The 114,740-nt window shown below is 63.7% G+C and carries 107 protein-coding genes, 4 tRNA genes and 1 pseudogene (1 of these 112 running past the window's edge); 72 read left to right on the top strand and 40 right to left on the bottom strand.

Features of this window, described 5'->3' with window-relative positions; all coding sequences use genetic code 11:
• From MHX66_RS03350 to MHX66_RS03325, 6 genes and pseudogenes are all read left to right on the top strand, one after another.
• A pseudogene (locus MHX66_RS03350) lies at positions 1-482 on the top strand (ribonuclease HII) (its annotated part extends 172 nt beyond the left edge of the window); the annotation flags it as partial.
• A 4-nt stretch (positions 483-486) separates the two neighbouring features.
• Positions 487-792: a DUF2469 domain-containing protein gene (locus tag MHX66_RS03345; protein ID WP_005295294.1), complete on the top strand. Its 306-nt coding sequence runs from the start codon at positions 487-489 to the stop codon at positions 790-792.
• 171 nt (positions 793-963) lie between these two features.
• A complete protein-coding gene (locus MHX66_RS03340) occupies positions 964-1,326 on the top strand; it encodes a YraN family protein (RefSeq protein WP_237746337.1) in 363 nt (120 codons plus the stop codon).
• A gap of 3 nt (positions 1,327-1,329) precedes the next feature.
• Positions 1,330-2,871 carry a YifB family Mg chelatase-like AAA ATPase gene (locus MHX66_RS03335; protein WP_239199800.1) on the top strand — a complete coding sequence of 514 codons (1,542 nt, stop codon included), beginning with the start codon at positions 1,330-1,332 and terminating at the stop codon, positions 2,869-2,871.
• Complete coding sequence (gene dprA / locus MHX66_RS03330; protein ID WP_239199797.1) at positions 2,868-4,058, top strand: DNA-processing protein DprA; 1,191 nt, start codon at positions 2,868-2,870, stop codon at positions 4,056-4,058. Before MHX66_RS03335 ends, dprA begins: the two co-directional genes overlap by 4 nt.
• A 17-nt stretch (positions 4,059-4,075) precedes the next feature.
• Entirely contained in the window at positions 4,076-4,984 is a 909-nt protein-coding gene (locus tag MHX66_RS03325; RefSeq protein ID WP_239199794.1) for a tyrosine recombinase XerC, read from the top strand.
• Here the strand turns inward: MHX66_RS03325 and MHX66_RS03320 are convergent.
• Positions 4,959-5,354 carry a M23 family metallopeptidase gene (locus tag MHX66_RS03320; RefSeq protein WP_239199791.1) on the bottom strand — a complete coding sequence of 132 codons (396 nt, stop codon included), beginning with the start codon at positions 5,352-5,354 and terminating at the stop codon, positions 4,959-4,961. The two genes, MHX66_RS03325 and MHX66_RS03320, sit on opposite strands and share 26 nt — an antisense overlap.
• A 675-nt stretch (positions 5,355-6,029) precedes the next feature.
• Between MHX66_RS03320 and rpsB the strand changes: the two genes are divergently transcribed.
• The 5 genes from rpsB (at position 6,030) to MHX66_RS03295 (ending at position 10,247) form a co-directional block, all read left to right on the top strand.
• Positions 6,030-6,851, top strand: a complete 822-nt coding sequence (rpsB, locus tag MHX66_RS03315) for a 30S ribosomal protein S2 (protein WP_034986352.1) — start codon at positions 6,030-6,032, stop codon at positions 6,849-6,851.
• A 171-nt stretch (positions 6,852-7,022) separates the two neighbouring features.
• Complete coding sequence (gene tsf, locus MHX66_RS03310; protein WP_239199788.1) at positions 7,023-7,841, top strand: translation elongation factor Ts; 819 nt, start codon at positions 7,023-7,025, stop codon at positions 7,839-7,841.
• Positions 7,842-7,947: 106 nt separating this feature from the next.
• Positions 7,948-8,730: a UMP kinase gene (gene pyrH, locus MHX66_RS03305; protein ID WP_370646259.1), complete on the top strand. Its 783-nt coding sequence runs from the start codon at positions 7,948-7,950 to the stop codon at positions 8,728-8,730.
• A 62-nt stretch (positions 8,731-8,792) separates the two neighbouring features.
• The gene (frr, locus tag MHX66_RS03300; protein ID WP_239199782.1) at positions 8,793-9,350 is read left to right on the top strand and encodes a ribosome recycling factor; all 558 of its coding nucleotides are present in this window, start codon (positions 8,793-8,795) and stop codon (positions 9,348-9,350) included.
• Between the two features lie 42 nt (positions 9,351-9,392).
• Complete coding sequence (locus MHX66_RS03295) at positions 9,393-10,247, top strand: phosphatidate cytidylyltransferase (RefSeq protein WP_239199929.1); 855 nt, start codon at positions 9,393-9,395, stop codon at positions 10,245-10,247.
• A gap of 13 nt (positions 10,248-10,260) precedes the next feature.
• Here the strand turns inward: MHX66_RS03295 and MHX66_RS03290 are convergent, their stop codons facing one another.
• Positions 10,261-10,662, bottom strand: coding sequence for a lipopolysaccharide assembly LapA domain-containing protein (locus MHX66_RS03290; RefSeq protein WP_239199779.1), 402 nt, complete (start codon positions 10,660-10,662; stop codon positions 10,261-10,263).
• A 77-nt stretch (positions 10,663-10,739) separates the two neighbouring features.
• Here MHX66_RS03290 and rlmN point away from each other — a divergent pair, with 77 nt between their 5' ends.
• Entirely contained in the window at positions 10,740-11,837 is a 1,098-nt protein-coding gene (gene rlmN / locus MHX66_RS03285) for a 23S rRNA (adenine(2503)-C(2))-methyltransferase RlmN (RefSeq protein ID WP_239199776.1), read from the top strand.
• 78 nt (positions 11,838-11,915) lie between these two features.
• On the opposite strand, the gene MHX66_RS03280 is transcribed toward rlmN, so the two are convergent.
• Positions 11,916-12,317 (bottom strand): DUF2631 domain-containing protein, encoded by a 402-nt coding sequence (locus MHX66_RS03280; protein WP_239199773.1) that lies wholly within the window; start codon positions 12,315-12,317, stop codon positions 11,916-11,918.
• Positions 12,318-12,460: 143 nt separating this feature from the next.
• On the opposite strand from MHX66_RS03280, the gene dxr reads away from it, so the two are divergent.
• The 3 genes from dxr (at position 12,461) to ispG (ending at position 16,132) form a co-directional block, all read left to right on the top strand.
• A complete protein-coding gene (gene dxr / locus MHX66_RS03275; RefSeq protein WP_239199926.1) occupies positions 12,461-13,651 on the top strand; it encodes a 1-deoxy-D-xylulose-5-phosphate reductoisomerase in 1,191 nt (396 codons plus the stop codon).
• Positions 13,636-14,880: an RIP metalloprotease gene (locus tag MHX66_RS03270; protein ID WP_239199770.1), complete on the top strand. Its 1,245-nt coding sequence runs from the start codon at positions 13,636-13,638 to the stop codon at positions 14,878-14,880. Before dxr ends, MHX66_RS03270 begins: the two co-directional genes overlap by 16 nt.
• A 91-nt stretch (positions 14,881-14,971) precedes the next feature.
• Positions 14,972-16,132, top strand: coding sequence for a flavodoxin-dependent (E)-4-hydroxy-3-methylbut-2-enyl-diphosphate synthase (gene ispG, locus MHX66_RS03265; RefSeq protein ID WP_011273699.1), 1,161 nt, complete (start codon positions 14,972-14,974; stop codon positions 16,130-16,132).
• Here ispG and MHX66_RS03260 read toward each other — a convergent pair.
• Together MHX66_RS03260 and MHX66_RS03255 are read right to left on the bottom strand one after the other, a co-directional pair.
• Positions 16,125-16,847, bottom strand: coding sequence for an ABC transporter ATP-binding protein (locus MHX66_RS03260; RefSeq protein ID WP_239199767.1), 723 nt, complete (start codon positions 16,845-16,847; stop codon positions 16,125-16,127). The genes ispG and MHX66_RS03260 overlap by 8 nt on opposite strands.
• Positions 16,844-17,725: an FtsX-like permease family protein gene (locus MHX66_RS03255; protein WP_239199764.1), complete on the bottom strand. Its 882-nt coding sequence runs from the start codon at positions 17,723-17,725 to the stop codon at positions 16,844-16,846. Before MHX66_RS03255 ends, MHX66_RS03260 begins: the two co-directional genes overlap by 4 nt.
• Positions 17,726-17,879: 154 nt before the next feature.
• On the opposite strand from MHX66_RS03255, the gene MHX66_RS03250 reads away from it, so the two are divergent.
• Genes MHX66_RS03250 through MHX66_RS03230 form a run of 5 tightly spaced genes read left to right on the top strand, consistent with a single transcriptional unit; the run spans position 17,880 to position 22,981 of the window.
• On the top strand, positions 17,880-18,962 hold the full coding sequence (locus MHX66_RS03250; protein ID WP_083293807.1) for a sensor histidine kinase: 1,083 nt from the start codon (positions 17,880-17,882) through the stop codon (positions 18,960-18,962).
• 9 nt (positions 18,963-18,971) lie between these two features.
• On the top strand, positions 18,972-19,622 hold the full coding sequence (locus MHX66_RS03245) for a response regulator transcription factor (protein WP_239199761.1): 651 nt from the start codon (positions 18,972-18,974) through the stop codon (positions 19,620-19,622).
• A 20-nt stretch (positions 19,623-19,642) separates the two neighbouring features.
• Entirely contained in the window at positions 19,643-21,523 is a 1,881-nt protein-coding gene (locus MHX66_RS03240; RefSeq protein ID WP_239199742.1) for a penicillin-binding transpeptidase domain-containing protein, read from the top strand.
• A gap of 11 nt (positions 21,524-21,534) precedes the next feature.
• Positions 21,535-22,404 carry a type I methionyl aminopeptidase gene (gene map / locus MHX66_RS03235; protein WP_239199739.1) on the top strand — a complete coding sequence of 290 codons (870 nt, stop codon included), beginning with the start codon at positions 21,535-21,537 and terminating at the stop codon, positions 22,402-22,404.
• Positions 22,405-22,429: 25 nt separating this feature from the next.
• Positions 22,430-22,981 (top strand): carboxymuconolactone decarboxylase family protein, encoded by a 552-nt coding sequence (locus tag MHX66_RS03230; RefSeq protein ID WP_239199736.1) that lies wholly within the window; start codon positions 22,430-22,432, stop codon positions 22,979-22,981.
• Here MHX66_RS03230 and MHX66_RS03225 read toward each other — a convergent pair.
• Positions 22,978-24,129, bottom strand: coding sequence for an HNH endonuclease signature motif containing protein (locus tag MHX66_RS03225; RefSeq protein WP_239199733.1), 1,152 nt, complete (start codon positions 24,127-24,129; stop codon positions 22,978-22,980). The two genes, MHX66_RS03230 and MHX66_RS03225, sit on opposite strands and share 4 nt — an antisense overlap.
• A gap of 157 nt (positions 24,130-24,286) precedes the next feature.
• Here MHX66_RS03225 and MHX66_RS03220 point away from each other — a divergent pair, with 157 nt between their 5' ends.
• Positions 24,287-24,922: a DUF1648 domain-containing protein gene (locus MHX66_RS03220; protein WP_239199730.1), complete on the top strand. Its 636-nt coding sequence runs from the start codon at positions 24,287-24,289 to the stop codon at positions 24,920-24,922.
• Here MHX66_RS03220 and MHX66_RS03215 read toward each other — a convergent pair.
• From MHX66_RS03215 to MHX66_RS03205, 3 genes are read right to left on the bottom strand one after another with little or no spacing between them, the layout of a single operon-like run.
• Positions 24,914-25,753 carry an SDR family oxidoreductase gene (locus tag MHX66_RS03215; protein ID WP_239199726.1) on the bottom strand — a complete coding sequence of 280 codons (840 nt, stop codon included), beginning with the start codon at positions 25,751-25,753 and terminating at the stop codon, positions 24,914-24,916. The two genes, MHX66_RS03220 and MHX66_RS03215, sit on opposite strands and share 9 nt — an antisense overlap.
• Positions 25,754-25,771: 18 nt before the next feature.
• Positions 25,772-27,151 carry a mycothione reductase gene (gene mtr / locus MHX66_RS03210; RefSeq protein ID WP_239199723.1) on the bottom strand — a complete coding sequence of 460 codons (1,380 nt, stop codon included), beginning with the start codon at positions 27,149-27,151 and terminating at the stop codon, positions 25,772-25,774.
• Positions 27,135-28,178, bottom strand: coding sequence for an alpha/beta hydrolase (locus tag MHX66_RS03205; protein ID WP_239199720.1), 1,044 nt, complete (start codon positions 28,176-28,178; stop codon positions 27,135-27,137). Before MHX66_RS03205 ends, mtr begins: the two co-directional genes overlap by 17 nt.
• Before the next feature lie 118 nt (positions 28,179-28,296).
• Between MHX66_RS03205 and mqo the strand changes: the two genes are divergently transcribed.
• Positions 28,297-29,769, top strand: coding sequence for a malate dehydrogenase (quinone) (gene mqo / locus MHX66_RS03200; protein ID WP_239199717.1), 1,473 nt, complete (start codon positions 28,297-28,299; stop codon positions 29,767-29,769).
• Here mqo and MHX66_RS03195 read toward each other — a convergent pair.
• Positions 29,766-31,136 carry a protein adenylyltransferase SelO family protein gene (locus tag MHX66_RS03195; protein WP_370646258.1) on the bottom strand — a complete coding sequence of 457 codons (1,371 nt, stop codon included), beginning with the start codon at positions 31,134-31,136 and terminating at the stop codon, positions 29,766-29,768. The two genes, mqo and MHX66_RS03195, sit on opposite strands and share 4 nt — an antisense overlap.
• Here MHX66_RS03195 and cobA point away from each other — a divergent pair.
• Entirely contained in the window at positions 31,135-31,866 is a 732-nt protein-coding gene (gene cobA / locus MHX66_RS03190; RefSeq protein ID WP_239199711.1) for a uroporphyrinogen-III C-methyltransferase, read from the top strand. The genes MHX66_RS03195 and cobA overlap by 2 nt on opposite strands.
• On the opposite strand, the gene yaaA is transcribed toward cobA, so the two are convergent.
• A complete protein-coding gene (yaaA, locus tag MHX66_RS03185; protein ID WP_239199708.1) occupies positions 31,863-32,588 on the bottom strand; it encodes a peroxide stress protein YaaA in 726 nt (241 codons plus the stop codon). The two genes, cobA and yaaA, sit on opposite strands and share 4 nt — an antisense overlap.
• A gap of 69 nt (positions 32,589-32,657) precedes the next feature.
• Here yaaA and MHX66_RS03180 point away from each other — a divergent pair, with 69 nt between their 5' ends.
• Complete coding sequence (locus MHX66_RS03180) at positions 32,658-34,448, top strand: proline--tRNA ligase (protein ID WP_239199706.1); 1,791 nt, start codon at positions 32,658-32,660, stop codon at positions 34,446-34,448.
• On the opposite strand, the gene MHX66_RS03175 is transcribed toward MHX66_RS03180, so the two are convergent.
• The gene (locus MHX66_RS03175) at positions 34,414-35,337 is read right to left on the bottom strand and encodes a ferritin-like domain-containing protein (protein ID WP_239199703.1); all 924 of its coding nucleotides are present in this window, start codon (positions 35,335-35,337) and stop codon (positions 34,414-34,416) included. The genes MHX66_RS03180 and MHX66_RS03175 overlap by 35 nt on opposite strands.
• Before the next feature lie 48 nt (positions 35,338-35,385).
• On the opposite strand from MHX66_RS03175, the gene rimP reads away from it, so the two are divergent.
• The 8 genes from rimP (at position 35,386) to MHX66_RS03135 (ending at position 43,596) form a co-directional block, all read left to right on the top strand.
• The gene (gene rimP / locus MHX66_RS03170) at positions 35,386-35,961 is read left to right on the top strand and encodes a ribosome maturation factor RimP (RefSeq protein WP_239199701.1); all 576 of its coding nucleotides are present in this window, start codon (positions 35,386-35,388) and stop codon (positions 35,959-35,961) included.
• Positions 35,962-35,970: 9 nt separating this feature from the next.
• Positions 35,971-36,984 (top strand): transcription termination factor NusA, encoded by a 1,014-nt coding sequence (gene nusA / locus MHX66_RS03165; protein ID WP_034986326.1) that lies wholly within the window; start codon positions 35,971-35,973, stop codon positions 36,982-36,984.
• A 33-nt stretch (positions 36,985-37,017) separates the two neighbouring features.
• Entirely contained in the window at positions 37,018-37,368 is a 351-nt protein-coding gene (locus MHX66_RS03160; protein ID WP_347933828.1) for a YlxR family protein, read from the top strand.
• 140 nt (positions 37,369-37,508) lie between these two features.
• Positions 37,509-40,205, top strand: a complete 2,697-nt coding sequence (gene infB / locus MHX66_RS03155; protein WP_239199696.1) for a translation initiation factor IF-2 — start codon at positions 37,509-37,511, stop codon at positions 40,203-40,205.
• A gap of 52 nt (positions 40,206-40,257) precedes the next feature.
• Positions 40,258-40,683, top strand: coding sequence for a 30S ribosome-binding factor RbfA (rbfA, locus tag MHX66_RS03150; RefSeq protein ID WP_239199693.1), 426 nt, complete (start codon positions 40,258-40,260; stop codon positions 40,681-40,683).
• Complete coding sequence (locus MHX66_RS03145; RefSeq protein ID WP_239199690.1) at positions 40,683-41,996, top strand: MATE family efflux transporter; 1,314 nt, start codon at positions 40,683-40,685, stop codon at positions 41,994-41,996. Before rbfA ends, MHX66_RS03145 begins: the two co-directional genes overlap by 1 nt.
• A gap of 50 nt (positions 41,997-42,046) precedes the next feature.
• Positions 42,047-42,868, top strand: a complete 822-nt coding sequence (locus tag MHX66_RS03140) for a metallophosphoesterase (protein WP_239199687.1) — start codon at positions 42,047-42,049, stop codon at positions 42,866-42,868.
• A complete protein-coding gene (locus MHX66_RS03135; RefSeq protein ID WP_239199685.1) occupies positions 42,865-43,596 on the top strand; it encodes a 4'-phosphopantetheinyl transferase in 732 nt (243 codons plus the stop codon). Before MHX66_RS03140 ends, MHX66_RS03135 begins: the two co-directional genes overlap by 4 nt.
• On the opposite strand, the gene truB is transcribed toward MHX66_RS03135, so the two are convergent.
• The gene (gene truB / locus MHX66_RS03130) at positions 43,593-44,519 is read right to left on the bottom strand and encodes a tRNA pseudouridine(55) synthase TruB (protein ID WP_239199682.1); all 927 of its coding nucleotides are present in this window, start codon (positions 44,517-44,519) and stop codon (positions 43,593-43,595) included. The two genes, MHX66_RS03135 and truB, sit on opposite strands and share 4 nt — an antisense overlap.
• 30 nt (positions 44,520-44,549) lie before the next feature.
• Here truB and MHX66_RS03125 point away from each other — a divergent pair, with 30 nt between their 5' ends.
• The 14 genes from MHX66_RS03125 to MHX66_RS03060 all read left to right on the top strand — a co-directional run bounded on the left by MHX66_RS03125 (position 44,550) and on the right by MHX66_RS03060 (position 60,728).
• Positions 44,550-45,530 (top strand): bifunctional riboflavin kinase/FAD synthetase, encoded by a 981-nt coding sequence (locus MHX66_RS03125; RefSeq protein WP_239199680.1) that lies wholly within the window; start codon positions 44,550-44,552, stop codon positions 45,528-45,530.
• Positions 45,531-45,649: 119 nt separating this feature from the next.
• On the top strand, positions 45,650-45,919 hold the full coding sequence (gene rpsO, locus MHX66_RS03120; RefSeq protein WP_005295163.1) for a 30S ribosomal protein S15: 270 nt from the start codon (positions 45,650-45,652) through the stop codon (positions 45,917-45,919).
• A 216-nt stretch (positions 45,920-46,135) separates the two neighbouring features.
• The gene (locus MHX66_RS03115; protein WP_239199678.1) at positions 46,136-48,430 is read left to right on the top strand and encodes a polyribonucleotide nucleotidyltransferase; all 2,295 of its coding nucleotides are present in this window, start codon (positions 46,136-46,138) and stop codon (positions 48,428-48,430) included.
• A 46-nt stretch (positions 48,431-48,476) separates the two neighbouring features.
• Positions 48,477-49,250: a 4-hydroxy-tetrahydrodipicolinate reductase gene (gene dapB, locus MHX66_RS03110; RefSeq protein WP_239199658.1), complete on the top strand. Its 774-nt coding sequence runs from the start codon at positions 48,477-48,479 to the stop codon at positions 49,248-49,250.
• Positions 49,251-49,253: 3 nt separating this feature from the next.
• Entirely contained in the window at positions 49,254-50,006 is a 753-nt protein-coding gene (gene thyX, locus MHX66_RS03105) for an FAD-dependent thymidylate synthase (protein WP_239199637.1), read from the top strand.
• A 93-nt stretch (positions 50,007-50,099) separates the two neighbouring features.
• The gene (dapA, locus tag MHX66_RS03100) at positions 50,100-51,002 is read left to right on the top strand and encodes a 4-hydroxy-tetrahydrodipicolinate synthase (RefSeq protein WP_035003691.1); all 903 of its coding nucleotides are present in this window, start codon (positions 50,100-50,102) and stop codon (positions 51,000-51,002) included.
• Positions 51,003-51,009: 7 nt separating this feature from the next.
• Entirely contained in the window at positions 51,010-53,142 is a 2,133-nt protein-coding gene (locus MHX66_RS03095) for a ribonuclease J (protein ID WP_239199618.1), read from the top strand.
• Between the two features lie 39 nt (positions 53,143-53,181).
• Positions 53,182-53,814, top strand: a complete 633-nt coding sequence (locus MHX66_RS03090; protein WP_239199615.1) for a TIGR03085 family metal-binding protein — start codon at positions 53,182-53,184, stop codon at positions 53,812-53,814.
• Between the two features lie 90 nt (positions 53,815-53,904).
• Positions 53,905-57,021 (top strand): DNA translocase FtsK, encoded by a 3,117-nt coding sequence (locus MHX66_RS03085; protein ID WP_239199612.1) that lies wholly within the window; start codon positions 53,905-53,907, stop codon positions 57,019-57,021.
• 224 nt (positions 57,022-57,245) lie between these two features.
• Entirely contained in the window at positions 57,246-58,265 is a 1,020-nt protein-coding gene (locus tag MHX66_RS03080; protein WP_239199609.1) for a TerC family protein, read from the top strand.
• 6 nt (positions 58,266-58,271) lie between these two features.
• On the top strand, positions 58,272-58,874 hold the full coding sequence (gene pgsA, locus MHX66_RS03075; protein ID WP_239199606.1) for a CDP-diacylglycerol--glycerol-3-phosphate 3-phosphatidyltransferase: 603 nt from the start codon (positions 58,272-58,274) through the stop codon (positions 58,872-58,874).
• A complete protein-coding gene (locus MHX66_RS03070; protein WP_239199603.1) occupies positions 58,875-59,390 on the top strand; it encodes a CinA family protein in 516 nt (171 codons plus the stop codon).
• 58 nt (positions 59,391-59,448) lie between these two features.
• A complete protein-coding gene (locus tag MHX66_RS03065) occupies positions 59,449-59,790 on the top strand; it encodes a helix-turn-helix domain-containing protein (RefSeq protein WP_034987723.1) in 342 nt (113 codons plus the stop codon).
• A gap of 95 nt (positions 59,791-59,885) precedes the next feature.
• Positions 59,886-60,728: a PspA/IM30 family protein gene (locus MHX66_RS03060; RefSeq protein ID WP_239199600.1), complete on the top strand. Its 843-nt coding sequence runs from the start codon at positions 59,886-59,888 to the stop codon at positions 60,726-60,728.
• Positions 60,729-60,735: 7 nt separating this feature from the next.
• Here the strand turns inward: MHX66_RS03060 and MHX66_RS03055 are convergent, their stop codons facing one another.
• The 3 genes from MHX66_RS03055 to MHX66_RS03045 are packed head-to-tail and all read right to left on the bottom strand — an operon-like array spanning position 60,736 to position 62,650.
• Complete coding sequence (locus MHX66_RS03055) at positions 60,736-61,362, bottom strand: energy-coupling factor transporter transmembrane protein EcfT (RefSeq protein ID WP_239199597.1); 627 nt, start codon at positions 61,360-61,362, stop codon at positions 60,736-60,738.
• A gap of 7 nt (positions 61,363-61,369) precedes the next feature.
• Entirely contained in the window at positions 61,370-62,065 is a 696-nt protein-coding gene (locus MHX66_RS03050; RefSeq protein ID WP_239199594.1) for an energy-coupling factor ABC transporter ATP-binding protein, read from the bottom strand.
• Positions 62,066-62,068: 3 nt separating this feature from the next.
• Positions 62,069-62,650, bottom strand: coding sequence for a biotin transporter BioY (locus MHX66_RS03045; protein WP_239199591.1), 582 nt, complete (start codon positions 62,648-62,650; stop codon positions 62,069-62,071).
• An 84-nt stretch (positions 62,651-62,734) separates the two neighbouring features.
• Between MHX66_RS03045 and MHX66_RS03040 the strand changes: the two genes are divergently transcribed.
• From MHX66_RS03040 to MHX66_RS03020, 5 genes are all read left to right on the top strand, one after another.
• The gene (locus tag MHX66_RS03040; RefSeq protein ID WP_035003702.1) at positions 62,735-62,941 is read left to right on the top strand and encodes a DUF3046 domain-containing protein; all 207 of its coding nucleotides are present in this window, start codon (positions 62,735-62,737) and stop codon (positions 62,939-62,941) included.
• A 242-nt stretch (positions 62,942-63,183) separates the two neighbouring features.
• Positions 63,184-64,311, top strand: coding sequence for a recombinase RecA (recA, locus tag MHX66_RS03035; RefSeq protein ID WP_239199588.1), 1,128 nt, complete (start codon positions 63,184-63,186; stop codon positions 64,309-64,311).
• 2 nt (positions 64,312-64,313) lie between these two features.
• Positions 64,314-64,910, top strand: coding sequence for a recombination regulator RecX (gene recX / locus MHX66_RS03030; protein ID WP_239199585.1), 597 nt, complete (start codon positions 64,314-64,316; stop codon positions 64,908-64,910).
• A gap of 64 nt (positions 64,911-64,974) precedes the next feature.
• On the top strand, positions 64,975-66,513 hold the full coding sequence (gene miaB / locus MHX66_RS03025) for a tRNA (N6-isopentenyl adenosine(37)-C2)-methylthiotransferase MiaB (RefSeq protein WP_239199582.1): 1,539 nt from the start codon (positions 64,975-64,977) through the stop codon (positions 66,511-66,513).
• Complete coding sequence (locus tag MHX66_RS03020) at positions 66,506-67,249, top strand: hypothetical protein (RefSeq protein WP_239199579.1); 744 nt, start codon at positions 66,506-66,508, stop codon at positions 67,247-67,249. The genes miaB and MHX66_RS03020 overlap by 8 nt, the downstream gene beginning before the upstream one ends.
• Here MHX66_RS03020 and MHX66_RS03015 read toward each other — a convergent pair.
• Positions 67,246-68,589 carry a DUF349 domain-containing protein gene (locus tag MHX66_RS03015; RefSeq protein ID WP_239199576.1) on the bottom strand — a complete coding sequence of 448 codons (1,344 nt, stop codon included), beginning with the start codon at positions 68,587-68,589 and terminating at the stop codon, positions 67,246-67,248. The genes MHX66_RS03020 and MHX66_RS03015 overlap by 4 nt on opposite strands.
• A gap of 129 nt (positions 68,590-68,718) precedes the next feature.
• Here MHX66_RS03015 and miaA point away from each other — a divergent pair, with 129 nt between their 5' ends.
• Positions 68,719-69,651 (top strand): tRNA (adenosine(37)-N6)-dimethylallyltransferase MiaA, encoded by a 933-nt coding sequence (gene miaA, locus MHX66_RS03010; RefSeq protein WP_239199573.1) that lies wholly within the window; start codon positions 68,719-68,721, stop codon positions 69,649-69,651.
• A gap of 34 nt (positions 69,652-69,685) precedes the next feature.
• Positions 69,686-70,552 (top strand): diaminopimelate epimerase, encoded by an 867-nt coding sequence (dapF, locus tag MHX66_RS03005; RefSeq protein ID WP_239199570.1) that lies wholly within the window; start codon positions 69,686-69,688, stop codon positions 70,550-70,552.
• On the opposite strand, the gene MHX66_RS03000 is transcribed toward dapF, so the two are convergent.
• Entirely contained in the window at positions 70,549-71,328 is a 780-nt protein-coding gene (locus MHX66_RS03000) for a hypothetical protein (protein ID WP_239199567.1), read from the bottom strand. The genes dapF and MHX66_RS03000 overlap by 4 nt on opposite strands.
• Before the next feature lie 68 nt (positions 71,329-71,396).
• On the opposite strand from MHX66_RS03000, the gene hflX reads away from it, so the two are divergent.
• Positions 71,397-72,851, top strand: a complete 1,455-nt coding sequence (gene hflX / locus MHX66_RS02995; protein ID WP_239199564.1) for a GTPase HflX — start codon at positions 71,397-71,399, stop codon at positions 72,849-72,851.
• 26 nt (positions 72,852-72,877) lie between these two features.
• On the opposite strand, the gene MHX66_RS02990 is transcribed toward hflX, so the two are convergent.
• Positions 72,878-73,675: a DeoR/GlpR family DNA-binding transcription regulator gene (locus MHX66_RS02990; protein ID WP_239199562.1), complete on the bottom strand. Its 798-nt coding sequence runs from the start codon at positions 73,673-73,675 to the stop codon at positions 72,878-72,880.
• 60 nt (positions 73,676-73,735) lie between these two features.
• A complete protein-coding gene (lexA, locus tag MHX66_RS02985; RefSeq protein ID WP_239199559.1) occupies positions 73,736-74,536 on the bottom strand; it encodes a transcriptional repressor LexA in 801 nt (266 codons plus the stop codon).
• A 333-nt stretch (positions 74,537-74,869) separates the two neighbouring features.
• On the opposite strand from lexA, the gene MHX66_RS02980 reads away from it, so the two are divergent.
• Together MHX66_RS02980 and nrdR are read left to right on the top strand one after the other, a co-directional pair.
• Positions 74,870-75,253, top strand: a complete 384-nt coding sequence (locus MHX66_RS02980; protein WP_239199556.1) for a hypothetical protein — start codon at positions 74,870-74,872, stop codon at positions 75,251-75,253.
• Positions 75,254-75,352: 99 nt separating this feature from the next.
• Positions 75,353-75,844 (top strand): transcriptional regulator NrdR, encoded by a 492-nt coding sequence (gene nrdR, locus MHX66_RS02975; RefSeq protein ID WP_239199553.1) that lies wholly within the window; start codon positions 75,353-75,355, stop codon positions 75,842-75,844.
• Positions 75,845-75,856: 12 nt separating this feature from the next.
• On the opposite strand, the gene hrpA is transcribed toward nrdR, so the two are convergent.
• Positions 75,857-79,867 (bottom strand): ATP-dependent RNA helicase HrpA, encoded by a 4,011-nt coding sequence (hrpA, locus tag MHX66_RS02970; RefSeq protein WP_239199550.1) that lies wholly within the window; start codon positions 79,865-79,867, stop codon positions 75,857-75,859.
• A 249-nt stretch (positions 79,868-80,116) separates the two neighbouring features.
• Here hrpA and MHX66_RS02965 point away from each other — a divergent pair, with 249 nt between their 5' ends.
• Both MHX66_RS02965 and MHX66_RS02960 read left to right on the top strand, forming a co-directional pair.
• Positions 80,117-82,195 (top strand): neutral/alkaline non-lysosomal ceramidase N-terminal domain-containing protein, encoded by a 2,079-nt coding sequence (locus MHX66_RS02965; protein WP_239199547.1) that lies wholly within the window; start codon positions 80,117-80,119, stop codon positions 82,193-82,195.
• 71 nt (positions 82,196-82,266) lie between these two features.
• A complete protein-coding gene (locus MHX66_RS02960) occupies positions 82,267-83,229 on the top strand; it encodes a hydrogen peroxide-inducible genes activator (protein WP_239199544.1) in 963 nt (320 codons plus the stop codon).
• Positions 83,230-83,276: 47 nt separating this feature from the next.
• On the opposite strand, the gene MHX66_RS02955 is transcribed toward MHX66_RS02960, so the two are convergent.
• Positions 83,277-85,835, bottom strand: a complete 2,559-nt coding sequence (locus tag MHX66_RS02955; protein WP_239199541.1) for a DEAD/DEAH box helicase — start codon at positions 85,833-85,835, stop codon at positions 83,277-83,279.
• A gap of 6 nt (positions 85,836-85,841) precedes the next feature.
• On the bottom strand, positions 85,842-86,888 hold the full coding sequence (locus MHX66_RS02950; RefSeq protein ID WP_239199538.1) for a PAC2 family protein: 1,047 nt from the start codon (positions 86,886-86,888) through the stop codon (positions 85,842-85,844).
• A gap of 217 nt (positions 86,889-87,105) precedes the next feature.
• Between MHX66_RS02950 and MHX66_RS02945 the strand changes: the two genes are divergently transcribed.
• Complete coding sequence (locus MHX66_RS02945) at positions 87,106-88,605, top strand: DUF4192 domain-containing protein (protein WP_239199535.1); 1,500 nt, start codon at positions 87,106-87,108, stop codon at positions 88,603-88,605.
• On the opposite strand, the gene galE is transcribed toward MHX66_RS02945, so the two are convergent.
• The 6 genes from galE to MHX66_RS02915 all read right to left on the bottom strand — a co-directional run bounded on the left by galE (position 88,562) and on the right by MHX66_RS02915 (position 94,365).
• On the bottom strand, positions 88,562-89,596 hold the full coding sequence (galE, locus tag MHX66_RS02940; RefSeq protein WP_239199532.1) for a UDP-glucose 4-epimerase GalE: 1,035 nt from the start codon (positions 89,594-89,596) through the stop codon (positions 88,562-88,564). The two genes, MHX66_RS02945 and galE, sit on opposite strands and share 44 nt — an antisense overlap.
• Before the next feature lie 13 nt (positions 89,597-89,609).
• Positions 89,610-90,332, bottom strand: a complete 723-nt coding sequence (locus MHX66_RS02935; RefSeq protein ID WP_239199529.1) for a metal-dependent transcriptional regulator — start codon at positions 90,330-90,332, stop codon at positions 89,610-89,612.
• A gap of 99 nt (positions 90,333-90,431) precedes the next feature.
• Complete coding sequence (locus MHX66_RS02930) at positions 90,432-91,463, bottom strand: sigma-70 family RNA polymerase sigma factor (RefSeq protein ID WP_370646254.1); 1,032 nt, start codon at positions 91,461-91,463, stop codon at positions 90,432-90,434.
• Positions 91,464-91,695: 232 nt separating this feature from the next.
• Positions 91,696-92,166 (bottom strand): D-aminoacyl-tRNA deacylase, encoded by a 471-nt coding sequence (gene dtd / locus MHX66_RS02925; RefSeq protein WP_239199526.1) that lies wholly within the window; start codon positions 92,164-92,166, stop codon positions 91,696-91,698.
• Between the two features lie 66 nt (positions 92,167-92,232).
• The gene (locus MHX66_RS02920; RefSeq protein WP_239199523.1) at positions 92,233-93,882 is read right to left on the bottom strand and encodes a methyltransferase; all 1,650 of its coding nucleotides are present in this window, start codon (positions 93,880-93,882) and stop codon (positions 92,233-92,235) included.
• Positions 93,883-93,927: 45 nt separating this feature from the next.
• The gene (locus tag MHX66_RS02915; protein WP_239199520.1) at positions 93,928-94,365 is read right to left on the bottom strand and encodes a DUF3099 domain-containing protein; all 438 of its coding nucleotides are present in this window, start codon (positions 94,363-94,365) and stop codon (positions 93,928-93,930) included.
• Between the two features lie 59 nt (positions 94,366-94,424).
• Between MHX66_RS02915 and MHX66_RS02910 the strand changes: the two genes are divergently transcribed.
• From MHX66_RS02910 to MHX66_RS02900, 3 genes are all read left to right on the top strand, one after another.
• Positions 94,425-94,667, top strand: coding sequence for a DUF3039 domain-containing protein (locus tag MHX66_RS02910; protein WP_005295046.1), 243 nt, complete (start codon positions 94,425-94,427; stop codon positions 94,665-94,667).
• Positions 94,664-96,382, top strand: a complete 1,719-nt coding sequence (locus tag MHX66_RS02905; protein ID WP_049050496.1) for a DEAD/DEAH box helicase — start codon at positions 94,664-94,666, stop codon at positions 96,380-96,382. The genes MHX66_RS02910 and MHX66_RS02905 overlap by 4 nt, the downstream gene beginning before the upstream one ends.
• A gap of 113 nt (positions 96,383-96,495) precedes the next feature.
• Positions 96,496-96,870, top strand: a complete 375-nt coding sequence (locus tag MHX66_RS02900) for a membrane protein (protein ID WP_035003756.1) — start codon at positions 96,496-96,498, stop codon at positions 96,868-96,870.
• Positions 96,871-96,910: 40 nt separating this feature from the next.
• Here the strand turns inward: MHX66_RS02900 and MHX66_RS02895 are convergent, their stop codons facing one another.
• Positions 96,911-98,563: an RNA polymerase sigma factor gene (locus MHX66_RS02895; protein ID WP_239199517.1), complete on the bottom strand. Its 1,653-nt coding sequence runs from the start codon at positions 98,561-98,563 to the stop codon at positions 96,911-96,913.
• Positions 98,564-98,786: 223 nt separating this feature from the next.
• On the bottom strand, positions 98,787-99,566 hold the full coding sequence (gene ppgK / locus MHX66_RS02890) for a polyphosphate--glucose phosphotransferase (protein WP_304504311.1): 780 nt from the start codon (positions 99,564-99,566) through the stop codon (positions 98,787-98,789).
• Between the two features lie 128 nt (positions 99,567-99,694).
• Here ppgK and MHX66_RS02885 point away from each other — a divergent pair, with 128 nt between their 5' ends.
• Together MHX66_RS02885 and MHX66_RS02880 are read left to right on the top strand one after the other, a co-directional pair.
• Entirely contained in the window at positions 99,695-100,672 is a 978-nt protein-coding gene (locus MHX66_RS02885) for an inositol monophosphatase family protein (protein ID WP_239199511.1), read from the top strand.
• A 178-nt stretch (positions 100,673-100,850) separates the two neighbouring features.
• Positions 100,851-101,150 (top strand): DUF4193 domain-containing protein, encoded by a 300-nt coding sequence (locus MHX66_RS02880; RefSeq protein WP_005295036.1) that lies wholly within the window; start codon positions 100,851-100,853, stop codon positions 101,148-101,150.
• A 6-nt stretch (positions 101,151-101,156) separates the two neighbouring features.
• Here the strand turns inward: MHX66_RS02880 and MHX66_RS02875 are convergent, their stop codons facing one another.
• Positions 101,157-101,642, bottom strand: a complete 486-nt coding sequence (locus MHX66_RS02875) for a DUF3093 domain-containing protein (RefSeq protein WP_239199507.1) — start codon at positions 101,640-101,642, stop codon at positions 101,157-101,159.
• A 108-nt stretch (positions 101,643-101,750) separates the two neighbouring features.
• On the opposite strand from MHX66_RS02875, the gene dut reads away from it, so the two are divergent.
• The 5 genes from dut (at position 101,751) to dxs (ending at position 107,013) form a co-directional block, all read left to right on the top strand.
• Positions 101,751-102,227, top strand: coding sequence for a dUTP diphosphatase (gene dut, locus MHX66_RS02870; protein ID WP_049050519.1), 477 nt, complete (start codon positions 101,751-101,753; stop codon positions 102,225-102,227).
• 62 nt (positions 102,228-102,289) lie between these two features.
• A complete protein-coding gene (locus tag MHX66_RS02865; RefSeq protein WP_239199504.1) occupies positions 102,290-102,982 on the top strand; it encodes a DUF3710 domain-containing protein in 693 nt (230 codons plus the stop codon).
• Positions 102,982-103,713 (top strand): DUF3159 domain-containing protein, encoded by a 732-nt coding sequence (locus MHX66_RS02860; RefSeq protein ID WP_239199501.1) that lies wholly within the window; start codon positions 102,982-102,984, stop codon positions 103,711-103,713. Before MHX66_RS02865 ends, MHX66_RS02860 begins: the two co-directional genes overlap by 1 nt.
• Entirely contained in the window at positions 103,700-105,022 is a 1,323-nt protein-coding gene (locus tag MHX66_RS02855) for a class I SAM-dependent RNA methyltransferase (RefSeq protein ID WP_239199498.1), read from the top strand. The genes MHX66_RS02860 and MHX66_RS02855 overlap by 14 nt, the downstream gene beginning before the upstream one ends.
• 98 nt (positions 105,023-105,120) lie before the next feature.
• Positions 105,121-107,013 carry a 1-deoxy-D-xylulose-5-phosphate synthase gene (dxs, locus tag MHX66_RS02850; RefSeq protein ID WP_239199495.1) on the top strand — a complete coding sequence of 631 codons (1,893 nt, stop codon included), beginning with the start codon at positions 105,121-105,123 and terminating at the stop codon, positions 107,011-107,013.
• On the opposite strand, the gene MHX66_RS02845 is transcribed toward dxs, so the two are convergent.
• Together MHX66_RS02845 and MHX66_RS02840 are read right to left on the bottom strand one after the other, a co-directional pair.
• The gene (locus tag MHX66_RS02845; RefSeq protein ID WP_239199492.1) at positions 107,010-108,281 is read right to left on the bottom strand and encodes a ribonuclease D; all 1,272 of its coding nucleotides are present in this window, start codon (positions 108,279-108,281) and stop codon (positions 107,010-107,012) included. The genes dxs and MHX66_RS02845 overlap by 4 nt on opposite strands.
• 78 nt (positions 108,282-108,359) lie before the next feature.
• On the bottom strand, positions 108,360-108,983 hold the full coding sequence (locus MHX66_RS02840) for a DUF3000 domain-containing protein (RefSeq protein WP_370646253.1): 624 nt from the start codon (positions 108,981-108,983) through the stop codon (positions 108,360-108,362).
• A 63-nt stretch (positions 108,984-109,046) separates the two neighbouring features.
• On the opposite strand from MHX66_RS02840, the gene hemE reads away from it, so the two are divergent.
• The 3 genes from hemE to hemQ all read left to right on the top strand — a co-directional run bounded on the left by hemE (position 109,047) and on the right by hemQ (position 112,484).
• The gene (hemE, locus tag MHX66_RS02835) at positions 109,047-110,204 is read left to right on the top strand and encodes a uroporphyrinogen decarboxylase (RefSeq protein WP_239199489.1); all 1,158 of its coding nucleotides are present in this window, start codon (positions 109,047-109,049) and stop codon (positions 110,202-110,204) included.
• Positions 110,201-111,646: a protoporphyrinogen oxidase gene (gene hemG / locus MHX66_RS02830; protein ID WP_239199486.1), complete on the top strand. Its 1,446-nt coding sequence runs from the start codon at positions 110,201-110,203 to the stop codon at positions 111,644-111,646. Before hemE ends, hemG begins: the two co-directional genes overlap by 4 nt.
• 121 nt (positions 111,647-111,767) lie before the next feature.
• The gene (gene hemQ / locus MHX66_RS02825; RefSeq protein ID WP_035003773.1) at positions 111,768-112,484 is read left to right on the top strand and encodes a hydrogen peroxide-dependent heme synthase; all 717 of its coding nucleotides are present in this window, start codon (positions 111,768-111,770) and stop codon (positions 112,482-112,484) included.
• An 8-nt stretch (positions 112,485-112,492) separates the two neighbouring features.
• On the opposite strand, the gene msrB is transcribed toward hemQ, so the two are convergent.
• The 6 genes from msrB to MHX66_RS02795 form a co-directional block, all read right to left on the bottom strand.
• Complete coding sequence (msrB, locus tag MHX66_RS02820) at positions 112,493-112,927, bottom strand: peptide-methionine (R)-S-oxide reductase MsrB (protein WP_239199483.1); 435 nt, start codon at positions 112,925-112,927, stop codon at positions 112,493-112,495.
• The gene (locus tag MHX66_RS02815) at positions 112,920-114,161 is read right to left on the bottom strand and encodes a glycosyltransferase family 87 protein (protein ID WP_239199480.1); all 1,242 of its coding nucleotides are present in this window, start codon (positions 114,159-114,161) and stop codon (positions 112,920-112,922) included. Before MHX66_RS02815 ends, msrB begins: the two co-directional genes overlap by 8 nt.
• A gap of 117 nt (positions 114,162-114,278) precedes the next feature.
• Positions 114,279-114,354 (bottom strand) — tRNA-Gly (locus MHX66_RS02810).
• 50 nt (positions 114,355-114,404) lie between these two features.
• Positions 114,405-114,476: transfer RNA gene (locus tag MHX66_RS02805), tRNA-Val, on the bottom strand.
• 27 nt (positions 114,477-114,503) lie between these two features.
• Positions 114,504-114,578: transfer RNA gene (locus tag MHX66_RS02800), tRNA-Cys, on the bottom strand.
• Positions 114,579-114,619: 41 nt separating this feature from the next.
• Positions 114,620-114,695: transfer RNA gene (locus MHX66_RS02795), tRNA-Gly, on the bottom strand.
• Positions 114,696-114,740 lie beyond the last annotated feature (45 nt).

The raw sequence follows: 114,740 nt of genomic DNA, 5'->3' as shown, positions 1-114,740 counted from the left end.
ACTCGAAGAAGCTCACGGAGAAGACCCGCGAGCGACTGTACGACGTCATTCGCGACGTCGCCGTTTCCTACTCGATCATCCACATTAGCGCCGCAGACATCGACCGCTTCGGCATTCAGCACGCGAACGTCTCCGGCATGCGGCGTGCTGTGGCTGCTTTGCACGTACAGCCCGGCTACGTGCTGACGGATGCGGTGAAGGTCCCCGGCCTGCCCATGCCGCACCTGCCCGTGGTGAAGGGCGACCAGATGGCCAAATGCATCAGCGCGGCAAGTGTGCTGGCAAAGGTTTCCAGGGATCGAGTGTTGCGAACGCTCGACGAGGAGTTCCCGGGGTATGGTTTGGCTAGTCACAAGGGCTATGGCACCAAGGCGCACATGACTGCGGTGAGCCTACACGGTGGCACCCCTTATCACCGTTACAGTTACAGGAACGTGGCCGCTGCGCACCAGCAATGGCTTAAGGGAAAGGATCGAGGGTAAGTCCGTGAGCGCTGAGGAACTAGACGACTACGAGGCAAACGTCGAGCTGTCGATGTACCGCGAGTACCGCGACGTGGTCAGCCAGTTTTCCTACGTTGTGGAGACCGAGCGCCGCTTTTACCTGGCCAACGCCGTCGAGTTGATCCCGCGCAACTCCGGCGGGGAGGTCTACTACGAGGTTCGCATGTCCGATGCCTGGGTGTGGGACATGTACCGCCCCGCCCGCTTCGTCCGCTACGTGCGCGTAATCACCTACAAGGACGTAAACATCGAGGAGCTCGACAAACCCGAGCTGCAACTGCCGGACTGACCTGCACCTTTCCGCTTATTCACAGCCCAGGGGTTTTCCACAGCCCCCTGGACTTTTGTTGTCTCTGTTTCTTTTTATGACGCCACCCCACGGGGATGATGTCCCACACTTGTGAATCAGGTACCGGGCGTGAAGAACCGGTGCCGGATCACGAAAAGGGGAGGGCGACTAGTGACGGCGGCGAACAAGCGAGCAGTGGGGAACCTGGGGGAGGACCTGGCGGCTGAGTATCTGCAGCGGGCGGGGTATGAGGTGCTGGACCGCAACTTCTATACCCGCTACGGGGAGCTGGACTTGGTGGCGCGCACACCCGAGGACGACCTGGCTTTCATCGAGGTGAAGTATCGCGCCTCGGACTCCGACGGGGGCGGAGTGGCGGCGGTGGGGCCGCGGAAGCTCAGGCGGATTCGCACGCTGGCCGGGCTGTGGCTGGAGCAGAATCGCGAGGGGGTGCAGTTTTCCGGGGGACTGCGCGTGGATGTGATCGACGTCGGACCGGACGGCGTGCGCGAGCACGTCGAGGGGGTGTGGTGACCAATGGCCGTGGGGCATGCGCAGTCGATAGCGCTGGAGGGGACCAGACGGACCGTGATCACCGTCGAGTGCGACGTGAGCAGGGGGCTGCCCGGAATATCAATCGTGGGCATGGGGGATACCGCGGTGGTGCAGGCGAAGGATCGCATCCGGTCGGCGCTGAAGAACTCTGGCGTGGGGTGGCCGGGGTCGCGGACCGTGATGAGCCTGTCGCCCGCCGGGCTGCCGAAGCAGGGGGCGGGCTACGACCTGGCGATGGTGTGCGCGATGCTCTCCGCAGTGGCGGATGACGCGCTGGGGGCAGGGCGACTAGCCCAGACGATCCTGGTGGGGGAGCTGGGGTTGGATGGGCAGATCCGCCCTGTGCAGGGAGTGTTCGCGCTGGTGCTGGCCGCGGCGATGGAGGGCTTTTCCACTGTCGTGGTGCCCGTGGGAAACGAAAGCGAGGCAGCGGAGGCGGCGCAGGCAGCGGCGGCGAGCGACGGGGGCGTGAGTGTGCTGGTGGCCCCGAACCTGGGCACAGTCATCGACTGGCTGCGCGGGGGAGAGCTGCCAGAGGCGTGCCCGGGGGAGTACGCCCCGCCCCGCCCAGTGGGGGACCTAGCGGAAGTTGTGGGACAGCCCGCCGCCCGCCGGGCGGTGGAGGTGGCCGCGGCCGGGGGACACAACCTAATGCTGACGGGGCCGCCCGGAAGTGGCAAATCAATGCTGGCCGAACGCCTGCCGGGGATCCTGCCGCCCATGACCGATACCGAGCGGGTGGAGGCCGCCAGCGTGCACTCCCTGGCGGGGGTGAAGGGGAGCCTGCCGGAGGTGCTCGCAGGACAGCGGCCGTTCATCGCGCCGCACCACAACGTGACCCCGGCGGGACTCATCGGTGGCGGGCGCGTACCCGTACCCGGGGCCGTGAGCCTGGCCCACCACGGAGTGCTGTTTATCGACGAGGTCAGCGAGGCGCGCCGGGATAGCCTGGAGTGCCTGCGCGTGCCCATGGAGCTGCGCCGCGTAGAGCTTATGCGAGCGAACCGAATCTCCAGCTTCCCCGCCGACTTTCAACTGGTGATGGCCGCCAACCCCTGCCCGTGTGGCGCGGAGCTGCCGTTAGATTGCACCTGCCCCTCCGGGGCGCGGCTGCGGTATCAGGCGAAGCTCTCCGGCCCGCTGCGCGACCGGGTGGACGTATTCGCCACCACCACGGGCAGGCCCCAGATTGAGGCGCTAAGCAGCTCAGGCGAGGCCAGCGCCGCCGTCGCCGAACGGGTGGCCGAAGCCAGGGATCGAGCCCGCCAGCGGTGGGGTACCGCCAGCAACGCGCTGGTGCCCGGAAAAATTTTGCGACAGGTGGGCGTGGACGAATCCGGCTCCGTTCTGCTGGAGGACATGCTGCGCACCGGCACGATCACGCAGCGAGGGGTGGACCGGACCATCCGGGTCGCCTGGACTCTCGCGGATCTCGACCGCGCCTCCGCCCCGCACCTGGGGCACATCAGCGACGCGGTGGAACTCTTCGGGGCAGACAGGGAATTGGTAGAGGTGCAGCGATGACGACCCAGGAAAATTTTTTGGAGTGGGTCTACGTGCGTCGGGTCATAGAGGCTTCGCGCCTCGACGTGTTGGACATGCTGTGGCCCAACGGTTGGGAGCAGGCCGGCCCCGCGGACGTGCGATCCGTAGCAGAAGCCCTGGCACGCCGGGGCGGGAAGCTGCCGGACGCGTTGGCGGACTCGACCTCGCAGCGCTACGAGCAGAACCCCACCCGCGACGCGGAGCTGGCCATCGCCCGCGGCTGGCGGTTGGTCACCCCGGAGGACGATGAGTGGCCGAGCGAACTGACCGCCAGTTTCGTCCGCATGGCCGATTCGGGTGCGGATCACGATTCCTCCGTCCGCGGCCAGGCGGCGGCACCCTTCGCCTTGTGGGTGCGCGGAGACACGCGCCTGGATGCGCTGGTACGCCGCTCGGTCACTGTCGTGGGCACCCGCGCCGCCACACGTTACGGCGAACAGGTCACCCGGTCCTTCGCGGGAGACCTCGCGGACGCGGGCTTCAGCCTGATTTCCGGAGGTGCGATCGGCATCGACGCCATCGCCCACCGCGCGTCCCTCGAATCCAAGATGCCCACCGTCGTGGTCATGGCCTGTGGGCTCGACGTTTCCTACCCAAAGGCGCATGGGGACCTGTTTGAGCAGATCGTCGCCGCCGGCGGAATGCTCATCAGCGAGTATCCACCAGGCACTCCGCCGGCCCGCCATCGCTTCCTCACCCGCAACCGTCTGGCGGCGGCGCTCGGACAGGCGACCCTGGTGGTGGAGGCCCCGCAGCGTAGCGGAGCCCTCAACACCCTCAACTGGGCCGAGGCCTTCGTGAAGCCCACCTTTGCCGTCCCCGGCCCCGTCACCTCCCACGCTTCCCTCGGGTGCCTCGATCGCATTCGCACCGCCCGCGCCACCCTGGCCGTCAACGCCCGTGACTTGATCGAGGAGCTCACCCCTCTCGGCGAGCAGATGGCGCTGGGGCTAGGCCAGGAGGATCGTTCGTTCCTACCTAGCTGGGAGCACCTCGCCATTATTGACGCCGCAGCCTTGCCGAGCGGCAAAGGTCCCGAAGGCAGACTGCCGCAACTGGTGGAGGCCACCGGTTTGCCCGCCCGCACGGTGATCCGCTGCCTGCGCGACTTGGAGGCCATGGGCAGGCTCCGGAGGGAGGCAGACCGCTGGATAAGGGTCGAGTGACCGGCTAGATTGGTCGCATGAGCAACTCCCGTCCCACTGGCACCACGGCGTCGCTGTGGTCTGCGCTGTACGACTACGAGCAGCACCTGCGCCACGTGGTCGGGCGCTCCGAGAACACGATCCGCGCCTACCGACGGGACCTCGACAGCGCGCTGGAAGGCCTAGAGCGCATCGAGGAGTTCGACCTGGACCGCGCCCGTGACGTGCTGGGCTGGGCGGTCGATAACGGCGCCAGCCGGGCCAGCCTCTCCCGGCTGGCCTCCAGCATGCGGGGCTTCGGAGCCTTCCTTGCCCACCGCGGCTTCGTGCAGGCCAACCCGGTCGCCGCGCTGAAGGCTCCGAAGCCGCAGCGCACGTTGCCGCGCGTGCTGCGCGCCGACCAGGCCTCCGACATGCTCAACGGCCTGCAGCCCGAGGCCGATGCATCCACGCCCAGCGCCATCCGCGACTGGGCCATGGTCGAGCTGCTGTACGCCACCGGCATCCGCGTCTCCGAGCTGACCGGCTGCGACGTGAACGACGTGGACTTTTCCAACCGCCTCCTACGCGTAACTGGTAAGGGCAGCAAGACTCGCGTTGTTCCCTTCGGAGCCACCGTGGTGACAGCCCTTGAAAAGTGGCTCGAAGTGCGCGAGGACATGGCAAAAGGCACCCCAGCCCTCTTCGTGGGCGTGCGCGGCAAGCGCATTGATCCCCGCCAGGTGCGCACAGTGGTGAACCGTGCAACCCAGGCCGGCCCCGGCCCGCGCCTATCTCCCCACGGACTGCGGCACTCCGCGGCCACGGCAATCCTGGAGGGCGGGGCGGACCTCCGCGTGGTGCAGGAGCTCCTCGGCCACTCGAACATGTCCACCACACAGATCTATACCCACGTCGGCACCGAGCGCCTGAAGGCCGTCTTTAACCAGGCACATCCCAGAGCCTGACCCGCACGGAACCGAGGAGCGTCATCGGGTCGATATACACCCGCCCCTTGCCCTCGAATCTGGCGCCCCAGGAAAGCCCCGGGGACTTCCGGGCATAATCAGGCAAAGTGGTGACATCAGCTAACACGCCGATGGTCTCGCCCCGGCGAACTTTTTGTCCGGCCCGTACGCGCGCCACGACGGGCTCATAGGTGGTGCGAATTCCATCTGCGTGGCTGATGGAGACCACCGGCGTGCCAGCGACCACGCCAGCGAAAGCAACGGTGCCACCCCGGCTGGCTACGATCACTTGGCCGGGAGATGCCTGCAGATCCACGCCCCGGTGACCCGGCTCCCACACGGCATCGGGAATGTCCGCAGCGCGGATCACCTGCGCATCCCGCGCAGTCGGCAGCCTATGGGAGCGGACTATGCGGGACGCATCGGGTTGGGGCGTGCCAGTTTGGGCGGTAGAGGGTTGGGAACTTGCAGTTGGCAAGTGTGTAGGCGGGGCGCCAACCCAGAGGAAGACCAGCGCAAGCGTTAAAGAAAAGGTGCGGTAGAGCCGTGGGGTCATGGCTAAAGATGATGCGTGGGGGCGTCACCAAAAAGAAAGGGCGAATCGGCGGGGCTGTGGATAACTCAAAGTTGTCCACAGAAACGGCAAAACGCGCGACAACAGGACTTGTTTAGGCAGCGTGAGTGGGGGTAGGGTAGCAAGCGCAGTATGTCCGGATTCGTCTGTCGCGCTTTCTTGATACGCCCGATTTCAAGAGAGTGCACTCGGTTTCGCGAAGACCGAGAGGCGGAGTAAGGCGACTGACTACGCGTAGATATTCGCACCCCACCTAATGGCTCACCAGCACGGTCCCGCTAGAAGAAGCGGGCGAACATGGCGAGCCACAGCTACACCGGGGACTATCTGCCAGGATGGTGCATAAGCCACGCACGTACAGTGAGTGTCGAGTGCATCGTGAAGAAAACCGTCAAACCCTAAACTTTGAAAGCGAGGAAGGGGCGGCGCCGACCACACGGTCGGCTAGAAGAAATACGCCCCTGTAACACCATGGCTGTTGTTACTATGCGCGAGCTGCTGGACGCTGGTGTCCACTTCGGTCACCAGACCCGCCGTTGGAACCCGAAGATGAAGCGCTTCATCTTCACCGACCGCAACGGCATCTACATCATCGACCTGCAGCAGACCCTGACCTACATCGACGAGGCATACGAGTTCGTCAAGGAGACCGTCGCCCACGGCGGCAACATCCTGTACGTCGGCACCAAGAAGCAGGCCCAGGAAGCAGTTGCCAACGAGGCAGAGCGCGTGGGCATGCCCTACGTGAACCACCGCTGGCTCGGCGGCATGCTGACCAACTTCCAGACCGTTGCTAAGCGTCTGCACCGCCTCAAGGAGCTGCAGGCAATGGATGCAGCTGAGGACGGCTACAAGGGCCGCACCAAGAAGGAAGTTCTGATGCTGACCCGCGAGCGCAACAAGCTGGAGCGCGTCCTCGGTGGCATCGCGGACATGACCAAGACTCCGTCCGCCCTGTGGATCGTCGATACCAACAAGGAGCACATCGCTGTCTCCGAGGCACAGAAGCTGAACATCCCGGTCGTTGCAATCCTGGACACCAACTGTGACCCGGACGTTGTTGACTACCCGATCCCGGGCAACGATGACGCAATCCGCTCCGCAAACCTGCTGACCAGCATCATCTCCTCCGCAGTCGAGGCTGGCCGTCAGGCTCGCGCCGAGCGCCAGGAGGCTGCAGCCAAGGAAGCTGCTGGCGACGCCGACAAGGCACCGGCTGAGGCCGAGAAGACCGAGGCTCCCGCCGAAGAGGCTCAGGCTGAGGCAAAGGCCGAGGGCAACACCGAGGCATAAGCTGCTTTAGAGCTAGCGATTTAGCGCCCACCCCCGTATGGGACACAGTTTCAGACCCGTGTCCGACGGGCGTGGGCGTTACTTGTAACCTAGGCTGGAAACCAGGACTGAATTTAGAAACTGTTATTTCAGCCACTATGAACACTTCCACCAGAAGGAGGATCGCCCCACATGGCGAACTACACCGCTGCAGACGTTAAGAAGCTCCGCGAGATCACCGGCGCCGGCATGATGGACTGCAAGAAGGCCCTGGAAGAAGCCGCTGGCGACTTCGACAAGGCCATCGAGATCCTGCGCATCAAGGGCGCCAAGGACGTCGGCAAGCGCGCAGAGCGCTCCGCCTCCGAGGGCCTGATCGCCGTTTCCGGTAGCACCATGATCGAGGTCAACGCTGAGACCGACTTCGTGGCTAAGAACTCCGAGTTCATCGAGTTTGCCGACAAGGTCGCAGCCGCTGCAGCCGAGGTTAAGGCTAACTCCCGCGAGGAGCTCGAGGCAGTCGAGGTCGACGGCCAGAAGGCTGTCGACGCTCTGCAGCAGCTGTCCGCAAAGATCGGCGAGAAGCTGGAGCTGAAGCGCGCCACCACCATCGAGGGCGACAAGGTCGCTGTCTATATGCACCACCGCTCCGCTGACCTGCCGCCGGCAGTTGGCGTGCTGGTTGCCTACGAGGGCGACGACGAGGGCGCAGCCAAGGCCGCCGCTATGCAGGTTGCCGCTCTGAAGGCTAAGTTCCTGAGCAGCGACGAGGTCCCGGCTGAGACCGTCGCTAAGGAGCGCGAGATCGCCGAGGCTACCGCCCGCGAGGAGGGCAAGCCAGAGAAGGCTCTGCCGAACATCATCGAGGGCCGTCTGAAGGGCTACTTCAAGGACGTTTGCCTGCTGGATCAGCCGTCCGTCACCGAGTCCAAGAAGTCTGTTAAGCAGGTTATGGACGAGGCCGGCGTGACCCTGAAGGGCTTCAAGCGCTTCGAGGTTGGCCAGGCTTAGGGCTTGTACAGCCTGTACAGTCTGTACACTCCGGAAAATTTTCCGGTAGAGGCTCCGGCGCGCGAAAGGGCGCCGGGGCCTTTTTCCATGCCTTGGGTGGGGTAGTATGGCCAGCAGTGCAAAACACGTCGACAAAGGAGATTCCCCGGTGACTACAGCCGAAAACCGCGAAGGCTACAAGCGCGTTATGTTGAAGCTGGGGGGTGAGATGTTCGGCGGCGGCAAGGTCGGCATCGACCCCGACGTCGTGCAGAACGTGGCACGACAGATCGCGGAGGTTTCCAAGTCCGGCGTGGAGGTTGCCGTGGTTATCGGCGGCGGCAACTTCTTCCGCGGCGCAGAGCTGCAGCAGCGCGGCCTGGACCGCTCCCGCTCCGACTACATGGGCATGCTCGGCACGGTCATGAACTGCCTGGCCCTGCAGGACTTCCTCGAGCAGGAGGGCGTGGACTGCCGCGTGCAGACTGCCATCCAAATGACGCAGGTTGCCGAGCCCTACCTGCCGCTGCGCGCCTCCCGTCACCTGGAGAAGGGGCGCGTGGTTATCTTCGGCGCGGGCATGGGCATGCCGTACTTCTCCACTGACACCACCGCCGCACAGCGCGCCCTGGAGATCGGCTGCGAGGTACTGCTAATGGCCAAGGCCGTCGACGGCGTGTACAGCGACGATCCGCGCACCAACCCGGAGGCGGAGCTCTTCCACGAGATCACCCCGTGGGAGGTCATCGAGAAGGGGCTCAAGGTCGCCGACGCCACCGCGTTCTCCCTGTGCATGGATAACAAGATGCCGATCCTGGTGTTCAACCTGCTCACCGAGGGCAACATCGCCCGCGCCATCGCCGGCGAGCGCATCGGCACGCTGGTCGACAGCAACGTCGGCGCCCGCTAAAGAGCCAACACAACCCGATCCTTAAACCCATATCCCCACCGTAGGCTGGTAAATTTCTAATCATGATTGACGATATTCTGCTTGAGTCCGAAGAGCGCATGACTAGCTCCGTGGAGCACGCCCGCGAGGATCTGACAACCATCCGCACCGGTCGCGCGAACCCCTCCATGTTCAATGGTGTTGTCGCCGAGTACTACGGCGTTCACACTCCGATCACCCAGATGGCCACCATCAGTGTTCCGGAGCCCCGCATGCTGCTGATCAAGCCCTACGAGCAGTCCACCATGGATGCGATCGAAAACGCTATCCGCAACTCCGACCTGGGCGTCAACCCCACCAACGACGGCCAGGTGCTGCGCGTCACGATCCCGCAGCTCACTGAGGAGCGACGCAAGGAAATGGTCAAGATGGCCAAGTCCAAGGGCGAGGACGCGAAGATCGCCATCCGCAACATCCGCCGCAAGGGCATGGAGCAGCTGGGCAAGATCCAGAAGGACGGCGAGGCCGGCGAGGACGAGGTCCGTGCGGCTGAGAAGGATCTGGAGAAGATCACCCACAACTATGTCGAGCAGGTTGATTCCCTGGTCGAGGCCAAGGAGAAGGAACTGCTCGAGGTTTAACTCGAGCGCCTGCTAGCCCCGCGCACGAAAGGCCGATTTCTCATCGTTGCTCGCCCGAAACCCAAGAATGGTCCCGGCCGGGATCTGAAACAGGCCATCGGCGTTGGCGTATTTCTGGGTGCCATCGCCATCGCGGGGCTTTTTACCCCTTTCGCGTGGTATCCGCTGGTGGCTCTGGCTTTGTCGCTGGCGGTCTACGAGGTCTGGCGTCGGCTCTACGAGGGCGGCTATGTGTTGAACTTGGCCGTCCTTTTTTTGGGCGCACAGGTGATCGTGTGGCTCTCGTGGCCCTTCGGCCCGACGGGTGCGCTCGCGGGCTTCGTCATCAGCGTGTTGCTGCTGATGGTCACGCGCCTATTTCACTACGGGCGGTCCTCGCCGCCGCATAACTATCTGCGGGATACGGCGGTCGGCGTCTTTGTGCTGACGTGGATCCCCCTGTTCGGTAGCTTCGCGGCCATGCTGTCCCGTATGCAACGCGATCACATCGACGGCTGGGCCTTCATCGTCACGTTCATGTTGTGCGTTGTGGGTTCCGACGTGGGCGGTTACATCGCCGGTGTGCTTTTCGGCACCCACCCGATGGCGCCCGCGGTGAGCCCCAAGAAGTCCTGGGAGGGCTTCGCCGGCTCGCTGATCCTATCCACCGCCATCGGTGTGGCCTGCGTGACGTTGCTGCTTTCCGGCCCGTTCTGGGTCGGTCTGCTGCTGGGGCCGGGGCTGGCCTGCTGCGCCACCCTCGGTGACCTGGTGGAGTCGCAGTTCAAGCGCGACCTCGGGATCAAGGACATGTCCGGTATGCTGCCAGGCCACGGTGGCCTGATGGATCGCCTGGACGGCATGTTGCCGTCGGCGATGATCACCTGGGTTGTGCTGAATATGCTCAGCGGCGTGTAGCAGCGGCGTGTAGCTATTCCGTAACCTGCTTGCGTAGCTGCACGATGCGCACGCCGCCGACCAGCGCCATGATCAGCGCCCCGACAATCGCGGCGATCAGCATGCCCACGCCAATCGGGAAGGTCATCGTCCACCCCAGCAGCTGCAGCTCCGCGGATTCCTGATTCTGCAGGATAAACACCAGCAACAGGATCAGCAGCAGCACGCCGACGATAAGCGCCACCCACGTCGTTCCCGCCAGGGTCTTCTTCACCTCGCGGTGCTCGCTGTTCTTTTTTGGTGACGCCGGAATCTGCGCCGGCGTTCCAGCCGGAGGGTTAGTGTGCGTTGTCGGCGGGTGCGAGGGAGTGTTAGGCGATTGCTTGTTAGTCGGCTGCGGTACGGACTTCCGGTTGTTGTCGCTCATACCTACCATTCAACGGCATAACCTGGTTGGGTTCAGATTTTTGCAATGTGAGGGTTACCCCCGTTACGTGCAATAATGGGCGCATCATGGCTACACCAGTAAAACTTCAGTTCGCAGCACCCAAAAGGGGTATGCCGCCGGTACACATGGCAGATCTCGATGAGGAGACGCTCAAGGAGCGTGTGCAGGAGCTCGGTCTGCCGAAGTTCCGGGCGGATCAGATTCGGCGTCAATACTACGGTCGCTTGCAGGGCGACCCGATGGAGATGACGGACCTGCCCGAGTCTAAGCGCGCGTCGGTGAAGGAAGCTCTATTCCCCGAGCTGATGCACCCCATGCGCAACATGGAGGCCGACGACGGGGAGACGCGTAAGACGCTGTGGCGATTGCACGATGGCACGATGCTGGAGAGTGTGCTGATGCGCTACCCGGGGCGCGCCACGTTGTGCATTTCCTCCCAGGCGGGCTGCGGCATGGCTTGCCCGTTCTGCGCGACAGGCCAGGGTGGCTTGGATCGCAACCTCTCCGTCGGCGAGATGGTGGAGCAGGCCCGCGCGGCTGCAAGCACGATGCAGGAGGAGGGCGGTCGCCTGTCCAACATCGTGTTCATGGGCATGGGGGAGCCGCTGGCCAACTACAAGCGCGTGGTGGACACCATCCGCAAGGTGTCCGCGCCCGCGCCGGATGGCTTCGGCATTTCCCAGCGCAACATCACCGTGTCGACGGTCGGCCTGGCCCCGGCGATCCGCAAGCTGGCGGACGAGGAGATGAAGGTTCGCCTGGCGGTTTCCCTGCACACTCCGGACGATGAGCTGCGCGACGAGCTCGTCCCCGTGAACAACCGCTGGTCGGTGGAGGAGGTGCTGGATGCCGCGCGCTACTACGCGGATACCTCCGGCCGGCGTGTTTCCATTGAGTACGCCCTGATTCGCGACATGAACGACCAGCCGTGGCGCGCGGATCTGCTGGGGAAGAAGCTACGCGGGGCGCTGGGCACGAAGGTGCACGTCAATCTGATTCCGCTGAACCCCACGCCCGGCTCCAAGTGGGATGCCTCCCCGAAGGACCGGCAGGACGAGTTCGTCCGCCGCGTGGAAGCCCAGGGGGTGCCCTGCACTGTGCGTGATACCAAGGGGCAGGAGATCGCGGCTGCCTGTGGTCAGCTGGCGGCAGAAGAACGATAATAAAATGCGCAGACCCTAAAAGAGCCTGCGCAGTTAAAAAATTCTTGGGGCTATAAACTAGAAACTAGCCGGTCAGAGTTAGCGGTTCAGCGTAGCCGGGTCGATGTTCTGGCTACGCAGCTCATCGTCGCTCAGGTCGGCGTAAGCACCCGTCAGGTTCAGCTGGTCAGCGGACCACACCGGCTCCACATGGCCCTCGGGCTTGTTGCGAGCGGTAACGGTCGTGCGCTGCTTGAAAGTCGGGCGGGCCACCCACAGACCAACGCCGAGGAAGACCACGACTGCCAACACGATCAGCCAAATATTCTCAACGTTGCCCTTGTGGTTGCCGAACAGCATGCCCAGCAAGAACAGGCCGCCGATGACACCGGCGGTAATGATTCCGCGACGCGGAAGCTCGCTCCAGCCCCAGGCCGCAGACGGAACGTCCGCAGTGGATACGCCGTTGTAAACTTCAGCTTCCTTAGAGTGTTGCGCCACCGTTTCCTCCTGAAAGTCAAAAAAATTCTATCCCCGCTATTTTGACACATTGGGACGAGATTGTCCCTATCCGCGCCCAGGCATGGGCAGGAAAATACCCAATTTAGGTGGGGAGACGGGGCGTCACCAAGAAAAGAAATAGAATAGACCGCGTGAAAACGCGAGTAGTAGTCCTAGGCAGCACCGGATCCATCGGCACCCAAGCACTGGAGGTGATGGCGGATAACCCAGAGCGCTTCGAGCTAGTTGGCATTTCCGCGCACGGCTCCAAGCCGGAGGTGCTGGCCCAGCAGGTCCGCGACTTCGGGCTGGACCTCGCGCGCGTGGCGGTGGCCTCCGAGCACACGGCGGAGTGGCTGGACGGGGAGTTCGGCGCCCACTGCATCCGGGGCAAGGATTCTGCCCGCGAGCTGGTCGAGGCCATCGGTCCGGAGCTGGGGGAGGGCGACGTCATTCTGAACGCCCTGGTCGGCTCTCTGGGCCTTGATGCGACCCTGGCGACTCTGGGCACCAAGGCGAAGCTGGCGCTGGCGAATAAGGAATCCCTCGTCGCAGGCGGCCAGCTGGTTCTGAAGGCGGCGGACGAAGGGCAGCTGATCCCCGTGGATTCCGAGCACTCCGCGATGGCGCAATGCCTGCGCTCCGGGCGGGTGGACGAGGTCGACTCGCTGGTGCTCACCGCCTCGGGCGGGCCGTTCCGCGGCTACACGCGCGCCCAGCTGGAGGACGTCACCCCGCTGCAGGCCGCAAACCACCCGACCTGGTCGATGGGGCAGATGAACACCCTTAACTCCGCGACGATGGTCAACAAGGGCCTGGAGCTGATCGAGGCCAGCCTGCTATTCGGCATTCCCGCCGAGAAGATCGACGTGACCGTCCACCCGCAGTCGATCGTCCACTCCATGGTCACCTTCATCGACGGGGCGACGATCGCCCAGGCCTCTCCGCCGTCGATGAAGCTGCCGATCTCCCTGGCCCTCGGCTGGCCCGACCGCATCGCGGATGCTCAGCCCAAGCTGGACTTTTCCCAGGCAACCGACTGGCACTTCGAGCCCTTGGACGACGAGGTCTTCCCGGCCGTAATCCTGGCACGCCAGGCGGTCACTGCCGGCGGGACGATGCCCGCGGTTTATAATGCTGCGAACGAGGAAGCAGCCGTCGAGTTCCTCAACGGCCGGCTGAGCTTCCCCCGGATTGTGGACACGGTTGCGGCAACCATGGAGACCTGTCAGCACCTGTCCGCCGAACCTAACGAACTCGAAGATGTGCTGGCGGCAGAGCGCGAAGCCCGAGCCAAGGCGCACGAAAGGATGGCCACGTGGCTTTCGGACTAGGGATCCTTCTCTTCGCCCTAGGCATCGCCCTATCCATCGCCCTGCACGAGGCGGGGCACCTGATTGCCGCCCGCATGTCCGGCATGCGCGTGCGGCGCTACTTCATTGGCTTCGGCCCGACAATCTTTAGCTTCCGCAAGGGCCACACCGAGTACGGCCTGAAGGGAGTGCCTCTCGGTGGCTTTTGCGACATCGCCGGCATGACGAAGCTGGACGATATGACCGACGAGGAGTGCCCGTACGCCATGTACGACAAGCCGGCGTACCGGCGCATCTTCGTGATGCTCGGCGGCATCATCATGAATATCCTGCTCGCGCTCGGCATCCTCTACGGGGTGGCGCTGGCCTGGGGGCTGCCGGACCGCAACGTGGTCTTTACTCCCACCGTCGAATCCACCCAGTGTGCACCGGCGAAGCAAAATTCGGACGGCACGCTCGCCAAGTGTACGGGCGACGGTCCCGCGGCGGAATCTGGCGTCCAGACCGGCGATACCTTCCTCTCCGTCAACGGCGAAGAGACAGAGGACTTCCGGGAGTTCACCAAGGCCATCGCCGCCGAGGCCGAGCGCGCCGCCGACGATGGCAAGCAGGTCGGCGACCGCATCACGGTCCCGGCAGTCGTGGACCGCAACGGTCAGCACAAGAACCTCGACCTGCAGATCGAGCTGGTCGAACGGTTGAACAGCGCCGGCAACACCATGACCTCCGGCGCCGTCGGCATCCGCGCCAAGCGCCCGGAGCTCGTGATCAACCAGTACAACCCCGCCAGCGCGGTGGGTGGCACGCTATCCTTCACCGGTGGCATGGTCAACGACACGTTCCACGGCCTGATCGCCCTGCCGCAGCGCGTGCCGGGCGTGGTCGAGTCCATCTTCGGCGGCAACCGCGAGGACGATTCCCCGATGAGCGTGGTCGGCGCCTCCCGCGTCGGCGGCGAGCTGGTGCAGTACCAGCAGTGGATGAGCTTCCTCATGACTCTGGCGAGCCTGAACCTCTTCCTGGCCGCCTTCAATCTGGTGCCGCTGCCACCACTGGACGGCGGGCACATCGCCGTGGTGATCTACGAAAAGATCCGCGACTTCTTCCGCCGCCTGCGCGGCAAGCAGCCCGGCGGCCCCGCCGACTACACGAAGTTGATGCCACTGACGTACGCGGCCACGGCGGTACTGCTGGTGTTCGGCATTATCGTAATCGTTGCCGATGTGGTTAACCCGATCCGTATTTTCTAGTTAGTTGACGCCCACCTCTGCGCCCGCCGAACGGCGCGTAGAATTGGTGGGAGTTTGAACGGCATTCACGACTGAAAGGTTGTCTTCGTACATGTCTGGTATTTCCCTGGGTATCCCCGACGGTCCGCCTCCGGTGCTGGCCCCGCGGCGCAAGACCCGCCAACTAATGGTCGGCGGGGTAGGGGTCGGTAGTGACCACCCGATTTCGGTGCAGTCGATGACCACCACGAAGACGCACGATGTTAATGCGACGCTGCAGCAGATCGCCCAGCTGACCGCCTCCGGCTGCGACATTGTCCGCGTGGCCTGCCCGAAGACGGTGGATGCCGAGGCCCTGCCCGCGATCGCCGCGAAGTCCCCGATCCCGGTGATCGCGGACATTCACTTCCAGCCGAAGTACATCTTCAGCGCCATCGACGCCGGCTGTGCGGCGGTGCGCGTAAACCCCGGCAACATCAAGGAGTTCGACGGCCGAGTCAAGGAAGTTGCGAAGGCTGCCGGGGATGCAGGCATTCCGATCCGTATTGGCGTCAATGCCGGTTCGCTGGATAAGCGCATCATGGAAAAGTACGGCAAGGCTACGCCCGAGGCGCTGGTTGAGTCCGCGCTGTGGGAGGCCAGTCTTTTCGAGGAGCACGGCTACGGCGACATCGCTATCTCCGTGAAGCACAACGACCCGGTCGTAATGGTGGAAGCCTACCGTCAGCTCGCCGCCCAGTCGGATTACCCGCTTCACCTGGGTGTCACGGAGGCCGGCCCGGCCTTCCAGGGCACCATCAAGTCCTCTGTGGCTTTTGGCGCCCTGCTGGCCGAGGGCATCGGCGACACGATCCGCGTGTCCCTGTCCGCCGATCCGGTGGAGGAGATCAAGGTCGGCGACCAGATCCTGCAGTCGCTGAACCTGCGCCCCCGCAAGCTCGAGATCGTGTCTTGCCCCTCCTGTGGTCGCGCGCAGGTGGATGTGTACAAGCTGGCCGACGAGGTCACTGCGGGCCTGGAGGGCATGGAGTTCCCGCTGCGCGTGGCCGTCATGGGTTGTGTGGTGAATGGCCCGGGCGAGGCCCGCGATGCAGACCTTGGCGTGGCCTCCGGCAACGGCAAGGGCCAGATTTTCGTCAAGGGCGAGGTCATTAAGACCGTGCCGGAGGACCAGATTGTGGAAACGCTCATCGAGGAAGCTATGCGCATCGCCGAGGAGGAGGGCCTGGAGGCCGTCGAGGGCCAGAAGGCCGAGGTGCGGGTGACTAAGTAGTCGCCATCTCTACTTCGCTGGCCTTGCCGTCGACCAGCTCGATGCGGCGGTCCAGCGTGGCCAGCTGCTTCTGATCGTGGGAGACGTACAGCACTGGCGTGTTGCGCTCGCGTGCTAGGTCCACGATCAGCTCGGTGACGCGCTGCGCGTTGGCGGTGTCCAGCGCCGCGGTCGGCTCGTCCACCAGCAGCAGCGCCGGGTCGTTCATCAGGGCGCGCGCCAGGTTCACGCGCGCCTGCTGGCCGCCAGAGAGCTCGGAGACCTTCGCGTCCTCTCGCCCTTCCAGGCCCACTTCCTCGAGCAGGCGCTCGGCCTTCTCTTCTTGTTGACGCCACGCCTTGCCGCTGATGCCGAATGGCTTATCCAGGCGGCTCATCACCATGAGCTGCTCCTTGGCCGTCAGTGCCGGCAGCAGGTTCGGCTGCTGGAACACGATGCCCAGGTGGCGGCGGCGAATCTCCGCGGCCTGGCGGTCGGAGACGGTGCCGAGCTCCAGGGTGTCCGCGCCGTGCAGGGTGGCGGAGCCGGAGGTGGCGGTTTCCAGGCAGCCGATGATGGACAGCAGGGTGGACTTACCGGAACCGGAGGGGCCGGTGATGCCGACGACCTCGCCGGGGTCCACGTTGAAGCTGACGTCCGTCAGCAGGTTGCGCTTGGTGGTTCCGTCGGTGATCTCGAGGGAAATGTTCTTTACTTCGAGTGCTGGGAAAATCATGAGTTCATTGCCTTTCGCGGATCGACCTTCATTACGGGGATGATGGACAGGCCGGCGCCGAGCAGGCCTGCGGCCAACAGGATGGCGGCCGGGACGAGGGTGGTGTTGGCGGCGACCTCCATGGGGATGCCTTCCATGAATCCGCCGACGCCGACGGTGAGCAGTGTGCCCGCGGCAATGCCAACGAAGAGCACGACCAGAGCCTGCCCGACCGCGTCGCTCAAGATGCTCGAGCGCGTGCCGCCGAGTGCCACGGTGATGGCCACGCCGCGCAGGCGCTGCATCGTCCACACGGTGAAGAACGCTCCCAGCACCAGAGCGGAGATTACGTAGAGGAGGACGATCATGAGGTTCAGGGAGGACTGCTCGCCCTTGTAGGAGGCACTGGCATCCAGGGCGTTCTTGCCCTTCAGCATGACTGCGCCGTCTATCGGTTTGGCATCCTCGGCAACCACGCCGAAGGTGGAGGCTCCGGGCAGGTTCTCCACCTCGCCGGTGCTCATCCAATGGATGGGCTGGTGCTCGAGGTAGAGGTCCTCGCTGGGCTTGTGGCCGTTGTCGGACATTGCGATGAAGGCCTGACCCTCCTCATCCTTCGAGCGGGCCATCGTGACGACCTCTCCGCCACGGCTCTTGACCTCGCTGACTTGGGCGTCAGTAAGAGAACCAGTACTCAAGTTCACAGTGCCGCCGGTATCGTTCAGCACGAGTTGGCGATCGCTTCCGACCTTGTGCTCCAAGGCGGAGGCGGACTGGTAGCTCAGGCCTGCCGACAGGGAGCTCAGGAGCGTGACCATTGCGGTGATGAGCAGGACGGTGGTGATGATGAGCGCCGTCTTGCCACGGGATACGCGCAGCTCGCGGATCCCTTGAAACATGAATCCCCGGACCGGGGTTAACGACTTATTACTTAGCATGGTTCTTATTCTTCGCGCGTTATAGAAGGAACACATCGGGCTAAGGAGTAGTCTTTGCCTCATACTTTTGGTGGAGGCGGGCAGCACCTTTCGGCCACTAGACTTGGGAGCGATCATGATGCACAAAGCCAAGTCGAACAAAGTCGTTGCACTGAACCGCGCCTGGGCTTACCTGGGTCTGGGGCTCCACCTGCTGATGGCCCTGCTGATGGCCGTGACCGTCATCAGGGACGGCTGGTCCTGGAACGCGGTGGCCCTGTGCTTCATCTACGTCATGGGCCTGTGGCTGCGCCCCACCTGGCTGTGGCTCACGTTGGTCATCGCCACCTGGGCGTGCCTGTTGCTGGTCGCCCCGAGCGCCGTTTTCATGGCATTCGCGCTGTTCTTCCTGTGCGTCGGCGTGCTGCCCCTGTGGCCGGCGATCGTGTGTAACGCGGTGGTGACCATCCTGTCGGTCTATCAGGGCGGCGAGGCGCTGGGCCCCACCGTCGCCGCCGTGGTCGCCACCGTCGTCGGCGTGGGCTTCAAGGAGCTACGCGACGAAGCCAGCGCCCGCGAGGCCGCCAGCCGCCACGCAGGCGAAATGGGCGAACGCACGCGCCTGGCCGGGGAGATCCACGACACCATCGCGCAAGGGCTAAGCTCCATCCACATGATCCTGCAGGCCGTAGAAAAGCGGGTGGAGGACCCGGAGGTTCTGGAGGACCTGCGCCTTGCCCGCACCACCGCCGAGGACAACCTGGCCGAAACCCGGCGCATTATCGCCGCCCTGCAGCCCGGCCCGTTGGTCGGCGGCGACCTGCCAATAGCCCTGGCGCGCGTGAGTTCCGGCACCCCACTGGGCGAGGCCTTGAGCTTCGAGGTCGAGGGCGAACCCTATGACCTGGACGAAAAGGTGGAGCAGGAGCTCACCCGCATCGCGCAGTCCCTTGTCTCCAACGTGGTGAAGCACTCGGAAGCCACGCGCGCCCGGGTCACCTTGACCTACCAGAGCGACCTTCTCAGCCTCGACGTCGTGGATAACGGTCGGGGCATGGATGAAGAGTTAGTGAGCAAGATCGCCGCAGACAAGATGAGCCTTTCGCCGGTCGGTCTGGCGGGCGTGCGGCGCCGCGCCAACCTAATCGGCGCGACCATGCACGTGGAAAGCTCGCCGGGCGCCGGCTGTGGTGTATCCATCCAGGTGCCGATTCGTTAGGAGTTAGAAGTGCCAGACCAGCTACGTGTCCTGATCTGCGACGATCACCCCGTGGTTCGCGCCGGGATCGAGGCGATGCTGCGCGGAACGGGGGACGTGGAGATCGTGGCCTCCGTGGGCGACCCCGACCGCGCCGTCGCCATCTGCGCCGAGGAACAGCCCGACGTGGTGCTCATGGATCTGCGCTTCGGGGAAGGCCCCGGCAGCGAGGGTGCAGAGTCCGGGGGAGTGCGCGCCACCCGCGAGATCCGCAAGCGCAAGCCCGCTCCGCAGGTGCTGATCCTGACGAACTATTCCACCGACAGTGACGTCCTGGGAGCCATTTCCGCCGGCGCGGTCGGCTATCTGCTCAAGGACTGCGCCCCCGACGAGTTGGCCGAGGGCATCCGCCAGGCTGCCCGCGGGCAGACGGTGATGAACAAGAACATCATGGGCAAGCTCCGCGGCCGGCTGGCCAATCCCTTCGAGTCGCTGACCAATCGCGAGCAGGAGGTCCTTGTGCTCGCCAGTCAAGGTAAATCTAACCGGGCGATTGCAAAGGACCTGATCCTTACCGAAGCGACCGTGAAGTCCCACTTGGCGCACGTTTTCTCCAAGCTGAATGTGAAAAACAGAACAGCTGCCGTTGCCGTGGCGAGGGAACGCGGAATCATCGATTAATCCTGTTACTCTCTGTGCCTATGCGCACCACCTCTTGGACCCCTCGCCGGAGCATCACCGCGGCCGTCACGACGGCTGGCCTGGTGCTGGGCGCTGCGGCTTGTACGCCGAAACCCGATGTTGCTGATGACGCCGCCCAGGCCTTCCTTGCCGCCCTTTCCAACCCGGGTGAAGCCTCGCAGGCCGGAGGGGAGACCGATAACCCCGACAAGGCGACCCAGGCCATCGAGAAGGCGTGGCAGTCTCTGCAGGCCGAGGGCCTGCATACGGAACTGAAGAACGTCAATACTCAGGACAACCAGGCCACCGCGCAGTATTCGATGCGCTGGGACCTGCCGGGCGGGCGGGAGTTTTCCTATGACTCGTCGATGAACCTCACCCGCACCGGGGATGACTGGTCCGTGCGCTGGCAGCCCGCCGTGCTACACCCGGAGCTGGGCGCTAACCAGCACCTGGAGCTGCGCAGCGTTCCCGCCACCGTCGCCAACGTGGTGGGCTCCGATGGCGCGGTGCTGCTGGAGCCGGGTACCCAGTATCGCGTACTTGTCGATCCGGATAAGGTTTCCAGCGTCCAGAGCACTATGCAGCGCATTGCCGGTGAGCTGGACTCGCTGCGGGGCAGCGATAAGTCCGTGCCCCGCATCGACCCGGTGGAGAAGGCCAAAGAGGCTGCCGATGTGGACGGGGAGTACTCCGTCCTGACCGTCAACCAGGGCCAGGGCAAGCGCCTGCAGAGCGTCCTCGGCAACGTCGAAGGAGTACGCCTCAACGAGGAGCCCGCCCTCGTACGCCCCGATCCCTCCTTCGCCCCCGACATCATGGCGCGCGTCAGGGGTGTAGTGGAGAAGGACCTGCAGGGCGAGGCTGGCTGGAAGGTCGTCGCCGCCACCAGCGAGGGCAACGAGGTGGCCAAGGTTGGCGGCGAGGATCCGAAGTCTTCTCCGAGTGTGCGCGTATCCCTGTCCCGCAAGGTCCAGGAGGCCGCCCAGAAGGCGGTGGATACCCGAGCCGACGCCAAGACGATGATGGTGGTCATGCGCCCCTCGACCGGCGAAGTGCTGGCGGTCGCCCAGTCTGAGAAGGCCGACGAGGACGGCGATGTCGCCCTGATGGGCCAGTACCCGCCCGGCTCGACGTTTAAGATGCTCACCGCATACGCGGGCCTGCAGAAGCAGGGGCTTAGCCCGGATTCGATCGTCGGCTGCCCCGGCACGCAGGACATCGGCGGGCGCATCGTCACCAACTACAACGGCTTCTCGCTGGGCAACACCCCGTTGGAGAATGCCTTCGCCAAGTCGTGCAACACCACCTTCGCGGACATCTCCACCAAGCTGAAGCCGGGCGAACTGAAGGACATCTCCGCGCAGTTCGGCCTAGGCGCCGACTATGACATCGAGGGGCTGGAGACCATCACCGGCGCCGTACCCGAGGGCGAGACGATGCTCGACCGCACCGAGGCCGGCTATGGCCAGGGCCTCGACCTCGCCAGCCCCTTCGGCATGGCCCTGGTCGCTTCCGCCGTGGCAGCCGGCAAGGCGCCCACCCCGTACCTCATCGCCGGCGAGAACCACAACACCGAAGCCAAGAACGACGAGGCCAAGAAGGACGCCAAGAAGAAGCTGGACCCGAAGGCCATCCAAGAACTCCGCCGCATGATGCGCGCCGTGGTCACCAACGGCTCGGGCTCCGGTGTCGCCGGCGCCGGCGAGGTCTATGCCAAGACCGGTGAAGCCGAGATCAACGAGGGCTCCCACAGCTGGCTCGCCGGATACCGCGGCGACCTGGCCTTTGCCACCCTTATTGTCCTTGGCGGCGGATCCGAGCACGCTACTTCCGTGACCGCCGACTTCTTCAAGAACCTGGATGGCCCAGACGCGGAGGCGGAAGGGCGTCAAGAGTAAGATAGGGAGCCATGACTCGAGCACCATTGACCCCCGGTAACCCCACGCCCATCCGCTCCGTCCCGGCCCACATCGAAAGGCCGGAGTACGCCTGGAAGGACAGTGTGCAGGAGAACGTGGGCGAGCCGTGGGTGCAGACTCCAGAGACCATCGAGAAGATGCGCGAAGCCAGCCGCATCGCCGCCGATGCCCTGCAGGCCGCAGGTGCCGCCGTCGCCCCCGGCGTGACTACCGATGAGGTCGACCGCGTGGCGCACGAGTACATGTGCGACCACGGCGCTTACCCCTCCACGCTCGGCTACCGGCACTTCCCGAAGTCCAGCTGTGTGAGCCTCAACGAGATCATCTGCCACGGCATCCCCGACAGCACCGTGATCCAGGATGGCGACATCGTCAACATCGACATCACCGCCTACAAGAACGGTGTGCACGGCGACACCAACGCAACCTTCCTGGCCGGCGACGTCTCCGAGGAACACCGCCTGCTCGTCGAGCGCACCGAAAAGGCCATGTGGCGCGGCATCAAGGCCGTGAAGCCCGGCCGGCAGATCAACGTCATCGGCCGCGTGATCGAAAGCTACGCCAAGCGCTTCGGCTACAACGTCGTGGAGGACTTCACTGGCCACGGCGTTGGCCCGACCTTCCACAACGGCCTGGTGGTACTGCACTACGACCGCCCGACCATGTACACCGACCTGCTCGAGCCGGGCATGACCCTGACCATCGAGCCGATGATTAACCTCGGCGGGCTGGAATACGAGGTGTGGGACGACGACTGGACCGTCCAGACCAAGGATCGCCAGTGGACCGCGCAGTTCGAGCACACCCTGGTCGTCACCGAAGACGGCTACGAGGTTCTGACAATTCCCAGCGAGGGCTAGCTCGACCGACTAACCTCCCGGAAGTATGGGAGACAAAACTATACCTCTGGGGCCTGGCCCCGTTCCTCGTAAACAACACCTCCGCCGCCTCGGCCCGTTCGGCGCCTTCGCCACGCGCGTGGGCGCCCGAGTGACCAAAAGGAAGAACCTCGGAGTGTTCGCCACCATTGGCCGCGCTCCGCGCTTGTTCTTCTTTTGGCTGCTGTATGGTGGCTCGATGATGCCCTTCGGCTACCTCTCGCGCGTCGAGACCGAAATGATCATCCTGCGCGTCGCCTACTTGCGCGGTAGCGCCTACGAAGCCGACCAACACCGTGCCCTCGCTGCAAAGGTTGGGGTTCAGGATATTGACGCCCTATTCCAGCCCGACCACGGCCGCACCGGTCGCCACGGCACCTTGCTGGACGCCGCCGAGCAGCTCGTCCGCGACCGTGGCCTTACCGCCGACATGGCCCAGCGGCTGCGGGGTCTGCTGAGCGAGCGCGGGCAGGTCGCGTTCGTCATGCTAGTGACCAACTATGACGGCCTGGCCACGGCGCTGGACGTCATGGGAGTCCCAGTAGACGAGCCGCGCTAGGCCGCCCGCCGGCGATTCTCCGCCCGCTGGGCAAAGGTTTCCCGCCCCAGCGGCCCGTTGGGTGCCGTCATGACGGTGTGCCCGTCGCCGTGGCTGGTCCAAGTTTCATTGCCGTCGGGATGGATGGTGACGTCCCAGGAGCCAGTCGTCTTCGCGTTGTGGTGCTTGGTGCAAAGACAATGGAGGTTTGAGGTGGAAGTAGGGCCACCTGCCTGTGGGGTTTCATGGTTATAGCGCTGCACGTGGTCCAACTGGCATTTATGCGCGGGCACCGAGCAGCCAGGGAAGCGACAGGTTCCGTCGCGCCCCTCCACGCTGGCCCGCACCAAAGGTATAGGGGAATAGCCCTCGTTGCTAACGGCGCCGGGGAACTGGACGTGTGTGACGCGATCCTTCCACCTCTGTGTGGCCTTTGAGTTGACCCAACCACCTGCGGCCCAGATCTGGGCATCTGGCTGATCCGTACTCTGATAAAGGTTCAGTGTGATTTCTGCCTTGGTCTGCCTGCGAACCAAGCGCATTAGTGCCTCGGCGCGGGAGCAAGAATTGTTCTTGACCACGTTGTTGAGCGTCCGCTGGAGCTCTAGCCCTTCGAGCTTGGGTAGCGTCAAGAAGAAGACAGTGGTGGTATCGGGGCGATCGTCGATGTCCAGGCGCGCGGAGGAGCCCGGATCCGTATCCTTTGACTCCTCCGGCAGGGCCTGGGGATCGTGTTTGCGGATCACTTGCTCGATACGGCCGCGGATGGTTGCCCGGGCAAGCATTGCTTGGTTCGGGACGGTGGGGGAGATCGCCCTAAAAATTTTTTCCTCGAAGGTTTCGGGGACGTCTGCCTTCACGGGGCTGAGGCACTCAGCCATGCATCGCAGCAGGTCAAGCGAGTAAGCACCGGAACGGGCGAGCTCGAGGATGGTGGGGAAGCGGCGGAACATGTGGCCGATCTCCACCAGCGTGAGCGCGCGGTATTCTGTGAGCCCCAGGCGCACGGCCAGGCGGGTGGATACGTCGATGACACACTCGTTCATCTCGGGCGTGCAGGCCACGGCGAGGTTCACGTGCCCGCGGTTAACTTCGCACGCGGCTGCGCTTAGTGGATCGTTCGGGTCGGTGATGCGCCAGCAGGGTGTGATGGTGGAATGCTCGAACATGGTTTTCCCCTTATTGCCTGTTCGGAGGTGCTTTTGTGGTGTAGCCAAAAAATTCTCTTGGCTTGTGCGAGCAGTATATAAACCGCCTCGGACAACCCCTTGCGCCTAAGTAGAATTAATCGAACACCGAGCTTGAAAAAATCTTTGAGGAACACCGATGAGTACAGCAAACCGCACATGGACGCTCACTGGGGCGGCGCTGGCGCTGCTTGGCCTGGCGGCCGGGTACGTGGCCGCGCGGTGGGAGGACATTCCGGAGCGCTTCGCGACCCACTTTGGTACTCGCTTCGAGCCGGATGGCTGGAGTGACAAGACCGTGGGGTCGGTGTTCTTCCCGACGATATTCGGCGCGGTATTGGTGCTGCTTTTCGTGCTGATAGCCGCGGGGATACTGCGTTGGAAGCCCTCGCATGGTTACACGGCAATGTGGCTAGCCGTGATGAACTTTGCGCTGGCCATCATGTTTGCGAGCCTGCAGGTCGTGACCGTGCTGCACACGGACTGGGTGGCTCCGGCCATGATCGGTTCGCTGGTGCTGGTGCTGGGAGCTAGCCTCGCCATGGTTGTGGCGCTGGCGAGGAAGCAGAACAACACCACGAGCCCGAGCACCGACAACGACGAGCACTACAAGTGGGGCATGTTCTACTACAACCCGGACGACCCGGCCGTGCTGGTGGACAAGCGCCACGGGGTGGGCGTGGACTTCAACTACGCCCACTGGCAGGGCAAGGCGTTCGCTGTCTTTGTCGTTCTGGTGCTGCTCGGCTCTATTCTGTTGCCCTTTTCATTTTGACGCCCATCGGAACCCAGCGTTAAGCGCCTTCATCACGCCCTTGTAAGCCCAGGGGGTGTTTACTTGCGCCCAGCGGGCAATAGGAATGTCCCCGCTGGTGTTGATGAGGTACTTGCCCTTGTCCACACCCTTCAAAATTTTTTGAGCCGCCTTGGCGGGGGTGACGGCGTGGCCCTGGAACAGGGCCGTTGCCTTCTGGATGCGCTTCTTGGAGCGATCCACGCCGTGGATGTCGATGGTGCGAACCAGGGGAGTGTCCACCGCGCCCGGGGCGACGGCGTGCACATCCACGCCGTAAGGGGCTAGGTCGAAGCGCAGCACCTCGCACATGCCCAGCACGCCACCTTTGGAAGCAGAATAGGCCGCGTGCCACGGCAGTCCGATGATGCCCGCGGCGGAGGAGACGAACACGAATTTCCGGCGATCGCGGCGGCGCCGGCGCACCGGCTGGTCCTCCATCATCTTGGGTGCGAAGGCCTCCACCATGTGCACGGAACCCATTAGGTTCACGTCGATCACGCGCTGCCACTTCTCGTGCGGCATCTGGCGCACGTCACCCCAGATGGCGATGCCGGCGACGTGGTGGACCTGGTCCGGGGCGCCGTGGGATGCGACCACGTCGTCCGCCCAGTCTTTCACGGCTTCCACGTCGGTGACGTCTACGGTGCGCTGGTCGGCGACGGTACCCCCGCGGTTGGTGATGTCGCTGGCAGTAGTGGCCAGGCCTTCCTCGTCGCGGTCGCTGATGGCCACCGCATAGCCGCGTTCAGCTAGCTGCAGTGCCACCTCCCGGCCGATACCTGAGGCTGCTCCGGTGACTACTGCAAACATGGCGAGAAAGCTCCTTTGTTAGTTTTCGAGATCTAACCCAAGTAGGGCGTTCTCGACCAATTCTGTCAGAGCGGGGTGGGGCCAATACTGTTTTTCGGCGAAATCGCGGGCATTAATTCCGAAGGTCATGGCGGTGACGAAGCACTGGATCAAAGAGCTGGCCTCCGGGCCGATGATGTGCGCGCCGAGGATCTCGCCGGTGCTGCGGTCGGCGATGACCTTGCAGAACCCGGTGGTATCCTCCATCGCCCAGCCGTAAGCCACGTCGCCGTACTTCTGGATCTTCACAGTAATGGGGCGGCCCGTCTCGCGCGCCTCCTGTTCAGTCAGACCGACCACGCCGATCTGCGGATGCGCGAACACGCCGCTGGGGACCACATCGTGGTTGAACTTTCGCAGATCATCGGGGTGAGCTAGGTTGTGCGCCACCACCCGCGCCTCGGCGTTGGCGACGTGCTTGAGCTCGAAGTCGTTGCACGCATCGCCCAGCGCCCACACGCCGTCGGCGCAGGTGCGGCCGTACTCGTCGACCTCGATTAGGCCGTCTTTTCGGGTTTTGACGCCACCCGCTTCGCAGTCCAACGTGTCCGAATTGTTGACGCGCCCCATCGCAACGAGGACTTCCTCGCCTGTGACGGTAGTTCCGTCATCAAGGGTGAGGGTGATCTGGCCATCGTCGTTTTCTTCGGCGGCGGTGATGTTGCACCCCAAGTGGTTCGTCCACTGCTGCTTGGCTTGGGTGGTGAAGGCTTCGGAGATGTCGGCGTCCAACTTCCGCAACAGCTTGTCCGAGCGATTGATGAGCGTAACTTGCGTGCCGAGGCCAGAGAACATGGCGGCGAACTCCACGGCGACGATGCCACCGCCGACGACGATGAGGGACTTCGGCAGCTTATCCAGGCGCATGATGTCCTCGTTGGTGCGGTAGCGCACGTCGGCGAGGGCGGGGTGGATGCGCGGGCGCCCGCCGGTGGCCAGAACGATGTCGGTGCCGGTGATAGTGGGGCCGTCATCGATCTGCAGCGTGCGGGGGCCAACGAAGCGGGCGGTGCCTTCGAAGAGGGTGATGTTCGGGGTTTCCTCGCCTGCGCGGTAAGCGGCGCCGCTTCGACTGATGGGATCGATGCGTTCGGCGAAGACGCGGCGCTGGATGTCCTTCCAGTCAACGTGCTGGAGCTCGCCGGTGAGGCTCAGGCGGGAGGCCTCGGAGAAGCTGCGGGCGACGTCGGCGGTGTGGACGAACATCTTGGTCGGGATGCAGCCCACGTTGATGCAGGTGCCGCCGAAAGTGCCCTTCTCCACGATGGCGATTCTCTGATGCTCGTTGGCGGGGCTGGGCAGGGAGTTGCCAGAGCCGGTGCCGACGATGATGAGGTCGAAATCAGGCACGGTGAACATTCCTTTCGTTGAAGACGTCGCTAAGCCACTCGTCGGTGGCGGCGAAGGCCTTAGCACGGACTTTGGGGCGGGAGAGGAACACGTCGTGCAGCGCGCCCTCGATGACGATGGTGGTGGATAGGGAAGAAGCGTTGGAGGCCTGCTGCCACATCTGGCTCGGCATCAGGATGAGGTCGGCGTTGTAGGACTCGCGGGACAGCTTCTTGGAGAAGTGATGGGTGTGGCTGGTCAGCAGCAGCGTAGGCACGCCCGTGTCACCCCTACCGGAGTGGAGGCGGCGGATCTCCCGGGCTACGCCCAGGAGCCACTGCAGATACTTCGGGCGTGGCTCGAGCGGCTTGAGGCGCAGGTTATAGTTCCATTCGCCTGCCTCGGTGACGTGCAGGGATCTACCGTAAGTCGGGTTGATCCCGCCGGGCAGCAGCAGGTTCGACTTCAGCTTGTTGACCACCGGGAACACGCGGTTAATGACGAAGCGAACGGCCGGGTTGAACTGCAGGCCAAACCACGGCGAGTTCAAAACGATGGCGGCGATGGAACTGTGGAGGGGGGAACCGGCGTCAAAAAGGCGATGAGCCCACATCGTCACATCCAACCCGCCGGTCGAGTGCCCAACAGGAACGACCGCGGTGTGGGTGGCGGCGAGGAGGGACGTGGCCGTGGAGAGATCCACGTCGTAGAGCGACTGATCGCTGACGTGGTGCCAGGTTTGCCCCTCGCGCCAGGAGCGACCGCACTTGCGCAGATCCAGACCGTAGACGGCAAAGCCGGAGTCGTGAAAATGGCGGGCCACGTGATCCTGAAAGAAATAGTCCGTCATTCCATGGACAAATAGCATGGCGGGGCGAGAGAAAAAGGAATCGTCGGGCGTATCCGGGCAGTAACGCACCAGGGTGCAACGAATGGGGGACTCGCCATCCGGGTCATCGCCCAGCTCGAGGAAGCATTGGCCGAAGCCTTCGCCCAGCTCATCGGGCAAAAACTTGAGATCGGCGGCGGAGGAAGGGAGTACGGGGCTATTAGGCATGTACTCATGCTAGCGCCACGAGCAGGCAAAGATCATTGAAACATTGGCCTATAGGCGTAGAGTAAATATGACACAATAACGGTCTGACTTTTTTCGCCTTTGAAGGAATGAATAGATAGTGGCACATAAAGATTCTGTGGACGTCGCACTAATTGGTGCGGGTGTTATCTCCACCACCCTGTCCGTCATGCTGAAGCAGCTGCAGCCGGACTGGAGCCAGGTGATCATCGAACGTCTGGACACCCCTGGTGCGGAATCCTCCGACCCGTGGAACAACGCTGGTACCGGCCACTCCGCGCTGTGCGAGCTGAACTACACCCCTGAGGTCAACGGCAAGATCGACATCTCCAAGGCCGTCGGTGTGAACGAGAAGTTCCAGGTCTCCCGCCAGTTCTGGAGCTACTTGGTCGAGCAGAACGTGCTGGGCGACCCGTCCGAGTTCATCAACAAGGTTCCGCACGTCTCCTTCGCACAGGGCATGGACCAGGTGGACTACCTGAAGGCTCGCTACGAGGCGCTGAAGGATCACCCGCTGTTCCCGAACATGCAGTACAGCGACTCCGACGAGAAGTTCGCCGAGTTCCTGCCGCTGATGGCCCGTGGCCGTGACTTCAACAACCCGGTTGCGATTTCCTGGTTCGACGCCGGCACCGACATCAACTACGGTGCGCTGACCCGCCAGTACCTGGACGCCGTCACCGCTCAGGGCGTGGAGGTTCGCTACGGCAACGAGGTCAAGAACATCAACCGCGACGGTTCCAAGTGGAAGATTACCACCAAGAACCTGCACACCGGCGACACCTCCGTGATCACCGCGAACTTCGTCTTCGTCGGCGCCGGCGGCATGGCTCTGCCGCTGCTGCAGAAGACCGGCATCCCGGAGATCAAGGGCTACGGCGGCTTCCCGGTCTCCGGCCAGTGGCTGCGCTGCACCAACCCGGAGCTGGTGGAGCAGCACCAGGCCAAGGTCTATGGCAAGGCATCCGTCGGCGCCCCGCCGATGTCCGTTCCGCACCTGGACACCCGCGTGATCGACGGCAAGAAGGGCCTGCTGTTCGGCCCGTACGCAGGCTGGACTCCGAAGTTCCTGAAGAAGGGCAGCTACCTGGACCTGTTCAAGTCCCTCCGCGTGGGCAACCTCCCGTCCTACCTGGGTGTGGGTGTGCAGGAGATGGGCCTGACCAAGTACCTGATCGAGGAGGTGCTGGAGGACCAGGCAGCCCGCGTGGAATCCCTGCGCGAGTACATGCCGGAGGCACGTGCCGAGGATTGGGAGCTGGTCACCGCCGGCCAGCGCGTGCAGGTGATCAAGCCGATCGGCGCGCCGAAGTTCGGCTCCCTGGAGTTCGGCACCGCGCTGATTAACTCCAACGACGGCACCATCGCCGGCCTGATGGGTGCTTCCCCGGGTGCTTCCATCGCTCCGTCCGCAATGCTGGAGGTGCTGGAGCGCTGCTTCGGCAACCGCATCGCCGACTGGGCACCGAAGCTGCGGGAGATGATTCCTTCCTACGGCACACGCCTGTCCAAGGATGCCAACCTGTTCAACGAGCAGTGGGATCGTTCCCAGAAGGCCCTGAAGCTGGTCTAGGTACCGCAGTAGGTCGTGAACTCGGCTTCCTCGCGCGGCACCGCCGCATGGAGGCCGAGTTTTTCGTATTTATCGTCCCATTCGAAGGGGCTACGTAGCGCCTCGAGCGCCAGTAGGTAGCGGCTGAGGTCACCCGTCTCGGCCTGCTCTAGCGCGGCCTGCATGCCGTGGTTGCGGGGCAGGTAGATGGGATTGCGCGGGTGGGGATCCTGCGCCGTCCAACGCTCGGTCCACTCGGCGGCACCAGGAGTGTTCTCTAGGCCCAGAGGGATCTCGCCCGGGGTCAAGTTCGCCAGTAGCGCACTGTAGTCGGGGGCCGCGACCTGCAGCAGGTCAAGCAGCTGCTCGGCGCATTCCGAGGCTCCCAGCGCGGCGGCCATCTGTTTGTCCCACGCCGCGGCATATTGTGGCTGAAATTGTTGCAAGCGCTCTGTAAATTTTTTGACGCCCTCATCCACCAGCGGCACGAGTGCCTCAGCCAGGCGCGCGAGGTTCCACATCATGACGGCGGGCTGTTGGGCGTAAGCGTAGCGGCCACGAGTGTCTATGGAGCTGTACACCGTGTCGGTGGCGAAGTAATCCATGAAGGCGCACGGGCCGAAGTCGATGGTCTCCCCGGAAATTGCGATGTTGTCGGTGTTCATCACCCCGTGGATAAAGCCGAAGCGCATCCAGCTGGCGACGAGTTTGGCTTGGCGGGAGACGGTGGCGTCAAAAAGATCGAGCGGCGACGTGCCTTCCGGAAAGTGGCGGGCGAGCGTGTAGTCGACGAGGCGTTCGGTGACCTGCGGGCCCATGAGCGCAGCGTATTGGAAGGTGCCGATGCGGATGTGGGAGCCGGCGACGCGCACGCCGACCGCGCCTGGGTGGAAGTGATTGCGCCGCACGGTGTGACCGGTGGAGAGGACAGCCAGTGAGCGGGCGGTGGGGACACCCAGGGTGTGGAGGGACTCGGCGAAGGCATACTCCTTGAGGGCGGCGTCGAGGGGATAGTGGCCGTCACCCCCGCGGGAGAAGGGGGTGCGCCCAGTGCCCTTGGCGTGGATGTCCCAGTCCTTTCCCTGGGGATCCGTGTGCTCTGACAGTAGGAGCGCGCGGCCATCGCCCATGCGCGGGTTGAACTGGCCGAATTGGTGGCCGGCGTAGCCGAGTGCATGGCCTCCGTGCTGGCCGGTGAGGAAGGCAATGCCCTCGGGCCTGCGGAGCCACTGCGGATCCAAGCCCAGCTCAGTGGCGAGGGGCTCGTTGAGCACGAGGATCTGCGGGTCGGGGAATACCTCCCCGGTGCAGGGGAGAGCGAGTTCCGGGAAGTGCTCGGCAAACGTATTCATGGTGTTGCCCATTGTAGGGGTAGGCTGAATTGCCATGAGTGACACAGGGAAAGTGGTGCTGATCGGCGGAGGGCCTGGGGCATGGGACCTGATTACAGTGCGCGGGATGCGCGCGCTACAGGCAGCCGACGTGATCCTGACTGATCACCTGGGCCCCACCAGCGAGCTGGACAAGCTGTGCGACGTGGAGACCAAGGAGGTCATCGACGTGGCGAAACTGCCGTACTCCAGGCAGGTCAGCCAAGAAAAAACCAACGAGCTGCTGGTGGAGCACGCACGGGCGGGTAAGACCGTCGCCCGGCTTAAGGGCGGGGACCCGTTCGTGTTCGGGCGTGGCTTCGAGGAGGTGCAGGCGTGCGCTGCGGCGGGCGTGGCTTGCGAGGTAATCCCCGGTGTGACCAGTGCCGTCAGCGTGCCCGCTGCAATCGGCGTACCCGTGACCCAGCGGGGAGTGGTGCATGCCTTCACCGTGGTCTCCGGCCACGTGGCGCCTGATCACCCGAACAGCCTGGTGGACTGGCGCGCGCTGGCGGCCTCCGGAGCCACGCTGTGCGTGATCATGGGAGTGCGGAACGTGGCCGCGATTGCCGCGGAGTTGCAGGCCGGGGGACTGGCAGCCGACACTCCGGCGGCCGTGATTCAGGAGGGCACTACCGACCAGCAGCGGGGATTCCGCTGCACCCTGGGCACACTGGCCGAAACTTTCGAAGCCAATGAGGTCGGCTCGCCAGCGGTGTACGTGATCGGTGAGGTCGCGGGCCTCTAGACGACGAGGGTGAGCTCCGTGGAGTTCTGCTCCACGGTGAAGCCGGCCGCGCGGGCGATATCGGCAACGTCGGTGGCAGTGGCGCCGCTGGGATCCAGCGCCAGTGCGCGGGCGAGTAGGCCCTTGTAGTGCTTGTTGAAGTGGCTGACGACCTTTCGACTGCCATCGGGTTGCACGGATTCCACCCGCACAGTCACCGTAGTCTTGAGCTTGCCGAGCTGCTGGTAGGCTCCGGAACGCAAGTCCACCACCAAGCCGTGCTCCTGCTCTGCGCGCTGCAGCGCCTCGGTGATGGCGGAACCCCAGCGCTTCTTCATGGTGGTGCCGGGGGTGAGCTTAGTGCCGCCTGAAAGCCGGTAGTGGGGGATCGGATCTCCGCCCATGACCAGGCCATACAGTGCTGAACCGATGGCTAGGTGAGACGTGGTGGCGTCAGAAAGAGAAGACACATCGAGCGCATCGTAGAGCACGCCCGTATATCGGCGTAGGGCCGGCATCGTCGGGGCGGTGCGCAGCACCTGGTTGGCTTCGACCTCGCCGCGTAGTTTCTCGGAAAGGCCCAGAACCTGCATGGCGGCCTCCGGATCTTCGGTGCACAGGGCGACCAGATCGCGGGTGATCTCCTCGCGGATCGGGTCGAGTTCCGGGAAGTGCAACGGTTCCCCGGCGGGCAGCGAGCCACCGGGAGCCTTGGTTTCGGACGGGGGAAGCACGATCAGCATTCCCACAGACTAGCTAAAACCCCTACCAAACGACACAAGTCAAAGGGCGAAAAGGTAAAGTCATGACTCATGATTACTCGGATGTCACAACTATTCTTGCGCACCCTGCGTGACGACCCCGCAGACGCAGAGGTGCCCAGCCACAAGCTGCTGGTACGCGCGGGATACATCCGCCGCGTTGCCCCCGGCGTGTACTCGTGGCTGCCGCTTGGCCTGCGGGTGCTGCGCAACGTCGAAAAGGTCGTGCGCGAGGAGATGAACGCCATCGGCGCGCAGGAGATTTCCTTCCCCGCGCTGCTGCCGCGCGAGCCCTATGAGACGACCGGCCGCTGGGTCGAATACGGTGACGCGCTGTTCCGCCTGAAGGACCGCAAGGACGCGGACTACCTGCTGGGACCGACCCACGAGGAGATGTTCACCTCAGTCGTGAAGTCCGAGTACAACTCCTACAAGGACTTCCCTGTGATCCTGTACCAGGTGCAGACGAAGTACCGCGACGAGGAGCGCCCGCGCGCTGGCATCCTGCGCGGCCGCGAATTCATCATGAAGGATTCCTACTCCTTCAACATGGACGATGAGGGGCTGGAGGAGTCCTACCAGCTGCACCGCAAGGCCTATCAGAACATCTTTGATCGCCTGGGCATCAAGTACGCGATCTGCTCTGCGACCTCCGGCGCTATGGGCGGCTCGGCATCCGAGGAGTTCCTTGCCGTAGCCGACACCGGCGAGGACACGTTCGTGCGCTCCACCGAGAGCGACTACGCCGCGAACGTCGAGGCGGTAGTGACGCAGGTCCCGCCGGCCCAGCCGATCGAGGGCCAGCCGGAGGCCAAGGAGTACGAGACCCCGGACAGCGAGACCATCGAGGCGCTGGTGGACTGGGCCAACAGCGAAGGCATCACCATCGACGGTCGTGCCGTGGAGGCAGCGGACACGCTGAAGTGCATCGTGATCAAGGTCAACGACCCGACGCTGGACGAGGAGGGCAAGCCGCGCGGCGAGTCCCTGGCTGGCGTGCTGGTTCCGGGCAACCGCGAGGTGGACGTGAAGCGGCTCGAGGCGGCCATGGAGCCCGCGCAGGTGGAGCTGGCCGAAGAGGCGGACTTCAAGAAGCACCCCTTCCTGGTTAAGGGCTACGTGGGGCCGAAGGGACTGGCAGCAAACGGCGTGCGCGTTCTGGCCGACCCGCGTGTGGTGGAGGGCACCTCCTGGATCACCGGTGCGGACGCGAAGAACCGCCACGTCGTGGGCCTGGTTGCAGGCCGCGACTTCACCCCGGACGGGTTCGTGGAGGCCGCCGAGGTCTTGGAGGGCGACCCGTCCCCGGACGGCAAGGGCACCCTGACGCTGGCCCGTGGCATCGAGATCGGCCACATCTTCCAGCTGGGTCGCAAGTACACCGAGGCCTTCGACGTGAAGATCCTGGACGAGTCCGGTAAGCGCTCCGTGCCGACGATGGGCTCCTACGGCGTGGGCGTTTCCCGCCTGGTGGCCGTGATCGCCGAGCAGATGTTGGACGATTCTGGGCTGCGCTGGCCCGCGTCCGTTGCTCCCTTCGACGTGCATGTGGTGATCGCCAACAAGGACGCCGCCGCGGGCGAGGCAGCAGCGGAACTGGTGGAGACGCTGTCCAACGACGGCCTGGAGGTCCTCTTCGACGACCGCCCGAAGGTCTCCCCGGGCGTGAAGTTCAAGGACTCTGAACTGCTGGGCATGCCCCTGGTGGTCGTGGTTGGCCGTGGGTTCGCCGACGGCAAGGTGGAACTGCGCAACCGCCTGACCGGCGAGACCTACGAGGTCGACTACGCGAATGCGCTGCCGGAGGCTAAGCGGGCTCTCCGCGGAGAGGCACGTCCTTAGGATCCTTGCCCTGGAGCCGCTCTAGGGCGGCTTCGCCCCAGGCGTTGGCCTTTACCCATTCGGCGGCGTAGGTTACAGCCTGCTCGTTGGTGGCCAACTCCGTGATGCGACGAAGCTGAGTGGTGATGGGCTGCACAGTGGGGTGGAAGTACTCCACAGCATCCGACTTCTCGTCGGCTTCGTTTTGCGTGTATCCGGCCTCGGGGGAGGGAACCTCCGAACCCAGCTCCTCCAAGATGTCATTCGTGAGGTCGCGTAGCACGCGCAGCTGATCGGCTAAGGATTGGATCCGCGAACGGGTCTTGTCCTCTGAGCTCTTGGCCAGTGCGACGCCCGAGGCGTAGATCGCGCCGTAAGTCAGCGTCAACAAAGTACGGAGCTCCGCTGCCACATCGACATCCGGGTTAGAAAAGCCCTCGACGACCTCCGCGTTGACCTCGGCGGGGTGGTCGGGGCGTTCGTTGTCGCCGGCGGCCTTGTAGGCGGCGAAAAGTCCGGCGATGAGGGAGGCCTGGGAGCCCAGCTCGCCCGTGAGGGCGCGAGTGTAGGACTTGTCTAGGGACACAGCCTTCCTGGGCGCATTCTTGGTCTCGGAAACTTTTTCTTCACAGCCCTGGGGCGCGTTGCCCTCGCTATCGGTGCCGCACTGGCGCAGGGCTTCCTCCGTGACCAGGTCGTATTGCTTGCCGAGGAACTCGGACCATTTCTTCGCCCGCTTGGCCTCAAAATTTTTCTGGGTGCTGCGCAGCGCCGTGGCGAGCTCGATGAGCTGTTCGTTTGCTTGGGGCTCCTCGCCGAACTCGCAGGCGGATATCGCCAGACCGGCGCCGAGAAGCGTGCCGACTCCCAGGAAGCGACGGCGGGTAAGGAGGGGGCGAGAGCTGGTCATATTCATCAAGACTAGGAGTCTACTAGAAGCCAGCTGCTGCTAGACTGCATGGTCATGGCATTTCCAAACAAGGAGCAGCTCGAAGACTCGCTGCGCGGATTGGTAAAAGAGTTCGGACTAGTGATCGAGGTCATCAAGATCACGAAGGCAGGGGCGAAGTCCGCCATTCGGATCGCAGTGGATACCGCCGACCCCCGTGCCGAGCGCCCGGACCTGGATCAGTTGGAAGAACTGAGCCGCGAGGTATCGAAGCACTTGGATGACGCCGAGGCAGCGGGGGAGATGAGCTTCGGAGCCGGATACACCCTGGAGTTGACGACTCCTGGCGTCGATTTCCCTCTTGTTGAGCAACGCCACTGGGTGCGCAACATCGGGCGCCTCGTGCGACTGGCCGACGGGGTGGAGCGCATCGCGCAAGTAGACGGCGACGATGTTGTTTTGATCACACCGGGCAAGAAACAGCCCAGCGTGCGTCGCGTGCGATTCGGAGATGTAGCTGGTGCGGTGGTAGAAGTGGAATTCTCACAGGCACCCGCCGCCGAGGCCGATCTTGTCGGATTGGCTATTGACGCCTACGGGTTGCCCGGTGCAGAAGATCAGCAGGATAGTCCCGCGGAAAACTAGGAGTAACAAGTGAATATCGATATGGCCGCACTGCGTGCAGTCGAAAAGCAGGAGTCGGTGGATTTCGACGACCTGCTGGAGGGGGTTAAGCGGGGGCTGCGCGAGGCGTACCGGGCGAACAGCCAGTTCACCGGACCGGTCGATGTGGATATCGACCCGATCAGCGGTGAAGTGACCATCTACCAGGTGGAAAAGGACGAAGAGGGTAACGTCACCGGGCGCATCGACGATACTCCAAAAAATTTTGGACGCGATGGTGCGCTGGCCGTGCGCGAAGCCATCCGCTACCGCATCAACTCCGCCCGGGTGCAGAACCGCTACGACGAGTACGCCGAGCTGCGCTACCGCGTGGTCTCCGGCGTGGTTTCCGCCGATGCCCGCGCCAACGAGCGCGGTGTGACCATCGTGCACCTGGGCACCGAGGCGAACGGCCAGGATGGGCAGATCTTGCCCGCCGAGCACATCCCCGGCGAAGAGCTGGAACACGGTATGCGTGTGAAGGCCTTCGTTACGGACGTGATCAATAACGCCAACCGTATGGTGCAGATCAACCTCTCCCGCACGCACCCGGAGCTAGTTAAGGGACTGTTCGCCCTGGAGGTTCCGGAGGTCGCCGATGGTTCTGTCGAAATCGTCTCCGTGGCGCGCGAAGCCGGACACCGCACCAAGATTGCCGTGCGCTCGACCGTCAAGGGGCTGAACGCCAAGGGAGCCTGCATTGGGCCGCGCGGCCAGCGAGTGTCCAACATCATGCAGGAGTTGGGCGGGGAGAAGATCGACATCATCGACTACTCCGACGATCCGGCGACGTTTGTAGGCAATGCACTGTCGCCGTCGAAGGTCGTCAGCGTGAAGGTCACGGACCCGGAGATGCAGATTGCCCGTGCCGTCGTGCCGGACTATCAGCTGAGCCTCGCCATCGGCCGCGAAGGGCAAAATGCCCGACTCGCCGCGCGCCTGACCGGGTGGAAGATCGACATTCGCTCGGAGACGGACGCCGCGGCGGAGGACACGCCCAGTTAACTGTTTCGGGGGCCGGCGCGATACACTGGACAAGTGGTATCCCGTAAGTGTCCCACGAGCAAGCACCTTCCGTTACGGACGTGCATTGCGACGAAGCAGGTGATGGGAATAGATCAGCTGTTGCGTTGCGTTGTGCAGGAAAGCGCGGAAGTTGGCGAGGGCGAGGGTGAACTCCAGGTTGTCCCCGATCCGGGTCGGAAACTTCCCGGGCGTGGCGCATGGATCACCCCCACAGTGGAGGCATGGGAGATCGCCGTGAAGCGCAGGGCCTTTGGCCGTGCGCTGAGGGTATCCGCCAACGTGGATGCAGACCCTGTACGTGAATACATCGTCACACTGCCAGTGACAGTGACAAGTAAAGACGAGGAAGTTACGTCGACATGAAGAACAACCAACCCTGATGAGCACGCGATGAAGCAGCATCAGCGATGAGTATCTACAAGTACGGGAGTCGTAAGTAGCCCGGCTGCAGGCGCACCTGCACGCTAGAGCGCACTACGGCTCCGCAAACATGAAGGAGAGTAGTGGCCGGAAAGCTACGCGTACACGAGTTGGCCAAGCAACTCGGAGTGACGAGCAAGGAGTTGCTCGCCACCCTGAAGGAACAAGGCGAGTTCGTTAAGACCGCTTCTTCGACGGTGCAGCCGCCCGTCGTGAAGAAGATGAAGAAGCACTACGGGGTGGGTGAAGAGACCACCAAGGAAGGTGCAGCTACCCCCAAGCCCGCAGCAACGCCGGGGTCGAAGCCTGCCGCTAAGGCAGCACCGAAGGCTGCCGCGAAGCCGGGGCCGAAGCCCGGACCCAAGCCGGGGCCGCAGCCAGTGAAGAACACCAACCCGGTCGCGGGCGCTGGCACCCGTCCTACCTCCACTGTGAAGCCAGGCGAGAAGCCAGCTCCGAAGCCCGGTGCCAAGCCGGGCCCGAAGCCGGGTGGTGCCAAGCCAGGGCCCAAGCCGGGCGGTCGCGCCCCGCGTGTGGCTAACAACCCGTTTTCCTCTGGCACTCCGGCCGAGCGCCCAGCACCGCGTCCGCGCGGTGGCCAGGCAGGCCCGGGCGACATGCCGCGTCCGGGTAGCCGCCCGGGTGGAGCCAAGAAGTCCGGTCCGAAGCCAGGCGCTAAGCAGGGCGGCGGCCGCCGTCCGTCGCCGGCAATGATGCCGAGCCACCCGAACCCAGCCCAGATGCCGTCGAAGTCCGACAACTTCGGCGGCGGCCGTGGTCGCGGTGGACGTCACGGTGGCCCCGGCGGTCCAGGTGGCCCGGGAGGCCCGCGCGGTGGACGCGGTGGGCGTCGTGGCGGCACCGCAGGTGCATTCGGCCGTCCGGGTGGCGCACCGCGTAAGGGGCGCAAGTCGAAGCGTCAGAAGCGCAACGAGTACGAGGCAATGCAGGCGCCGAGCGTCGTTGGCGGCGTGAAGCTGCCTAACGGCAAGGGCGCGAAGATTCGCCTCGCTCGTGGTGCCTCCCTGATGGACTTCGCAGAGAAGATCCAGGCGGATGCGGCAGCACTGGTTCAGGCACTGTTCAACCTGGGCGAGATGGTGACCGCTACTCAGTCGGTCTCCGACGAAACCCTGATGCTGCTCGGCGAGGAAATGGATTACAAGGTCGAGGTCGTCTCCCCCGAGGACGAGGACCGCGAGCTGCTGGAATCCTTCGACCTGCAGTTTGGTGAGGACGAGGGCGAGGACGAAGACCTGGCCCAGCGCCCGCCGGTGGTTACCGTCATGGGTCACGTTGACCACGGTAAGACCCGCCTGCTGGATACGATCCGTAAGGCCAACGTCGGTTCCGGCGAGGCCGGCGGCATCACCCAACACATCGGTGCCTACCAGGTTTCCGTGAATATGGAGGGCGAGGACCGCCTGGTCACCTTCCTGGATACCCCGGGTCACGAGGCATTCACCGCCATGCGTGCTCGCGGTGCAAAGTCCACCGATATTGCGATCCTGGTGGTCGCCGCGGACGACGGCGTGATGCCGCAGACCGTGGAGGCGATCAACCACGCCAAGGCCGCCGACATTCCGGTCGTGGTCGCGGTGAACAAGATCGATAAGGACGGCGCCCAGCCGGACAAGATCCGTGGCCAGCTGACCGAGTACGGCCTCATTCCGGAGGAGTACGGCGGCGACACGATGTTCGTGGACATCTCCGCTAAGCAGGGCACCAACATCGACCAGCTGCTGGAGTCCGTCCTGCTGACGGCCGATGCGTCGCTGGATCTGCGGGCTAACCCGGATATGGACGCACAGGGTGTCGCTATTGAGGCGCACCTCGACCGTGGCCGCGGCCCGGTTGCCACGATCATCGTCCAGCGCGGTACCCTGCGCGTCGGCGACTCCATCGTCGTTGGCGACGCCTACGGCCGCGTGCGCCGCATGATCGACGAGCACGGCAACGACGTCAAGGAAGCCGGCCCGTCCCGCCCGGTCCAGGTTCTGGGCCTGACCAGCGTGTCCGGTGCTGGCGATAACCTGCTGGTTGTCGACGAGGACCGCACTGCGCGCCAGATCGCGGATCGCCGTGACGCCCGTCGCCGCAACGCGCTGGCTGCACGCAGCCGCAAGCGCGTTTCCCTGGAGGATCTGGACGCGGTGTTGAAGGAAACCAACACCCTGAACCTGATCCTGAAGGGCGACAACGCCGGTACCGTCGAGGCCCTGGAAGACGCGCTGCTGAAGATCGAAGTCGACGACGAAGTGGATCTGAACATCATCGACCGTGGTGTCGGTGCGGTGACGGAGACCAACGTCAACTTGGCAGCCGCCTCCGACGCGGTGATCATCGGCTTTAACGTCCGCGCGGAAGGCAAGGCCACCGAGGTGGCGAACGCCGAGGGCGTGGACATCCGCTACTACTCGATCATCTACAAGGCGATCGAGGAGGTAGAGGCAGCGCTGAAGGGCATGCTGAAGCCGATCTACGAGGAGAAGGAGATCGGTACCGCGGAGATCCGCCAGATCTTCAAGGCTTCCTCCGTCGGCCTCATTGCAGGTTGCATGGTGGAGACCGGCAAGGTCCGCCGCAACGCCCAGGCGCGTCTGGTGCGCGACGGCAACGTCGTGGCGGAGAAGGCGACTATCGAGTCGCTGCGCCGCGAGAAGGACGACGTCACCGAGGTCTCCGCAGGTTACGAGTGCGGTATGGTGCTGTCGTACCCTGACATCCAGGTCGACGACATCATCGAGGTATTCGAGCTGGTCGAGGTGCCGCGAACCTAACAGTCGCGCACCTAAGCTGTCTAGTGTCCAAGGTCTTTAGAAGGAGAAGTTAATGGTTGATCACGCGCGTGCCGCGCGCATGGCTAAGCGCATTCAGCAGATTGTTGCCACGGCCATCGAGCGGCAGATCAAGGACCCGCGCCTGGAGTTCGTGACCATCACGGACGCGCGCGTAACCGGCGACCTCCACGACGCGACGGTGTTCTACACCGTGCGCGGCAAGACCGTGGACGCAGAGCCGGATACGGATGCGGCGGAGGCAGCGCTGGCTAAGGCTACGGGGCAGTTGCGCAAGATCGTTGGCGATCAGCTGAGCGTGCGCTTCACCCCAACCTTGAGCTTTAGCTTGGACACGGTTCCGGAGGCTTCCGCGCACTTCGAGGAGCTGCTGGCCCGGGCGAAGGCCCAGGACGAGGCTCTGCGTGCGCAGTCCGCGGGCGCCCGCCCGGCAGGCGATGAGGATCCGTACAAGCCGTAGTGACTGCACAATCCGCTACCGGCCAGGCCGATGCCCGCACTATCCTGGGGCTGGCCTGGCCGGCTCTCGTTGTTTTGGCGGCCACGCCGCTGTATCTGCTGCTGGACACGGCGGTTGTTGGCCGCCTGGGGGCTGCGGACCTGGCGGCGCTGGCTGCGGGCGCGACGGTGTTGGGCACCGTCACCACCCAGCTGACGTTCCTGTCCTATGGCACGACCGCCCGCGCCGCTCGCCACTATGGTGCCGGTCGCCGTGCCAACGCGATCTACGAGGGCGTGCAGGCGACGTGGGTTGCCCTGGCCGTCGGAGCGCTGTTGGCTGGCGTTGTTTTCGCCTTCGCCCCGGCGATTATGGGCTTCTTTTCTAATGACGCCGCCGTCGTCTCCGAGGCCACGAAGTGGATGCGGGTGACGTGCGCGTCGATCATCCCGGCGCTGTGTACCATGGCGGGCAATGGCTGGCTGCGGGGAATGTCCAACACGAAGCTGCCGCTGTGGTTCACGCTGGCCGGGGTGATTCCGATGGCGGCAATAGTCCCGCTGGCGGTCAACCGCTACGGGTTGGTGGGCTCGGCGTACGCCAACGTGCTGGGGGAGGTCATCATCGCCGCCTGCTTCCTCGGGGCGCTGGTCGTGTACTGGCGCGCGGAAGGGGACGGCAAGTCTCTGGCTCCGAACTGGCCGGTGATTAAGTCGCAGCTGGTGATGGGGCGGGACCTGATCCTACGCAGCCTGAGCTTCCAGGTGGCTTTCATTTCCGCGGCGATGGTGGCCGGACGCATGGGTCCGGCCCCGCTGGCCGCCCACCAGGTGCTGCTGCAGCTGTGGAACTTCCTGACTTTGGTGCTGGATTCGGTTGCCATCGCCGCCCAGGCGCTGGTGGGGGCGGCCTTGGGCGCGGGGTCGGCGGCGACGGCACGCAAGGTCGGAGTCTCCGTGCTGCGCTTCTCCGTCGGTGCCAGCCTGGTGCTGGCTGCCGGGCTGGCGGTAGGCGCCCACGCCATCCCGCGCATTTTCACGACGGATACCGACGTGCTGGCCACGATCGGCGGGCCGTGGTGGCTGTTGGTGCTCCTGGTGCTGGCCGGGGGTGTGGTTTTCGCCCTGGATGGCGTGCTGCTCGGGGCGGCGGATGCGGCCTTCCTGCGCACCGCCACCATCGTCTCTGTGCTGGCCGGATTCATTCCGCTGGTGTGGCTTTCCTGGATCTTTGGCTGGGGATTGGTCGGCATCTGGTGGGGCCTCTTTAGCTTCATTTTGATCCGCCTGGCCTTCGTGACTTGGCGCTTCGCCGGTGATCAGTGGGTTAGCTAGTGTTAAACTTGTTAACCGTTGTGACCTGATCGCGAGAGGGGGAGCGCCCGATGTCCCGAACCCTATGGGCTGTCAGCGACCTGCACGTGCGCGCCCCCGGCAACCTGGATCTGGTCCGCGAACACGTCCGGCCTGCTCACGCGGGCGACTGGCTCATCGTCGCCGGGGACATCGCAGAGGATCTGCCCACCATCGAGCGCACCCTGGGGCTGCTGCAAAGCCGCTTCGCACAGGTCATCTACGCGCCCGGCAACCACGAGCTCTATAGCCGCACCAGCGATACCACCCACGGTCGGGCGAAGTACGACGCAGTCATCGCGGTCGCCCAGCGCCTCGGTGTGCTTACCCCGGAGGATCCCTTCCCGATGTTCGCGGGGCACACCGTGGTGCCGCTGTTTACCCTCTACGATCACTCGTGGCGCGACCCTTCTATGACGCCCACTGCAGCGCTGGCGGCAGCCCGCGACAAAGGCATCGTGTTGATGGACGACCTGGCGATTGCGCCGTATGAGGACGTGATTCTGTGGTGCCGGGAGCGGCTGCGCTACTCGGTGCGCAGGCTGGCCTCTGTGGAAGGGCCGACCATTCTGGTGAACCACTGGCCGCTGGCGCGGGAGGCAATGGCTAACGTCCGGCACCAGGAGATCGGCCTGTGGTCGGGTACGCGACACACTCAGGAGTGGCCGGAGCGCTATCGAGCGCGCGCGGTGATTTATGGCCATTTACATATTCCGGTAGAATTTTCGCTCGGCAATGTAACGCATGTGGAAGTCTCCCTCGGTTACCCGAGGGAGAGGAAGGTCACCCTTCCGCCCCGCTTGGAGAAAAATTTGTGGCCCTACCCAGTACTCGTCGAGGAGGTGACAGCATGAGGCACAACGGAACGCTCGCAACGGCGCCAGGGGATCTGGCGATCGTGGAGACCTTCGGCGCACAGCAGCCGACCATTCCGCGCGGATTGCTGCCGCAGGGTACAGCCTGTGCAGAGCTGCACAGCATTCAGGGGGATCTGAGCCAGTTCAACGCACTCCCGGCAGAGGAGCAGGCTCTGGTGGACGGGGCTGTGGATCGGCGTAAGGCCGACTTCGGCGATTCGCGCTGGTGTGCGCACCAGGCGCTGAAGAACTTCATGGACGCACACCCGCCGATCCTACGCGGGCCGCGCGGGATGCCGCTGTTCCCGCAGGGAATCTCTGGATCCCTGACCCACACCGACGGCTTCCGCGCGGCATTGTTGGCGCCAACCGACCGTTGGGCGTCCGTCGGTATCGACGTGGAGGTGGCTCGCCCGCTGCCGGAGGGCGTGTTCAACACGATCGCCAACCTGGGCGAGCAGCGCCGCATCCACAAGGCAATGCGCTCCGAGGACCTGCAGCTGCTGGATACCGTGCTGTTCAGCGCGAAGGAAGCCACCTACAAGACGTGGTTCCCTCTCACGCACCGCTTCCTGGACTTCGATCAGGCCGACATTGACCTGCGCCCTGACGGCACGTTTACCTCATACCTGCTGGCGCGCCCGGTGCCGGTGCCGTTCATCCAGGGGCGGTGGACCATCCGCAACGGCTATGTGATTACCGCCGCGGCCGTTCCGGCTCATTAGTCCATTCCCGCCGGGCGGGCGACGAACACGCTGGAAGCGCGCTTGCCCTTCTCCTCGATCAGCGCGATGGCCTGCCCGGACGGCGTGATCGCCGCGCGCACGCCCTGGTTGCCAACCGGCTCCAGCCATTTGCCGAGGGAAAGGTCTACTCCCTCCGATTCGCTGATCTCGCGGGGCTCGAAGCAGCGCACCATCGCCTCGTCCAAGGTGAGCGTCAGGCTTGGATCCTCCTCGATTTGTTCCAGCGTGCGCGCCTCGGAGACGTCGAAGGGCCCCACCGAAGTGCGGCGGAGCTGCGTCAGGTGTCCGCCCACACCCAGAGCCTCGCCGACGTCCCGGGCAATCGCCCGGATGTAGGTACCGCTGGAACAGTGCACGGAGATGCGGGCGTCGATGCACGAGGTGGCGTCATCAACAACAACATCGTGGACGTCCAGAGCAAAGATCGTGACGGGCCGCTCGGGCAGCACCACGTCGTGGCCTTCGCGGACGAGCTCGTGGGCGCGCTTGCCGTCGATCTTGATGGAGGAAACCGAGGTCGGGCGCTGCATGATGTCGCCCCGTTGTGCGGCAAAGGCGTCGCGGATCTGCTGTTCTGTCAGCGCCTGTAGTTCCTCCGAAGAGGCTGTGGAAAGCACGTCGCCCTGTGCGTCGTCGGTGTGGGTGGCGGCCCCTAAACGGACGGTTGCCTCATAGCGCTTGTCGTGAGTGACGACGTGGGCCAGAAATTTTGTTCCTCTTTCGACGCCCACAACTAGCAACCCCGTGGCCAGCGGATCGAGGGTGCCCGAATGGCCGACCCGGCGCGTGCCCATGATCCGGCGAAGCTTGGCCACCATGTCGTGCGAGGTGGGGCCGGAGGGCTTGTCCACGAGGACGACCCCGGAGTGGCTCAGGACGGAACGGGCACTGCGCTGGTTCATACCCATAGACTATCGACTAGCATGCAACGTGTGAGTATCTGGTACGGACTGGACAGAATTCCCGAACACCTGGCAGCCGGCGGCACCGTCGTGACCATCGGCGTGTTCGACGGCGTGCACCGCGGGCACCAAGAGCTGCTGCAACGGGCGGTGGAGCTGGCGCGCGAACGGGGAGTGCCGAGCGTGATGTTCACCTTCGACCCGCACCCGACCGTCGTCTTTAAGCCGGAGGCGGTGCCGCCACTGCTGTCGAGCGTGCGCCGTCGTGCGGAACTGGCCCACGAGTACGGCATTGACCACGTGGTCGTCGTTTCCTTTACCAAGGAGATCGCCAGCTGGTCGCCGGAGGAGTACGTGGACCAGGTGCTGGTCAAGATGCTGAACGCCAAGGCCGTGGTGGTGGGGGATAATTTTACCTTTGGCCACAAGGCAGCGGGCACGCCCGAGACTCTGCGCGAGCTGGGCGCGGCGCGCGGCATGCGGGTGGACGTGCTGGAGCTGCTGGAAGACGGCGATCACGTGGTCTGCTCTACGTGGATCCGTAAGGCTCTGGCCGAGGGCAACGTAGACGGCGCGAACGAGGCGCTGGGAAGGCACTTCCGGGTAGCGGGGGAAGTAACCCACGGTGCTGGCCGCGGCGGCAGGGCGTTGGGATTCCCCACGGCGAACTTGTACTTCGCCGAGAAGTTCGCGTTGCCCGCCGACGGTGTTTACGCCGGCTACGTGACGACCCTGCCCGGGCACGGGATTTCCGCCGGGGCGACCATCGGCACCATGCCGGTGGGCGAGCGGCTGCCGGCCGCGATCTCCGTCGGCACCAACCCCACCTTCGGCCACGAGCCGCGCAGTGTGGAGAGCTTCATCCTGGATCACGATGCCGACCTGTACGGCCTGGACATCGCTGTGGAGTTTGTTCACCACCTGCGGGGAATGGAAACGTATAACTCGCTGGACGAGCTGATCGAGGCGATTGGCCGGGACGTCACCGAAACCCGCATGGCGCTGGGCTAAGCGTTTTGGGAGCTGAGGCCTGGGCGTGCTAGACTCCCAAGGTCTAGCGACTGTGGTCTGCGGTAGTCGCTGGTTGAACCTTTCGCGCGGACTGAAATAACTATCAAGGAGATTCATCCATGGCACTGTCCAAGGAACAGAAGACCGAGACTCTCAAGGAGTTCGGCCTGCACGAGACCGACACGGGCTCCCCGGAGGCTCAGATTGCACTGCTGACCGTTCGCATCCGTCAGCTGACCGAGCACCTGAAGTACCACAAGCACGACCACCACTCCCGCCGTGGCTTGCTGCTGCTGGTTGGTCGCCGCAAGGGCCTGCTGAAGTACCTGGCCGAGAACAACGTTGACCGTTACCGCTCCCTGATCGAGCGCCTGGGTCTGCGTCGCTAAAGCTTTAAATCAAACGCCCGCCACCTCTCAAAAGACGAGGTGGCGGGCGTTTGTGCTATTTCGTGCTAGTCTTGATGCCGGTTAAAACCTAAAAGCCAATCGAATAGTTCAAGAAAATTCCACGTCGGTGGCGTCGGCACCGAAGACCAGACGAACAGGCAACCGCCGTGGAGTGCAACGCAAGGTAACGCAGAAAGGCGATTGCGAAACTCCATTATGAGTACGAAGAAGCAGAACATCCAAGCAGAGCTCGTTGACCCGGATGCCGGTGTGTGGGAAGTAGAGGCCACCATTGATAACGGCGACTTCGGCACCCGCAGCATCCGCTTTGAAACCGGGCTGCTGGCCCGCCAGGCCGCTGGGGCAGTGACGGCCTACCTGGACGAGGACACGATGCTGCTGTCCACCACCGCCGCCTCCCGCCAGCCGCGCGAGGGCATCGATTTCTTCCCGCTGACCGTGGACGTGGAAGAGCGCATGTACTCCGTCGGCCGCATCCCGGGTAGCTTCTTCCGCCGCGAAGGCCGCCCCGGCACGGATGCGATCCTGGCCGCCCGCCTGATCGACCGTCCGCTGCGCCCCACCTTCGTTCGCGGCCTGCGTAACGAGGTGCAGGTCATCGTGACCGTCCTGTCGATGGATCCGAAGGATCGCTACGACGTGCTGGCTATCAATGGCGCTTCCGCCTCCACCCAGCTGTCCGGCCTGCCGGTTTCCGGCCCGGTGGGTGGCGTGCGCATGGCGCTCGTCGTGGACGCCGACCACCCGGATGGTCAGTGGGTTGCTTTCCCGACGCGCGAGCAGGAAGAAAAGGCCATCTTCGAGCTGGTCGTGGCTGGTCGTGTAACCGAGCCGGTGAAGCCCGCCCGTGGCCGCGGTCGCGGTCGTGGCAAGGGGGCGGGCAGCGGCGAGCCGAACGTTGCCGTCATGATGGTCGAGGCCGGCGCTACCGACACCGTCGTTGAGCGCATCGCCGAGGGTGCACCGGCGCCGACCGAAGAGGTTGTGGCGCAGGGTATCGAGGCCGCTAAGCCGTTCATCGCCACGCTCTGTGAGGCGCAGGACGCTCTGGCCAAGGCTGTGGACGCCGAGACGCGCGAATTCGAGCTGTTCCCGCCCTACGGCGAGGACGTTTTCGCCTCTGTCCAGGCGGAAGCACTGGATGCGCTGGAAGACATCATGGCCATCGCTGACAAGCAGGAGCGCGACGAGGCACTGGCCGCGAACATGCAGGCCAGCGTCGATGACCTGCTGCCGGAATTCCCGGAGCGCGAGGCGGAGATCCGCGCGGCCCACAACGAGGTCACCAAGACCGTGGTGCGTCGCCGCATCCTGGAGGATGGCTTCCGTATCGACGGCCGCGACAGCACCACGATCCGCGACCTGGGCATCGTCGTCCAGCTGCTGCCGCGTGCGCACGGCTCCGCCCTGTTCGAGCGCGGCGAGACCCAGATCCTGGGCGTGACCACGCTGGACATGCTGAAGATGGAACAGCAGATCGACTCTCTGGGCCCGGAGACCACGAAGCGCTACATCCACCACTACAACTTCCCGCCGTACTCCACCGGCGAGACCGGCCGCGTGGGCTCCCCGAAGCGCCGCGAGATCGGCCACGGTGCACTGGCGGAGCGCGCATTGACGCCCGTGATCCCCAGCCGTGACAACTTCCCGTACACCATCCGCCAGGTCTCGGAGGCTCTGGGCTCCAACGGTTCGACCTCCATGGGTTCCGTGTGCGCCTCGACCCTGAGCCTGTACAACGCCGGCGTGCCGCTGAAGGCGCCGGTGGCGGGTATTGCAATGGGTCTGGTGACCGGCAAGGTTGGCAAGGCCGGCAAGGACAAGTACGTCACCCTGACCGACATCCTGGGCGCCGAGGATGCCTTCGGCGACATGGACTTCAAGGTCGCGGGTACTCCCGACTTCGTGACGGCTCTGCAGCTGGATACCAAGCTCGACGGTATTCCGTCCGACGTGCTGGCCGAGGCACTGCAGCAGGCGCGCACCGCGCGCCTGGAGATCCTGCAGCTGATGGGCGAGGCCATTGACTCGCCTGATGACATGAGCGACCTGGCCCCGCAGATCACCAGCATTAACATTCCGCAGAACAAGATCGGTGAGGTCATCGGCCCGAAGGGCAAGACCATCAACCAGATCACGGAGGAGACAGGCGCGAACATCACCATCGAGGACGACGGCACGGTGTTCATCTCCGCCGTCGGCGGGGAGGCTGCGCGCGAGGCGGAGGAGAAGATCAACGCCATCGCGAACCCGCAGCAGCCGAAGGTGGGCGACCGCTTCCTGGGCACGGTAGTAAAGACCACCGCGTTCGGTGCATTCGTTTCCCTGCTGCCGGGGCGCGACGGCTTGATCCACATCTCCAACCTGGGTGGCGACCGCCGCATCGAGCGGGTGGAGGACGAGGTCTCGGTGGGCGACAAGCTCGAGGTGGAGATCGCGGACATCGATAACCGCGGCAAGATCTCCCTGGTCCTGGTCGAAGACAACTAGCCGCTAGCTACGGGCTAATTGAGAGCTATTAAGGAGCGATTGATCTATGACTCGCATTGGTGTTTTGGGTGTCCGCGGGCGTGTGGGCAGCGCCGTTGTAGCCGCCGTTGAGGCTGACGCGAACCACGAGCTGGTGGCCGCCATCGACCATGGGGATGACCTGCAGGCGCTGGTGGATAACAAGGCTGAGGTCGTGGTGGACTTCACCGTTCCGGATGCCGTGATGGGCAACCTGGAGTTTTGCATTAATAACGGCATCCACGCCGTCGTCGGTACCACCGGCTGGACGGAGGAGCGCTTCGAGACCGTCCGCGGTTGGCTGCAGGAATCCCCGGAGACTGGGGTGCTCGTTGCCCCCAACTTCGCCATCTCCGCCGTGCTGACCATGAAGTTTGCGGAGATCGCAGCGCCCTTCTTCGAGTCCGCCGAGGTCGTGGAGCTGCACCATCCGAACAAGGTGGACGCGCCTTCCGGTACTGCGGTGCACACCGCGGAAGGTATCGCGCGCGCTCGTAAGGCCGCCGGTCTGGCCGAGCAGCCGGACGCCACCACGCAGTCCCTGGACGGGGCGCGTGGTGCTGACGTGCAGGGAGTACCGGTGCACGCCGTGCGCATGACCGGCATGGTTGCCCACGAGCAGGTCATCTTCGGCACCAAGGGGCAGACCTTGACCCTGAAGCAGGACTCCTACGACCGCGAGTCCTTCGTGCCGGGAATCATGATCGGCGTGGACAAGATCGGGGAGAACCCGGGTCTGACCATCGGTTTGGAGAATTTCCTGGGCCTGGACGGCGACGTCAACGGCGGTGCTAAGGCCTAGTTCATGGCTACTGTTGCACCCCTACAGATCGACCTGGTGGGTCACACCGCCTTCGATTCAGTGCCGGACCTGGACTGGCAAACCGACGCAGACGACAGTGCCGCTTTGGTCGAGTTCGCGGGCAGGGCTTGCTACGAAACGTGGGATAAGCCCAACCCGCACACCGCGACGAATGCGGCCTACGTCCGCCACATTATGGACGTCGGCCACACCACGCTGCTGGAGCACGCCAGCGCCTCGATGTACCTGCGCGGGGTTTCTCGCTCCTGCAGCCACGAGATCATGCGCCACCGGCACTTCAGCTTCAGCCAGCTTTCGCAGCGCTACGTGCCCGCCGACGAGGCACGGGTCGTGGTGCCCGAAGCGGTAGCCGGCAATGAGGACTTGAAGAAGCTATTCTTGCAGGCAGCGGATGTGGCATACGACGCCTACCGGGAGATCCTGGATGGCCTGGGCGAGGACTTCGCCGAGGAGCCAAACGCCGTGTTGCGCACGAAGCAGGCGCGCCAGGCGGCCAGGGCGGTGCTGCCGAACTGCATCGAAACCCGTTTCGTCATGAGCGGCAATTTCCGTAGCTGGCGGCACTTTATCGCCATGCGTGCCGCCGAGCATGCGGATCCGGAGATCCGTCGGATCGCTGTCGCGTGCTTGCGTAAACTGCAGGAAGTAGCGCCAAACGTGTTCGAGGACTTCTCGATCACGCAATTGCACGACGGCGGGGAGATGGCGACGAGCCCGTACGTAGGCGAATCCTAAGGGCGGCGGGTCTTAGGGCCGTCAATTACAACCCGCCGAAATTAACCACCCAAATACGTGAGTTTCTCGCGAAGGAAGGTAGTCTGGGAAGTCATGAGTACAGGTAACGCAGCAACAAGGGGATCCGCGCACTTCGGAACTATCTCTCTTGCGATGGTGACCCCCTTCAAAAAGGACGGCTCCATCGACTTGGACGCGGGCGTGGCACTTGCTGGCCACTTCGTGGATGAGGGCTGCGATTCTTTGGTCTTGGCCGGAACTACCGGAGAATCACCCACCACGGGTGCGACCGAGAAGCTTGACCTGCTCAGAGCAGTACGATCCGAGCTCGGCGACCGCGTTAAGCTGATCGCCGGAAGCGGGTCTTATGACACAGCTGTCACCGTAGAAATGTCTCGCGCATCGCAAGAGGCGGGGGCTGACTCTCTGCTGGTTGTGACTCCTTACTACTCCCGTCCCAGCCAGGAGGGTATCTACCAGCACTTTAAGACCGTTGCGGACGCAGTGGATATTCCAGTGTGCGTCTACGACATTCCCTCTCGTTCCGTCGTCCCGGTGGAGCCGGAGACCCTGCACCGACTGGCCGATCATCCACAGATCGCCGCCGTCAAGGATGCAAAGGGAGACCTGGCCGCCGGCATGGAGCTGATTGAGAACACCGACCTGGCTTGGTACTCGGGCGACGACCCGCTGAACCTGCCCTGGTTGGCCGCAGGTGCCACCGGCTTCATCTCTGTGATTGGCCACGTAGCAACGCGACAGCTCAAGCAGATGAGGGATGCGTTCGACGCAGGCGACATTGCCACCGCCCGTAGCATCGCAGTGCAACTGCAGCCGCTACAGAAGGCACAGGCCCGCCTCGGGGGCGTGACATTCGCGAAGGCAGCACTGAAGCTAAAGGGGAAGGACGTGGGTGCACCGCGTCTTCCCATTATCGAACCAACAGCAGCTGAGATGGATCAGCTGGCTCAAGACCTGCAGGCAGCAGGGGTATAGGGAAAATATGACTGAACAACGTTCCCGAGGCCGCAAGGTTACTCGGAAGGCCGCTCCGCCGAGCGCGGAAGCGGAAGCACAATCGGATAACACCGCTGTCTCCAACGCTGAGGCTGCGACGGTTTTCAACGATGGTGGCGTCGCTAAGAACAACGCCAACAACAACTCCGGCGGCAACGATAACAACGGCTCTGCCGATAACGGCGGCAACAAGAACAACAACGGTGGCGGCAACCGCAACCGTAATCGTCGCTCCCGTGGTCGCGGCCGTGGCAACGGTGGTAACAACGGCAGCAATAACAGCAACAACAGCGGCAACCGGAACAACGGCGGCGGCAAGGGCCGCGGCCGGGGTCGTGGTGGCGACCGTCGCAAGGGCGCGCTGAAGACCATGCAGGGCGCGGACCTGACGCAGCGCCTGCCGAAGCCGCCGAAGCAGCCGAAGGGCAGCCTGCGCATCGTCGCGCTGGGCGGCATCTCCGAGATCGGCCGCAACATGACGGTTTTCGAGTACGAAGGCCGCCTGCTGATCATCGACTGTGGCGTGCTGTTCCCGAGCTCCGGTGAGCCGGGCGTGGACCTAATCCTGCCGGACTTCAGCTACCTGGAGGACAAGTGGGACCGCGTGGAAGCGCTGGTCATCACCCACGGCCACGAGGACCACATCGGTGCTATCCCGTGGCTACTGAAGCAGCGCGCGGACATTCCGATCATTGCCTCCCGCTTCACCTGCGCCTTGATCGCAGCGAAGACTCAGGAGCACCGCCAGCGCCCGAAGCTGATCGAGGTCGACGAGAACTCCCACGAGAGCCGTGGCCCGTTTGACCTGCGCTTCTTCGCAGTGAACCACTCCATCCCGGACTGTCTGGGCATCGCGCTGAAGACCGGCGCTGGCCTGCTGGTGCACACCGGCGACATCAAGCTGGACCAGACCCCGCTGGACGGGCGTCCGACGGATCTTCCTGCGCTGTCTCGCTTCGGCGACGAGGGCGTCGACCTGTTCCTGTGTGACTCCACCAATGCCACCACCCCGGGCGTTTCCGGCTCCGAGGCTGACATCGCGCCAACGCTGAAGCGCCTGGTGCGCGACGCTAAGCAGCGCGTCATCATCGCCTCCTTCGCATCGAACGTCTCCCGTGTGCAGTCGGCCGTGGATGCCGCCGTGGCGGCCAACCGCAAGGTTGCCTTCAACGGCCGCTCCATGATCCGCAACATGGAGATCGCAGAGCGCATGGGCTACCTGAACGTCCCGCGCGGCACCATCGTCTCTATGGACGAAGCCTCCAAGATGGCTCCGCACAAGGTCGTGCTGATTACGACCGGTACGCAGGGCGAGCCGATGGCCGCGCTGTCGCGCATGGCCCGCCGCGAGCACCGCCAGATCACCGTCCGCGACGGCGACCTGATTATCCTGTCCTCCTCCCTGGTTCCGGGTAACGAGGAAGCAGTGTTCGGCGTGATCAACATGCTGTCACAGATCGGCGCGACCGTGATTACGGGCCGCGACGCGAAGGTACACACCTCTGGCCACGGCTACTCCGGCGAGCTGCTGTTCTTGTACAACGCCGCCCGCCCGCGCAACGCGATGCCGGTGCACGGCGAGTGGCGCCACCTGCGCGCCAACAAGGAGCTGGCGATCAGCACGGGCGTGAACCCGAACAACATTCCGCTGGCGCAGAACGGCGTGGTTGTCGACCTACACAATGGTCACGCGAAGGTGGTCGGCCAGATCACCGTCGGTAACTTGTACGTCGACGGCACCCGCATGGGCGATATCGACAGCGGCGTTCTGGAGGACCGCACCGCGATGTCCGAGGGTGGCCTGATTTCCATCACCACCGTCATCGATAACCGCACCGGGCGTCCGCTGGAGGCTCCGAGCGTGCAGGCCAAGGGCTTCTCCGATGATGCCCGCGACATGCTCAAGGAGATCCAGGAGAAGGTCGACAACGTCATGATCGACCTGGCTGGCGAGGGCGAGAACGATCCCTACCGCATGGCACAGGCCATCCGCCGCAAGGTGGGCAAACTGATCTCCGACAAGTGGAACCGCAAGCCGATGATCGTGCCTACCGTTGTGCCGATGAGCTCCGAGATCGTCGAGGAACTCGAGGAAGAAGAGGCGCGCGAATCCGTATAGCCTAAGGTTTCGCTACGCTGGGGTGGCATGGAACACAACATGAACACCTCCCAAGCGGAACGCGAAGCCCTGGCGAACCTTCTACAGCAGTCCAGTCCAGACGCACCTACGTTGTGCGCGGGCTGGACTGCTCGCGATTTGGTGGTCCACCTCGTTATCCGCGAGTACCGTCCGGATGCTGCCGCTGGCATGTTCTTCAAGGGGCTTGCCAATCGTCTGGATTCCGTCAGCCACGATTACGAGTCCAAGCCGTACGCAGAGCTGGTGGAGATGTACCGCAACGGTCCGCCGACGTGGAACCCATTGCGACTGGCGGACAAGTACGCCAACCTCGCCGAGAACTTCGTCCACCACGAGGATCTGCGCCGTGGGGGAGGGGAGTACGCTCCCCGCGACCTACCGCAGTCCGCCCGGGATGACCTGTGGAAGGCAGTGGGGAAGATGGCGAGGTTTTTCCTGCGCTCCTCGACCATTCACGTGGTGCTGGAGCGTACCGACGCCTCCGCGCCGACGGTGGTTCGTGCGGGTGCCGACACCACCGACGAGGTGCGGGTAAGCGGCGAAGCCGGGGAGCTGCTGATGTGGCTCTATGGCCGCGACGGCGCGGTGGACGTGGTTCTGAACCCTGCGGATGAGGGCACGACCGCGCGCATTAAGCGCCACGTGTTCTAAAAAGTTTTCCGCTGAATCTGAGCATCTTTTTAGAACAAAGCGCGTGTTGCTCATGTGACTACTGTGATCAGTGCGACTAGAGTGGTGGCCATGTCTGTCACTAGTCGTTCTCGCAGCTCTGCGCCCCGCGGAAGGGGCGCACACGCCAACCGGCCGGGCTCCGGCCGTCGCGGTGGGTTTGAAGATACTCGATCCGCAGCGCCGGTCGGTGCCGGTTATTCTGGCTATGCCGGGGGCGAAGACTTCGAGAGGACCGGCAGCGCCTTCGGCGTGGTCGGCCACTCGCTGGGGTCTGCGTTTAGTGGAGCGGCACGGGGTATCGGTGGCTTGACTCGCCGCCTAGCGACCCGCCGTGACGCAGGTGACTTTGATTCTTATGACGACGCAGATTTTCTAGAGGAGGCGGAAACCCAGGTGATCTCCAAGAAGGGGAAGCAGCGGAGTTCGCGCAATAGTCAAGTCAAGAAGCTTGATTCGGGTCGTGGTTCGCGCGCTGGTGACGGTTGGACGCCGGACACTGAGGACGATGGTTTTGACGCCGACTTCAGCGCCCAAGACCCCAGCGAAGGTGCAGGACCGATGCGCATCGGCGGCTCCTACGACGGTGCGGCCATCGGCGTGTTCGCCGTAGCCCTAATCCTGGCTGGAACCCTCTGGTTTGGAGTGGGCGGTGCCGTGGGTAACGGCATCGCGGGAATTCTCACCTGGATCATCGGCGCGGGCGGATACGTAGTCCCGATCGCCATGGTCTTCGCCGCCTGGGTATTGATGGTCGGCATCGAGCGCACCCAGCGTTCCACCGTCCGCCTGTGGATCGGCTCCGCGCTGGTAGTTCTGCCGATGCTGGGGCTCATTCATATCTTCGCCGGCCAGCCCACTGATAGTGCCGGAAAGGCGAGCGCGGGCGGCCTTGTCGGCCAGGCTATCGGTACGCCGATGGCCGTTGGCTTTAGCGTCTACCTGGCCGTTCCTCTGCTACTGCTGGCCATTGTGTACGGCGCACTGCAGCTCACGGGTCTGACGGTAAAACAGATCTATACCCTTGCAGCTGACTTCCTGGGTGTGGGCAGTTGGCGTGATGGTCGCGGTAGCGATGGTTACGCCGACTACGAAGACCAATCCAACGACGTTGACGAGGACGATCAGTATGGCCACGTCGATCGTCAGATCACCCGCGCCGCCCGCCGGACGCCGATGGACAACTACCCGGTGGAGGAACAGGGGAGCGACGTAGACGACGCGGCTGACTCCAACGAGACCCTGGTGCTCGACACTGCGTCCTCCCGCGCACCGCAGCGTCGCAAGCGCACCCAACCGAAGTGCCCCCAGCCAAAGCGCCCGGAGTCTAAGCGCACCCAGCCGAAGCCTGCACCACAGGTAGAGGACGTCGCAGAGCTGCTGGATGACGACGAGGCAGAGTCCAAGCCTGAGCCCAAGCGGGATCCCGTAGCCGACTCCCGTGACTCGGTGCGACAGGCCATCATCGCCCGCTCGGGGATCGACGCTGCTGCGGTTCCAGCCTCCACGCCGAAGTCGGAGCTGGAAGAGGACGTGGCTGAGGGCGTCACAGATAAGGTCGCAGAGAAAGCCACAACGAACAAGGAAGAAAGCGACTACGCGCTGCCGTCGACGGACCTGCTGCTCAACGGCGATGCGCCGAAGACCCGCAGCGAAACCAACGATCGGATGATCGAGGCGATCACCGAGGTGTTCGAGGAGTTCAACGTCGACGCGCAGGTGACGGGCTTTAGCCGCGGGCCGACAGTGACCCGCTACGAGGTAGAACTCGGCCCGGGCGTGAAGGTCTCCAAGATCACGAACCTGCAGTCCAACCTGGCGTACGCGGTGGCGACCGACAACGTGCGCCTGCTGACCCCGATCCCGGGCAAGTCCGCAGTGGGCATTGAGGTGCCCAACACCGACCGCGAAATGGTGCGCCTCGGCGACGTGCTGGAGGCGCCGAAGGTGCGCGGTGATGCCGACCCGATGGTCATCGGCCTGGGCAAGGACATCGAGGGCGACTTCGTGGCCCACTCGATTCAGAAGATGCCGCACCTGCTGGTGGCCGGCTCCACCGGTTCCGGTAAGTCGGCCTTCGTGAACTCCATGCTGGTTTCCCTGCTGACCCGCGCCACGCCGGACGAGGTACGCCTGATCCTGGTGGATCCGAAGATGGTGGAGCTGACCCCCTACGAGGGCATCCCGCACCTGATTACGCCCATCATCACCCAGCCAAAGAAGGCGGCTGCCGCTCTTACTTGGCTGGTTGAGGAGATGGAGCAGCGCTACATGGACATGAAGGCCAGCCGCGTGCGCCACATCAAGGACTTCAACCGCAAGGTTAAGTCCGGCGAGATCACCACCCCGCTGGGCTCGGAGCGCGAGTACCGCCCGTACCCGTACATCGTGTGCGTGGTCGACGAGCTGGCCGACCTGATGATGACCGCCCCGCGCGAGATCGAGGACTCGATTGTGCGCATCACCCAAAAGGCTCGTGCCGCCGGCATCCACCTGGTCCTGGCGACGCAGCGCCCGTCGGTGGACGTGGTCACCGGCCTGATTAAGACGAACGTTCCTTCCCGACTGGCCTTCGCCACCAGCTCCTCGACCGACTCCCGCGTGATCCTGGACCAGGGCGGCGCGGAGAAGCTGATCGGCATGGGCGATGGCCTGTTCATCCCGCAGGGTGCGGGCAAGCCGCAGCGCATTCAGGGCGCCTTCGTGACGGACGAGGAGATCAACGCCGTCGTGGAAGCCGCCAAGGACCAGGCCGAGCCCGACTACACCGAGGGGGTCACCGAGGACAAGGCCGCCGAGGCGAAGAAGGACATCGACCCGGACATCGGCAACGACCTGGAGGATCTGCTGCAAGCCGTGGAGCTGGTGGTCACCAGCCAGTTCGGCTCGACCTCGATGCTACAGCGCAAACTGCGCATCGGCTTCGCCAAGGCCGGGCGCCTGATGGATCTGATGGAGACCCGCGGAGTGGTCGGACCGTCCGAGGGGTCGAAGGCACGTGAGGTGCTGGTGAAGCCCGAGGAGCTCGACACGATGCTTTGGATGATCAAGGGCGCGAACCCCGAGGACGCGCCCAAGGAAGTTATGGAGGCAGATGCCGAGGGGGCCGAAGGCGTTCACGACGGCGATGATTCCGGCGATGACGGGACGCGTGTGGTCGCGGCCAACCCGCCGAGCGGAGCCGTGTAGCCCCTATGGCGCAGCCGGCCTCTGGCGGGTGTAGAGTAGTCGGCAGTTGGAGGGGAGTACCCTAACGCCAAGCTTGCTTGGTGCCCTCGACATTGATCGTCAGCACGGCAGGTTGCGGTGACCCCGCGAACCTCCCGGTCATGTCGGCTCGCAACTTTCATGGAACGGGCAGGGGAGACCTCCGGTCTATTTAGTGATGAGTTTTTATCGACCGGAGGTTTTCCATGGAAGTAAATGCCTTAACGTGGACCATCACCATCCTGGTGGTCGCCGGATTCTTTGTCTTCGATTTCTACAGCCACGTCAAAACACCCCACGAGCCGAGCATCAAGGAGTCGGCGCTGTGGAGCCTGTTCTACGTGGCTCTCGCCTGCATCTTCGGCGGTTTCCTCTGGCTGACCTGGGGTGAGCCGGGTAACCCGCACCAGCACGGCCTGGAGTTCTTCGCCGGTTACATCACCGAGAAGGCCTTGAGCGTGGATAACCTCTTTATCTTCGCGCTTATCCTGAGCTCCTTTAAGATCCCCCGCAAGTACCAGCAGAAGGTCCTGCTCATCGGCATTGCGCTGGCACTGATCCTGCGCGGTATCTTCATCGCCCTGGGTGCGGCGATCATCGAGGCGTGGTCTGACGTCTTCTACCTGTTCGGCCTGTTCCTGCTGTGGACCGCGGCGAAGCTGCTGTGGGACGAGGTCTCTGGCGAGGAGGAAAAGGACCCGCAGGACATGATGGTCATCAAGATGACCCGGAAGTTTATCCATGTCTCGGATCACTACGAGTCGGACCGTCTGTGGTTTAAGGAAAACGGCAAGAGGGTTTTGACGCCACTTTTCATCGCCCTGGTGGCCATCGGCTTCGTGGATGTGTTGTTCGCCCTCGACTCCATCCCTGCCATCTACGGCATTACCAGCGAACCGTACATCGTGTTCACGACTAACGCTCTGGCTCTGATGGGCTTGCGACAGCTGTACTTCCTGCTGGACGGCCTGCTGGAACGCCTGGTGTACCTCGGCTACGGCCTTTTCATCATCCTGGCCTTCATCGGTACCAAGCTGATCCTGCATGCGCTGCACGAGAACAACCTGCCGTTTATCAACGGCGGCGAGGGAGTTGCCGTTCCTGAGGTTTCCGTGGAGCTGTCGCTTATCGTCATCGTCGGCGTGCTGGTGGTTACCACGGTCCTGAGCATGACGGTCGGCAAGAAGAAGCTGGCCGAAAACGAAGAGAGCTCCACGGTAGGATAGGTACTTGTGAATACTTCAGCACCGCGATCTTCGTTTGGCACTTTCGTCCACAGCGTGAGCTTGCCGAATGTACTCACGTGCATTCGCATCGCCCTGATCCCGGTGTTCCTTTGGCTGATCCTGACCTCCGGGGATTGGGAAGTACCGGGTGCTGAACCCGACCTGGCCCACCGCTGGTGGGCACTGCTTGCCTTTAGCCTGTTGATGTTCACCGACCAGCTGGACGGCTACTTGGCTCGGCGCTACGAGGTCATCACCGACTTCGGCAAGCTGGCCGACCCGATCGCGGATAAGGCACTGATGATCTCCGCTTTCGTCAGCCTGAACATTTTGAGCGAGCTGCCGTGGTGGGTCACCGCGATCGTCGTGGTGCGCGAGCTGGGCATCACCGTTTGGCGCATGGTATTGGCGCGCAAGGGCAACGTCGTCCCGGCCTCCAAGGGCGGCAAGCTGAAGACGGTTCTGCAGACCTTGGCGGTGTTCCTCTACATCCTTCCGTTCGGCGGGGTCGTGCAGACCATCGCCGTGATCGTGATGGGTGTGGCCGTGGTGCAGACCGTTGTCACCGGCGTGCAGTACATTCTGGACTCGCGCAAGGAAAACGCTTAAATGACGGTGAACCCTGCCGCCGAACGCCTGGTCCGGGAGTTCACCCAGCGAGGGCTGACAATCGCGACGGCGGAATCCCTGACCGCAGGACTGTGCTCGGCCACGATTGCAGAGGTACCTGGGGCTTCGGCGGTCCTGCGTGGTGGCGTCATTGTCTATGCAACAGAGCTCAAGCACGACCTGGCGGGAGTGAGCGAGGAAACCCTGCGCGCGCATGGACCGGTGGCGGCGGAGACCGCGGCGGAGCTGGCAGAGGGTGCGGCACGGCGCTGCGGAGCAGACGTTGGGGTGGCGCTGACGGGCGTGGCCGGCCCCGACCCGCAGGACAGGCACCCGGTGGGAGAGGTGTTCATCGGGGTCTACGACCATGTGCGGGGAGCGCGGGTGGAAAACCTGTACGCAGAGTATGTGCGGCTGGTCAACGAAGGCGAGTTCGCAGGGCTCGATGCGGCGCAGCTGCGGGCAGAAATTCGCCAGTTCAGCGTAAACCGCGCGCTGGAAATGGCGAGCGCGTAAACTGGCGGGAACAAATTCGCCGCCCGAGACGTTGGGATGATTGATGAGTCACAATACTATGGTCATGGATACGGTTGCGGTGGAGCGTCCGGCTGAGCGGATGCCCGCGGACGAACCGCTGCTGCGGGAGGCGCTGGGGGCGACCCTGAAGGAATACCGCACCAATAACGGGTTCACGTTGCGTCAGCTGGCCTCGCTGGCAAATGTCAGCCCGGGCTACCTGTCCGAGCTGGAGCGTGGCCGCAAGGAAGTTTCCTCCGAACTGCTGGCCAGCGTGTGCCACGCGATGGCGGTTTCGGTGGCTTCGGTGATCCTGGAAGCTGCATCGATGATGGCCCTGGACGCGGCGGCTGCCGAGCTGGCTGCGAACATGGCGGCGGGCGCAGTGGAACGAGCCTAAGTGCAGGGGTGCGCGGCGGATTCTTGGTAGTATTATCCGCGCAAAAGAAATATTTTTAGCCCGTTTTTAACCTTTCAATGAAGGAGCAATAGCTCATGGCCAATCCGTTCGTGAAGGCGTGGAAGTACCTGATGGCGCTCTTCGACAACAAGATCGAAGAAAACGCCGATCCGAAGATTCAGATCGAACAGGCCATCGCAGAAGCGCAGAAGCAGCACCAGGCACTGTCCCAGCAGGCAGCGGCGGTTATCGGTAACCAGCGTCAGCTGGAGATGAAGCTGAATCGCCAGCTAGAAGAGGTAGAGAAGCTGCAGGCCAACACCAAGCAGGCGCTGAACCTCGCCGACAAGGCCCGCGCTCAGGGCGACCAGCAGAAGGCCATGGAGTACGAAAACGCTGCCGAGGCCTTCGCCGCACAGCTGGTGACGGCGGAGCAGTCGGTGGAGGACATGAAGAGCCTGCACGACCAGGCCCTGCAGCAGGCCGCGCAGGCCAAGCAGGCCGTGGAGCGCAACTCCATGCAGCTGCAGCAGAAGGCCGCGGAGCGCACCAAGCTGCTGAGCCAGCTCGAGCAGGCGAAGATGCAGGAGAAGGTCGCCGATTCCCTGCAGTCCATGAACGCCGTTACCTCCAATGGATCCCCGAACCTGGATCAGGTGCGCGAGAAGATCGAACGCCGCTACGCCAACGCCCTGGGGCAGGCCGAACTGGCGCAGAACTCCGTACAGGGCCGCATGGCGGAGGTGCAGCAGGCTGGCATCCAGATGGCCGGACACTCCCGCCTGGAGCAGATCCGCGCGGAGATGCAGGGCGGCGCGAACAACCAGCTGGGCGGGGCGCAGCAGCAGGAGGCCATCGAGCAGGCCCAGCCGCAGGCGGGCAACGTCAGCCAGGACGCAGTGGCCGAGCGTATGCGCCAGCTGCGAGGCGAAAGCTAGTTTTCAGCTAGTTACCGACTCCGCGGGACTTCAGCGCCTCCCCAAGGCGGCGAGCCCGCAATAGGCTGCGAACAATCACCGGCACGCCGAAGGCAAGCACGGAGCGCGATGCGCCCCGTGCTTTTCTTGCGTCAAGCACTTCGTTGACCGTCAGTGCCGTCAGCGGAATCAGGCGGATGGTCAGCGCCACCAGCAGGCTGATCGTTTCCACGGGCAGGCCTATCTTGCCCAGCGGGCGCAGGCCCGCCTCGACTGCATCCATGAGCTGCCCGATGGGGGTCGTCAGGGTCAGCAGAGTCGCCATGGCCACCGCGCAGAGGATCACCACAAAGTAGGTCAGCGCAGTGGGGAAGTCCCGCTGCCACCACAGGAGCGCGGCGAAGGCCAGCAGCAGCACGGTGGGCGCCAACAGCTGGCGCAGCGCCAAGCCCACCGGGATTCGCGCCACCACGTAGCACGCGGCGGTGAAAGCGGCGACAACCCCTGCCTGCCACGGCACGGTCGCCCAGATGGCGCTACCGACCAGGAAAAAGAAGAGCAGAAAAATTTTTAGACCCGCCCGGGCGCGGTGCAGAATTGACTGCCCCGGGTGGTACACCGACAGCGGAACGTTGATGTGCAGGGACTTTGCCATAACTTACCTACCCGCCGAAGCTTGCCACGTAGTCGGCAATCACGCGGTCGGCCGGGCCGTCGCCTTGCACCTTGCCGTCGGCGATCCACAGCACTCGCTCCATGTCCTCCAAGAGTTCCAGGTCGTGCGAGACCACGATCAGCTGCTGCGGCAGCTCCCCCAGTCTGCGGGCGATCATTCTTCGGTTGCCGAGGTCCAGCAGGGTAGTGGGCTCGTCGGCGATAACCAGCTCTGGTTCCACGACCAGCACCGAAGCCAGGGCCAGCAGTTGCTTCTCGCCACCGGAAAGGAAGTGGGGCGAGGCATCCGCCAGGTGCTCCAGCCCCATAATGCGCAGCATGGCGGTTGCCCTTTCTTCCCTTTCGCGGCCACTTTTGGTGGTTGTGCGCAGGGAGAACGCGACGTCCTCGGCTACAGTGGGCATGATGATCTGGTTGTCGGCGTCACTAAAAACGAACCCCACCTTGCGCCGCACCTCGCGTCCGCGTTTGGCTACATTGAGCCCAGCGACGCGCACCTGCCCACTGGTGGGCTCGGCAAGGCCGTTGATCAGGCGGACCAGGGTGGATTTACCGGAGCCGTTGGCGCCGATAATGCCGATGCGGCGTTCGTCGAGGGAGAGGTTGATGTCCCGGAGGACGGTGCGTTGGCCGGTAGCGGTATCGAAGGCGACGCCCACGTTCTCGAACTCGATGCGGGGCATGCTTTAGGCCTTGCGCTTGGTCGGCAGCAGGTCTGGCACCGCCTTGGTGACGGCCAGGGCGATGGCAACGGCGAGCGTGACCTTGATGAGGTCGCCAGGGATGAATGGGGTATTGGCCGCGAGGGCAGTGCTGAAGTCGTAGCCGAGGCGCACCATCAGGCCGATCGATCCGCAGAGGTATTGGATGATCACTCCGACGATGCCCGCGAGGAAGAATACGCCCGCGCGCGCGTTTGCGTTGCGGGGTGCGTACTGGGCGATCAGGCCGATGACGAAGGCGGCGATGATGTAGCCGACGATGTAGCCGACGGTGGGGCCTGCGACGGCTGCGGCGGCGGGCTTCCAGCCGGCCATGTTCGGCACGCCGACGAAGCCCACGGCGATGAAGAGGGTAGTGGCCAGGCCGCCGCGCCAGAAGCCGAGGATGAGGGAGGCCAGGACGATGCCCATGTTTTGCAGGACGATAGGTACGCCAGCTACGCCGACGGGCAATTGCACGCCGCCGAGGACGATGATCAGGGCGGCGAAGACGGCGATGTATGCGAGGTCTACCGCCTTAAATTTTGTAGTTTCGGAGGATGACATAAGCATGATGATAACCCATGCGGCTCAAAACTTGAACGCCGTTCAAGGCTGGGTTCTTTGGGTGGGGGTGTACATTGGTAGACCATGCGCAGAACAGAGTTTGATCGGCTGACTTTGGGAGAATTCGGCGATAGCTTCCGGGCTTTCATTGCGGATACTCACGTGCTGAGTTCGCTGGGGGATACGCCCGCCGCGCTAATCGAACAGGGGTATGATCCCCGCGATGTGTGGCTGGCGCTGTGTGATGACTTTGATGTGCCTGAAGAGCGCCGCCTGGGTGAGGATATCTAGGCTTTTCTATTGACGCCCACAGTATGGCCCGGTGGGGCGGCCAGTTAAACAATCGAACAAAGGTTCGTGTAGGGTGTGTGTCGGAGACGATGGTTGTCCGCGCGGTCGAGTACAACTATCAATGAACCTTTTCGGAGCGCTGCCGGTCTAAAGAAATCGGGGGTGCGAAGAAGATGACGATATTGAACACACCGGAATTGAACACACCGGACGTCACAGCAGATGTAAGGAGCAGCAACTTTATGCCACCGAAGAAGAAGCAGACCGCCGCGGCGGGGAAGGATCGGTCGAAGGCGCTGGAGCTTGCGATGGCGCAGATCGAGAAGGACTTCGGCAAGGGTGCGATCATGCGCCTGGGCGACGATACCCGCCCGCCAATCCAGGCAATTTCTTCTGGCAACATCGCAATCAACGCGGCGCTGGGCATTGGTGGTTTCCCGCGCGGTCGCGTAGTGGAGATCTACGGGCCGGAGTCCTCCGGTAAGACTACCGTGGCGCTGCACGCAATCGCGGAGGCGCAGCGTGCCGGTGGCATCGCGGCTTTTGTGGATGCGGAGCACGCGCTGGACCCGGAGTACGCCCGCGCGCTGGGCGTGGATACGGACGCGCTGCTGGTTTCCCAGCCGGACACGGGCGAGCAGGCGCTGGAGATCGCGGACATGCTGATCCGCTCGGGCGCCATCGACATCATCGTTGTGGACTCCGTGGCGGCGCTGACGCCCAAGGCGGAGATCGACGGCGAGATGGGCGACTCGCACGTTGGCTTGCAGGCCCGTCTGATGAGCCAGGCTCTGCGTAAGATGACCGGTGCGCTGTACCAGACGGGCACGACCGCGATCTTCATCAACCAGCTGCGCGAGAAGATCGGCGTGATGTTCGGTTCTCCGGAGACCACCACCGGCGGTAAGGCGCTGAAGTTCTACGCTTCCGTGCGCTGCGATATTCGCCGCATCCAGGCGCTGAAGGATGGCCAGGACGTGGTGGGCAACCGAACCCGCCTGAAGATTGTGAAGAACAAGGTCTCGCCGCCGTTCAAGATCGCGGAATTCGACATCCTCTACGGCGAAGGTATTTCGCGGGAGGGCTCCATCATTGACCTGGGCGTGGAGACCGGCCTGATTAAGAAGTCCGGTTCCTGGTTCACCTACGACGGCGACCAGCTGGGCCAGGGTAAGGAGAAGGCCCGCGAGTTCCTCAAGAACAACCCGGATCTATCCGCGGAGCTGGAGGATCGCATTGCCCGCGAACTGAAGATTGGCCCCTACGCCAAGACGAAGGACGAGCCAGCTGGAGAAGCCGCTGAGGATCAGGCGGACGAGGACAAGCCCATCGAGCTGAGCCCGAACTTCGACGATGACGATGCCAACTGACGATGCCGATTAGGCAAAGCGAGCGCGACCAGAAGATAGAAGCACTGCGGCAGGCCATCGCCAACTACTCGCCCGGTGAGGGCGAGGGGTTCGTGGACGCGGAGGAGGAGGAAAAACTCGCGCCTATCAAGGCCAAGGCAGTGCGGCTGATCAACCATCGAGCACGCTCCACGGCGGAGCTGCGCCAGAGGCTGCTCGACGCCGACTTTGAACCCGAGGGGGTGGAGGAGGTCATTGACCGCTGCACGGCAAGCGGGATGCTCGACGATGCTCAGTTCGCCCAAGAGTGGGTGCGGCAGCGGGAGAAGAATCAGAAGAAGTCCGTTTCCGTGCTGCGCCGAGAGCTACAGCGCAAGGGCATCGCCGCAGCACTGATTGAGGACGCGCTGGAGCAGGTGGACGAGGAGTCCCAGCTGCAGATCCTGGAGGAGCTCGTAGCCAAGAAGGCAGCCAGCGTGAAGACCCGCCCGGCCGACCGCAAGGAATACGACAAGGCGCTGCGCCGCGTAGTGGGAGTTGCCGCCCGCCGCGGATTTCCGCAAGGCGTAGCCCTGGCATACGCTCGCCGCGCGCTGGACGCGCGAATAGAGGAGCTGTAGCGGGCGTCACTAACGAAGGCCTCACTTTTCTAAACGCGGTGGGCAAAGGGGTAGGGTAATCCACGTGACACAGACGATTCAGACGCAAACGAGCGAGAACTCTGGTGCCGGTCGCACCTACGAAGTGCGCACCTTCGGCTGCCAGATGAACGTCCACGATTCCGAGCGCCTGTCCGGCCTGCTGGAAGACTCCGGGTACGTACCCGCACACGAGGGCGCCACGCCGGACGTCGTGGTGTTCAATACCTGCGCGGTCCGCGAGAACGCGGACAAGCGCCTCTACGGAACCCTGGGCCAGATGAAGGCCATCAAGGACGAGCACCCCGGCATGCAGATCGCCGTGGGTGGATGCATGGCGCAGAAGGACAAGCAGACCGTGGTGGACAAAGCCCCATGGGTCGACGTGGTCTTCGGCACCCACAACTTGGGCTCGCTGCCCACGCTGCTGGAGCGCTCGGCGCACAACCACAAGGCAGAGGTGGAGATCTTCGACGCACTCGAGGAATTCCCCTCCGTGCTCCCCGCCAAGCGCGAATCCGCCTACGCCGGTTGGGTCTCCGTATCCGTCGGCTGCAACAACACCTGCACCTTCTGCATCGTGCCCTCGCTGCGCGGCAAGGAGCAGGACCGCCGCCCCGGCGAGATCCTGGCCGAGGTCAAGGCGCTGGTAGACCAAGGCGTAAGCGAAGTGACGCTGCTTGGGCAGAATGTGAACGCCTACGGTGTGAACTTCGCCGACGAAACCCTCGAGCGCGACCGCACCGCATTCTCCAAGCTGCTGCGCGCCTGCGGGGAAATCGAAGGCCTGGAGCGCCTCCGCTTCACCAGCCCACACCCGGCCGAGTTCACCGACGACGTGATCGACGCGATGGCGGAGACTCCCACCGTGTGCCCGCAGCTGCACATGCCGCTGCAGTCCGGGTCGGACAAGGTACTGAAGGACATGAAGCGCTCCTACCGCTCCAAGAAGTTCCTGGCGATCCTCGACAAGGTGCGCGAGCGCATCCCGCACGCGGCGATCACCACCGACATCATCGTCGGTTTCCCCGGTGAAACTGAGGAGGACTTCCAGGCGACCATGGACGTAGTGGAGAAGGCCCGCTTCGCCAGTGCCTTCACGTTCCAATATTCTCCGCGACCCGGCACTCCGGCCGCGGAGATGGAAAACCAGGTGCCGAAGGCCGTCGTGCAGGACCGCTACGAGCGCCTCCTCGCACTGCAGGAGCGCATCAGCGAAGAGGAAAACCGCAAGCTCATCGGCACCACGCAGGAACTGCTGGTGCAGGCCGACGGGCGTAGGAACGACCGCACCCACCGCCGCTCCGGGCGTTCCCGCGACGGCCGCCTCGTGCACTTCACGCCCGAAGGCGACATCCGGGCAGGTGACGTTGTGGAGGTTGTTATTACTGATGCCGCGCCGCACTTCCTCATCGCCGACGGCGGGGTCGCGAGCCACACGCGCACCCGGGCGGGGGACATGACAGAGTTGGGGGAGACTCCGACTACGGCGCCTGTGGGCGTCGGACTAGGAATGCCGAGCATAAAGAAGCCCGGGCCGACGGCGGCGGGCGGATGCAGCACGGGAGGATGCGGCTGTGAGTAGTGACAACAAGAGCACCAAGAGCAGCGCCAAGAGCTCCGAACAGGAAGTCGGAGACGACGCGCTGGCGCAGTACCGAGGCGACCTCAGCGGCGCTGAGCGCAGGATTGCCGGTCGCGTGGTGCTGGGCCGCTACGTGCCGCTGATCGTCCTCGGTTTCCTGGTTCCCCTCGTTATGATCTTCCTGCCGCACGCGGGCGACGTGCGCGGCTACGACGTGCTGTTTAACACCCAGGTGGCGCAGGACGGCGCGACGGCTAAGCCGGAAATGATCTTCTCCTGGCTGCGCCTTATCGCGATCCTTTTGACCATCGGAACCCTGGTTTCGAAATCGTGGATCGTGGCATGGGTGAACTGGGCCTTTGCAGGTGTGGCCTGGTGGTACAACGTGTTTGCGATCTGGGTGCGGCAGACCCAGCCGCCGACGGAGTCGGGCGACGGCCCGGCCATCCCGCTGCTGTTCAGCCTGGTGGGTCTAACGGTGCTTTTCTACGCACTGTCCGCGGTTGTATTTCAAAAGAATCCCCTGCAGCGGGCGCTAGCTGCGGCGCGGCGCGAGGAAGCCCACCGCGACGAAGAATCCCGCCTGGCACAGCAGCGGCTGCGCATGGGCATCGAGGACCGCGAGGATGCGGAGATCGTGGATGACCGCCGCGCCCGCGCGAAGGCCCGCCGCGAGCGCAAGGCCAAGCTCGAAAAGCAGCAGGGCGAGGCCCCGCAGGAGAGCGAGGAGGACTAGCCCTCCACGGCGGCAGCGGCGGTGTCCGCCCACTCCTGCCACTGCGCGGCCTGGCCGCGTAGCTTCTCCGCCTTCGCGGACTTGCCCGCCTTCTCCGCGGCCTCGGCCTCGCGGTTGAACTGGTCCACCTTTGCCTGGAACTGGGCCACGCGCGCCTGGGCCTCCGGGTCGGTGCGGCGCCACTCGGCATCCGCAGCCTCCTCCACGCGGGCCTCAATGGCCTTGATCTTGTCCTCGAACTCGCGCACGCGGCCGCGCGGTACGAAGCCGATCTGTTCCCACTTTTCCTGCAGTTCGTGCAGAACCTTTCGGGCCTTGTCCACACCGTGCGCCTGCGGATCAACCTTCGGGGAGTACTCGTCGATGAGGGCCTGCTTGGCCTCCGCGTTGGATTCGAACTCCTTGTCGCGCTCGGCGGAATCTGCCTTGCGGGCGGCGAAGAACACGTCCTGTGCCTTGCGGAATCGCTCCCAAAGCTGGTCGTCCACGTTGCGCGGGGCGCGGCCTGCGGCCTTCCACTGGCTCATCAGGTCGCGGTACTTGGCGCTGGTTGGCCCCCAGTCGGTGGAATCCTGCAGCGCCTCGGCCTGTTCGATCAGATCTTCCTTCTTTAGCCGCGCCCGCTCGCGGTTGCGGTCCAGCTCGTCGAAGTGCGCCTGACGCTTGCGGTTGAACTCGGAGCGAGCCTTAGAGAAACGCTTCCACAGCTCGTCGTCGGTGGAGCGCTCCACGCCCTTGATGCTGCGCCACTGCTCTACGATCGCGCGGATGCGCTCGCCGGAGCGCTTCCAGTTCACGGTGGACGGATCGGCCGCGGCAATGCTCTCGACCTCTCCCAGCAGCTCTTCCTTCTGCGCCAATGCGGAATCGCGGCGCTCCTGCTTCGCCTCCGCGACCTGCTTCTCGGCGGTCTGGGTGCGCTGCGAAATCTTTTCTAGGCGGGCATCCAGCGTGGCGATGTCGCCGATGACGGCTGCGGTGGGAAGGGAATCCTGCAGAATCTTCGCGTCGTGGCGAATGGTCTGGGCTTGTTCCGGGTGGCTTTGCAGACGCGCCTCGAGCATCTGCACTTCAGTGCTCAGGTCGTCGTAGCGGGCGCCAAAGTGCTTCAGCCCCTCTTCGGGAGTACCGGCCTTGAACTCGCCGATCTGACGCTCGCCGTCGGCGGTCGTTAACCATGCCACGCCGTCAGCGTCCACGCGGCCGAACTTCGCGGGGTCGTTCTTGGGGATGCTGACACCCCCGGTCTGCACTCCCTTCAGCCCAGGCTTGGCGCCTGGCTTGGGCCCCGGCTTTGGGCCGGGCTTCGGGACCGGACGAGGATTCGTGGGATCAGTCATTGCGGGTACTCCTACCTAAAACCAAAACATGCCAATCGCCTTATACGCTTTCTAGCCTTTTAGCCTTTTAGCCTTGTATAGGGCAATGAAGTAATTATTACACCAGCCGCCCCGCTAGACTGGGTTTCTATGAGTTCTTCCACTGAGATCCGCCCGATCGCAGTCGTTGGCCCTACCGCCTCTGGCAAGACGGCGATCTCCCTGGAACTGGCCAAGCGGCTGGACGGCGAGGTGGTGAATATCGACTCCATGCAACTGTACAGGGGCATGGACATCGGAACGGCCAAGGTTCCGCCGTCAGAGCGACAGGGGATTCCGCACCACCAGCTGGATATTTGGCCGGTGACCAAGCCCGCAAGCGTCGCGGAGTATCGCGCGGGGGCGATCGAGACGGTGGAAAAAATTTTTTCCAGGGGCAAGACGCCCATCATCGTCGGCGGCTCCATGATGTACATCCAGGCGCTGGTGGACGAGTGGGACTTTCCGCCCACGGATCCGATGGTGCGCGACAAGTGGCAGCGCGAGCTCGACGTCCGTGGGGTGGCCGCCATGCACCAGTACTTGGCGACGATCGACCCCGAGGCCGCGCGCATTATCGAGGACAACGACCCGCGCCGCACCGTCCGCGCCCTCGAAGTCATCGAGCTAACCGGCAAGCCTTTCGCGGCCTCACAGCCGCCGAAGAACTCCACGCCCCGCTGGAACATGCGCCTGTTGGGGCTGAACGCGCCCGCCGAGTGGCTGAACCCCCGCATCGAGTTGCGCGTGCGCCAGATGTTCGACCAAGGCTTGGTGGAGGAAGTACGTGCCCTGGTTGCCGATGGGCTGCTCCGCGAGTCCACCGCCGGCCAGGCCATCGGATACGCGCAGGTGCTGGACTATTTCGCGGGCGAGCTCACCTTTGAGGAAGCCGTGGACCGCACGATCACAGGCACCCGTCGCTATGCTCGACGGCAGCGTTCCTGGTTCCGCAGGGATAAGCGCATTATTTGGATTGACGCCAACTCGCCCGACCCGGTCCGCGCGGCCACGGAAGCGCTAGGGATTGGCAGCCAGCAGTAAGCAAGGCCATTATTAAGCAAGGGAAGTGTTCCGCATGATCGAATTCATCAAGGCCCACGGCACGGAGAACGACTTCGTTGTCCTGATGGACGAGGCAACCCAGGTGAACCTCACCGAGGAGCGCGTGCGGCACCTTGCTGACCGCCGGGCCGGGATCGGCGGCGACGGCTTGATTCGCATTGCCACCGGCGACGCGCTGGTGAGCGCGGGCGTGCTGGCCGAACTGCCCGCGGGCGTGCACGGCGAAGAATGGTTCATGGACTACCGCAACGCCGACGGCTCCCTGGCGGAAATGTGCGGCAATGGAGTACGTGCCTTCGCTCATGCGCTGTGCCGACAGGGGAAGGTCATGGCCGGCGAGCAATTCGGCATCGGCACCCGGGCGGGCCGCAAGCTGGTGGAGGTCCAGGAGCTGAGTGGGGAGAACCAGGAGCACGCGATCGTGAGCGTGGAGATGGGCGCCCCGGAAGTGCTGGACGTGTCCACCGCACAGGTGGGCGACATGAAGGTCGCGGGGCTCGGAGTGGATATGGGTAACCCGCACCTAGCCGCGGTGGTGCCGAACCTCACGGCGCAGGAACTTCAGAAGCTGCCGATCGACCAGCAGGTGCAGTTCGACCCGGAGTTCTTCCCGGCGGGGGTGAACCTGGAGGTTCTCACGCCCCTGGACGATGCGGGCGCGGTGCACATGCGCGTCCACGAGCGCGGGGTGGGGGAGACTCGCTCTTGCGGTACCGGTACCGTAGCCGCCGCTGTTTCTGCCCTTGCTGACGCCGAACTGGCCACGGGCACCGTCACCGTGCACGTTCCAGGGGGCACCGTGGAGGTGGAGGTCTCCGAGGAAGGCTCGGTACTCCGCGGGCCCTCGGCGATTGTGGCCTGGGGCCAAACAGTCCTCTAGTGGCCCCCGCAGCCGCAGCTACCGGAGCCGCAGGCGCCGCCGCAGTCAGCGGCATCCACGGTGCTAGCGGTGAACTGCACGGTTCCGGCCACGATCAACGGGGCATCGGACTGTGCGAGCTCCTCGTCGACCGCATCCTCGGGTAGCACCACCGTGAACTCGAAGGGGGAGGTCACGCTCGCGGTCCAGAACTTCTGCCCCGTCAGAGCGTTGACCTTGCGGGACCAGTCGGTGGCCTCCACCGCGATCTCCGCCGTGGCATGCGGAGCAGTGGCCGGGGAGTTGATGTCCCGCAAACCGCTCGAATCCACCACGCCGACCTTCAGGCCGCCGTCCTTGGCGAACGCAGTCGAGTCCCCGTACACGCGCACGGAATTGGCCAGAGCCCCAATGTGGAACTGGTGGTACTCCAACGAGGGGGCGTCCACAAGCAAAGGGCCTTGAGCGACGGTGGCGGTGAGGGAAGCGATCGTCGGGGCCTGCTGACCGGAGATCTGCAGCATGGGGCTATCGTCCACAACGTCGAGCACGCCGATGATGTCGTTCAGCATCGACAAGTGCGCCGTGGCGGGCACTCCGCCGGTGTAGCTGGCGAAAGAGCCGAAGGGCTCGACGGCGAGCACGACCATGCGGGCGCCCGAGGGGTCGTCGAACTGCAGAACCTGGCCGCCGCGAACCTCACCCGACACGCCCAGGTTGCCGGAGCCGTAGGCGGCCTCGAGGGCCTGCTGCCACTTGGGGAAATCCATACCAATGCTGCGGAGTTCAGGAATCATGCCCACCACTCTAGTCCGCCGTACCAAATTTCCTATTTACCGCCCCTGACAGGTAAAAATAGAGCGTAATGACGGAAAAGACGGATAAAACCGAACACACTACACACCTTTATGATTCGCACGTGGCGCCCACGGTCGGCGAGCTCGATCTGGAGGAGCGCTCGAGCCTCCGACGACTGTCCCGCGGAGTAAATACCTACACAGACGAGCAGTCCGACGGCTACGACGTTGAGTACCGCAAGCTGAGGCTGGAGAAGGTCGTGCTGGTCGGCGTGTGGACCACCGGGACGATCGCGCAGGTGGAGGCGAGCCTGGAGGAACTGCGAGCCCTAGCCGAAACCGCAGGCTCCGAAGTGGCGGAGATGCTCTACCAGCGGCGCGACAAGCCGGATTCAGGTACTTACATCGGCCGCGGCAAGGTCGAGGAGCTGAAGTCCGTGGTGCTGGAAACCGGTGCAGATACCGTGGTCTGCGACGGTGAGCTGAGCCCGGGCCAGATGATCGCGCTCGAGAAGGCGCTGGACGTCAAGGTGATCGACCGGACCATGCTAATTCTGGATATCTTCGCCCAGCATGCGAAATCCAAGGAAGGCAAGGCGCAAGTCTCGCTGGCGCAGATGGAGTACCTCATCACCCGCGTGCGCGGTTGGGGTAGCGCGCTGTCCCGGCAGGCGGGCGGTCGCGCGGGCTCCAACGGTGGCGTGGGCCTGCGCGGACCTGGCGAGACGAAGATCGAGGCGGATCGCCGTCGCCTGCGCTCCGACATGGCGAAGCTGCGCAAGGAGATTGCGGCGATGAAGACCTCCCGCGAGGTCAAACGCGAGCGCCGTGACGCCTCGGCCATCCCTCAGATCGCGATTGCGGGATACACGAACGCGGGCAAGTCCTCCCTGATTAACGCACTGACGGGTGCGGGTGTGTTGGTTGAGGATGCCCTGTTCGCCACCCTGGATCCGACGACGCGTCGCGCGAGCCTCGCGGACGGTCGAACGGTGGTGTTCAGCGACACGGTGGGCTTCGTCCGCCACCTGCCCACGCAGCTGGTGGAGGCGTTCCGTTCCACTCTGGAGGAAGTCCTGGCCGCCGACGTGGTGCTGCACGTTGTGGATGGCTCCGACCCGTTCCCGCTGGAACAGATCAAGGCAGTGAACACCGTGATCGGTGGAATCGTGGAGGAATCCGGGCAGGAGGCGCCGCCGGAGATTTTGGTGATCAACAAGATCGACGCAGCCGACCCGCTGGTGCTGGCGGAGCTGCGGCACCGCATTCCGGATGCCGTGTATGTGTCCGCGAAGACAGGGGAGGGCATTCCGGAATTGGAGGCCCAGCTGGAGTTGTTCCTCAACTCGCTGGATTCTCACGTGACCCTGCACGTTCCATTTGACCGTGGCGATCTGGTGGCCAAGGTCCACGAGCTGGGAACGGTGATTGCGGAGGACTACGACGCGGACGGAACTCGCCTGGATGTACGTCTACCGAAGGTGGTTGCGGCGGAGCTGGAGGAGTTTGTCGTCGCCGAGTAGCTAGTCGGCGGAGCTAGTCGGCGGAGCTAGTCGGCAAAGGTGACGTCGATGCCTAAGTTTCTTAGTTCGTTGACGTAGGGCTCGGGGGCGCCGCGGTCGGTGACGATGGCGGCGATGTCATCGATGCTGGCGAAACTGACGAGATAGTCGAGGCCGAACTTGGTGGAATCGCACAGGGCGACTACCGAATCGGAGTTGGCGACCATGGCGCGCTTGATGGCGCCTTCTTGAGCATCTGGGGTGGATAGGCCGTGGTCGATGGTGAGCGCGTTGGTGCCGATGAAGGCCACGTCCGCATGTAGCACGCCGAGCGCTCGGGTGGCTAGGTCGCCGACGACGGCCTGAGAGGCCGCGCGGACGTGCCCGCCGATCAGCTGCACATCGCAGCGCGAGGATTCAGCCAGGGTAGTGGCGATGAACAACGAGTTCGTGACGATGTTCAGCTTCGGCGCCATGAGCTTCGGGTCGTTCGTTGCGTTGGCCTCCGCGATCGCTTCGGCGAACACGCCGGTGGTGGTGCCCGCGTCGATGAAGACGGTTCCCGAGGGCGGCAGCAGCTGCACCGCTGCCCGGGCGATTGCGCGCTTGGCCCCGAGGGCGGCCTTCGACCTGGTGGCGAGCGTGGTGAAGTCTGTACGGAAGTTCTGTACGGGCACGGCGCCGCCGTGGACGCGGAAGAGCTCGCCGCCGTCGTCGAGGACCGCTAGGTCGCGGCGAATTGTTTCTGCGGTGACGCCGAACTTCTCCGCCAACTCATTCACAGTTACCCGGCCGTGAATGGCGGTGAGGGAGAGTATCTGACGGCGCCGTTCTGCTGATTCCATGAGCGTCATTTTAGTTGTTTGCGGGCTGGAAGCGGCGGCGTCAGAACCAATGGGGGGAACCTAGATCTTGCGCAGGACCGCGGCGACCTTGCCCAGGATCGTCGCTTCCTCGGCGGGAATGGGCTCGAACAGCGGATTGTGGGGGATTAGCCACAGGCCGTCGGAATCCTTTTGGAACTCCTTGACCGTGGCTTCGCCGTCGATCATTGCCGCCACGAAGTCGCCGAACTCGGCGACGGACTGCGAGCGGACGACGACCCAGTCACCGTTGAAAATGCCCGCGTCGTGCATCGATTCGCCCACGACCTGAAGCAGGAAGAGCTCGCCGTTGCCCACGAGCTCCTGGGGGAGGGGGAAGTGAGCTTCGACGTTCTGCTCCGCGAGAATCGGGGCGCCGGCAGCGATCTGGCCGACGACCGGAACGTAGGTTGCCTCCGGCATGATCTCGCCGTCGGCAGTCGGTTCCGGAGCCGGGGCGTTGGCCTTGGGCTTGCTGGTGTTGTTCTTCGTGCCCTCGTTGCCCAGCTGGCCGCCGTCGAATGCCCGCACGTCGACGGCGCGGGGGCGCTTGCCATCACGGCGAAGGTAGCCGCGCTTCTCGAGTTGGGTGAGGTGGTAGGAGACGGAGGACGTGGAGTGCAGCCCCACTGCGTCCGCAATCTCGCGGATGCTCGGTGGATAGCCACGGATGACCGTCGAATCCTTAATGACCTCCAAAATGCGGCGCTGGCGGGTGCTCAAGGCAGGCTTCTGGCCATCCTTCTGGGCCTGCTTCTCCGCGCGCTTGTCGGCTTCCGACTTCGGCGGGCGGCCAAGCCGCGGGCGCGGTGTGGGGCTATCGGTGGAATCGTCGGTGCTCACGGGATCTACCTCGCTCGGTATTCGGTGTGGATTCGGTACTCGGCAGTAGCTGTTCGCTTCAGCTGTCTCCATCGACTTTACCCGATAAAAGGAGAATTTCTAGTGTATGTGTTCGAAAATGTTTAGATTCCGCTAGACACGTTCGAACAGGCGTGCTAAATTTCTGAACGTAACGGTAATTAGAACACGTGATCTAGTGTTCTATTAAGTATCCACAACATGTCTGGCGCAGATGGTTCACTGTGAATCGCAGCGAAGCAAGTCTTGTGCACCGCCTCGAAGGTGGCGCCGATGCGCTGCTGATATGCCGCCAATACACCAAGGAGTAAGTAGATGACCACCTCGATCGTACGCCCTGCAACGTCTCGCCAGTCTGCGACCTTCCGTTCTTCTGCCACGCGCGCCCGGGTGACGCGCCACGATCGGGTAGCCCCGCTGCGCCAGCCGCGGGTACTCAAGCCGGATTGGGATCAGGTGGGCGAGAGGCGTAAATCGAACACCTACGGCTACTCTACGGCGCCGGTAGCCCGTTCGATGTCCAGGGAGAGGGCTGCGCGGATTTCGGGCGCTAACGAAAGGGTGTTCGAAGTGCAGCCGAACCGTATCGAGGCAATTCGGGCGCGTGTGGATCGCGTGGTTCACTCTCCGGGTGCGACCATGGTGTCCTTGGGGGCAATGTCCGCACTAGTCGGCCTCGCGCCCATGCTGATTCCTTAAGGAGGATCCATCAAGGTGGCGACCAAGTCTGTAGCTTCTGTAGCTTTTGTAGTTTCTGTAGCTTCTGTCCCGTTGAGGTGAAGGACTAAGCTGGGTGGCGTGTTGTGCCCCTCTTGCAGTTCTGAATCCTCCCGCGTAGTCGACTCGCGCTCTATCGAAATGGGCGTATCCATTCGCCGCCGCCGTGAGTGCAGCGAGTGTCAGACGCGTTTCACGACCATCGAAAGATCCGTCCTATTGGTGGTCAAGCGAAACGGGGTGACCGAGGAGTTCAGCAGGGAGAAGGTCATTAAGGGTGTTCGTCGGGCATGCCAAGGGCGCGACGTCTCTGATGACGCTTTGAAGCGCCTTGCACACGAGGTGGAGCAGGCAGTGCGCGTGGCACATGGGTCACAAGTCCCCGCTAACCAGATCGGCTTGGCGATCCTCGACCCGTTGCGCACCCTAGACGAGGTTGCATATCTGCGCTTTGCCTCGGTGTATAAGTCCTTCAACTGCGCCGAAGACTTCGAGCAGGAGATCGAATCCTTGCGGGCGCACCGCCATGCGCTTGCCGAGCGCCACGGGGAGGCGGGCAGCGAGGAAAGCTAGCTGCGAAGAAAACTAGCGAATCTTCTCCAGCTTCTTCCGGATTCGCTGCAGGGAAACCGAATGAGCCGTGCCGAGGTTCTGGGCGAAGAGGCTGACCCGGAGCTCCTCGATCATCCAGCGCACCTCCTTAATCTGCGGCGAGGCAGCCCGCGCAGTAGGTAGGCGCTTCTTGGTCTTTTCTAATAACTCGAAGGCCTCCTGGACCTCATCGTCCAGATCCTCCTCCTTGTCCGGATCCGTCTTCATCAGCTCCAGGCGTGCACGCATCGCCTCCACATAGCGCGGTACATGGCGCATGTGCTCAATGCCATTACGAGCGATAGCGTGCTTGCCCAAGAAGAAGTCCAGTTGTGCGCGCATATCGTCGATAGCCTCGCCCGACCAGCCCTTAAGCTCCGCTGATATATCGGCTACCGCCAGCACCGCAGGAGCCAGGGCAACGACATACTGCCGCACCCGGCCCGGCCCCTGGGATCGTGCGGCGCCAACTACCTCCTCGCACTTTTCCGGATCGCGGATCACCGGCCCCAGCTTCATCAGCATGTCCCGGCACGCGAGAGCCACGACGTCGTTCACCAGGCCGTCCACGCCACCGGGAGTATTCTCCATGGCCACCCGCTGGCGCAGCGGCAGCCCCTTGATCATCTGCTTCGGCGACACAGTGCAGGCCGCAACCATCATGTTCAGCACCGTCGTAAACTGCTGGTCGTCCGCCGCCTGCTTGGTGGGGAAGGCCTTCAAGGTCACCCGGCCCTTTGCCGAGCGTTCTGCACCCTCTGCGCCGCACTTAGAGATGACGATCGCCGGGTAGGTGTTGAGGGTCTGGCCATCCACCACCGTTTCCACCGTTTCCGGCAGCACGCCGATGCCATCCGCGGTCCATGCTTCTGCGGTGGCCAGCACGCCGGTGGATGTTCCGGCCTGCTTCTTCGAGCCCTTCCGGCGCGACGGCGTATGCTGCGCCGCATCGCTCGGGGCAGCGGTCTTGGAACGCGCGGCGGCCTGGGCAATCGCGGACGTGACCTGCCCGGCCAGCTTGTTCTGCAGGTACTGCAGGTCGCGCGACTTCTCGATCACATTGCCACGGCGGTCGATGGCGGCAAACTGCATGCGTAAGTGCCCGGGAACCCGGGACCAGTCGAAGTCCAGTGCGGAGATCCCCTGGCCGCCGAGCTCGCGCAGCGCCTCGGCCAGCGCAAACCCAAACTCCCCGTCAAAGGGAACCATCCGACGCAGAGCAGCAGCGGCGAAGTTGCTGGCGGGCACCACACTCGTGCGCAAAGGCTTGGGCAGGGAACGGATTAGGGCGATCGCCAGCTCCTCCCGCATGCCGGCAACCAGCCACCGTGTCTCTGGCTCGGAGACGTTCGCCAGCAGGGGGATCGGCACGCGCATCGTCATGCCGTCGTCCGGGTCGCCAGGCATAAAGACATAGCTGAGCTCGAACTCCAGGCTGCCCTGCCGCCACACGTCGGGGAACTCATCGGCAGCCTTCGCCGCCTCCTCCGAGTCGATCAGCGCGTCGAGCGTGAAATCCAGCTGGTGCGGGTCTTTATGGCGAGCCTTCTTCCACCAGGAATCAAAGTGCCGGGAGGAAACGATCTTTTCTGGCAAGCGGGCGTCATAAAAATCAAAGAGCGCTTGATCGTCGACAACGATGTCGCGGCGGCGAGCCTTATCCTCCAATTCGGTCGCCTCGGAGAGAAGCCTCTGGTTGTGGGCGAAGAAATGGTGGCGGGTTCTCCAATCGCCCTCCACGAGCGCGTGCCGGATGAACAATTCGCGCGCCAAGGCCCGATCCACCTTCGAGGCATTGACCATCCGGTCGGCGACGATCGGCAATCCCAGAAGCAGCACCTTTTCGTGCACCATTGCCGCTCCACGGGAAGACGACCACACCGGTTCCGAATAGTTGTATTTCACCATGTGCGGGGCGATCGTTTCGATCCAGCTCGGGTCGATGGGCCCTACGGTGCGGGCGAAGACCTGCGAGGTCTCCACCAGCTCGGCGGCCATGAGCCACTGCGGGGGCTTCTTGGACACGTGCGAGGAAGGGTGCACCACAAAGTGCGAGCCGCGGGTGCCGGTAAACTGCTTGGAGTTGCCTTCGCGCATTCCCACGTGGGTCAAAAGGCCAGTGAGAATGGACTTGTGAACCAGATCCTCGTCGATCGCCTCTGGCTCGAAAACCAGCTCCCTCACGTGGCGAATATTCGGAATCTTCCAGCTTAGATCCTGCACGACGGAAAGCATCTGGCGCACCAAATCCATCCACTCGCGGACGCGCACGTAGTGGATGAACTCGCGCTGGCACAGCTTGCGGAACTTGTTCGCGGACAGCTCCTGGCGCTGTTCCTGCAGGTAGTTCCAGAGCTTCAGTAGGCTCACGAAGTCGGAGTTCGCCTTGAAACGCGCGTGCATTTCGTCGGCCTGCTGCTGCTTTTCCAGGGGGCGTTCGCGCACGTCTTGGATGGACAGGGCGGAGACGATGACCGCAATGGGCTCGATGATGTTGTTCGCATGTCCGGCCGCCAGCATGCGCGCGAGCCGCGGATCGGTAGGGATGCGCGCCATGTCGCGGCCGATGGGGGTAAGCGCTGCGTCCTTTGTTGACGCCAACGCTCCGAGCTCCTGCAGTAGAGCCACACCGTCACGGATGGACTTGTTGTCGGGTGCCTGGAGGAAGGGGAAGCGTTCAATATCGCCCAAGCCGAGGGCGGCCATGGACAGGATCACGCTGGACAGGTGGGTGCGCAGAATCTCCGGGTCGGTGAACTCGGGTCGCGACTCGAAGTCCTCTTCGGAGTACAGGCGGATGGCGATGCCGTCGGCGATGCGGCCCGAACGGCCGGAGCGCTGCTTGGCGCTGGCCTGGCTAATGGGCTCCACCGGCAGGCGCTGAACCTTGGTGCGGTTGGAATAGCGGGAGATGCGGGCATAACCAGTGTCCACCACGTAGTGGATGCCAGGAACCGTCAGCGAGGTTTCCGCGATGTTGGTGGCCAGCACGATGCGGCGACGCGGCCCGGTGCGGAACACGCGGTGCTGCTCGGCGTTTGAAAGGCGCCCGAACAGCGGTAACACGTCTACCTTGCGTGCGCCACCGGCACCGGCGAACTCGCCTTCCAGCGCCTCGGCGGCATCGCGAATCTCGCGTTCGCCGGAGAAGAAGCACAGGATGTCGCCCTCGCCGGCGCGCATCAGCTCCTTACATGCCGCAACGAGCGCGTCCAGGGGGTCGGTCTCCACCTCGATGACCTCGCCGGTTTTCGGGTTCTCGCGCTCCGTCACCAGCGGGCGATAGCGAATCTCCACCGGGTAGGTTCGCCCCGAGACCTCGATGATGGGGGCGGGGGAGCCGGAGGCGTCCGCAAAGTGCTTTGCGAAACTCTCAGGGTCGATCGTCGCGGAGGTGATGATGACCTTCAAGTCCGGCCGCTTCGGCAGTAGCTGCTTGAGGTAGCCGAGAAGGAAGTCGATGTTAAGGCTGCGCTCGTGGGCCTCGTCGACAATGATCGTGTCGTAGTCGCGCAGCAGGCGATCACGCTGGATCTCGTTGAGCAGTACGCCATCGGTCATGAGCTTCACGGCGGTGTGCTTCGAGATGGTATCGTCAAAGCGGATTTTGTAGCCGACCAGGGAAGTATCGTCGCTGATCTGTTGGTCGAGTTCCTCCGCGATGCGCTCGGCCACGCTGCGGGCCGCGATGCGGCGCGGCTGGGTGTGACCAATGACCTTGGTGCGTCCGCGGCCGAGTTCCAGGCACATCTTGGGAATCTGGGTGGTTTTACCCGAGCCGGTCTCACCGGCGATGATGACCACCTGGTTGTCCTCGATGGCCTTTTTGATGTCTTCTCGCCGCTCAGAGACCGGCAGGTCGGGGTAGGTAATCGGCGGAATGGTGCGGATGAATTGCGGGCGGCGGCGCTTGTTTGAGCGTCGCCGGGAGCGCCTGCGCCCCTGCGGCTTGCCCTGGGCGCGGCCTTCGTTGGTGGGGGAGGCCGACCCGTGCGCGTCCGTCATGTGTGAATCACCCGTCTCGCTTGCCAGAATTTCCCCGTGTTAAAGGGGCTGAACAGGCCGATTCTAGCAATGAGCCTCCAGGGGAGGAACCTGCACCCCTGAACAGTTTTTACCCCCAAATAATATTAGAGGACTATAAATGTTTGATTAATATACACAAACTATCCCGTAGCCCCATGGATTCGGTCTAGTCTTTCGCTAGTCAAAACAATCTAATCTTTTAAGTAGTTTTGAGAAGCGAGAGACCTCATGTGTGAACACGGCCAGAACGCCACCCCGAACAATCTGCAGAACCCGCTGAAGTCCCAGCTCAGCCGCCGCAACTTCTTCCGTGGAATGGCTGCGGTATCCGGCACCGTACTCTGGGTCTCCGCCGGTGCGCCAGGAGCAAGCGCGCAGGAAGCTAGTGGCAGCAGTGGAGGAGGCTTCCACGTCGGCCGCGGTCTGGCGGACATGACCGGCGAGCCATGGGGCGCCGGTATGTTCGGCTACGCCGTGGACGAGCAGAAGACCGTCGGCATCCAGCGCCGCCAGTACGCCCGCGCGTTTATTTTTGTTGACGCCAACCACGACAACTCCCGTTTCGTCCATGTCACCTGCGACGTTGGGCTGATGTTCCAGTCTATTCACCTGGAGGTGCTCCGCCGCCTCAAGGAGAAGTTCGGGGATCTGTACGACCAGACCAACGTCCTACTCACGGCCACCCACACTCACGTGGCTCCAGGTGGCACGTCCCAGCATTTGATGGTCGATATCACCCACGGTGGCTTCCGCCCGAAGACCTTCGAGGCCACGGTGGCGGGCATTGTTACCGCCATTGAACGCGCGCACGCGGACATCCAGCCCTCAGACGTCACGGTTGCTGAGACGACGGTCGCTGATGCGGGCGTCAATAGGTCAAAGACCTCGTGGGACCGCAACCCCGAAGAGGACAAGAAGGCGCTACCCAACGGGGTGGATACCCGCAGTGTGACCCTCCATGTTTCGCGCGGCGGCAAGCAGGTTGGCTTGATCAACTGGTACTCGCTGCACCCGACGAGCTTCGGCGCGGAGTACAAGCACATCGCAGGCGACAACAAGGGCTACGCAGCCTGGGCGACCGAGGAAGCTCACGGAGTGGTGCACCGCTATCCTGAGGACGCGCCGTTTGTCGCTGCCTTCGCCAACATGACGCCCGGTGACATCACGCCGAACATGGGGTTGACGCCCAACTCTGGGCCGGGAGCAGACGAGCGCGAATCTGCGCAGATCCTCGGCGAGCGGATGATGGCGGCGACCAATGACCTAGGCAAGGACTGGTCGGCAGGCGGTATCGACGGGCGCATGCGATGGGTGAACTGCCCGCAGCTGGTGGCCAGCCCGCGCTTTACCCCGGACAAGAAGGAGCACAAGCTGGGGCCGGCGATTCTGGGTGCGGCTTTTGCTGCGTCTTCGCAGGAAGACGGCGGCGGTGTGCCCATCCTGGGTTTCAATGAGGGCGAGCGCGGCGGTAACCCGTGGGTGCGCGACCTCAACAACTTCCTTTCGCCCCAAGAGATCAAGGATATCCACGGCCCGAAGGAGGGCCTGCTGCCGATGGGCTACATCGAAGGCATGATTCAGCAGGTTCACCCGTTCACGATCCACCGGCTGGGCTCGTTTGTGCTGGTGAGTCTTGGTTTTGAGCCAACGGTCACCAGCGGTTTGCGCATGAAGCGAACGGTCGCTGCGGCGCTGGGCGTGCCTGAGAACACCATCGTGGTGCAGGGGTACACCAACGCCTACGGCCACTACATCACCACGCCCGAAGAGTACGAGGCGCAGAACTACGAGGGCGGCGCAACTATTTTCGGCCAGTACCAGCTGCCCGCGTTCCAGGACGTGCTCGACGAGATGGCGCGCGCTCTGAAGGAGGGTAAGCCGGTGGAGGTCGGGCAGCCCGCCGGGGATCTCACCGGGCTGATTCCCAATGTGCCGGGCAGCGACAACTGGATGGATGCGCCGCCGCCGGGCAAGAAGTTCGGAGAAGTGCTGGAAGCACCCAGGGAAGTGAAGGCCGGCTCGCAGGCGCGGGTGGTTTTCGTAGGCGCGAACCCGAACAACGACATGCGCCACGGCGAGGGCTACGTGACGATCGAGGACGCCAGCGGGAAGGTGGTCGCGGACGACTCCAGCGAGAACACTCTAATCACCTTCGAAAACTCCTTCGGGCAGACGCGAACCACCGTCGAGTGGGGCACACGCGATGTGCAGCCCGGCAAGTACACCGTGCGGCTCAAGGGAGATTGGAAGGCCTTCCTGGGCAAGCTTTCGCCCTTTGAGGGGACCGCTGAACTACAGGTGAGCTAGATATAGGGCAAAGGTACTTATTTTTCCGATGGTAATTATACTTTTCTAATAATTGCTGTAGAGTTGAGGACGTGGTTCAAAGAGAGTATCGACCAACAGTTGCCCAACTACGTACCTTCGTGACCATCGCCGAACACGGTCACTTCGGCACCGCCGCCTCGCACCTGGGGATCTCCCAGCCGTCGCTGTCTCAAGCGCTGGCAGCGCTGGAGGCGGGGCTTGGCGTGCAGCTGATCGAACGATCCACTCGCAAGGTCATCGTCACCCCGGTGGGGCGGGGACTGCTGCCATTCGCGCAAGCGACGCTGGAGAGCTTGGAGACCTTCGTCACCCACGCCCGCGGCGCCCACGGCGGCCTGGTCGGCTCGCTAGCCATCGGCATGATCCCCACCGTTGCGCCGTACATCCTGCCCGACGTGCTGCACACGGTTAACGACGTTGCCCCGAAGCTGGAGCCGCGCATCGTAGAGGAAAAGTCCCCGCTGCTGGTCGATGCACTACGCCAGGGCAAGATCGACGTTGCCGTGCTCGGCATGCCTGGTGAGGGAGGCGGGTTGAACACCGTTGACCTGTACACCGAAGAGTTCGTCCTGGTTCTGCCTGAGGGGCACCCTCTGGCCGGTCGGAAGGATCTGGCGGTCGACGAGCTGAAGAACATCGAGCTGTTGCTGCTGGACGACGGGCACTGCCTGCGCGACCAGATCCTGGAGCTGTGCCGCACCGTGGATATGGCCAACGACCCGCGCCACTCCGTAACCCGCGCCGCGAGCCTGTCCACGGTAATCCAGCTGGTAGCCGCCGGTTTGGGCGCGACCCTGGTGCCGCTGTCCGCGGTGGCTGTGGAGTGCCAGCGCCCGGGAATTTCCCTGGCGACGTTCGCCGGCGGTGCCGTGCGCGCCGGCCGTACGATCGGCATGGCCTACCGCTCCAGCTCCACGCGCATCGACGACTATGCGGCGCTGGGGGAGATCGTGGCGCAGTCCTTCAACCACGTGGCAAAGGATAGCCGCCGCGTGTTGGAGACCTTCCTCTAAGCCAGTGGGTTAAGCCAGTGGATTCAGCCCGGGGTTAAACCTGCGGGCTAGCCCTGCACGATCGTGAGCTCCGACAGGCGGATCTCACCGGCCTCGTCCGTCGCGGCGAGGTCCACCACACCCTCGAGCGCCCAGCCGTGGTCGCCTTCCGGATCGTCGATGATCTGACGGACGAACCAGCTTCCGGCCTCGGAGCCGGTGCCCCGCTTGATAAGGATGTTCTTATTTGACCGCGCGGCGGCGTCCACACCAACATCCGCATACTCGTCGAAGTAGTCGTCCATCGCGGCGGGCCAGTCCGGCGGCGAGTCCAGGTATTCGTCCATCTCCGCAAGCTCGCGCTCCTTCTCGAAGGCGAAGAGCTCCACGTGGCGGAAGAAGTAGTTGCGCACCATGCGGGTCAGGGCCTGCGGGTTCGCGGACAGCAGGTTCGTATCCTCCACCCCATAGGCGTGCTCGGCGACCTGATCCTCCGTCAGCGGGGCATCCGGGTCGGCCATCTGCACCCACTCGTCGATGAGGGAGGAATCTACCTGGCGGATCAGTTCGCCCAGCCACACGAGGATGTCGTCGAACTCCTCGGAGCGGTAGCTTTCCGGAACCGAGTGCTCCAGCGTGCGGTAAGCGTCCGTCAGGTAACGCAGCACCACGCCCTCGGAGCGGCCCAGCCCGTAGGTGGACACGAAGTCGGAGAAAGTCATGGCCTTTTCCACCATGTCGCGCACGATGGATTTCGGGCTGATCTGAAAGTCCCGAGCCCAGGGGTTTCCTTCGCAGAAGGTGTCGTAGGCCTGGTCTAGCTCGTCGGCCAGCGGCATGGGCCAGGTGATGTCTTCGACGATGGCCATGCGTTCGGTGTAATCGACGCCCTCTGCCTTTAGCGCCGCGATCTCCTCACCCCGCTCCGCTTTCTGCTGGGCTATAAGCACTTGTCGGGGATCCTCCAGCACGGCCTCAAACGTCGAGATGACGTCCAGGGCGAAGGTTTCGGATTCCGGATCCAGCAGCTCCAGGGCGGCCAGAGCGAAGGGGGAGAGCGGCTGGTTCAGCGCGAAGTCGCGGCTTAAGTCCGCGGTCAGGCGTGCATCCTTGCCGCTGGGAGTATCGGCCGCATACTCCTCGACCACGTCGGCGTTGATAAGCCCGCGATACAGTTCGATCGTTCGCAGGATGGCCTTGTTCTGCTTCGATCGCGTGTCATGGTTGGTACGCAGCAGGTGCTTGAGCGCCTCGAAGGTCCACTGGTCGCGGGCAACCACGTTCAGCAGCATCGAGTTGCTCATGCGGAACTGACTGGTCAGCTCCTCTGGCTCCGTGTGGGTGAGCCGCTCGTAGGTCGACTCGCTCCAGGTTGCTTGACCCTCCGGAGCCGAACGCTTGCGCAGCTTCTTGATCTTCTTAGGGTCGCTTCCGGCGCGTTGGCGGAGGCGGAAGTTCTCGATCTCGTGTTCCGGGGCTTGGACCACGACGGTGCCTTCCGTGTCGTAGCCCGCGCGGCCTGCTCGCCCGGCGATCTGGTGGAACTCGCGGGACTTCAGCACGCGGTGCTTCATCCCGTCGTACTTCGTGAGCCCCGTCATCAGTACGGTGCGGATCGGCACGTTGATGCCCACGCCCAGGGTGTCGGTGCCGCAGATGATCTTCAGCAGGCCCTTCTGGGATAGGCGCTCTACCAGGCGCCGATACTTCGGCAGCAGGCCCGCGTGGTGCACACCGATGCCCTTGCGTAGCAGGCGGGAAAGGGTCTTTCCGAAGGCGGATGTGAAGCGGAAGTCGCCGATTTCCTCGGCGATGGCGGCCTTTGCTTCGTCGTTCACCAGTTTCATGCTGGTCAATGCCTGGGCGCGCTCGATGGCCTCGCGTTGGGTGAAGTGGACAATGTAGATCGGAGACTTACCGTCGCTAATAAGCTCTTCCACCGTCTCGTGGACGGGGGTGTAGACGTAGTGAAAGTCCAGCGGCACGGGCCGGGTGGTGCCCGTCACCAGGGTGGTCTGGCGGCCCGTGCGCTCAGTGAGGTCATCCTCCAGCCACTTCGTATCGCCCAGGGTGGCGCTCATCAAAAGGAACTGCGCCTTGGGGAGTTCCAGCAGCGGAACCTGCCAAGCCCAGCCGCGATCCGGCTCGGAATAGTAGTGGAACTCGTCCATCACTACCTGGTCGATCTTCGCCTTCGCGCCATCGCGCAGGGCAATGTTGGCAACGATTTCGGCGGTGGCGCAGATGATCGGTGCCCCGCCATTCACTGTGGCGTCACCAGTCATCATCCCGACATTCTCCGGGCCGAAGGTTTGGCAAAGGTCGAAGAACTTCTCGCTCACCAGGGCCTTGATCGGCGCGGTGTAAAAGCTGCGCTGCTTGCGTGCCATGGCGATAAAGTGCGCGGCGATGGCGACCATGGACTTGCCCGAGCCGGTGGGGGTGGCCAGAATGACGTTGTCTTGGGCGACCAGCGCGGTGGCCGCCTCCTCTTGGGCGGGGTAGAGGCTAATGCCGCGGTCGCGCGTCCAGCCGAGGAAGGATTCCAGAAATGCGTCGTCGATTAGCGACTCTGGAACCTCGTCCAGGTCCGGAAGTAGTTCTGCTAGTTCGGCGGCAATACCCACTGTTTTCTAGTTATCCTCTTGCTCGTCGACGTCAGTGCCGGTGTCGGGCTGGTCGGAGTCAGCGCGGTTCTCGTCGGACATGTTCTGCAGGAACGCCTCGAACTCCGCGCCCAGCTCCTCGCCGGTCGGGATGTCTTGGCCCGGCTTCAGCAGGTTGTTCTCTCGCTTGCGACGCATGCGTTCCATCTCTGCGTCGTATTGGTGCTCGAGGGCGCTGACGACCGTGGCGATCTCCTGAGAGTCTTCCACCTGGTCCTGCAGCTGGTGCTGTACCCGCTCCAATTCTTTTTCCATCGCCTTCAGCGGCAGATCGCGGTCCGCGACTTCCCCGAAGGCCTGCAGCAGGCGCAGCGTTGCCTCCGGGTAGTCCGAGGCCGCAATGTAGTGCGGTACGTGGGCGGTCAGCCCGATCGTCTCGAACCCGTGGCGGTTCAGCTTCTTCTCCGTCTCCAGCGCGGCCGCGCCCGGGACGATCATCCGGGAGTCCCAGGTGTGGAAGTCCTGGATCAGCGAGGAATCCGAAGCGTGCGCGGAGATCACCAGCGGCCTGGTGTGCGGCACCGTCATCGGCGCTGAGTATAGGGAGGCAACCATGCCTACTTGGCCACGCCGGGCCAGGTCCACCACGGCATCGCTAAACGCGCCCCACTTCAGATCCGGCTCGAGTCCACTGAGCAGCAGGAATGGGCGACCCTGCGTGTCCTTCACAAGGTGCAGGTCCAGGCGCACATCGTCGCTATCCACAACCTTGGAGTTATCGATGGTCACACCGGGCCGGCGGGAGCGGTAATCGATCAGCTCGTCTACCTTGAACGAGGCCACTGGGCTGTGTTCCAGGGCGGCGAGCAGGTGGGAGCTGGCGCTGGAAACGGCCTGTCCCGCGTCGGCATAGCCCTGCAGCGCGACCAGCATCGGTAGCTCTTCGGCGCCGTCCTCAGCGCCGCCAAGCCCCGCGGTAGCGTCCGCAATGGAGGGGCGGTCGAACTGGATCGGAGCCGGGTATTCCATCTCGTACATCCGACCCGCGGCCTTGCGCTCGTGGCGACCATTCATAGTTTCGCTCTCCCTTCCGGCGGAACCTTTGTCCAACCAAGCACTGTCTGCCAAGCCTATCAGGCAGTTCGGACAACCTAGCCCGAGACGGCGCGTATTTCGTACAGCTAGAAAGCTGAATTCACAGTTTTGAGTTATCCACAGGTCCCTGGGGCAACGCCAAGTCCAGCGGCCACCGTGGCCGCGTCAAAAATTTTTCTCGACGAGTATCTGCGGCATGAGCAACTCACCAGAACACAACGATCAGAACGCACAATCTATTCCCGCGCCCGCCACCTCCGCTACGCCAGCTCCCTCGGTTCACCTCGGGGCCGACAAAGGAAAGCTCATTGCGGCCATTCCCTCGCTGTTGGGCTTCCCGCCGGTTGATTCGATGGTCATCATCGGCCTTGTCGCTTCCACCGAACCCACCGAACCGATCAACACCGGCACCACCGGCCCCGCCCCCTTGCCGGAGAACCACCGCCGTTTCCGCATCGGCCCCGTCCTACGCTGCGACCTTATCCCCGCCGCTGTGACCGAAGCGGCTCGCGGTCTCATCAATATTCTTTGTGACGCCCCAGCGGCAGAGGCCATCATCCTCACCATCGGCGACATGGATGACCGCCTGCGTGCCTGTGTGGCCTCCGCCATTAAGCAGCTCCAGGACGGATGTGTGGAAGTTCAGTCGGCGCTGGAGGTCTCGCAGATTGCCACGGGGGAACCGTGGACAGATGTCCTAGACGGGGAGACGGGCACCGTCGCCAGCGTGGAAACCAACGAGCTGGCGGACATCAGCGCACTCAGCGGTGCGCGCCGCATGGGCGACAGAGAGGAAATGGAACGCTGGCTAGATCCCGCGAACATCGCAGCACCGGATTGGATGTTGCAGGATCGCGGGGAAGCCACGACGGTCGACCTGATCAAGGTACTAGTCGGGGTGGCCGCCGTGGCGGAAGGCCAGCGAGTGCTGGAGGAGGAATGCGAAGACGAGTACCTGATCGATAGCCTCGCCGCGATTTGTTGCGACGAATTTCTGCACACGGTAGTTATCGCATGGTCGCTCGGTGCAAACAGCGCCATCCTGCGGGAGATGTTGGCAAGTACCGCGCGGCGGACGACGGGATCGGTGCGACGACGGGTGATGTTGATTCTGGCTCTGGTGGCGTCGGCTAACGACGAAGGAGTGCTGGCCTACCACACGCTTACGCGCCTGCTGGAGGAGCTCGAGGCGGACCTCTACACCGAGGATGCGTGCGCGAAGCTGGATCTGTTGGAGCACGCCGACGACCCGGATGCGCTGGCTGCCGACCCCGAAGCAGCGCTGGAAGACATTTTGCGTGGTGTGGAGGATGCCGATGAGTCCGATATGCAGCCACAGCTCAGTGCCTTGGATGAGTTCACCGCCGACATCACGATCGCGGCGCTGGACGCGCACCAGAGGGGCAAGATCAAGCTGCTGCTGTCTAAGGCCGTGCGCGCGGCATGTACGGTCATGGCGAATGTGCAGATGGATCTGGACGCGGCGGAGGATCCAGATGATCCGCGCAGCCAGGGCGATCCGGACGATTCCGGCGAGTCGGAAGGAGCCGGCTGGGTTCCGGAGCGCACTTACGTCACAGTCCGGGAGTATGCCGGGCTTGATCTCGCCTGGGAATACGAGCGCCTGCTACAGACCGTGGACTGGGATGCGGTTAACGCCGTGCGGAATGCAACCTATCACCCAGTTGTCCGCTAAACGCCCACGCATCCGAAATGATCGTATGCAGGTCGGAGCGGGTCGGGTTCCATCCGAGCTCGGCCTTCGCCCTGGCGGAGGAGGCGATGAGGGTGGCGGGGTCGCCTGCACGGCGCGGGGACTCCACGGCCGGAATCGGGTGGCCAGTTACCTCGCGGCAGGTGTCGATCACCTGGCGCACGCTAAAGCCATCACCGGAGCCGAGATTGAAGATGCGGTGCTGGCCGGCAGCGTTAGAGGCCGCGGCTAGCAGGTGTGCGTCCGCCAAATCCCGAATGTGAATGTAATCGCGCACCGCAGTCCCGTCAGCGGTGGGGTAGTCGGTGCCGAAGATGGAGATGTGCTCCCGGTGGCCGAGGGCTACCTGCAGCACCAGCGGAATCAGGTGCGTCTCTACCTTGTGGTTTTCCCCGATGTCGCCGTACGCGCCGGCGACGTTGAAGTAGCGCAGGGAAGTCGCGGCCAGCCCGTAAGCGTTGGCATAGGAGGTGATCATGTGGTCGATCGCCAGCTTGGATGCGCCATAGGGGTTGGTGGGGGCGGTGGGCATATCCTCTGTAATCGGAACCTGCTCGGGTTCCCCGTAGGTAGCGGCGGTGGAGGAGAACACGAGGTTCTGCACTCCGTGCTCGCGCATCTGATCCAGTAGGTACAAGCTGGTTCCCACGTTGTGGTGCCAGTAGATGTCCGGCTTTTCCACCGACTCGCCGACCAAAGAGCGGGCGGCGAAGTGCATCACGGCGGCAACGTCACCGGCTGCGAAGACGTCGGAAATGACGTCGCGGATGTCACCCTGAACAAAGGTAGCGCCCTCTGGCACGGCGTAGTCGTTGCCGGTGGATAGGTCGTCGACGACCGTCACGCGGAAGCCGTGTTCCAGCAGCACGCTGGCACACACGCTGCCGACATATCCGGCACCGCCGGTGACGACAATGTGGGAGGAAGGGGATAGGGCAGAAGAGGAAAGATCGATGCTACTCACATGCCCCACGCTACCGCACTGATTAGCTAACCTTCTCCACTCGCACGGCGTGGCCGAGTTCTTCCGGAATTACCATGGCGCCGTTGTCGTTGCTGAACTCCAGGCCGTCCTCGGTGGCAACCAAGCTCACAACGCTGCCCGGGCGCATGTCAAGCGCATGGAACTTAGCCATCAGCTTGTACTCGACCTGGATGATTTCGTTGATGCTGAGGATCTTCACCTGGATCGGCTCCGACGGCTCAATGTCGGAGGCGCGCTGCGAGGTTCCCTCCTGCAGGGCGTTAACCTTCTCCAGCATCTCCGCGCGTTCGGCCTCCGGGATGCCCTCCACCAGCTCGTCCAGCCCCGGGATCGGGTTGCCGAACGGGGAGGTGGCGTATTCACTGAGCACCTTTACCAGCTGCACCTCGACCTCGTCGCCCATGACGTGTTCCCAACGGCAAGCCTCGTCGTGCACCTTTTCCCACGGCAGGCCGATCACATCGGTAAGCAGGCGCTCTGCCAGACGGTGCTTTCGCATCACGGCGGTGGCCAATGCACGCCCCTGCGTGCTGAGCTTTAGGGAGCGATCCTTCTCGACGGTTAGAAGTTCGTCGCGCTCCATGCGGGCGACGGTCTGGCTCACGGTCGGACCGGACTGATCGAGCCTCTCGGCGATACGGGCGCGCAGCGGTGGGATGCCCTCTTCTTCCAACTCGTAAATCGTTCGGAGATACATCTCAGTGGTATCGACGAGATCCCTCACGTGCGCTACGCCCTTTCTGTGCTTGTTGACTTCTCACGATTATAGCCCCGTCCACATCGGGAGCGGGGCAGAAGTGTAGGTACTGGTTCTACAGCGGGGTTAAACCGCGTACTCGCGCAGCTTGTCCGCCCGGTCGCCTTCGCGCAGCTTCGCCATTACCTCGCGTTCGATCTGGCGCACGCGCTCGCGGGAAAGCCCGAAGCGACGGCCGATCTGGTCCAGCGTGCGGGGCATCCCGTCATCCAAGCCGTAGCGTAGCTTGATCACGTCCTGTTCGCGTTCCTCCAGGGTGCCCAGGACTGCGCGCACGTCGGAGTGGCGCAGGGAAGCCACTACGGCGGTTTCCGCGTCAGTCGCCTCGGAATCTTCGATGAAATCACCCAGCGGGGCTTCCTCATCGCTGCCGACCGGCATGTCCAGGCTCACCGGATCGCGGGACTGCTTCAGCAGCATCTCGATCTTGGATTCTTCGATGCCGGACTCCTCCGAGAGCTCTTCGTTCGTGGCTTCGCGGCCCAGCTGCTGGTACATCTCCCGCTTGATGCGGGACAGCTTGTTGACCTGCTCGACGAGGTGGACGGGAAGGCGGATGGTGCGGGACTGGTCGGCCATGCCACGGGTGATGGCCTGGCGAATCCACCACGTTGCATAGGTGGAGAACTTAAAGCCCTTGGTGTAGTCGAACTTTTCCATCGCGCGGATCAGGCCCAGGTTGCCTTCCTGGATGAGGTCCAGCAGCGGCATTCCGCGGCCGGTGTAGCGCTTCGCCAGGGAGACGACCAGGCGCAGGTTTGCCTCCAGCAGGTGGCTGCGGGCTGCCTTGCCCTCACGGGCGAGAACCTTCAGGTCGCGCTTCTTTGCGCGGGTGAGCTTCTCGGCGTTGGCCAGCAGGTACTCGGAGTACAGGCCTACTTCGATCCGCTTCGACAGTTCGACTTCGTCCTCGGCGGTCAGCAGCGCGGTCTTGCCGATGCCGTTGAGGTAAACGCGAACCAAGTCCGCCGACGGGTTCTCGTTGTTTCCGCGCCGCCGACCCTTGTCTTCCTTTTTATCGCTATCGTCGGCCGAACCGCCGTTGCCCCTACCGCTGTTGATGCCGTTGTACTCGTCATCAATCATGGAGTTTTTCATAGTGCTGGTGTGCCTCCCGTGGCTCGATAGCGCTCAAGCTCTTCAAGATTTTTCTCGTTTTGTGCCGAAGCTCTAAGGGGTTAACGGACATCTTCGATGAATTGTTCCCCACCCACCCCCTAGGAGGGAACCGTGCTTACCCCCGCAATAGGGTTTACCGCTATATGCCGTCGCACAGTCTGCGGCGGATATACGCTTCCACCTGGAGTAATAGGCGCCGGGGAAGACTGGTCTAGGTTTCCACCAGCACGGTGAATGGCCCCTCGTTTACACTGGAGACCTTCATCATGGCTCCAAATCGGCCTGTTTCTACAACTATTCCCCGCTGGCGCAGTAGTTCGGCGATGCGGTCGAACACTGGTTGCGCGGCCTCGCCGGGCGCCGCGTTCCCCCAAGAAGGTCGCCGCCCCTTCTTCGTTTCGCCCATGAGCGTGAACTGGCTGACCAGCAGCACCTGTCCGCCTACCTCCTCAACCGAGTGATTGCGCGGGCTATCCCATGGCTCGCCAGCAGCGGGCAGTAGGCGCAGTTCGGCGATCTTCCGCGCCATCTTTTCCACTGCCGCCTCTGCCACGCTCTCGTCTGCAATGTCGGCCACGCCGATGCCGACGAGGGCCAGCAGTGCAGGGCCTTGTACCGATCCGACGACCTCGCCGTCCACGGTCACCTCTGCACTGCTGACTGTGCTCACTACTGCTTTCACCGTTGTTCTGCCTTCCTTCCAAAAAATTTTCCGGGTTCTAGAGCATCCATGTTCTAGAGGTTGCCTCTAGTACAGATCACGCAACTCTTCCGGCACGATCATGCCGTGCCGCACCAGGTCCACTGCGATCGGCACCAGTTGATCCACCAGCTCCTCGGCGCTGATCCCCAGCTCGTCGCCGTGCACCGCGTGATAGAACTCGGCGACGTCGCGCAGGTTTAGCCCCTCCCAGCTGAGCCCGGCCAGAATCGTCGCCAGCACACCGTCGACCTCGTGCGACCAGCCCGGGCCGTCAGTGCGGGTTAGCCGCGCGCTCTCTTCGCCGAACCCCTGGTCGGTGGCGCTCGCTGTTTTTTCTAGTATGACGCCACGTCCCAGCCGGTAGCGGCTCTCCGCCACCGCTGTGGCAGCGGAGCGGCCGGGAACCTCCAGCTGGTCGATCCACCGGCAGCGGGCGAACCACTGGGCGGCCTCCAGGCCGAGGTACGCCCCGGCCGGTAGCGCATGGTCGAGCGACTCGACGGTCAGCTCGGTGGCACCCTCGAACTTTTCAATGTGGATCCAGCCCAGGCCGATGCGGGTGATCTGGTGGCGGGCGAAGAAGTCCAGCCATTCCGTGGTTCGTAGTTGGCCCGCGGTGCTCCGGGGATCGATGCTTTCATCGCGCAGCCAGGTGGTCACGTAAGTGGCAACGTCCACCTCGTCGCGCTGCAAAACCCAGGCGCGGGCGCCCTCGTCGGGCAGCCAGCCGAGGATCCGTTCGGCGGCGGAGCTGGCAGCATTGCTGCCTTCCTCGCCGAGCGCCCAGCCGATCAGCAGGTGCGCGTGGCCTCCCGGCGCCAGGTGCTGAACTGATTGTTCGACCACTAGCTTGCTGGCTGCGTCGAGTGGCAGGCCGGAGTCGCGGTACACGTGCCCTTCTTCCGCATCCAGATCCACGGAAGGGCCGATGACGAAGGGAGGGTTGGCGACGATGACGTCGAAGGACTGAGCGCTAAAGGGCTCGAACCAGGAGCCCTGCACCCAGCTGACCAGCGGTGATTCCAGGCCTTGTGCAGCGGCGGCCACGCAGGCGTAATCCAGGGCGCGGGCGTGGATGTCGCTGCCAAAAATTTTTGGCGGCTCGGCTCCGGCGTTGGCGGCCAGCACCAATGCGAGTACGCCGGAGCCCGTGCCGAGATCCAGCACCCTTGCATCTGCAGGCAGCTGGGGGATGGAGTTGAGCAGTGACAGGGGAGCGTTGCCGACTCCGGGAACGTGGCCCGGGCCGGGAACGCGCTCTTCCAAGGAAGCGTCCGGATCCGACAGCACCAGCACCTCTGTGTCACCGTGAGCCGGGTGGTGGACAGGCCGGATGTCCAGGTTCAGGCGTAGCAATTCTGCACTGTCATCTGCGTCTTGCGCGGATTGCTGCTCCACGGGGATCAGCGCATTCTCCGCCACCAAGCCGGAGGTCACCTCGGCCCCGACGAGATCCCGGAAGAAGGCGGCAGGCTGGGGGCGTCGTAAATAGACAGCAGCGACGAGCTGGGCGGCCGCGGACCCGCGCCGCGACAGGTGCCACGTGGCGGCCGCGGGCGAACCCGATTGGGCGGCGGCCACTCCCTCCACGCCGAGCGCCTCCAAGATCAACACAGAGCCGTATCCTCGCTCGACTAGGGTGCGAACCAGCTGTTCAGTGGCTTTACCGGGCGTGCACAGGGGAAAGTCGGGCATTGAAGTTCCTTGATGAGTCAGTGCTAGTTGGGCGCTAGATCGGCGTTAGGAAGAGGACTGATCGGGGTTGTACTCGATGATCTCCGGGTGCGAGGAGTTGGATTCCAGCATGGGGCGGGAAGTCTCCCCGGCAAGAGCAGCGCGCTGGGCACGACGCTGCTCACGGACGAGGGCAGGCTTGTAGACCTTGTTCGTGGTCTCGTCCACCTGGCCGGATTCGTTGGCTAGCAGCACGGCGATCCAGGGCAGAGGCAGGCTTACCGCCGCCACGCACACCGCGAGGGCGGCGTTATGGGTGAGCAACATCACCAACGCGGCGAGGGCGAGGATGGGAATGCGCAGAAGCTGCAGCACGGCGTAAAGCCTGCGACGGTGGTGCCATCCCTGCAAACGCGAACTCTTGGCATCGGTGATAATTTCCACCTGTGAAGCTCGCTTGGCCCGGGACTCACCTCCCGTTTTCCTTTTTCGTGCATCAGCCATAGACCTAACGCTAGTACGCAGCTGGAAAACAAGCAGATTCAGGGGCATGATGGTGAACTGTGAGTAACCCAAGTACGACAACGATTGAGCGCCCCGAAGTCAACACGGATACGACGACGGATGACGATGTACCGAAGTTCTTCCACTACGTGAAGAAGGACCAGATCGTCGAATCCGCCGTGATGGGCAAGCTGGTCGTGGCTCTGTGCGGCGAGACCTTCCCCGTGCGCAAGCAGGCCAAGCCGGGATCGCCTGTCTGCCCGGATTGCGAGCAGATCTACAAGGGGCTGCGCAAGAAGTGAAGCACCTCCGCCTATGGCAGCAGGAGGCACTGAACAAGTACGTCGAGGCCAGCCCGAAGGACTTCCTGGCCGTGGCGACCCCGGGGGCGGGTAAGACGACCTTCGCCCTGACGATTGCACGGTTGCTACTAGATACCCGTGCAGTGGACCGGCTGGTTATCGTGGTGCCCACCGAACACCTGAAGGTGCAGTGGGCGCAGTCCGCCGCGGAGCGGGGAATCGCGCTCGACGCCGAGTTCACCAACTCCTCGCCGTTCAACAACGCCTACGACGGCGTGTGCGTGACCTATGCCCAGGTGGGCATGAAGCCTACGAAGCACTACCAGGTAGCCACCGCCAAGAAGGCGCTGGTGATCCTGGACGAGATCCACCACGCCGGCGACGCAAAAAGCTGGGGAGACGGCGTGCGCATGGCCTACGAGCACGTGGAACGCCGCCTCGCGCTGACGGGTACGCCCTTCCGCTCCGACGATTCCCAGATCCCCTTCGTGCGCTACGAAGCCGTGGAGGGCGCCGACGGCGCGCTCGTGTCCTCCGCCGACTACACCTACGGCTACGCGGATGCGCTGAAGGACGGAGTCGTCCGCCCGGTGGTGTTCCTGGCCTATTCCGGCCAGGCACGCTGGCGCAACTCCGCCGGCGAGGAGTTTGAGGCACGCCTGGGCGAGCCGCTGAACGCAGAGCAGACCGCGCGGGCGTGGCGCACCGCGCTGGACCCAAAGGGCGACTGGATCCCCGCCGTACTCAATGCCGCGCAGACGCGCCTGCAGCAGCTGCGCGAGACCATTCCCGACGCGGGTGGCCTGGTGATCGCCACCGACAAGACCACGGCGCGCGCCTACGCGCGGATTCTGGAGCGGATCAGCAACACCCCAGTGACGGTGGTGCTCTCCGACGAGGCGGGGGCTTCCGAACGCATCAAGGAGTTCTCCGCCAGCACCGACGAGTGGATGGTCGCCGTGCGAATGGTCTCCGAGGGCGTGGACGTACCGCGCTTGGCCGTGGGCGTGTACGCCACATCTTCTTCCACACCACTGTTCTTCGCTCAGGCCATCGGCCGTTTCGTGCGCTCCAGGAGGCCAGGGGAGTCGGCGTCAATCTTCCTCCCCAGTGTGTCCGTACTCCTAGAGCTAGCATCCAAGATGGAGCAGCAGCGCAACCACGTGCTCGGCAAGCCCCACCGACAGAACGAGGGCTGGGACGACCAACTCCTACAACAAGCCAACCAGGAGCAAAACGAGCCGGAAGAGGACAAAGGCTACGAGTCCGTCGGCGCCGAGGCCGAGCTAGACAGTCTCATCTACGACGGTTCGACCTACGGCACGGCCACCTTGAGCGGGTCGGAGGAGGAACAGGCATACCTTGGCCTACCCGGTCTTCTGGACGCCGAACAGATGCGTACGTTGCTGCGTCAGCGCCAAGCCGAGCAGTTGGACGCGCGGGCGAAGGAAGAGGAAGAGCGCCGCAAGCAGGAGAAGCAGAGGCCGGCCGAAGAGGGCAGTGGCGCGGACTTGCGCAATAAGCGCGTGGCCAGCGAGGAACTCCCGGCCCTGCGCAAGGAGTTGAACGCCCTGGTGTCTATGAAGTCCGCCCGCACCGGCAAACCGCATGGGCAGATTCACAACGATGCGCGGAGAAACTGCGGCGGGCCGTCCACGGCGCTGTGCACGGCACAGCAGCTGCGCGACCGCATTGCTTACCTAAGAGACTGGTGAGGATGGATAAGGGGGACACCGGGAAAGTGGGGTAAGATACACCGCGGCAAGCAACGGCGGTGTATCGCCGGATGCCTAGAGGCAAGCGATCCCGGAGGGAAGGAAACGGCACGATGGCTCGAGAAGACTACATCGATCTGGATAAGTCCAACGCGCAGGAGGTCGAACTCCAGAAGATCGCGCCGCGCAAGGTCAGCGGCCTGAGCCTGGCTGCCCTGATCGTGGGCATCCTGTCGATCCCGGCGGCGATGTTCCCCCTGATCGGCATCGTGGTGGCAGCGGTGGCGATCTTGGTGGGAATCGCGTCGGTGGTCATCGCGAACCGCCGGGGCACGCAGCGCAGCTACGCGATTATCGGCCTGGTGCTGGGGGTATTGGCCATGGCCATCGCGATCTTCTTCACCCAGGTGGCCGTGAAGAGCATGGAAGGCTGCGAAGACCTACGCGGCACGGAGTTCTCCGACTGCGTGAAGAACAACCAGAACTAGCCCAGCTCTAGCTCAGCGCTAGTCTAGAGCTGGCTCAGAACTAGTCCAGGTAGTCGCGCAGCACCTGGGACCGCGACGGGTGGCGCAGCTTGGACATCGTCTTCGACTCGATCTGGCGGATGCGCTCGCGGGTAACCCCGTAAACCTGGCCGATTTCGTCTAAAGTGCGCGGCATCCCGTCGGTCAGGCCGAAGCGCAGCTTCACCACGCCGGCCTCGCGCTCGGACAGTGTGTGCAGCACATCCTGCAGCTGATCCTGCAGCAGGGTGAACGAGACCGCGTCGACGGCCACGACGGCCTCCGAGTCCTCGATGAAGTCGCCCAGCTGGGAATCGCCCTCGTCGCCGATGGTCTGGTCCAGGGAAATCGGCTCGCGGGCGTACTGCTGGATCTCCAGCACCTTGTCCACGGTGATGTCCATCTCGCGCGCCAGCTCCTCCGGAGTGGGCTCGCGACCCAGGTCCTGCAGCAGCTCGCGCTGAATGCGGCCCAGCTTGTTGATGACCTCGACCATGTGCACCGGGATACGGATGGTGCGGGCCTGGTCGGCCATGGCGCGGGTGATCGCCTGGCGAATCCACCAGGTGGCGTACGTGGAGAATTTGTAGCCCTTCACGTAGTCGAACTTCTCGACTGCGCGGATAAGACCCAAGTTGCCCTCCTGGATCAGATCCAGGAACGCCATACCGCGGCCGGTGTAACGCTTGGCCAGGGACACCACGAGGCGCAGGTTGGCCTCCAGCAGGTGGTTCTTAGCGCGGCGCCCGTCGCGGTCGATTTCGCGCAGGTCGCGGCGGTGCATCGGGGAGAGCTTCTCGCCCGACTCCTTGATCTCCTGCAGACGATAAGCGGCGTACAGGCCGGCCTCGATGCGCTTGGCCAGGGAGACCTCTTGCTCCGCGTTCAGCAGCGCGACCTTGCCGATCTGCTTTAGGTACGCACGCACCGAGTCCGCGGAAGCCGTGAGCTCGGCATCCTTTCGAGCCTGGCGCAGCGCTGCGGATTCGTCCTCATCCCAGACGAAGCTGCCGTCCTTCTTGCCGTCTTCCTCGTCGGAATCCTCGGAGTCTTCGTCGTCCTCGTCATCATCGTCGAGGTCATCGTCGTCGTCCTCGAGGTCGTCGAGGTCATCCAGGTCGTCGAGGTCATCGTCCTCGTCCATGTCCTCGAGTGCGTCGAGGTCCTCCGGAGCGTCTGCGTCCTCGTCTTGGTCGAAGTCGTCCCGCTCTTCCGCGGTATCCGGAGCATCCTGCTGCTCGGCCGAAGTAGCGGCGGTGCCGGCTGCGGCTACGTCCTCCTCGAGGACCTCCTCGGCCGCCTTCGCCGCCTTGGTGCCGCGCTTCGCGGTGTTTTTCTTCGCCGTCTTCTTAGCAACCTTGCGCGTGGTCTTCTTCGCGGTTTTCTTGGTTGCCTTCTTAGCCGTCTTTTTCGCGGCCTTGCGCGCGGTCTTCTTGGCAGCCTTCTTTGCGGTTTTCTTTGCCGCCTTCTTTACGGGAGTGGACGCCTCTTCCTCCTGCTCGGCAGCGGGTTCAGCAGCCTTTGTCGTAGCCTTCCGCGCGGTGGCCTTCTTGGCAACTGTCGACTTCTTCGCCACCTTTCGGGCAGTCTTCTTCGCTGCCGTCTTCTTTGCAACCTTGCGCACAACACCCTCGGTGCTGTCTTCGCCGGTGGTGGTCGAGTCGTTCGCTGCCACGGAAGCCCTTTCACTCGTATTGCATGGTGCACTGAAATGGCCACCTCAGAAGGCCACATTTCGAAAAGGAATTAGGGTGCACCGGGTTGCGGCATACCCGCAACCGATGGTCTATGAGGGTCGTCGAAACCCCTGCTGTGCTAATCGACCGCCCATTATAACTCAAATATCAGCACGGCGTTGCAACCATCCCTGGTGCGAAGCGCTTGTTCTCTAGCGGATACTAGGGCTTGATGCCATCCTGCACGGCCATAGCAGCACCGATAATGCCGGCCTGATTGCGCAGCTTCGCCGGGACGACTTCCTCCTCTACGGTCAGCAGCGGCACCCACTTGTCGGCCTTGCGAGAAATGCCGCCGCCGACGATGAAGGTCTTCGGGCTGAACAGGGCGCTGTAGGTGTGCAGAACCTCGTCCACGCGCGCGGCCCACTTCTTATAGGACAACTCCTCGCGATCCTTCGCCGCGGAGCTGGCATACCACTCGACGTCGCCGTTCTCGTCGTGGGGCAGGTGGCCGATCTCGGAGTTGGGGAACAGGTGCCCATCACACAGCATCGCCGAGCCGATGCCGGTTCCGAAGGTGAGCATCAGCACTGCGCCTTCTTTCGCGCTTTCCTCGCCGTAATTGACCTCGGCCAGTCCGGCTGCGTCGGCGTCATTAAGAACAGCGATCTCCCGCTCGCCGAGGTGGCGCTTGAACAGCTCCTGCATATCGGTATCGATCCAAGACTTATCGATGTTCGCCGCGGAGCGAGCCTTCTGATCCTTGACCACGGCGGGCACCGTTACGCCCACCGGGCCATCCCATTCGGCCATGTCCATCAGCTTGCGCACGACCTCCGCCACTGCATCCGGGGTGGAGGGCTTCGGGGTGAGGATCTTAAAACGCTCGGTGACCAGCTCGCCGGTGTTGAGGTCTACAACGGCGCCTTTCACACCGGATCCACCGATGTCTACGCCGAAACTCAGGTTCTGTTCTGCCTTGTCCTCAGTCATGCCCATAACACTACCTTGAAGATATTGGGCTCCGCTCGGCATCGGGGTCTAGCAGTCTGCCCCGTGGAAGGTGGCTGTGAAGAGTGATCAGGAATGGCAAGGTGGAGAGCATGGAAACCACGGGTTCAGCAAGTATGAGCGCTAAAGCGCGCGACGTAGCAGCGATTCTCCAGCGGGCACAATCAGAGCAGGCACCCCTGAGGGTGTTCGACGAGGTGTCGACGGCGGGGGAGGCTGGGGCGTCCACAAGAGAAAGAACCTTTAGCCCTGCCGACCTGGAGGCGGTAGCGCTGGAGGTGGCGCGTGAGGCAGCCGTACTTATTCGACGCCGTCGTGGCGAACTCGCCGACGAGCACGGTCACGTCGGCGTGGTGGGGACGAAGACCTCCGAGGTGGATCCGGTGACGGAGGTAGACCAGGCCAGTGAGAAACTCATTACAGAGCAGCTGCTGCAGCGGGTACCCGGATCCCGCGTGCTCGGTGAGGAAAGCGGCCTGAGTAGCGAGGACAGTGCCCCGGGGGAGGTTCTATGGATCGTTGATCCGATTGATGGAACAGTGAACTTCCTCTACGGGGTTCCGGCCTATGCCGTGAGCATCGCCGCAGTGGTGGACGAGCAGCCAGTAGCAGGCGTGGTGGTGGACGTGACAGGCCAGGTTGCCTACGTGGCGCATGCGGGCGGGCCGGCGCGGCGCTTGAAGGACATTGCCGATAAGGCCGCGGCCGTTACTCTACGCGTGGAACCGGCGGAGCAGGAGGCAGCGCCTGGTGGAGCACTGGGGAAGGCGCTGGTTGCAACCGGCTTTTCGTACGTGGCTGAGGATCGCCGCCGCCAGGCGGAGCGGCTGACCCGCCTGCTGCCGCAAGTCCGCGACATTCGACGGATCGGCTCGGCCGCACTGGACCTGTGCCGTGTGGCAAGTGGGGAAGTAGATGCCTACTTTGAACACGGGTTGGGCCCGTGGGACCACGCTGCGGGGTGCCTGATTGCCGCGCGTGCCGGAGCCATTAGCGTGGCCCCGGATTATGACGTGACGAAGGAGGCGAAGGCGCTTGTATTGGCAGTGAAGCCGGGGGTGGCTGCGGAGCTGGCTGAACTGCTGGTGGAATAGCCGCGGGGGGAGCCATTTACCCCTATCGGGCGCCAGTGCGCGCGTGAAGGTGACAAGGGGTGTGCATGTGCTCTAGGATCCGCGAACAGTGAGACGAGTTAAGGCAATTTTCAGCCAGCCCCGCTGGCTGTTCTGCACTCCATCAGATCGACACAACCGACGTAAGTAAGGACCCAATATGGCCACTGACTACGACGCGCCGCGCCGACGTTCCGAAGACGACATCGAGACCGACTCCCTGGAGGGCCTGAAGGCCGCAGAGAAGGCCGAGCCGTCCGTTTCCGATACGGATGATGGAGAGATCGTCGAGCCCTTCGACGTACCCATGGCGGACCTTTCCGGCGAGGAGCTGTCCGGTTCTGTAATTCCGCGCCAGAGCGACGAGTTCACCTGCAGCGTGTGCTTCCTGGTGCAGCACCGCAGCTGCATCGCAGAAACTGTCGCCGACGGCGAGTACATCTGCAAGGACTGCGCTTAAGCTGCCTTAGTAGATCGGGCGACCAAGCTGCTCCAGAACCTCCTGAGGTTCCTTAGTGGAGATCAGCCAGTAGGGGGTTGGGTCGTCCGGATCGTCCAGGACGAGCATCGCCATCGTCGGGATCCAGTTCTTGTGCACAACATAGGCGGCCGGATCCAGCTGGCGGCCCATAGCGGCGCGCTTGGCGGTAGGGGGAATAACTAGGCTGCGGTTGACCACACTTGCGGGGAGTCTTGCCGGGCCGACATGCAACCAACGCTCGCCGGAGCTATCTTCCGTGACCTCCACCTTCGTGCGGGAGAAGTAAATAAGCGCCCACACTGCCAGCGCGCCGGAAACCACGAGGGCGACGTAGAAGGCCCACATCGGACGGCCCATTTGCGCCTGCCACGCAATGATTGCGACTACGCCCGCGGCGAACAGCCACCACACTAGGGGTACGCGCTGGTGCTCCGAATACAGCAGCTTTTCCTGCTGAGTGTCCGATGCCAATTGAATATCTCCTGACAGATTTGTTCGCTTTGCGTGCTGCCTAGTAATTCTAGCCCGTGGGGGTTCGGACATCGTAACTTCGGTTGGGTACTTGTAGTCTTGGTGACCGTGACCCTTAAGCAAAATGGACAAACCGGAAATGACGCCCCGCTGCGTATCGTTCGCCTGGACAAGGAGCTGCCCTTGCCGCGCCGCGCCCACCCGACGGATGCCGGCATAGACCTCTACACGGCCCAGGATGTGACCATTGCCCCTGGGCACCGGGAGCTGGTCGGCACAGGCATCGCCATCGCATTGCCTGTAGGCACAGTGGGGCTGGTGCACCCGCGCAGTGGGCTCGCGCTGAAGAAGGGGCTTTCCATCGTCAATGCCCCGGGGACGATTGATGCGGACTATCGCGGGGAGATCAAGGTATGTCTGATCAACCTGGATCCCGAACAGCCCATTGAATTGGCGCGCGGGGAGCGGATTGCACAGCTGCTGGTGCAGGAAGTCAGCCTGTGCGACGTCGAAGAGGTCGAGAGCGTAGAGCAACTGGGGGAGACCGTGCGGGGCGAGTCCGGCTATGGCTCCACTGGGGTTTAGGCTCGCAACGCTTAGCTGCACTCGAAGTAACTTAATAAGCCAACAGAAGACGGAGTTTTGAGATGTTTGGTCGCAAGAATAACGACGACAAGAATCAAGTAGAGGAAGCTGTTCAGCCGCAGCAGGATCAGCCAGAAAACGACTTTGGCCCGTTTGACGGCGACACGGTGAACTTCCAGGACTTCGACTTCTCGGATTTTGCCGCGGGAGCTTTGGATCTGGGCTCCATGCTCATTCCGGTGCCGCACGGCGGTGAGGTCAAGGTGGATATGGGGCCGGAGGGGCCGCAGATGATTCACCTGGAGATCGACGGTGGGCGTATTACCCCGATTGCCTTCGCTGCACCGCGAAACGGTGACCTGTGGGCCGAATCTGTCGAGGAGACGGTCGCGGGCATGACGAAGGACGGCCTGGACGTTCACGTCGAGGACGGCCCGTGGGGCCAGGAGATCTGCGCGGTAGCCGGTGAGGGGCAGATGCGCCTGATCGGCGTGAACGGTCCACGTTGGATGTTCCGGGCGACGCTGGCCGGAGAGAAGTCCAAGGCGGACGAGTTGGCCAAGGTGGGCCGGGAGATCATCGCACGTACCTTTATCCGCCGCGGCAGCGACCCAATTCCGGCCGGCCAGCCTTTGCCGGTGTTGATGCCGCAGGCCATGGCGGATGCTCTGCAGGAGCAGCTGCAGGAGCTGGCCCACCGCCAGAATGCCGAATCCCAGCGAGCTACCCGGAATCTGGGCGAGGATCTGCAGTAATGGCAGGAAGGACAGAGCCGCAACAGGGCGGCGATGCAGCCCAGGCCACCCTGCTGGAGCAAATGGGAGGCCTGTCCGGACTGGTCTCCTCCACGTTGCCCGTGCTGGTTCTGGTGCCGGTAAACAGCCAGTGGGGTCTGGGACCCGCGCTGATTTCTGCGCTGGCGGTTGCAGTGTTGATTCTGGTGTGGCGCGTAGCGCGCAAGGAGAACCTGCAGCCGGCGATCTCCGGCTTCCTCGCGGTCGCGCTGTGCGCAGCGATCGCCTGGATCATGGGGGATGCAAAGGGCTATTTCGCCTACGGCATCTGGTACTCGCTGGTGGCGGGCATCGCATCTATTATTTCGATCTTTGTTCGCTGGCCGCTGGTCGGCGCGGTATGGCGCGGCATCAATGGTGACGATCACCGCTGGCGCACGAACCGCCGAGCAGTGCGGGCCTTCAACATTGCCACCCTTGCATGGGCCGTGGTGTTCTTCGCCCGCTTTGCCGTTCAGCAGTGGCTCTATGCTGGCGATAAGACTGACGCCCTCGGGTACACCCGCATCGCAATGGGATGGCCCCTGACGCTGGTAGCAGTGGCGGTCACCGTTTGGGCAGTGAAGGCAGCGAACCGAGCGGAGGGGCGGCACTCGGAGAAGCCGGGCGAAGACACGCAAGACCTACAGCAGGTCGAGGCGGAAAGCATGGAAGAAGGTATCGAAGAGGTGGAGACCGATGGGCGTCACTAAGAAGGAAGAAGTAGTGATCGACCTGGCGGGTCCGGCGAACGGCGGCACCGTGATCGGCCGACTGGACGGGCAAATCGTGTTCGTGCGCGGTGGACTGCCGGGCGAGAAGGATGTGACGGTGGCGCTGGATCCGGCGCGGAACTCGAAGTCTAAGAAAGGTTTCCGCAACGGCGAGGCTGTAGCCATCGGACAGCCGAGCCCCCACCGTGTGTCCCCGGCATGCCCGGCAGCGCAGGCTGGGGCTGGGTGTTGCGACCTGGATTTCGTGGACGCAGCCGGGTCGCTGGACTATAAGAAGCAAGTGGTGCTGGATCAGCTGGCTCGCGTGGGCAAGATCGATGCCGAATCCCTACAGAATGTCACCATCGATACCGAGAGCCTGCAGCCCTTCGCGGGCTCGCGCACGCGCGTGCGTCTGGCAGTGGACGGGGAGGGCAACGTCGGCCAGCGGGCACGCGGCTCGCACCAGGTGGTGCCCGTAGAGCACCCCTGTGCGCAGTGGAGCGAGGCGCTGCGAGAAGGGCTGGCCGAAGAAATCGAGCAGCTGCGAGCGGCCGGGAAGTTGGTACCCAACACCGAGATCGCCGTTGCCGTGGCAGACGACGGCACTCGCAAGATGATGCAGCTGAGGGGTAAAGCCACGGATGGTGCGGGCGAGATCCCCACCGTTTCCCGCACCGTGCACTTTGGGGTCGGCCTCGACCGGGAGTTCGACGTGCAGTGGGAAAGCCAGGTACAGGACTTCTGGCAGGCGCACCGCGCCGCTCCGGAGTTCTACTCCGCCTGGATCGCCCGTCACATCCCGCCGGTGGCGCAGGGGCAGAAGGCTGAAAGGGCAAAGGCTAAGCAGTCGATTGCGTGGGATCTGTACGGCGGCGCTGGAGTATTCAGCGCGCCGCTATCCCGCAAGGCCGACCGAGTGGTCTGCGTAGACGTGGCCGGTAGCGCCAGCGAGGCAGGGGCACAGGCCCTGGCGGCGGCTGGCATCGACAATGTCGAGTTTGTCCGTGGCGATGTGGCGGGTCTGGTTCCCCAACTGCCAAGCGGAGGATCCGTGCACGCGGTGGTTCTGGACCCGCCGCGCACGGGCGCGGGCACGCAGACGGTTGCCGATATTGCCAAGGCCCGCCCGCGGCACGTCGTTCACGTGGGATGCGACCCGGCCACCGCCGCCCGCGACCTTGCAGCTTGGATCGACAACGGATACGCAATTAAGGAGCTGTGCGTGGTGGATGCCTTCGGCCTTAACCACCACGTAGAACTGCTGGCATATTTGGTTCCGGACCGCCGCGGTCGCGCAGGCTCTTAAACCCCGGTAGGGGATTCTTTCAAAACACTTGAGCGCAGTTAGAATGGACAGGCAAAACATTCGGCGCGAGACATGAGGACGGAGAAGAGTAGTTTCACATGGGAATTCTCGATAGGGTGTCTTCGCCCGCTGACCTCAAGGGGCTGGACACAGACCAGCTAGAGCAGCTGGCCGCGGAGATCCGCGAGTTTCTTATCCAGAAGGTCTCCGCAACCGGCGGCCACCTGGGACCGAACCTGGGCGTTGTAGAACTGACGATCGCCATGCACCGGGTATTCGACTCGCCTTCGGACCCGCTGATTTTCGACACCGGCCACCAGTCTTATGTGCACAAGATCTTGACGGGTCGCCGGGACCTTTTCGACACGCTGCGTCAAAAGGACGGGCTCTCCGGCTATCCGGATCGGGCGGAGTCTCCCCACGACTGGACTGAGTCCTCCCACGCTTCCGCCTCGCTGTCCTACGCAGATGGTCTGGCCAAGGCCTTCGAGCTGACCGGACAGGTTCACCGCCACGTCGTCGCCCTAGTCGGCGATGGCGCGTTGACCGGTGGCATGACGTGGGAAGCGCTGAACAACATCGCCGCCGCGAAGAAGCGCAGCCTGGTCATCGTCGTCAATGACAACGGCCGCTCCTATTCGCCCACGATCGGCGGCCTGGCCGAGAACCTGGCAGCGCTGCGCCTGCAGCCGATGTACGACCGGGTGATGGATACGGGTAAGAACGCCCTAGGCCGGATGGGCTGGGTGGGCGACCGCGCCTTCCAGGTGATTCACGGCCTCAAGGAGGGCGTGAAGCACACCGTCATCCCGCATGAGATGTTCCCGGAGCTGGGCCTGAAGTACATTGGCCCCGTCGATGGCCACGACCTCAAACAGGTTGAGAACGCACTGCGCTACGCCAAGGACTACGGCGGCCCCGTGATCGTCCACACCGTCACGCAGAAGGGCAAGGGATTCGATCCTGCCGAGCAGGACGAGGCCGACCAGATGCACTCCACCGGGGTGATCGACCCGATCACCGGTGAGTCGATGGCGAAGAAGACCGAGGGTGCGATCAGCTGGACCAAGGTGTTCTCCAACCACCTGATCGACATTGCCAACGAACGCGAGGACATCGTCGCCATTACCGCCGCCATGGCTGGCCCGACCGGCCTGGCAGACTTTGCGAAGGTGCACCCCAGCCGCACCTACGACGTCGGTATCGCCGAGCAACATGCGGTGACCTCCGCCGCCGGCCTGGCTCTCGGCGGCCTGCATCCGGTAGTGGCCGTCTACTCGACGTTCCTTAACCGCGCATTCGACCAGCTTTTGATGGACGTTGCTCTGCTGAAGCTGGGCGTCACCATCGTCCTCGACCGCGCGGGCATCACCGGCTCCGACGGTGCGAGCCACAACGGCATGTGGGATCTGTCGATCACCGGCATCGTCCCCGGCATCCACGTCGCCGCCCCGCGAGACGCGCGAACCCTGGAGCTGGCCCTCGACCGCGCAGTGGCCATCGACGATGCTCCGACTGTCGTGCGCTTCCCGAAGGGCAATGCCCCCGCCGATGTGCCCGCGGTCCGAGAAGAAGCCGACTACGACGTGCTGTTCGAGCAGGGCGACGAGCAGACCGACGGTCGCGTGCTCATTGTCTCTTTCGGAGCTCTTACGGACCAGGCTTTGGGCGCTGCGCAGGCTCTTTGTGACGCCAACTTCTCCGCCACCGTCGTGGATCCCCACTGGGTAGTCCCCACTGCGGAAAGCTTGCTGGAGCTCGCCCGCGACTTTGACCTCATCGTCACGATCGAGGACAACGGCGTGCACGGCGGAGCGGGCAGTCGCCTGCACTACGACCTGTCCCAGGCGGGCATCGACGTGCCCGTCCGCAACCTGGGCGTGCCGCAGGAATTCCTGGCCCATGCCTCGCGCGGCGAGGTGCTGGAGGAGCTGGGCCTGGACGTCGAGACGGTCGCCCAGACCGTTGTCGGACACGCGGAGAAGCTCTAGCCCGCGTACACCGCCGCGACGGCGGGTGTTGTTGCGTTAAGCAACACCTCCACCTGCCAGGGCCGCAGGCCCAGGGCGGTCCACTTTTCGCCGAGCAGCTGCTCCCATTCCGCGACGGGGTCCTCGGCGCCGTCCAGCGCGCCGGTATCTTCGGCCAGCCAGCAAGACCAGGCGGCTTGGCGCAGATTTTTCCTGGTAACAACCGTGTCCAGGCGGATCTGTAAGGCATCCGCTGCGTTATCGGCCGCGGAGAGAATCGCTTCGGAGTAGGCAGCCGCGCGGGGGTATTCTTCAGGCCAGACCTTGTGGTCCGGGATGCCTCTCGTGGGGTTACGCGGCGGATGGAACTGCTGGGTCTCGAGATCCTGGGGATCGGACATGAGGGCGTCCGAAAGAAGCTCGGCTAATTGCCTGCGAGCCCGAGGTTTCATGCGCGCCCGCGAGTGATGCAGACAGGAGTTCAACTGCCTCAGCGCGCCGGCGCGGTCACGATCGGCGCGGCCGGCGATGCCCACTAGGTCGCGGCTGCGCAAGATCGCCTCCGGGGAGATATCGCCGCGGCGGGCCATGACGTCGCGGGATTCCCAGAGGTCGTGAGCGATCCGGCGGGGCAGGGCGCCGCGCAGCGAACTCAAACCCTTCAGCCCCGTCCAGTCGTTGGCGGACAGGGGAGAGGCAGAGGCCAGCACGTGCGCGCACTCCTGGACATACCACTCGGTGCGGCCGGTCTCGGCGAGGTCATCCAGGCAGCGTTCCAGCAGCTCCAGCAGCCATTCGACGTCCAGGGCGGCGTAGTTCAGCATCGCCTCGCTCAGCGGCCTGCGCGACCAGTCCGCGTTGCCCTTATCCTTGGGCACCTCAATGTCGAAGTAGGCCCCCAACATGCCGGAAAGACCGATGCGCTCGGCACCGAGGATCTGCCCGGCAATCTGCGTATCGTGCAGCACGCGCGGACGCCAACCCAAGGCCAGCAGGCAGGGCAGGTCGGTGTGCGCGGCATGGAGCACCCATTCGGCTTCGTTCACAACCTTGGCCATGTCGCGGGTGGCTCGGGGTTCAGCCTCGGGATCAATCAGGAAAGTGTCGGAGCCGTGGCGGCGCAGCTGGATGAGGAACGCGCGATCGTCGTAGCGGTAGGCAGAGGCACGCTCCGTGTCGATGGCGATGGGGCCAGTGCCCGCGGCGAGTGCGCGGGCGGCGGCGTCGATGTGCTGCGGGGTATCCCGCAGCACCGGGGTGCCGGCGGCGGGGACAGAGACAAAACTCACGGCTATAACGATACGTCAGCCCGCCGGCTGGCTCGCCTCGGAGCCTCTCGCCGGTACAAGGTACTAGGTGTCGTTTTACTAGGAGTCGTTTGCGGCCGCGGTGCTTGCGGGACGGGCGCCAAAGGCCAGGCTGGTCACGCCCTCGGGCGGCAGACCTGCGACGTTAGCCAGCACCTCCGCGAAGGCTTGGACATGGCCGGTAAGGTCGGAACCGGTAGCGGTCCAGGAAGCGCGCATCTCCAGCTGAAAGGCGCGCGGCGGGCCGCCGATCTCTCCGTAGCGGACGGAAGCAGTAGAAGTCACCGTGCCGCCGAGGTCGGTGTATTCACAACTCGGGGAATCCAGCTGCTCCTTGAGCCAGTCCCATGCCACGTCCGGCAGCAGCGGGTCGGAGGCCACGGCGGCATCCATGTCCGCCTGGATGTAGGCGACCATGCGCATGCGCTTGCCCTTCCATTGCTCTTCGCCCTGCGGGTCGTGGAGCAGGATCAGGCGGCCGAAGGCATCGCCGGCGGGGGTTCCGGTGCTGTCGTCGCTGTCCTCGTCGGCGGGCAGCACCTCGAGGCCGATGGCGTGGCTGAGGGGTGCGAGGTTGCGGGGTGGCCGGATGTCTCCGACGCTGATGCCGCGACGCACTTGTGCTTCCGACATGGAGCGCACCGCTTCGTGGAAGTACTCTGGGATCTCAGTCTCTTGGCTCACAAGGCCTAAACCTAGCCTTTAAGGTTTGTCGCGTTTGTGAGGCGCGCCGAGGGCGCTGGCATAATGGCATCTATGACGAGCGAGCCTATTGACTGCCCCATCCAAGCTGATACCGCTGCCGCCGAAGCGCGGCGTCGCGCCCACAAGGACGCGCCGTTCCTCGCCGCAGCGCGCGGAGAAACCCCTAGTCGCCGCCCGGTGTGGATGATGCGCCAAGCCGGACGCTCGCTACCGGAGTACCGCGAGATCCGTAAAGACTACGGAATGCTGGAATCCTGCTTTAACCCGGAGCTGCTCGCGGAGATTACCCTGCAGCCGGTTCGCCGGCACGACGCGGACGCGGCGATCCTGTTCTCCGACATCGTGGTGCCGCTGAAGGCCGCGGGCGTGGAACTGGACATCGTTGCCGGCCGCGGCCCCGTCGTGGAGCACCCCGTGCGCACGGGAGACGATGTGACTGCGCTGCCGATCGTGGGGAGCAGTCAGCTCGATAGCATCGTCGAAGGCATCGGCGGTGTGCTGGAGGGGCTGCGCGACGACCAGGTCCTCATCGGTTTCGCAGGCGCGCCCTTTACCCTCGCCTCCTATCTCGTTGAGGGTGGCCCCTCGAAGAACCACGAGGTCACGAAGGCTCTGATGTACTCGCAGCCGGATGTGTGGCACGCCCTGATGCGCCGATTGACGCCCACGATTATCCGCTTCCTGCAGGTTCAGGCGGAAGCTGGCGTGGATGCCCTGCAGCTGTTTGACTCCTGGGCCGGCTACCTGACTGCGCGGGACTACCGCGAGTTCGTCCGCCCGTACTCCACTGAGATTTTCAATGCGCTGCGCGTCTATGGTGTGCCGATGATCCATTTCGGAGTGGGCACCGGCGAGCTGCTGGGCGATATGGCCCTGGCTGGCCCCGACGTGGTGGGTGTGGATTGGCGCGTGCCGCTGGATTCCGCCGCCACCCGCGTCTCCGCCGCTCTGCAGGAGGCCGACCCGACTGCGGAGCCAGCCACCCGCGCCAAGGCGCTGCAGGGCAACCTGGACCCGGCCGTGCTGTTCGCCGGGCCGGAGGTGGTGGAAGCGCAGATCGGACGCATCTGTGCCGAGGCCGATCGCGCCATCGAGCGCGGCCAGGCACGCGGACACATCTTCAACCTGGGCCACGGCGTTTTGCCGAACACTGATCCCGATGCCATCACCCGCGCCTTCGAGGAGGTCCACAAGCGATGAAGGCCAACCAGTTTTCCTGCCACTTCGAGAAGCTAGACACCTCTGGGCTGGAGGGGCTTCGCGTCGCCATCATCGGCGGCGGCATCGCCGGCCTGGCCGCGGCCTGGGAGCTGCGCCGTCAGCTGGGGCCGAACGCCCGCATCCTGCTGACCGAGGCCTACGACCGCCTGGGCGGAAAGCTCAAGACCGTGAACTATGCCAACGGTCCGGTGGACATGGGAGCGGAGGCCTACATGGGTTTCCGCCAGGATTTCACCGAACTGGTTGAATCCGTTGGACTGGGGGATCAGCTGTGCGTTCCCTCTGGCCTGCCGAGCGGCTTTTATGTTGACGGCGCGCTGGTGGATATCCCACGGCGCACGTTGATGGGTATTCCTTCCCGCGGCGCGGACGTTGCCGAGGTAGTGGGGCAGGACGGCGCAGCGCGGATCGACGCCGAGCGTAACGGCCAGCCGATGACCTGGACGCCCGGCCAGGATACTTCCGTCGGGCAGCTGGTGGAAGCCCGCCTGGGCCGTATCGTGGTCGACCGCTTGGTCTCCCCGCTGCTGGGCGGCGTGTACTCCTGCAACGCTTTCGACTTGGGAGTCCGTGCCACGCTTCCGCAACTGGCGGAGGAGTTGGACCGACGTGGCGCGGAGGGGCAGCCGTTCTTCTTGGTGGATGCGGTCGAGCACCTTCTTTCCCAGCGCCCCGCGCCCCAGGAGGGCGACAAGCCAAAGCCCGTCTTCCGTAGCCTGCGCGGCGGCTACGCCAGCTTGGTCGATGCGCTGGTACGCCACGCAAACCCAGAGCTTCTGCGCAACACCGCCGTGGAATCCATCGGCCGGACTCGCGGCGGGTACTACATCGATCCGATCGGCGAGTTCGATGCCGTCATCGTCGCCACCCCGGCGCCCACCGCTTCGGCCATCCTGCAGTACATGGCTCCCACCGCCGCGGACGTGCTGGGCGAGGTCGATCTCGCCAGCAGCGTAGTCGTCGGCATGCGCATGGCTTCCGCCCACGGCATCCCGGAGCGTTCGGGCGTTCTTTTGGGTAGTGACGCCCCCACGGAGGCGAAGGCCTTCACGTTCTCGTCTCGTAAATGGCCGCACCTGGCTGAGCGCGGGGGAGCCTTTGTGCGGGCTAGCTTCGGCAGCTTTGGCAACCCGTGGCACCTGGACGTAGATAATCGTGCCCTGCTGAGCTTCGCGGTCGAGGATCTGGAGCGCATCACCGGCGAGCGGAAGACCCCGGAGGAGTATTTCGTGCAGCGCTGGTGGGGTGGCTTGCCGCGCTATGGCGTGGGCTACATGGATGCAATGTCCCAGGCCTACGACGAGGTACTGGGCATCCGCGGGCTGGCGCTGGCCGGTTCGATGCTCAACGGCGTGGGCGTGCCCGCAACCGCCGCTTCGGGCGTGGAGGCCGCGCGGGAGATCATCCGCGAGATGGCGTGATCCACCCCACGCCTAGCTCCTCCGGAGGGTGATCTCGCGTAGATTGGACTTCGTATAAGCCGTTAACGGCTGCCATAGAACCTATGAATGGAACTCAGAAAGGCTAAAGAGGCTAAACACCATGACTGAACTGAACGCGCAGGAAATCAAGCGTCTCAACGCCGTCGTTCGCTTCGCCACCTACTCGGTCTTCAAGATCGAGCCGGGCGTGCTGGGGGATCGCGCGGAGGTAGCTGCTGATTTTCAGGCATTCATTGATTCCTTTGAGGATGAGGATCTGGTCATCCGCGGTGTCTACGACCTGTCCGCGCTGCGCGCCGAGGCCGACGTCATGATCTGGTGGCACGCGGAGAAGATGCAGGATCTGCAGGTGGCCTACCGCCGCTTCCTCAAGGAAACCAAGCTGGGACAGGCCTGCGAGCCGGTATGGTCCAACACCTGCCTGCACCGCCCGAGCGAATTCAACAAAGCTCACCTGCCGTCCTTCATCATGGGCGAGGAGCCGGGCGATTGGATCTGCGTCTACCCGTTCGTCCGCAGCTACGAGTGGTACACCATGGATCGCGCGGAGCGCTCCCGCCTGCTGCGCGAGCACGGCAAGGCCGCCCTGGGCTTCGATGAGGTACGCGCGAACACCGTCCCCGCCTTCGCACTGGGCGACTACGAGTGGATCCTGGCCTTCGAGTCCCCGACGCTGGAGCGCATCGTCGAGCTGATGTACAAGATGCGCTACACGGAGGCGCGTCACCACGTGCGCGAGGAAATCCCGTTCTTCACCGGCCGCCGTGTCAACGGCGATAAGGAGGAGCTGGCCAGCTTCGTGGAGTCGCTGGCCTAGCCGCCTAACTAATCGGCCGGATCTTCGGCCGGCTGCAGCGTCAAAGCAATGCTGTTGATGCAATAGCGCAGATCGGTGGGCGTGGGGTAACCCTCGCCCTCGAAAACGTGGCCCAGGTGGCTCTCGCACTGCGCACAGAGAACCTCGATGCGGCGCATGCCGAGGGATTCGTCGACGCGGGTAATCACCGCTTCCGAATCCTTCGGGTCAAAAAAGCTCGGCCAGCCGCAGTGCGAGTGGAACTTCTCGGTCGAGCGGAACAATTCCGCGCCGCAGCCCTTGCAGGCGTACACACCCTCCGTCTCCGTGTCCGTGTATTCGCCCTTGAAGGGGGCCTCGGTCCCGGCCCGGCGGAGCACGGCGAACTCCTCGGGGGTCAGACGCTCGCGCCACTGCTCGTCAGTGAGCTTGCGGAAATCAGCGGTCGGGTTCAACTCAGCCATCAGTAGCTTCTCCTGTCCTAGTCTTCTCCCGGTAGAAAAGACCGTTCGTGTGTACATCGCCTAGGGGGTGGACGTTGTGGCGTCGATCCCTAAAGAACCACATCGTAGAGACCACCGCAGCGGCGACCAGCAACAGTGACCAACCAATAGTGCCGCGCGTATATTCCGCCACCCGGCCGTAGTTGACCCACCGATCCGAGGACCAGGAGTCGTGGCTGAAGAAGAAGTACACCCCCAGCCACGCCACGGGGGTGTGCATCACGGAGCGGGGGGACAGAACCGTGAAGAGTAGCGGCAGCAGCAGCATAGAGTAGTACATCTGGCCCAGGCTGCTAATCAGGAACACGCCCGTCAGAAGCACGCCGGCGGTGCTTGCGGCCCACATCACCGGATCGCGGTCGCGGAAGCGCAGCAGCATCGCCAGCGCCACGAGGACGCAGATCGCGGCCAGGATGCGCCACAGCCAGATCGTCCAGTCCGGGAAGCCGAAATACACGCCCACGCCGGGGATCGACGAATTGGCGAAATCCCGCACCCCGCCGAGGTAGGGCAGTAGCTTGTCGATGTAATCGCCCGCGTTTGTGGTGAGCGGCCAGGCGATGACGTTCATGGCGACCGGGATCGCCAGTCCAGTGGCGATGGTGGACAGCTGGCGGCGCATCAGGGGAATGAAGAGCAGCGGCAGGAACTGCGGCTTGATCGTGATGGCCAGCCCGATGACGATGCCCGCCAACACCCCCCGATTGTTGATAAGCAGCCACAGGAACAGTGCCTCGGCCAGCAGCAGCACGCCGTTGATGTTGCCGAACCCGAGGGTGTTGGCGATCGATTCGGAGCTGAAGAGGAAGAAGATGCCGACAGGCAGGACCCAGGATCGCAGGGAGTAATCAAAGAGCTTCGTGAGCACCACGACCGCCAACACCGCCGCAACGCCATTGCCGACCACGTACACTGCGCGTGCCAGGTCGATGTTCGTCAGCAACGACAGGGGGCTCAGCAGCAGCGTGGCGCCGGGGGAGTACAGGTAGTGCGGATCCGTGGAGGAGTAGTCCTGGTCGTAGATCGCCTCCTGGGCACGGAACTTGTACAGCGCTGAGATGACCGTGCCGAAGTCGTCGGTGAGGCGCGAGTTCCAAGGGTGAACGAATACGCGCTGAATAAAGGTCATTACAGCCAGCGGCCAGAACACCCAGCAGAGGATCTGGGAGGTGTCCACGCGGCTATCTGCACGCATAGAGGAAAGTTTTTCGGCATTCATCGCCGACTAATTTTAGACCCCGAATTTCCCCAAGAGAGCTGCCACGCCGCTGCTAAGGCATGAAAAAAGGGGCCCGCAGGCCCCAAGAGATTTTGGAGCGGATGACGAGACTCGAACTCGCGACCCTCACCTTGGCAAGGTGATGCGCTACCAACTGCGCTACATCCGCGTGCGGAAGGTTTTAAAGCCTTCGCAGGTGGATCCTGCAATGGGATCCTGTGCGCGATACTGGGATCGAACCAGTGACCTCTTCCGTGTCAGGGAAGCGCTCTCCCGCTGAGCTAAACGCGCCTAAAGTTCACTATGTGTAAAAGAATGTGGAGGTGGAAACGGGAATCGAACCCGTGTACACGGTTTTGCAGACCGTTGCCTAAGCCACTCAGCCATTCCACCGCGGCAAGAAACTCTTGCTCGTGGCCCACTTTAGTGAACCGTGGAGCGGATGACGAGACTCGAACTCGCGACCCTCACCTTGGCAAGGTGATGCGCTACCAACTGCGCTACATCCGCGTGCGGAAGGTTTTAAAGCCTTCGCAGGTGGATCCTGCAATGGGA

The organism is Corynebacterium sp. ACRPH, assembly GCF_022347285.1.
Taxonomy (GTDB): domain Bacteria; phylum Actinomycetota; class Actinomycetes; order Mycobacteriales; family Mycobacteriaceae; genus Corynebacterium.
Note: the sequence above shows the minus strand (reverse complement) of the source record. Positions and strands in the feature narration are given on the sequence as shown.

Coding starts and splice junctions, on each gene's coding strand:
- tsf (WP_239199788.1), top strand. CDS start 7,023: ATGGCGAACTACACCGCTGCAGACGTTAAGAAGCTCCGCGAGATCACC.
- cobA (WP_239199711.1), top strand. CDS start 31,135: ATGAGTGACACAGGGAAAGTGGTGCTGATCGGCGGAGGGCCTGGGGCA.
- mtr (WP_239199723.1), bottom strand. CDS start 27,151: ATGTTCACCGTGCCTGATTTCGACCTCATCATCGTCGGCACCGGCTCT.
- MHX66_RS03135 (WP_239199685.1), top strand. CDS start 42,865: ATGAGGCACAACGGAACGCTCGCAACGGCGCCAGGGGATCTGGCGATC.
- dapB (WP_239199658.1), top strand. CDS start 48,477: ATGACTCGCATTGGTGTTTTGGGTGTCCGCGGGCGTGTGGGCAGCGCC.
- MHX66_RS03015 (WP_239199576.1), bottom strand. CDS start 68,589: ATGACTGATCCCACGAATCCTCGTCCGGTCCCGAAGCCCGGCCCAAAG.
- MHX66_RS03140 (WP_239199687.1), top strand. CDS start 42,047: ATGTCCCGAACCCTATGGGCTGTCAGCGACCTGCACGTGCGCGCCCCC.
- rpsO (WP_005295163.1), top strand. CDS start 45,650: ATGGCACTGTCCAAGGAACAGAAGACCGAGACTCTCAAGGAGTTCGGC.
- MHX66_RS02945 (WP_239199535.1), top strand. CDS start 87,106: ATGAGCAACTCACCAGAACACAACGATCAGAACGCACAATCTATTCCC.
- MHX66_RS03095 (WP_239199618.1), top strand. CDS start 51,010: ATGACTGAACAACGTTCCCGAGGCCGCAAGGTTACTCGGAAGGCCGCT.
- MHX66_RS02920 (WP_239199523.1), bottom strand. CDS start 93,882: ATGCCCGACTTTCCCCTGTGCACGCCCGGTAAAGCCACTGAACAGCTG.
- dapF (WP_239199570.1), top strand. CDS start 69,686: ATGATCGAATTCATCAAGGCCCACGGCACGGAGAACGACTTCGTTGTC.
- MHX66_RS03180 (WP_239199706.1), top strand. CDS start 32,658: ATGATTACTCGGATGTCACAACTATTCTTGCGCACCCTGCGTGACGAC.
- MHX66_RS02880 (WP_005295036.1), top strand. CDS start 100,851: ATGGCCACTGACTACGACGCGCCGCGCCGACGTTCCGAAGACGACATC.
- MHX66_RS03085 (WP_239199612.1), top strand. CDS start 53,905: ATGTCTGTCACTAGTCGTTCTCGCAGCTCTGCGCCCCGCGGAAGGGGC.
- dapA (WP_035003691.1), top strand. CDS start 50,100: ATGAGTACAGGTAACGCAGCAACAAGGGGATCCGCGCACTTCGGAACT.
- MHX66_RS03225 (WP_239199733.1), bottom strand. CDS start 24,129: ATGTTCGAGCATTCCACCATCACACCCTGCTGGCGCATCACCGACCCG.
- MHX66_RS03335 (WP_239199800.1), top strand. CDS start 1,330: ATGGCCGTGGGGCATGCGCAGTCGATAGCGCTGGAGGGGACCAGACGG.
- rimP (WP_239199701.1), top strand. CDS start 35,386: ATGGTCATGGCATTTCCAAACAAGGAGCAGCTCGAAGACTCGCTGCGC.
- pyrH (WP_370646259.1), top strand. CDS start 7,948: ATGGCCAGCAGTGCAAAACACGTCGACAAAGGAGATTCCCCGGTGACT.
- MHX66_RS02865 (WP_239199504.1), top strand. CDS start 102,290: ATGTTTGGTCGCAAGAATAACGACGACAAGAATCAAGTAGAGGAAGCT.
- MHX66_RS03205 (WP_239199720.1), bottom strand. CDS start 28,178: ATGCCTAATAGCCCCGTACTCCCTTCCTCCGCCGCCGATCTCAAGTTT.
- ispG (WP_011273699.1), top strand. CDS start 14,972: ATGTCTGGTATTTCCCTGGGTATCCCCGACGGTCCGCCTCCGGTGCTG.
- MHX66_RS03240 (WP_239199742.1), top strand. CDS start 19,643: ATGCGCACCACCTCTTGGACCCCTCGCCGGAGCATCACCGCGGCCGTC.
- MHX66_RS03060 (WP_239199600.1), top strand. CDS start 59,886: ATGGCCAATCCGTTCGTGAAGGCGTGGAAGTACCTGATGGCGCTCTTC.
- MHX66_RS02915 (WP_239199520.1), bottom strand. CDS start 94,365: ATGGCTGATGCACGAAAAAGGAAAACGGGAGGTGAGTCCCGGGCCAAG.
- MHX66_RS03055 (WP_239199597.1), bottom strand. CDS start 61,362: ATGGCAAAGTCCCTGCACATCAACGTTCCGCTGTCGGTGTACCACCCG.
- yaaA (WP_239199708.1), bottom strand. CDS start 32,588: ATGCTGATCGTGCTTCCCCCGTCCGAAACCAAGGCTCCCGGTGGCTCG.
- truB (WP_239199682.1), bottom strand. CDS start 44,519: ATGAACCAGCGCAGTGCCCGTTCCGTCCTGAGCCACTCCGGGGTCGTC.
- MHX66_RS03090 (WP_239199615.1), top strand. CDS start 53,182: ATGAACACCTCCCAAGCGGAACGCGAAGCCCTGGCGAACCTTCTACAG.
- hemE (WP_239199489.1), top strand. CDS start 109,047: ATGGCATCTATGACGAGCGAGCCTATTGACTGCCCCATCCAAGCTGAT.
- MHX66_RS03040 (WP_035003702.1), top strand. CDS start 62,735: ATGCGCAGAACAGAGTTTGATCGGCTGACTTTGGGAGAATTCGGCGAT.
- ppgK (WP_304504311.1), bottom strand. CDS start 99,566: ATGGGCATGACTGAGGACAAGGCAGAACAGAACCTGAGTTTCGGCGTA.
- MHX66_RS03255 (WP_239199764.1), bottom strand. CDS start 17,725: ATGTTTCAAGGGATCCGCGAGCTGCGCGTATCCCGTGGCAAGACGGCG.
- rlmN (WP_239199776.1), top strand. CDS start 10,740: ATGGCTACACCAGTAAAACTTCAGTTCGCAGCACCCAAAAGGGGTATG.
- MHX66_RS03065 (WP_034987723.1), top strand. CDS start 59,449: ATGGTCATGGATACGGTTGCGGTGGAGCGTCCGGCTGAGCGGATGCCC.
- MHX66_RS03215 (WP_239199726.1), bottom strand. CDS start 25,753: ATGTTTGCAGTAGTCACCGGAGCAGCCTCAGGTATCGGCCGGGAGGTG.
- frr (WP_239199782.1), top strand. CDS start 8,793: ATGATTGACGATATTCTGCTTGAGTCCGAAGAGCGCATGACTAGCTCC.
- recA (WP_239199588.1), top strand. CDS start 63,184: ATGCCACCGAAGAAGAAGCAGACCGCCGCGGCGGGGAAGGATCGGTCG.
- dxs (WP_239199495.1), top strand. CDS start 105,121: ATGGGAATTCTCGATAGGGTGTCTTCGCCCGCTGACCTCAAGGGGCTG.
- MHX66_RS02860 (WP_239199501.1), top strand. CDS start 102,982: ATGGCAGGAAGGACAGAGCCGCAACAGGGCGGCGATGCAGCCCAGGCC.
- MHX66_RS03175 (WP_239199703.1), bottom strand. CDS start 35,337: ATGACCAGCTCTCGCCCCCTCCTTACCCGCCGTCGCTTCCTGGGAGTC.
- MHX66_RS03325 (WP_239199794.1), top strand. CDS start 4,076: ATGAGCAACTCCCGTCCCACTGGCACCACGGCGTCGCTGTGGTCTGCG.
- MHX66_RS03220 (WP_239199730.1), top strand. CDS start 24,287: ATGAGTACAGCAAACCGCACATGGACGCTCACTGGGGCGGCGCTGGCG.
- hemG (WP_239199486.1), top strand. CDS start 110,201: ATGAAGGCCAACCAGTTTTCCTGCCACTTCGAGAAGCTAGACACCTCT.
- MHX66_RS03050 (WP_239199594.1), bottom strand. CDS start 62,065: ATGCCCCGCATCGAGTTCGAGAACGTGGGCGTCGCCTTCGATACCGCT.
- hflX (WP_239199564.1), top strand. CDS start 71,397: ATGACGGAAAAGACGGATAAAACCGAACACACTACACACCTTTATGAT.
- MHX66_RS03000 (WP_239199567.1), bottom strand. CDS start 71,328: ATGATTCCTGAACTCCGCAGCATTGGTATGGATTTCCCCAAGTGGCAG.
- MHX66_RS03070 (WP_239199603.1), top strand. CDS start 58,875: ATGACGGTGAACCCTGCCGCCGAACGCCTGGTCCGGGAGTTCACCCAG.
- MHX66_RS02980 (WP_239199556.1), top strand. CDS start 74,870: ATGACCACCTCGATCGTACGCCCTGCAACGTCTCGCCAGTCTGCGACC.
- thyX (WP_239199637.1), top strand. CDS start 49,254: ATGGCTACTGTTGCACCCCTACAGATCGACCTGGTGGGTCACACCGCC.
- rpsB (WP_034986352.1), top strand. CDS start 6,030: ATGGCTGTTGTTACTATGCGCGAGCTGCTGGACGCTGGTGTCCACTTC.
- MHX66_RS03230 (WP_239199736.1), top strand. CDS start 22,430: ATGGGAGACAAAACTATACCTCTGGGGCCTGGCCCCGTTCCTCGTAAA.
- MHX66_RS03195 (WP_370646258.1), bottom strand. CDS start 31,136: ATGGCAATTCAGCCTACCCCTACAATGGGCAACACCATGAATACGTTT.
- MHX66_RS02885 (WP_239199511.1), top strand. CDS start 99,695: ATGAGCGCTAAAGCGCGCGACGTAGCAGCGATTCTCCAGCGGGCACAA.
- MHX66_RS03115 (WP_239199678.1), top strand. CDS start 46,136: ATGAGTACGAAGAAGCAGAACATCCAAGCAGAGCTCGTTGACCCGGAT.
- MHX66_RS02815 (WP_239199480.1), bottom strand. CDS start 114,161: ATGCGTGCAGATAGCCGCGTGGACACCTCCCAGATCCTCTGCTGGGTG.
- MHX66_RS03250 (WP_083293807.1), top strand. CDS start 17,880: ATGATGCACAAAGCCAAGTCGAACAAAGTCGTTGCACTGAACCGCGCC.
- MHX66_RS02930 (WP_370646254.1), bottom strand. CDS start 91,463: ATGAAAAACTCCATGATTGATGACGAGTACAACGGCATCAACAGCGGT.
- MHX66_RS02990 (WP_239199562.1), bottom strand. CDS start 73,675: ATGGAATCAGCAGAACGGCGCCGTCAGATACTCTCCCTCACCGCCATT.
- MHX66_RS03080 (WP_239199609.1), top strand. CDS start 57,246: ATGGAAGTAAATGCCTTAACGTGGACCATCACCATCCTGGTGGTCGCC.
- map (WP_239199739.1), top strand. CDS start 21,535: ATGACTCGAGCACCATTGACCCCCGGTAACCCCACGCCCATCCGCTCC.
- MHX66_RS03260 (WP_239199767.1), bottom strand. CDS start 16,847: ATGATTTTCCCAGCACTCGAAGTAAAGAACATTTCCCTCGAGATCACC.
- miaA (WP_239199573.1), top strand. CDS start 68,719: ATGAGTTCTTCCACTGAGATCCGCCCGATCGCAGTCGTTGGCCCTACC.
- hrpA (WP_239199550.1), bottom strand. CDS start 79,867: ATGACGGACGCGCACGGGTCGGCCTCCCCCACCAACGAAGGCCGCGCC.
- MHX66_RS03045 (WP_239199591.1), bottom strand. CDS start 62,650: ATGTCATCCTCCGAAACTACAAAATTTAAGGCGGTAGACCTCGCATAC.
- msrB (WP_239199483.1), bottom strand. CDS start 112,927: ATGGCTGAGTTGAACCCGACCGCTGATTTCCGCAAGCTCACTGACGAG.
- MHX66_RS03290 (WP_239199779.1), bottom strand. CDS start 10,662: ATGGTAGGTATGAGCGACAACAACCGGAAGTCCGTACCGCAGCCGACT.
- dprA (WP_239199797.1), top strand. CDS start 2,868: ATGACGACCCAGGAAAATTTTTTGGAGTGGGTCTACGTGCGTCGGGTC.
- MHX66_RS02950 (WP_239199538.1), bottom strand. CDS start 86,888: ATGAATGGTCGCCACGAGCGCAAGGCCGCGGGTCGGATGTACGAGATG.
- hemQ (WP_035003773.1), top strand. CDS start 111,768: ATGACTGAACTGAACGCGCAGGAAATCAAGCGTCTCAACGCCGTCGTT.
- MHX66_RS02900 (WP_035003756.1), top strand. CDS start 96,496: ATGGCTCGAGAAGACTACATCGATCTGGATAAGTCCAACGCGCAGGAG.
- MHX66_RS02965 (WP_239199547.1), top strand. CDS start 80,117: ATGTGTGAACACGGCCAGAACGCCACCCCGAACAATCTGCAGAACCCG.
- recX (WP_239199585.1), top strand. CDS start 64,314: ATGCCGATTAGGCAAAGCGAGCGCGACCAGAAGATAGAAGCACTGCGG.
- MHX66_RS02855 (WP_239199498.1), top strand. CDS start 103,700: ATGGGCGTCACTAAGAAGGAAGAAGTAGTGATCGACCTGGCGGGTCCG.
- rbfA (WP_239199693.1), top strand. CDS start 40,258: ATGGTTGATCACGCGCGTGCCGCGCGCATGGCTAAGCGCATTCAGCAG.